Annotated in this window: 82 protein-coding genes and 2 pseudogenes; 31 read left to right on the forward strand and 53 right to left on the reverse strand. The window is 71.4% G+C overall.

Translation table 11 applies throughout. The annotated features are described in order from the left end of the window. Window positions 1–126 precede the first annotated feature (126 nt). Window positions 127–1,527, reverse strand: a pseudogene (locus ABGB10_RS30085) (NAD(P)H-quinone dehydrogenase); the annotation flags it as partial. Between the two features lie 106 nt (window positions 1,528–1,633). Here ABGB10_RS30085 and ABGB10_RS30090 point away from each other — a divergent pair. Then, on the forward strand, window positions 1,634–2,089 hold the full coding sequence (locus ABGB10_RS30090) for a gamma-glutamylcyclotransferase (RefSeq protein ID WP_088946172.1): 456 nt from the start codon (window positions 1,634–1,636) through the stop codon (window positions 2,087–2,089). A 75-nt stretch (window positions 2,090–2,164) separates the two neighbouring features. On the opposite strand, the gene ABGB10_RS30095 is transcribed toward ABGB10_RS30090, so the two are convergent. The 4 genes from ABGB10_RS30095 to ABGB10_RS30110 form a co-directional block, all read right to left on the reverse strand. Then, window positions 2,165–3,124, reverse strand: a complete 960-nt coding sequence (locus ABGB10_RS30095; protein WP_347664370.1) for a GNAT family N-acetyltransferase — start codon at window positions 3,122–3,124, stop codon at window positions 2,165–2,167. A 60-nt stretch (window positions 3,125–3,184) separates the two neighbouring features. Then, window positions 3,185–4,078 (reverse strand): ATP-binding cassette domain-containing protein, encoded by an 894-nt coding sequence (locus tag ABGB10_RS30100; RefSeq protein WP_347664371.1) that lies wholly within the window; start codon window positions 4,076–4,078, stop codon window positions 3,185–3,187. A gap of 3 nt (window positions 4,079–4,081) precedes the next feature. After that, window positions 4,082–5,281 (reverse strand): substrate-binding domain-containing protein, encoded by a 1,200-nt coding sequence (locus tag ABGB10_RS30105; RefSeq protein ID WP_347664372.1) that lies wholly within the window; start codon window positions 5,279–5,281, stop codon window positions 4,082–4,084. Between the two features lie 226 nt (window positions 5,282–5,507). Beyond that, window positions 5,508–5,747 carry a hypothetical protein gene (locus ABGB10_RS30110; RefSeq protein ID WP_347664433.1) on the reverse strand — a complete coding sequence of 80 codons (240 nt, stop codon included), beginning with the start codon at window positions 5,745–5,747 and terminating at the stop codon, window positions 5,508–5,510. 261 nt (window positions 5,748–6,008) lie between these two features. Here ABGB10_RS30110 and ABGB10_RS30115 point away from each other — a divergent pair, with 261 nt between their 5' ends. Beyond that, window positions 6,009–6,275 (forward strand): winged helix-turn-helix domain-containing protein, encoded by a 267-nt coding sequence (locus ABGB10_RS30115; protein ID WP_347664373.1) that lies wholly within the window; start codon window positions 6,009–6,011, stop codon window positions 6,273–6,275. Window positions 6,276–6,453: 178 nt separating this feature from the next. After that, window positions 6,454–7,614 (forward strand): three-Cys-motif partner protein TcmP, encoded by a 1,161-nt coding sequence (gene tcmP, locus ABGB10_RS30120; RefSeq protein ID WP_347664374.1) that lies wholly within the window; start codon window positions 6,454–6,456, stop codon window positions 7,612–7,614. Window positions 7,615–7,650: 36 nt separating this feature from the next. Here the strand turns inward: tcmP and ABGB10_RS30125 are convergent, their stop codons facing one another. Both ABGB10_RS30125 and ABGB10_RS30130 read right to left on the reverse strand, forming a co-directional pair. Next, the gene (locus ABGB10_RS30125; protein WP_347664375.1) at window positions 7,651–8,406 is read right to left on the reverse strand and encodes a phage Gp37/Gp68 family protein; all 756 of its coding nucleotides are present in this window, start codon (window positions 8,404–8,406) and stop codon (window positions 7,651–7,653) included. Between the two features lie 425 nt (window positions 8,407–8,831). After that, complete coding sequence (locus tag ABGB10_RS30130; RefSeq protein ID WP_347664376.1) at window positions 8,832–9,953, reverse strand: glycerophosphodiester phosphodiesterase; 1,122 nt, start codon at window positions 9,951–9,953, stop codon at window positions 8,832–8,834. Between the two features lie 142 nt (window positions 9,954–10,095). Here ABGB10_RS30130 and ABGB10_RS30135 point away from each other — a divergent pair, with 142 nt between their 5' ends. Next, entirely contained in the window at window positions 10,096–11,430 is a 1,335-nt protein-coding gene (locus ABGB10_RS30135) for a potassium transporter TrkG (RefSeq protein WP_347664377.1), read from the forward strand. A 17-nt stretch (window positions 11,431–11,447) separates the two neighbouring features. After that, window positions 11,448–12,116 (forward strand): TrkA family potassium uptake protein, encoded by a 669-nt coding sequence (locus tag ABGB10_RS30140; RefSeq protein WP_347664378.1) that lies wholly within the window; start codon window positions 11,448–11,450, stop codon window positions 12,114–12,116. A 38-nt stretch (window positions 12,117–12,154) separates the two neighbouring features. Here ABGB10_RS30140 and ABGB10_RS30145 read toward each other — a convergent pair whose 3' ends face one another. The 7 genes from ABGB10_RS30145 to ABGB10_RS30175 form a co-directional block, all read right to left on the reverse strand. Then, complete coding sequence (locus ABGB10_RS30145; RefSeq protein ID WP_347664379.1) at window positions 12,155–13,798, reverse strand: serine/threonine-protein kinase; 1,644 nt, start codon at window positions 13,796–13,798, stop codon at window positions 12,155–12,157. Between the two features lie 71 nt (window positions 13,799–13,869). After that, window positions 13,870–15,432, reverse strand: a complete 1,563-nt coding sequence (locus ABGB10_RS30150; protein ID WP_347664380.1) for a fused MFS/spermidine synthase — start codon at window positions 15,430–15,432, stop codon at window positions 13,870–13,872. Window positions 15,433–15,468: 36 nt separating this feature from the next. Continuing rightward, a complete protein-coding gene (locus tag ABGB10_RS30155) occupies window positions 15,469–16,473 on the reverse strand; it encodes a hypothetical protein (protein ID WP_347664434.1) in 1,005 nt (334 codons plus the stop codon). Between the two features lie 206 nt (window positions 16,474–16,679). After that, on the reverse strand, window positions 16,680–17,489 hold the full coding sequence (locus ABGB10_RS30160) for an inositol monophosphatase (protein ID WP_347664381.1): 810 nt from the start codon (window positions 17,487–17,489) through the stop codon (window positions 16,680–16,682). Beyond that, window positions 17,482–17,934, reverse strand: coding sequence for a response regulator (locus ABGB10_RS30165; protein WP_088987503.1), 453 nt, complete (start codon window positions 17,932–17,934; stop codon window positions 17,482–17,484). Before ABGB10_RS30165 ends, ABGB10_RS30160 begins: the two co-directional genes overlap by 8 nt. Continuing rightward, the gene (locus ABGB10_RS30170) at window positions 17,931–19,667 is read right to left on the reverse strand and encodes an ATP-binding protein (protein WP_347664382.1); all 1,737 of its coding nucleotides are present in this window, start codon (window positions 19,665–19,667) and stop codon (window positions 17,931–17,933) included. Before ABGB10_RS30170 ends, ABGB10_RS30165 begins: the two co-directional genes overlap by 4 nt. Beyond that, complete coding sequence (locus ABGB10_RS30175) at window positions 19,664–20,863, reverse strand: fused response regulator/phosphatase (RefSeq protein WP_347664383.1); 1,200 nt, start codon at window positions 20,861–20,863, stop codon at window positions 19,664–19,666. Before ABGB10_RS30175 ends, ABGB10_RS30170 begins: the two co-directional genes overlap by 4 nt. 296 nt (window positions 20,864–21,159) lie before the next feature. Here ABGB10_RS30175 and ABGB10_RS30180 point away from each other — a divergent pair, with 296 nt between their 5' ends. After that, window positions 21,160–23,589: a M28 family peptidase gene (locus ABGB10_RS30180; RefSeq protein ID WP_347664384.1), complete on the forward strand. Its 2,430-nt coding sequence runs from the start codon at window positions 21,160–21,162 to the stop codon at window positions 23,587–23,589. Window positions 23,590–23,667: 78 nt separating this feature from the next. Here ABGB10_RS30180 and ABGB10_RS30185 read toward each other — a convergent pair whose 3' ends face one another. After that, window positions 23,668–24,711 carry a hypothetical protein gene (locus ABGB10_RS30185; protein WP_347664385.1) on the reverse strand — a complete coding sequence of 348 codons (1,044 nt, stop codon included), beginning with the start codon at window positions 24,709–24,711 and terminating at the stop codon, window positions 23,668–23,670. Between the two features lie 321 nt (window positions 24,712–25,032). Here ABGB10_RS30185 and ABGB10_RS30190 point away from each other — a divergent pair, with 321 nt between their 5' ends. Together ABGB10_RS30190 and ABGB10_RS30195 are read left to right on the forward strand one after the other, a co-directional pair. Further along, on the forward strand, window positions 25,033–25,689 hold the full coding sequence (locus ABGB10_RS30190; RefSeq protein ID WP_347664386.1) for a GNAT family N-acetyltransferase: 657 nt from the start codon (window positions 25,033–25,035) through the stop codon (window positions 25,687–25,689). A gap of 81 nt (window positions 25,690–25,770) precedes the next feature. Beyond that, entirely contained in the window at window positions 25,771–26,115 is a 345-nt protein-coding gene (locus ABGB10_RS30195) for a hypothetical protein (RefSeq protein ID WP_347664387.1), read from the forward strand. A 15-nt stretch (window positions 26,116–26,130) separates the two neighbouring features. On the opposite strand, the gene ABGB10_RS30200 is transcribed toward ABGB10_RS30195, so the two are convergent. Both ABGB10_RS30200 and ABGB10_RS30205 read right to left on the reverse strand, forming a co-directional pair. Next, on the reverse strand, window positions 26,131–26,304 hold the full coding sequence (locus ABGB10_RS30200) for a hypothetical protein (protein ID WP_278141824.1): 174 nt from the start codon (window positions 26,302–26,304) through the stop codon (window positions 26,131–26,133). Further along, window positions 26,301–26,519, reverse strand: a complete 219-nt coding sequence (locus ABGB10_RS30205; RefSeq protein ID WP_347664388.1) for a flavin reductase — start codon at window positions 26,517–26,519, stop codon at window positions 26,301–26,303. The genes ABGB10_RS30200 and ABGB10_RS30205 overlap by 4 nt, the downstream gene beginning before the upstream one ends. 496 nt (window positions 26,520–27,015) lie before the next feature. On the opposite strand from ABGB10_RS30205, the gene ABGB10_RS30210 reads away from it, so the two are divergent. Continuing rightward, window positions 27,016–27,240, forward strand: a complete 225-nt coding sequence (locus tag ABGB10_RS30210) for a winged helix-turn-helix domain-containing protein (RefSeq protein ID WP_145778810.1) — start codon at window positions 27,016–27,018, stop codon at window positions 27,238–27,240. A 30-nt stretch (window positions 27,241–27,270) separates the two neighbouring features. Here ABGB10_RS30210 and ABGB10_RS30215 read toward each other — a convergent pair whose 3' ends face one another. From ABGB10_RS30215 to ABGB10_RS30225, 3 genes are all read right to left on the reverse strand, one after another. Then, window positions 27,271–27,525: a Smr/MutS family protein gene (locus ABGB10_RS30215; protein ID WP_007465523.1), complete on the reverse strand. Its 255-nt coding sequence runs from the start codon at window positions 27,523–27,525 to the stop codon at window positions 27,271–27,273. A 143-nt stretch (window positions 27,526–27,668) separates the two neighbouring features. Then, window positions 27,669–28,037, reverse strand: coding sequence for a tetratricopeptide repeat protein (locus ABGB10_RS30220; RefSeq protein ID WP_347664389.1), 369 nt, complete (start codon window positions 28,035–28,037; stop codon window positions 27,669–27,671). Window positions 28,038–28,127: 90 nt separating this feature from the next. After that, complete coding sequence (locus ABGB10_RS30225) at window positions 28,128–28,898, reverse strand: ROK family protein (protein WP_347664390.1); 771 nt, start codon at window positions 28,896–28,898, stop codon at window positions 28,128–28,130. A gap of 62 nt (window positions 28,899–28,960) precedes the next feature. Here ABGB10_RS30225 and ABGB10_RS30230 point away from each other — a divergent pair, with 62 nt between their 5' ends. The 3 genes from ABGB10_RS30230 to ABGB10_RS30240 all read left to right on the forward strand — a co-directional run bounded on the left by ABGB10_RS30230 (window position 28,961) and on the right by ABGB10_RS30240 (window position 31,815). Beyond that, the gene (locus ABGB10_RS30230; protein WP_347664391.1) at window positions 28,961–30,598 is read left to right on the forward strand and encodes an ABC-F family ATP-binding cassette domain-containing protein; all 1,638 of its coding nucleotides are present in this window, start codon (window positions 28,961–28,963) and stop codon (window positions 30,596–30,598) included. 38 nt (window positions 30,599–30,636) lie between these two features. Then, window positions 30,637–30,945, forward strand: a complete 309-nt coding sequence (locus ABGB10_RS30235; RefSeq protein WP_347664392.1) for a hypothetical protein — start codon at window positions 30,637–30,639, stop codon at window positions 30,943–30,945. 144 nt (window positions 30,946–31,089) lie between these two features. Continuing rightward, on the forward strand, window positions 31,090–31,815 hold the full coding sequence (locus ABGB10_RS30240; RefSeq protein WP_347664393.1) for a methyltransferase domain-containing protein: 726 nt from the start codon (window positions 31,090–31,092) through the stop codon (window positions 31,813–31,815). 17 nt (window positions 31,816–31,832) lie between these two features. Here the strand turns inward: ABGB10_RS30240 and ABGB10_RS30245 are convergent, their stop codons facing one another. Both ABGB10_RS30245 and ABGB10_RS30250 read right to left on the reverse strand, forming a co-directional pair. After that, complete coding sequence (locus ABGB10_RS30245; RefSeq protein WP_347664394.1) at window positions 31,833–32,840, reverse strand: LacI family DNA-binding transcriptional regulator; 1,008 nt, start codon at window positions 32,838–32,840, stop codon at window positions 31,833–31,835. Window positions 32,841–32,945: 105 nt separating this feature from the next. Further along, window positions 32,946–34,442: an amino acid permease gene (locus tag ABGB10_RS30250; protein ID WP_347664395.1), complete on the reverse strand. Its 1,497-nt coding sequence runs from the start codon at window positions 34,440–34,442 to the stop codon at window positions 32,946–32,948. A 202-nt stretch (window positions 34,443–34,644) separates the two neighbouring features. Here ABGB10_RS30250 and ABGB10_RS30255 point away from each other — a divergent pair, with 202 nt between their 5' ends. Together ABGB10_RS30255 and ABGB10_RS30260 are read left to right on the forward strand one after the other, a co-directional pair. After that, the gene (locus ABGB10_RS30255; RefSeq protein WP_347664396.1) at window positions 34,645–36,300 is read left to right on the forward strand and encodes a family 10 glycosylhydrolase; all 1,656 of its coding nucleotides are present in this window, start codon (window positions 34,645–34,647) and stop codon (window positions 36,298–36,300) included. 182 nt (window positions 36,301–36,482) lie between these two features. Beyond that, window positions 36,483–37,022, forward strand: a complete 540-nt coding sequence (locus ABGB10_RS30260; RefSeq protein WP_347664397.1) for a phospholipase — start codon at window positions 36,483–36,485, stop codon at window positions 37,020–37,022. A 124-nt stretch (window positions 37,023–37,146) separates the two neighbouring features. Here the strand turns inward: ABGB10_RS30260 and ABGB10_RS30265 are convergent, their stop codons facing one another. Both ABGB10_RS30265 and ABGB10_RS30270 read right to left on the reverse strand, forming a co-directional pair. Continuing rightward, a complete protein-coding gene (locus ABGB10_RS30265) occupies window positions 37,147–39,987 on the reverse strand; it encodes an adenylate/guanylate cyclase domain-containing protein (protein ID WP_347664398.1) in 2,841 nt (946 codons plus the stop codon). Window positions 39,988–40,140: 153 nt separating this feature from the next. Next, the gene (locus tag ABGB10_RS30270; RefSeq protein WP_347664399.1) at window positions 40,141–40,356 is read right to left on the reverse strand and encodes a zinc ribbon domain-containing protein; all 216 of its coding nucleotides are present in this window, start codon (window positions 40,354–40,356) and stop codon (window positions 40,141–40,143) included. Window positions 40,357–40,393: 37 nt separating this feature from the next. Between ABGB10_RS30270 and ABGB10_RS30275 the strand changes: the two genes are divergently transcribed. The 3 genes from ABGB10_RS30275 (at window position 40,394) to ABGB10_RS30285 (ending at window position 46,326) form a co-directional block, all read left to right on the forward strand. Continuing rightward, window positions 40,394–41,866 carry a lytic murein transglycosylase gene (locus ABGB10_RS30275; RefSeq protein ID WP_347664400.1) on the forward strand — a complete coding sequence of 491 codons (1,473 nt, stop codon included), beginning with the start codon at window positions 40,394–40,396 and terminating at the stop codon, window positions 41,864–41,866. Window positions 41,867–41,938: 72 nt separating this feature from the next. Next, window positions 41,939–42,955: a GNAT family N-acetyltransferase gene (locus ABGB10_RS30280; RefSeq protein WP_347664435.1), complete on the forward strand. Its 1,017-nt coding sequence runs from the start codon at window positions 41,939–41,941 to the stop codon at window positions 42,953–42,955. A 92-nt stretch (window positions 42,956–43,047) separates the two neighbouring features. Beyond that, on the forward strand, window positions 43,048–46,326 hold the full coding sequence (locus tag ABGB10_RS30285; protein WP_347664401.1) for a lamin tail domain-containing protein: 3,279 nt from the start codon (window positions 43,048–43,050) through the stop codon (window positions 46,324–46,326). A 64-nt stretch (window positions 46,327–46,390) separates the two neighbouring features. Here ABGB10_RS30285 and ABGB10_RS30290 read toward each other — a convergent pair whose 3' ends face one another. From ABGB10_RS30290 to ABGB10_RS30315, 6 genes are all read right to left on the reverse strand, one after another. Further along, window positions 46,391–46,900, reverse strand: coding sequence for a helix-turn-helix transcriptional regulator (locus ABGB10_RS30290; protein ID WP_347664402.1), 510 nt, complete (start codon window positions 46,898–46,900; stop codon window positions 46,391–46,393). A gap of 518 nt (window positions 46,901–47,418) precedes the next feature. Then, window positions 47,419–48,402 (reverse strand): porphobilinogen synthase, encoded by a 984-nt coding sequence (gene hemB, locus ABGB10_RS30295; RefSeq protein WP_347664403.1) that lies wholly within the window; start codon window positions 48,400–48,402, stop codon window positions 47,419–47,421. Window positions 48,403–48,422: 20 nt separating this feature from the next. Further along, window positions 48,423–50,003 carry a uroporphyrinogen-III synthase gene (locus ABGB10_RS30300; protein ID WP_124819086.1) on the reverse strand — a complete coding sequence of 527 codons (1,581 nt, stop codon included), beginning with the start codon at window positions 50,001–50,003 and terminating at the stop codon, window positions 48,423–48,425. Then, window positions 50,000–50,968, reverse strand: a complete 969-nt coding sequence (gene hemC / locus ABGB10_RS30305; protein WP_347664404.1) for a hydroxymethylbilane synthase — start codon at window positions 50,966–50,968, stop codon at window positions 50,000–50,002. Before hemC ends, ABGB10_RS30300 begins: the two co-directional genes overlap by 4 nt. Next, window positions 50,965–52,362: a glutamyl-tRNA reductase gene (locus ABGB10_RS30310; RefSeq protein WP_347664405.1), complete on the reverse strand. Its 1,398-nt coding sequence runs from the start codon at window positions 52,360–52,362 to the stop codon at window positions 50,965–50,967. Before ABGB10_RS30310 ends, hemC begins: the two co-directional genes overlap by 4 nt. After that, entirely contained in the window at window positions 52,359–53,129 is a 771-nt protein-coding gene (locus ABGB10_RS30315) for a redox-sensing transcriptional repressor Rex (protein WP_030329747.1), read from the reverse strand. The genes ABGB10_RS30310 and ABGB10_RS30315 overlap by 4 nt, the downstream gene beginning before the upstream one ends. A 370-nt stretch (window positions 53,130–53,499) precedes the next feature. On the opposite strand from ABGB10_RS30315, the gene ABGB10_RS30320 reads away from it, so the two are divergent. Next, window positions 53,500–54,804 (forward strand): sensor histidine kinase, encoded by a 1,305-nt coding sequence (locus ABGB10_RS30320; RefSeq protein ID WP_347664406.1) that lies wholly within the window; start codon window positions 53,500–53,502, stop codon window positions 54,802–54,804. A 49-nt stretch (window positions 54,805–54,853) separates the two neighbouring features. After that, window positions 54,854–55,507 carry a response regulator transcription factor gene (locus ABGB10_RS30325; RefSeq protein ID WP_347664407.1) on the forward strand — a complete coding sequence of 218 codons (654 nt, stop codon included), beginning with the start codon at window positions 54,854–54,856 and terminating at the stop codon, window positions 55,505–55,507. On the opposite strand, the gene ABGB10_RS30330 is transcribed toward ABGB10_RS30325, so the two are convergent. From ABGB10_RS30330 to ABGB10_RS30340, 3 genes are read right to left on the reverse strand one after another with little or no spacing between them, the layout of a single operon-like run. Beyond that, window positions 55,488–56,150 (reverse strand): HAD hydrolase-like protein, encoded by a 663-nt coding sequence (locus ABGB10_RS30330; RefSeq protein WP_347664408.1) that lies wholly within the window; start codon window positions 56,148–56,150, stop codon window positions 55,488–55,490. The two genes, ABGB10_RS30325 and ABGB10_RS30330, sit on opposite strands and share 20 nt — an antisense overlap. A gap of 20 nt (window positions 56,151–56,170) precedes the next feature. Continuing rightward, window positions 56,171–56,425, reverse strand: coding sequence for a glutaredoxin family protein (locus ABGB10_RS30335; RefSeq protein ID WP_030329740.1), 255 nt, complete (start codon window positions 56,423–56,425; stop codon window positions 56,171–56,173). Continuing rightward, window positions 56,415–58,127 carry an AMP-binding protein gene (locus ABGB10_RS30340; protein WP_347664409.1) on the reverse strand — a complete coding sequence of 571 codons (1,713 nt, stop codon included), beginning with the start codon at window positions 58,125–58,127 and terminating at the stop codon, window positions 56,415–56,417. Before ABGB10_RS30340 ends, ABGB10_RS30335 begins: the two co-directional genes overlap by 11 nt. A gap of 499 nt (window positions 58,128–58,626) precedes the next feature. Here ABGB10_RS30340 and ABGB10_RS30345 point away from each other — a divergent pair, with 499 nt between their 5' ends. The 3 genes from ABGB10_RS30345 to ABGB10_RS30355 all read left to right on the forward strand — a co-directional run bounded on the left by ABGB10_RS30345 (window position 58,627) and on the right by ABGB10_RS30355 (window position 61,722). Next, window positions 58,627–59,577 carry an ECF subfamily RNA polymerase sigma factor, BldN family gene (locus ABGB10_RS30345; RefSeq protein ID WP_347664410.1) on the forward strand — a complete coding sequence of 317 codons (951 nt, stop codon included), beginning with the start codon at window positions 58,627–58,629 and terminating at the stop codon, window positions 59,575–59,577. A 279-nt stretch (window positions 59,578–59,856) separates the two neighbouring features. Beyond that, window positions 59,857–60,732, forward strand: coding sequence for a DUF5667 domain-containing protein (locus ABGB10_RS30350; RefSeq protein ID WP_347664411.1), 876 nt, complete (start codon window positions 59,857–59,859; stop codon window positions 60,730–60,732). Window positions 60,733–60,852: 120 nt separating this feature from the next. Then, the gene (locus ABGB10_RS30355; RefSeq protein WP_347664412.1) at window positions 60,853–61,722 is read left to right on the forward strand and encodes an HAD-IB family hydrolase; all 870 of its coding nucleotides are present in this window, start codon (window positions 60,853–60,855) and stop codon (window positions 61,720–61,722) included. Between the two features lie 52 nt (window positions 61,723–61,774). Here the strand turns inward: ABGB10_RS30355 and ABGB10_RS30360 are convergent, their stop codons facing one another. From ABGB10_RS30360 to ABGB10_RS30410, 11 genes are all read right to left on the reverse strand, one after another. Beyond that, complete coding sequence (locus ABGB10_RS30360; protein ID WP_347664436.1) at window positions 61,775–62,632, reverse strand: lysophospholipid acyltransferase family protein; 858 nt, start codon at window positions 62,630–62,632, stop codon at window positions 61,775–61,777. 239 nt (window positions 62,633–62,871) lie between these two features. Then, window positions 62,872–63,948, reverse strand: a complete 1,077-nt coding sequence (locus ABGB10_RS30365; RefSeq protein ID WP_347664413.1) for an NAD-dependent epimerase/dehydratase family protein — start codon at window positions 63,946–63,948, stop codon at window positions 62,872–62,874. Between the two features lie 122 nt (window positions 63,949–64,070). Beyond that, a complete protein-coding gene (locus ABGB10_RS30370; protein ID WP_007465623.1) occupies window positions 64,071–64,172 on the reverse strand; it encodes an AURKAIP1/COX24 domain-containing protein in 102 nt (33 codons plus the stop codon). Between the two features lie 214 nt (window positions 64,173–64,386). Then, window positions 64,387–64,596 carry a helix-turn-helix domain-containing protein gene (locus tag ABGB10_RS30375; protein ID WP_007465625.1) on the reverse strand — a complete coding sequence of 70 codons (210 nt, stop codon included), beginning with the start codon at window positions 64,594–64,596 and terminating at the stop codon, window positions 64,387–64,389. A gap of 244 nt (window positions 64,597–64,840) precedes the next feature. Then, window positions 64,841–66,025 carry an ABC transporter permease gene (locus tag ABGB10_RS30380; RefSeq protein ID WP_347664414.1) on the reverse strand — a complete coding sequence of 395 codons (1,185 nt, stop codon included), beginning with the start codon at window positions 66,023–66,025 and terminating at the stop codon, window positions 64,841–64,843. Further along, window positions 66,022–66,906 carry an ABC transporter ATP-binding protein gene (locus ABGB10_RS30385; protein WP_347664415.1) on the reverse strand — a complete coding sequence of 295 codons (885 nt, stop codon included), beginning with the start codon at window positions 66,904–66,906 and terminating at the stop codon, window positions 66,022–66,024. The genes ABGB10_RS30380 and ABGB10_RS30385 overlap by 4 nt, the downstream gene beginning before the upstream one ends. Next, window positions 66,903–68,285, reverse strand: a complete 1,383-nt coding sequence (locus tag ABGB10_RS30390) for an efflux RND transporter periplasmic adaptor subunit (protein WP_347664416.1) — start codon at window positions 68,283–68,285, stop codon at window positions 66,903–66,905. The genes ABGB10_RS30385 and ABGB10_RS30390 overlap by 4 nt, the downstream gene beginning before the upstream one ends. A gap of 42 nt (window positions 68,286–68,327) precedes the next feature. Continuing rightward, window positions 68,328–69,629 (reverse strand): hypothetical protein, encoded by a 1,302-nt coding sequence (locus ABGB10_RS30395; protein WP_347664417.1) that lies wholly within the window; start codon window positions 69,627–69,629, stop codon window positions 68,328–68,330. A gap of 57 nt (window positions 69,630–69,686) precedes the next feature. Further along, entirely contained in the window at window positions 69,687–70,262 is a 576-nt protein-coding gene (locus ABGB10_RS30400; protein WP_347664418.1) for a WHG domain-containing protein, read from the reverse strand. Continuing rightward, window positions 70,255–71,055, reverse strand: a complete 801-nt coding sequence (locus ABGB10_RS30405; RefSeq protein ID WP_347664419.1) for an alpha/beta hydrolase — start codon at window positions 71,053–71,055, stop codon at window positions 70,255–70,257. Before ABGB10_RS30405 ends, ABGB10_RS30400 begins: the two co-directional genes overlap by 8 nt. Before the next feature lie 101 nt (window positions 71,056–71,156). Then, window positions 71,157–72,077: a proline dehydrogenase family protein gene (locus ABGB10_RS30410; protein WP_347664420.1), complete on the reverse strand. Its 921-nt coding sequence runs from the start codon at window positions 72,075–72,077 to the stop codon at window positions 71,157–71,159. Between the two features lie 85 nt (window positions 72,078–72,162). On the opposite strand from ABGB10_RS30410, the gene ABGB10_RS30415 reads away from it, so the two are divergent. From ABGB10_RS30415 to ABGB10_RS30425, 3 genes are read left to right on the forward strand one after another with little or no spacing between them, the layout of a single operon-like run. Continuing rightward, window positions 72,163–72,435, forward strand: coding sequence for a hypothetical protein (locus tag ABGB10_RS30415; RefSeq protein ID WP_347664421.1), 273 nt, complete (start codon window positions 72,163–72,165; stop codon window positions 72,433–72,435). Between the two features lies 1 nt (window position 72,436). After that, complete coding sequence (locus ABGB10_RS30420; protein ID WP_347664422.1) at window positions 72,437–73,603, forward strand: glutathionylspermidine synthase family protein; 1,167 nt, start codon at window positions 72,437–72,439, stop codon at window positions 73,601–73,603. A gap of 19 nt (window positions 73,604–73,622) precedes the next feature. After that, entirely contained in the window at window positions 73,623–74,210 is a 588-nt protein-coding gene (locus ABGB10_RS30425) for a CGNR zinc finger domain-containing protein (protein ID WP_347664423.1), read from the forward strand. A 29-nt stretch (window positions 74,211–74,239) separates the two neighbouring features. Here ABGB10_RS30425 and ABGB10_RS30430 read toward each other — a convergent pair whose 3' ends face one another. Both ABGB10_RS30430 and ABGB10_RS30435 read right to left on the reverse strand, forming a co-directional pair. Further along, window positions 74,240–75,046, reverse strand: coding sequence for a sugar phosphate isomerase/epimerase (locus ABGB10_RS30430; protein WP_347664424.1), 807 nt, complete (start codon window positions 75,044–75,046; stop codon window positions 74,240–74,242). A gap of 75 nt (window positions 75,047–75,121) precedes the next feature. Further along, window positions 75,122–76,066, reverse strand: coding sequence for a Ppx/GppA phosphatase family protein (locus ABGB10_RS30435; RefSeq protein ID WP_347664425.1), 945 nt, complete (start codon window positions 76,064–76,066; stop codon window positions 75,122–75,124). An 80-nt stretch (window positions 76,067–76,146) separates the two neighbouring features. Between ABGB10_RS30435 and ABGB10_RS30440 the strand changes: the two genes are divergently transcribed. Next, on the forward strand, window positions 76,147–76,944 hold the full coding sequence (locus tag ABGB10_RS30440; RefSeq protein ID WP_347664437.1) for a hypothetical protein: 798 nt from the start codon (window positions 76,147–76,149) through the stop codon (window positions 76,942–76,944). A gap of 286 nt (window positions 76,945–77,230) precedes the next feature. On the opposite strand, the gene ABGB10_RS30445 is transcribed toward ABGB10_RS30440, so the two are convergent. Both ABGB10_RS30445 and ABGB10_RS30450 read right to left on the reverse strand, forming a co-directional pair. Next, the gene (locus ABGB10_RS30445; RefSeq protein ID WP_110563227.1) at window positions 77,231–77,914 is read right to left on the reverse strand and encodes a response regulator transcription factor; all 684 of its coding nucleotides are present in this window, start codon (window positions 77,912–77,914) and stop codon (window positions 77,231–77,233) included. 22 nt (window positions 77,915–77,936) lie between these two features. Then, window positions 77,937–79,220, reverse strand: a complete 1,284-nt coding sequence (locus tag ABGB10_RS30450) for an ATP-binding protein (RefSeq protein ID WP_347664426.1) — start codon at window positions 79,218–79,220, stop codon at window positions 77,937–77,939. Window positions 79,221–79,424: 204 nt separating this feature from the next. Between ABGB10_RS30450 and phoU the strand changes: the two genes are divergently transcribed. After that, a complete protein-coding gene (gene phoU, locus ABGB10_RS30455; protein ID WP_347664427.1) occupies window positions 79,425–80,078 on the forward strand; it encodes a phosphate signaling complex protein PhoU in 654 nt (217 codons plus the stop codon). A gap of 60 nt (window positions 80,079–80,138) precedes the next feature. Here the strand turns inward: phoU and ABGB10_RS30460 are convergent, their stop codons facing one another. Next, entirely contained in the window at window positions 80,139–80,906 is a 768-nt protein-coding gene (locus ABGB10_RS30460; protein ID WP_091403562.1) for a phosphoglyceromutase, read from the reverse strand. A gap of 152 nt (window positions 80,907–81,058) precedes the next feature. Here ABGB10_RS30460 and ABGB10_RS30465 point away from each other — a divergent pair, with 152 nt between their 5' ends. Then, window positions 81,059–82,342: an MFS transporter gene (locus ABGB10_RS30465; protein WP_347664428.1), complete on the forward strand. Its 1,284-nt coding sequence runs from the start codon at window positions 81,059–81,061 to the stop codon at window positions 82,340–82,342. Window positions 82,343–82,440: 98 nt separating this feature from the next. Further along, window positions 82,441–83,730 (forward strand): MFS transporter, encoded by a 1,290-nt coding sequence (locus ABGB10_RS30470; RefSeq protein WP_347664429.1) that lies wholly within the window; start codon window positions 82,441–82,443, stop codon window positions 83,728–83,730. Window positions 83,731–84,103: 373 nt separating this feature from the next. Here ABGB10_RS30470 and ABGB10_RS30475 read toward each other — a convergent pair whose 3' ends face one another. The 4 genes and pseudogenes from ABGB10_RS30475 to mshA form a co-directional block, all read right to left on the reverse strand. Then, window positions 84,104–84,790 (reverse strand): hypothetical protein, encoded by a 687-nt coding sequence (locus tag ABGB10_RS30475; RefSeq protein WP_347664438.1) that lies wholly within the window; start codon window positions 84,788–84,790, stop codon window positions 84,104–84,106. Window positions 84,791–84,973: 183 nt separating this feature from the next. Continuing rightward, window positions 84,974–85,285: pseudogene (locus ABGB10_RS30480) on the reverse strand (hypothetical protein); the annotation flags it as partial. Window positions 85,286–85,627: 342 nt separating this feature from the next. Continuing rightward, window positions 85,628–86,143, reverse strand: a complete 516-nt coding sequence (locus ABGB10_RS30485) for a YbjN domain-containing protein (RefSeq protein WP_347664430.1) — start codon at window positions 86,141–86,143, stop codon at window positions 85,628–85,630. Between the two features lie 57 nt (window positions 86,144–86,200). Further along, entirely contained in the window at window positions 86,201–87,670 is a 1,470-nt protein-coding gene (gene mshA, locus ABGB10_RS30490) for a D-inositol-3-phosphate glycosyltransferase (RefSeq protein WP_347664439.1), read from the reverse strand. A 99-nt stretch (window positions 87,671–87,769) separates the two neighbouring features. Between mshA and ABGB10_RS30495 the strand changes: the two genes are divergently transcribed. After that, window positions 87,770–88,537 carry an SDR family oxidoreductase gene (locus ABGB10_RS30495; RefSeq protein ID WP_347664431.1) on the forward strand — a complete coding sequence of 256 codons (768 nt, stop codon included), beginning with the start codon at window positions 87,770–87,772 and terminating at the stop codon, window positions 88,535–88,537. Between the two features lie 77 nt (window positions 88,538–88,614). Further along, window positions 88,615–89,418 carry a class I SAM-dependent methyltransferase gene (locus ABGB10_RS30500; protein ID WP_347664432.1) on the forward strand — a complete coding sequence of 268 codons (804 nt, stop codon included), beginning with the start codon at window positions 88,615–88,617 and terminating at the stop codon, window positions 89,416–89,418. Window positions 89,419–89,432: the final 14 nt, after the last annotated feature.

Consider the following 89,432-nt stretch of genomic DNA (forward strand, 5'->3'; position numbering starts at 1 on the left):
CCCCCCCCCCCCCCCCCCCCCCCCCCCCCCCCCCCCCCCCCCCCCCCCCCCCCCCCCCCCCCCCCCCCCCCCCCCCCCCCCCCCCCCCCCCCCCCCCCCCCCCCCCCCCCCCCCCCCCCCCCCCCACTCCAGCTCGTGGAGCATGAGCTGGCGGGCCGCTTCGGTGATCGAGCCGGACAGGCTCGGGTAGATGGTGATGGTCTGGGCCAGCTCGTTGACCGTCAGGTTGTTCTCCACCGCCATGGTGATCGGCAGGATCAGCTCGCTGGCCTTCGGGGCGACCACCACACCGCCGATCACCTGACCGCTGGCCGGCCGGCAGAAGAGCTTGACGAAGCCGTCCGCGAGGTCGTCCATCTTCGCCCGGGCGTTGCCGGACAGCGGCAACATCACCTGGCGGGCCGGCACCTTGCCCGCGTCCACCTCGTCCTGCGAGACACCCACGGTGGCCAGCTCCGGATCGGTGAAGACGTTCGCCGCCACGGTACGCAACCGCAGCGGACGGACCGCCTCGCCGAGGGCGTGCCACATGGCGATCCGGCCCTGCATGGCGGCGACACTGGCCAGCAGCAGCACACCCGTGCAGTCGCCGGCGGCGTAGATGCCGGGCACGTTGGTCCGGGAGGCCCGGTCGACGGTCACGTAGCCGCCCCGGCCCAACTCCACCCCGTACTCGACCAGGCCCAGGTCGGCGGTGTTCGGGATCGAGCCGACCGTGATCAACGCGTGTGAGCCGGTGACCTTCCGGCCGTCGGAGAGCTCCACCTCGACGCCGTCGGCGGTACGCCGGACCGCGTCGGCCCGGGAGTTGTTCAGGATCTCCATGCCCCGGTTGCGGAACACCCGCTCGATGGCGGACGCGGCATCGGCGTCCTCGTGCGGCATCACCCGGTCGCGGCTGGAGACCAGGGTGACCTCGACCCCCATCGCCAGGTACGCGCTCGCGAACTCCGCGCCGGTCACACCCGAGCCGACCACGATCAGGTGCTCGGGCAGCTCCGGCAGGTCGTACACCTGGCGCCAGGTCAGGATGCGCTCACCGTCCGGTACGGCGGTGGGCAGCTGGCGGGGTGTCGAACCGGTCGCGACCAGCACGGTCGAGGCGGCGATGGAGTATTCCTCGCCCCCGTCGGCGGGGGTGACGACGACCCGGTGGGTGTGCCCGAGGGAGTCCTCGCCGAGCCGGGCGGTGCCGGCCACGAAGGTGACACCCGCCTTCAGCAGCTTGGCGTGGATGTCCGCGGACTGCGCCAACGCCAGGCGCTTCACCCGCTCGTGCACCGCCCGCGCGTCGACGGTGACCGCCTCCAGGCCGTCCGAGTGCACCCCGAACTCCTCGGTGTCGCGGTAGCCGGTGACCACCCCCGAGCTGGCGATGAAGGTCTTCGACGGTACGCAGTCGGAGAGCACACAGGCCCCACCGGCACCGTCCGCCTCCACCACGGTGACATCGGCGTCCAGCTGGGCGGCGACCAGGGCCGCCTCGTACCCGGCCGGCCCCCCGCCGATGATCACGATCCGGCTCACAGCGTTCGCCCTTCGTCCATGCTCACAGTGACTTTCTTCTCCTGGGCGCATTCGACACGCACAGTCGTATTCTCCCCCACCCGTCTTCCGGGCTATCGTCATCGCCGTGCGTCATCACGCCGCCTACGGCTCAAATCTCGACCCCGCCCGGATGCGTGCCTACTGTCCGCATTCGCCGATGGTGGGCACCGGCTGGCTGGAAGGCTGGCGGCTGACCTTCGCCGGGGCGGACGTGATCGGCTGGGAGGGCGCGGTGAGCACCCTGGTCGAGTCTCCCGGTGACCGCGTCTTCGTGGCGCTCTACGACATCCACCCGTACGACGCGGGTCAGCTCGACGAGCTCGAGGGGGTGACCGCCGGCACGTACCGCAAGCTGCACGTCCGGGTCTCCACCCTCGACGGCGACGTGACCGCGTGGATCTACGTCTTCAACGGGTACGAGGGTGGCCTGCCGACGTCGTGGTATCTGTCCGAGATCGCGAACGCCGCCGAGAAGGCGGGCGCCCCGGACGACTACGTCACCGAGTTGCGGTCCCGCCCCACCGGCACCGCGTCGGCGTAGCAGCGCGTATCGCACGCTCCCAGTCTGCTACCGCCGTCGACCGGGTCGCCGGTCGGGCCCGACCAGGGTCGTCAATCACACACCGACGGCCGGGACGGAGCGCTCGTACATGTCGGTCCACAGGATCTGCCGCAGACCCACCGACTCGTACAGCGACAGCGGGGCGGTCGGATTGGTGAGGTCCACGCCCAGGCCGGCTGACTGCCGCCCCTTCTCGGCGTAGCGGGCGAAGGCGCGGCGCAGCAGCGCCGCACCCACACCCCTCCGACGGTACGCGGACAGCACCGACAAGCTCTTCACCCAGCCCTGCTGCTGGTCGAGCGCCTGGTCCGAGGACTGCAACGCGCCGACCGGCACCCCGTCCACCTCGGCGACGAACCACTCGTCCCAGGCGTTCAGGTCACCGATCCGGGCCCGCCACCGCTCGTACGACACCGGCTCGTGGTCGGCCGTGTCGGCGAAGGCGGTCTCGGAGATCCGGTGGAACTCCCGCAGGTCGGCCTCGTCGTCGGGGCGTACCGGCCGCACCGTCACACCGGACGACCCCACGGGCTGTTCGGGCAGGTCGGTCAGCGGCCCGCTCATCCGGACGTACCTCTTGGCCAGGGTGAACCCGACCTGGCGCAGGTTCCGTTCCCAGTCACGTTCCGGCGCGAAGACCGCGCAACGAACGGTGAGCGATGGCAGCCCTCGCTCGGCGGCGCGCTCGGCGACCCGGTCCAGTTGTCGGGCCAACAGCGGCGCCCGGACGGTCGCGGCGCGTACCGGGTCGACGTAGACCTCCACGAACTCCCGGCCGACCCCGGTGGGGTTGTCCACCGTCGCCCAGCCGACCACGTCACCATCCGGGTCGACCGCCAGCCACGAGTCCCGGGTCGGGTCGAAGTAGGGGGCAGTCAGCGACGCCGCGACGTCCTCCGCGTCGAAGTCGGGATGGCCGATGGCGAAGGTGTCGGCGGCGTGCACCACCGCGAGGATCGCGGGCACGTCGGCGAGCGTGGGCCTGCGCGTAGTCCAACCAGCGGGAAGGGTCACGGCAGAACATCCTGGCAGCCAACCTCGTCGGACGCCGCCCATTTTCCGGCGGCGGAGGGCTCAGGCGAGAGCGGCCCGGGTGCGGTGCAGCAACTCCACCAACTCGGTGCAGTCGGCCGGGCCGAGGGCGGTGAACGCCGGCGCGGCCAGTCTGTTGGTCACAGCCTCGGCCCAGAGTCGCCGACGCACCAACGGCCCGATCGGCGGGTACGGCGGCGGCCAGCCGCAGGCCACCGCCCCGGCCTCCCCCTCCGGCCCGGACAGCACCGCCTCCAGCGCGGTCATCCCGGCGGCGCGCACCGCCAACAGGTAGGCGCCGGTGAAGTGTTCGCGGAGCAGTCGCAGCCCGGCGGCGGTCCGGGCCCCCGGGCTGAGATCCGGCAGCGGCATGGCCCGCCAGGCGGCGAAGAGCGGCATTCCGCTGGCGTCCGCGGCGACCACCGCCCGCTCGACGAGTGCCGCCAGGCGCTCGGTGTCGGGCAGGGCGCCGAGTTGCTGCGCCCCCCATCGGCAGCACTCGGCGAGACTCGCGGCGGCCACCTCGATCGGCGGGACGATCCGGCCTGCGGCGTCCCAACCATCGGCGACGGCGTCCGGGGCGAGGAAGCCCGCCCGCCGCCACAGTGCCATCGAGCCCCCGCGGTGCGCCTGCACGGCGAGCCGGACGTTCTCCCGCACGCTGAGCGAGCCGAAGACCGAGGACGCCTGGAAGGTACGGCCCAATCCGAGGCGGGCCCGCCGGTGCGGCGGGAGCGCCCCGATGTCCTGCCCGTCCAGGGTGATCCGGCCCTCCGTGGCCCGGCGCAGGCCGGTGATCAGGTTGAACAGTGAGGTCTTGCCGGCGCCGTTCGGCCCGATCACGCCCAGGAACTCCCCGGGCTCGAGGTCGAGGTAGACGCTGTCGACGATGGCGACCTCACCGATCCGCCAGGTCAGACCGCGGGTGGCGAGCATGGGTCAGCCCTTCATCGCCACGGCCGGTGGCGCGGTCTCGTCACCGGTGAGGCTCTTCTGCGCGGTCGCCGTGAACTCGGTGCCGCTACCGGTCAGCTTGGCCTGGAACATCGGCTGGAGCAGCGCGTGGTCGGCGGCTCGGATGGTCATCTTGCCCTTGACCCCGTCGAAGCTCCAGCCCTCCAGCGCGGTGACCATCTTGTCGACGTCGTCCCCGCCCTCCTGCGCCGCCCGGACCACCATCTGGGCGGCGGCGAAGCCGTCCGGGTGGAACAGGTCGATGGTGTTGACCTTGGCCTTCAGCGCCTTGCTGGCCTCGGTGTCGCTGGCACCGTCGAAGTAGTGCGACAGGAAGGAGATCTTGGTGCCGGCGGCACCGAAGGTCGGCCACGAGGCACGGATGTCCAGGCCGGTGACCACGGTGGTGGACGCGAGCACGCCCTGCTGGTCGAGGGTCTGCCACATCGCCGGGGCGGTGGTGCCGGCCCAGGCCACGAAGAGCAGGTCCGGCTTGGCGGTCTTGATCTGGCTGGCGAACGGGGTGAACTCGGTGGCGCTGGCCGGGGCCCGGACACTGCTCACGGTGGCGCCCGCGGTGCCGATGACGGCCTTGACGGCCGCCTCGTTGGCGTCGCCGAACGCGCCGTCCTGGGCGAAGACCACCACCTTCTTGCCAGTCGGGTCGCCGATGAACGACTTGGCGGTCACCACGTCCTGGTAGGACTGCCGACCGGAGCGGAAGGTGTACTTGTTCGCGCCGGTCACCGCGTCGGTGGCGGCCGGGCCAGAGATGAACAGGACCTTGTTCTGCGCCGCGATCGGCGCGACCTGGAGTGCCACACCGGAGGCGGTGGAGCCGGCGATGATCTTCGTGCCCTTGCCGATCAGGTCCTTCGCGGCGGAGACCGCCTTGGCCGGGTCACCCGCGTCGTCGACCTCGGTCAGCTCGATCTTCCGGTCGCCGACCTTGCCGGTTCCCTTCGTGGCGAAGTCGAGCCCGGCCTTGAACCCCTCGATGTACTGCTTTCCGTAGCTGGCCAGGGCACCCGACTGGGAGTACACCAAGCCGACCTTGACCGGCGCGGCACTGTCGCCGCCGCCGGTGGCGGTGTCCTGCGGGCTACCACAGGCCGTGGCGGCCAGCGCCGCGGCCATCATCGTGGCGGCGGAGAGGAACACCCGCCGCGTCGTCCGGACCGTCATTGCGACTCCACATGAGGACTCGGAGGGAGAGAACTTCTTCGTGACGGCCCACGCTAGAAGTGACGTCACCCACGAGCTATGTGGCAGAAACACACAAGTAACAGGAATGAGGTGGCCGAAGGTTACAACGGACCGCACGACCACCGGAGAGCCGGCGCTCCCGGTGGCCTGAACCTCCACGGACCACCCGAGATCTGTGTCGCCTCGCCCCATCTGCCCCGTTCGGTCAACCACAGGGACCGTCGTGGGCCGCCGCGCGCGGGCAGCGCCGACGGCTGTCGAGCAGGCTGTCGCAGAAGACCCTATGACGTACGCACTGAGCGTCCTCCTCGGACACCGTCGTCTCGGCCCGGTCCACGTCGGCGAGGAAACCCAGCGCCCGGGTGATCGCCCGCGCGAACCGCAGCGCGCCAGGCAGGTCTGCCGCAACCACCGGTAGATGCACCACGAACCGATCCCCCGCCATGCGCGCGATCACCGCCTTTCCCAACGTCTCAGCCTGGAGGGGGCCCGGTGTGCGGATAGGGGACGCACACCGGACCACCCGACCCCACGCCCGCAGCCCTCGTCGGCGGTACGAACGCGGAGCCCACCTCACGCCCGCAACCCCGAGGGTTTGCCGAACCAACCGGAGCCGGACATCAACAACCTACACCAAATACTTGTGTAGGTCGACCTTGCGAAGCAGCGACACCACAGCCTGTTGCAGTAACTGGTGTAGGCCGGCATGATCGAAGACGCCGAACCGACCGGAGTCCTCACCATGCCCACAGCAGAAGCCCCATATCGTCGCATCGCCAACGAGATTGCCGCGAAGATCAAGAGCGGTGAACTGAGGCCGGGCGACAAGCTGCCCTCCACCCGGGAGCTCGCCGAGACCTATGCCGTGCACATGAACACAGCCTCGCGGGCGCTCTCGCTCCTTCACGATCGCGAGCTGATCACCGGCCAGCCCGGCCGCGGCACCTACGTAGCTGAGCGCCCACAGGACTGACTCGTCCAACTGTCAGATCGAGGACACCGACGCCGCGCCGAACTGCCAGCCGTCGGCTATTTGGGCTGGTGGGCGGCGTGACGAATTCCGGGGCGCACCTCTGCGCGAACGGCAGGACGAAACCGGACCGCACTCTTCGCTACCTTCACATCACCAATGGTGACGTGAAGGGGCTCCAATGTCGGCGCATGACGACTTCTTCCGGTCGCGCAAGGCTGCTGCCGTACTCAAGCACGGCATCCTGAAGCGTTACCCCGTCGTCTTCGCTTCGAAGACCGGCCAAGGCAAACCAGTCGTCTTCCTCGATGGCTACGCGGGACGAGGCGAGTACGAGGATGAAGGGGAGGAAGGATCGCCGCTGCTGCTGTCTCGATGTGCCGACACGGTCAGGAGCTTTCGGAACGTCTTGCTCTTCTTCGTGGAGAAGAATCCCTCCCACTTCACGAACCTACAACGGGTTCTAGAGCAGCGCGGCGGCTCGACGAGGCGCATCCTCCGACAGGGCGACGTGGCAGATCATTTGCCGGAGGTCCTCTCGGTTGCTCGTCAGGCCTCACTTTTTGCCTTCCTCGATCCGTTTGGCCTGGCGCTCGATTTCGGACTCGTGCGCTCAGGGCTCCTCGGTCGGCCTCCTTCCCCGCCGACGGAGGTGCTCCTTCACTTCAGCGTCTCTGCTATCGCGAGGATGGGACGAGCGGTCCAGGTAGCGCGGTCCCGGGGTGGCCGACTGTCTCCTGCTGAACAGAAGACGGCCGACCACCTCACGAGGTTTCTCGGCGATGACTGGTGGCAGGAACACTTTGCCAGGGTCAACGGTGACCGGGATGAGGAGACCGCGACTGAGGTAGCTCTGAAAGTGGGCGCAGAGTACGAGAAGCGGTTGACGGCGGGAACGAGCTATAGCGCGGTCACTATGCCGGTCCGACCGCGCCCGGAACTCTCGCCGAAGTATGTCCTGATGCTGTTTACGAGACACACAGAGGGCGCTTGGCACTTCGCCGATGCCGTGGGCCAAGCCGGCGTGGACTTAGAGGAAGCCCGCTACGACAGCCAGATGAGCCACGACACCCTGTTCGGGTCACTCCCGTTCGATCGCACGGCACATGTAAACAGCGCACTACCGCGGGTGGCGCAAGTCGTTGAGCGGAACATCGTTCGGCTGCTCGCGGAATCGAGCCCGGTACAGCTGGCAGAGCGAGTGCCCGAGGTCTACCGGGGAGTTCTTGGCCAGGCGTGGACGCGTCATGCGCGGCACGCGGTCAAATCGTTGCACCGTCAAGGTCTCATCAACCACAGCGGCGTCGGGGACTTCTGGAAGGATCCCATCCGGCAACTCTGAGATGCTGGACCTCGGCGGAAGGCCGACCGGCTGCGATTATGCGGCGGCGGGTAGGCGCGGCGTCGGCATCTCATCCCAGGTTCGACCGTCGAGTAGACGCCCGCCGGCCTTGGGTGTGCGGCCACCCCACTGCTTGAAGAAGAAGGCAGTCCTCGCCCGATCACATTGGTCGCGGAGGTCGGCAACCCAGGAAGCATCCATCGGTCGACAGCCCTGGCCCGATTCGCCACCCGCGATCAGCCAGTCGACTCCAGAGAGGTCCAAGTCTGCCAACGGGCCAAGCAGCGGTTCGGCAGAGATGAATCGAACCGCCGCCGGCACCTGCCGAAGGAAGTCGATTCGGGATCTCTGGCTGTCGTCTTCTACGCTCACGCCCATCCAGACATTCGGCGGCCAGTCCAGATCATGAGCAACCTTGGCGAGCCGAGATGCGCGCTTCGTCAGCACTTGAAAGGTGTGACGCGGCGTCTCGCGCATTACGTCGAAGACCTGCAGCACGTACGTGAGAGGAACCCTCGCGTGGAACAGGTCTGACATCGAGTTGACGAAGACGGTTCGAGGATCACGCCAGCGTCGCGGGATATCGAGGGCGTCGGGGTGGAGCGCGACCCCGAATCCCGGCCCAGAGGTGCGGGGGTCGCCATCAGTCTGATACTTGGCCGAGCCCATCGCCTTCAGGCGCTTCGCGAGGATCATCGCATAGCAGTTGTCGCAGCCCGACGAGATGCGGTCACAACCTGTGGTTGGGTTCCAGGTTGCTTCCGTCCACTCGATGGCGCTTTTATCCGCCATGCGCCGCTCCTTCCGCTCGACGCGACAATACTGTCGAACAACCGTACGCATGGGAAGGGTTGCGCGGCGTGTCGGCCCGCCATGTTCTCTCATCCGGGGCGGCCGGCTGCGCGCCGCCGACGTGAGCCATTGCGACACCTCAGGTGGTACCCGCCCGATGATCGACTCCACGTTGGCGAAGTGGTGCCGTCCCGAGCGCCGGACACCCCCAGATCGCCGACCTGGAGTCGATCACACCGCCAGGTCTCCCGGGCCGCGCTCGGCACCCCGCTCGAAGGCGGACGCGCCGCTGGCCCGTCGTCCGGGTGGCGGACGACGGGCCAGCGTGTGGGCCGGGCGTGATCGGCCCAGCGGTCGGCCGGAGCGGATCAGCTCCTTGCCGAGGTCGGCTCGGCGGGCAGGTTCCCCGCCGACGGGCGCAGGGGTCAGTTCCCGGCGAGGCCGGCGAGGGCGGCGACGGCGGTGTCCGGGTGGTCGCTGAAGACGCCGTCCAGGCCCAGGCCGAGGAAGAGTTCGTACTCGGCCGTGATGTCGCCGCGAGCGTTGGGATCGGTGCCGATCCGGAAGTCCACCGGGAGGAACTGGTTTTCCGCGCGGAACGTCCAGGAGTGCACGAGCAGCCGCTCGCGGTGCGCGTCGCGCACCACGTTGCTGGGGGCGAGCAGGGCGCCGGCCGCGTTCCGGGGCACCAGCAGGTTCTTGTTCGCGCCGATGCCGTCGGCGTACCCGGCGATCCACCTGAGCCCGGCCGGCGTGACGAGGTCCTGGTAGCTGCGGGTGTCACCGGCCACGGTGAAGTCGTACGGGCGGCCGGTGGCGTCCAGCAGCTGGACCAGCCTCACGTCGGTGAGCCGGCTCAGCCGACGTAGGTTCGCCGTCTCGAACGACTGGATGAAGACCGGCGAGTTCTTGCGGTCCAGCTTGTTCTGCCGCAGCACCTTCAGCAGCGGCTCCTCCAACGGCTTGCCGATCGATGCGAAGTAGGTCGGGTGCTTGGTCTCCGGGTAGATGCCGATGGTGCGGCCCCGTGTCCGCCCCTCGGTCCGGGCCAGATCGATGACCTCCTGGAGGGTGGGCACCTCGAAGCGGCCGTCGAAGGCGGTGTTCGCCACCCGGACCTGCGGCAGTCGCTCCTTGGCTCGCAGCGTCTTCAGCTCGGCCAGCGTGAAGTCCTCGGTGAACCAGCCGGTCACGGCGACACCGTCGATGGTCTTGGTCGCCTTGCGGGCCGCGAACTCCGGGTGGGTCGACACGTCGGTGGTGCCGGAGATCTCGTTCTCGTGCCGGGCGACCAGGATGCCGTCGGAGGTCGACACCAGGTCCGGCTCGATGTAGTCGGCGCCCATCCGGATCGCCAACCGGTACGCCTCCAGGGTGTGCTCCGGCCGGTAGCCGCTGGCACCTCGGTGACCGATCACGATCGGGCGGTCGTTCGCCCGGGTGCGGTCGGCCCCGGTCGAGGGCTCGGCGGCGGCCATGGTGGGCACGGCCACGGCGGCGGCGAGCAACGCGCCGGCCACGCCGAGGGTCGAGAGGGTACGTCGCAACGCCGTCTCCTGTCATCGAAGGGTGTCGCAGAAAGCAGACCGCTCGCGCTTGGCCGGGAGTTGGTCGGCGACTGACCGGCAGGTGAATCTCCGGAATGGGCGTTCCCACTCCCAGACCCGCCCGGAACAGGAAGATTGTCTGGTGCGCTGGTTTCTCCGCAACCCCGTGCGGCTGGTGCCGCTGGGGTTCCTGGTGCCGATCCTGCTGGGCACCGGACTGCTGATGGCGCGCTGGGCAACCGTCGAACACCAACGTCCACCCCTGGTCACCGCGTTGTTCACCGCCACCTCGGCGGTGTCGGTGACGGGATTGGCGATCAACGACACCCCCAACTACTGGTCCGGGCCGGGCCTGGTGGTGATCACCCTGCTCACCCAGCTCGGCGGTCTCGGCATCCTCACCGCCGCGGCGCTGGTCATCCTGGTGGTCTCGCGCCAACTGGGCCTGCGCAACCGGCTGCTGGTGCAGGCCGAGACCGCGGAGTTCGGGATCGGTGACGTGGCCCGGTTACTGCGTCGGATCGCGTTGACCGTCTTCGCCTGCGAGGCGGTGATGACCGCGCTGGTCGCCGGCCGGCTCTGGTGGGCGTACGACTACGGGCCGGGGCGGGCCCTCTGGTCGGGGGTGTTCCACGCTGTCCAGGCGTTCAACAACTGTGGATTCGCGCTCTACAGCGACGGCCTGCTGGCCTTCGCCCGCGACCCGTGGGTGTCGCTGCCGCTGGCGTTCGGGGGGATCGTCGGAGGGCTCGGGTTTCCCGCCCTGTTCGAGGCCGCCCGTGAGTGGCGCAGGCCGGCGGGGTGGGTGGTGGCCACGAAGCTGACCATCTGGGGCAGCCTCGCCCTGCTGTTGCTGGGCTTCGCCGGCCTGCTCGCCGCCGAGTGGACCAACGCCAGCACCATCGGCTCGTACGACGCCGCGGGCAAGGTCCTCGCGTCGTTCACCCAGATCGCGTTGAGCCGCACCGGCGGCTACAGCGTGCTGAACATCGCCGAGCTTCAGGAGGAGAGCTACCCGCTGCTGATCGTGCTGATGTTCATCGGCGGCGGCAGTGCCAGCACGGCCGGGGGCATCAAGGTGTCCACGTTCTTCCTGCTCGGGTTCACCATCTGGGCGGAGTTGCGCGGCGAGCCGGACGTGACGGTCGGGCGCCGCCGGGTGGCCACCGCCAGCCAGCGACAGGCGGTCACCGTGGCTCTGCTCAGCGTCGCGCTGGTCGCGGCCGGGACCATGCTCCTGCTGCTGCTCACCGAGGGCGTGCGGTTCGTCGCGGCCCTGTTCGAGGTCACCTCCGTGTTCAGCACCACCGGGCTCACGGTCGGTCTCGCCGCCGAACTGCCGGCCAGCGGCCAACTGGTGCTCACCGCGCTGATGTTCGTCGGCCGGGTCGGGCCCCTCACCCTGGGGTCGGCGATCGCCCTGAACACCCGGCGCAGGCTCTACCGCTACCCCCAGGAACAACCAATTGTCGGCTAGCAGCGAGGAGGGTCGAGGTGTCCGCGAGACGATCGGACGGCGGCGGCATCGTGGTGATCGGGTTGGGCCGCTTCGGCTGCCACCTGGCCTCGTCGCTCACCCGGATGGACCGCGAGGTGCTGGCCGTCGACCGCAACCCGGACCAGGTCCAGCGCTTCTCCGACCAGCTCGACCGGGTGGTCCAGGCCGACTCGACCGAGGAGGGGGCGCTACGTCAGCTCGGCGTCGCCAGTTTCGCCCGGGCGGTGGTGGCCATCGGGGCGTCGGTGGAGGCGAGCGTCCTCACCGTGCTGGCGTTGGTCGAGTTGGGTGTGCCGCAGATCTGGGCGCGGGCCACCTCGCAGAAACACGCCAAGATCCTTTCGTCGGTGGGCGCGCACCACGTGATCTTCCCGGAGGCGGAGACCGGTGACCGGGTCGCGCACCTGATCGTCAGCCGGCTGCTGGATTTCGTCGAGTTCGACGACGACTTCGCGATCGCCACCGTCCGGGTTCCGGAGTCACTCGTCGGGCGCACCCTGCTCGACCTGCGCCCGGACGAGCGCTCCGGGGTCCGGGTGATCGGCGCGAAGGTGCCCGGTGAACGTTTCCGGTACGCCTCGGACGACACGGCCCTCGCCCAGGGTGGAGTGCTGATCGTGGAGGGTGGGATCGACCAGGTCCAACGGTTCGCCGATCGACGCTGACCGTCACCTCTTCGGCCCACGGCGCCCCTCAGGGGCCTTCACCCTTTTCCCGGACCACCCGACCCCTTGGCGTCGCCGGGCTTCGCCGGCCCCTTCACGGGCTTCGGCGGCTTCGCCTTCTGGGCACCGCCACCGCCGGAGCCACTGGGCGTCGTCGCCTTCTTCGGCGGGGCCTTCTTCGTGGTGGCCGCGGTGCTCGCCGGTGCGGTGGACGGCGCGCTGCCGGCCACCCCGGAGACGCGTACCCCGCAGGTCACGTCGCCGAGCCGGAACTCCACCGGCAGCGGGTTGGCCCCGTCGTACGTCCCGGACAGGGTGAACTTCTCGGCGGCGCCGGGCGCCAGCGTGGTGCGCTGGGCCGCGGGTCGGATCAGCACCGAGCTTCCCTGCTGCTGCGCCGACGTCGGCTCGGCCTTCGTCACGGTCTGCTGGCCGGGGAACGTGAAGTTCATCGTCCAGTCCCGCAGTTCCTGCTTCCCGCTGTTGGTCAGGGTCAGCTCGGCGGCGAAATCCTTGCCGGTGTCGGCACGCAGCACGTACGTCACGTCGCAGGTCGGCCCCGGCGGCAGGCCCATCCGAGCCTCGGTGGTCGGTCGGTCTTCCCCACTGGCCGGGCTGCGCGAGGTGACTCCCCACATCGCGCCGGTGACCGCGATCAGGCCGACGGCGGCCACCCCGGCCTCCACCCGCCGGCGACGCCGGTCCGGCCGCCGGCTCCGGTTACGGGTGCGGGACAGCGGCAGCGCGTCGGTCGCCGCGGACCAGGGCAGGATGGTGGTGCCGGCGTTGGCCAGCGCGACCGGATCCAGTGGGCCGGCGGCCGGCGAGACCGGAACGGCGGCGAGCATCCCGGCCGCCTCGGCGAGGGTCCGGGCCAGTTCGGCGGTCGCCGGACGGTCACCGGGCCGCTTGGCCAGGCAGCGCCGCACCAGGTCGGTCACCTCGTCGGGCAGGCCGGGCACCGGCGGCATCGGATCCGGTTCGTTGTACATGTGCGCGCGCAGCATCTGCGTGGTCGTGCTGGCCTGCCAGGGCAGCCGGCCGGTGAGCATCCGGTAGAGCAACAGCCCGACGGCGTACACGTCCGTGGCCGGGGACACCTGGCCGTTGTCGAGCCGCTCCGGAGCGAGGTACGCGGGGGTGCCGAGCAGCGCGCCGTCCGGCCCCTTCTCGCTCTCCCCCACCAGCGCGGAGATGCCGAAGTCGACGACCTTCACCCCGGTCGGGGTGAGCATCACGTTGCCCGGGGTGACGTCGCGGTGCACCACACCACGCGCGTGCGCGGTGGCCAGCGCGGAGCTGACCTCGGCGCCGATGGTCACCGCCTCCCGCCACGGCAGTCGGCCCTCCCGGCCCAGCCGGCTGGCCAACGAAGCGCCGTCGACCAGTTCCATCACCACGTACGGCACGGTCAGGCCGACCTGCTCGGACTCGCCGTAGTCGTACACGTTGGTGATGTTGGGGTGGCAGAGCCGTGCGGCGGCCTGCGCCTCCACCCGGATCCGGTGCCGGAAGGCCCGGTCACTGGCCAGCCGGGAGGCCAGCACCTTCACCGCGACCTGGCGGCCCAACACCTCGTCGTAACCCCGCCAGACCACCGACATGCCGCCCGCGCCGAGCTGCTCGACGAGCCGGTACCGCTCATCGAGGAGTTGCGCGCTCTTCCGGTCCCCACCGCCCATGGTGGCCGTTGTTGCCCAGGTACGACACACCTACACCTGAAGGATCGGAATCGGTCAGGAAAGTCACCCGATCAGGCGGTCGCCAAGAGCTGGTCCACCGGGGCGTAGTCGTCGGTCAACACCAGCGCCGAGCCGACGAACTCCGTGAGCTCCGCACCGGAGAGCAGGCTGACCGTGGGGTCCACCTCGTTCAGCCGGGCGCGGACGGCGTCCAGCGGCAGCGGCGCGTCCGAGCCGACGATGAGGAAGTTGGAACCCTGCTGCTCGGCGAGTGCCTCCGGCGGCGCGATCAACGCGACGTGCCGGAACTCGGCCGCCACCGTGGCCAGCTCGGCGCGGATGAACCGCAGCGGCGGGTAGTCGATGACGTTCTGCACGTACACGCCGCCGGGGCGGGTCACCCGTCGTACCTCGGCCGCCATCTCCCGGGTGGCCAGGTGCCACGGCACCACCAGGTGACCGAACGCGTCACCGACGACCAGGTCACGGCTGTCCGTCGGCTCGCCGGCGACCAGCATCCGGGCGTCACCCACCACCGCCCGCAGGTCCGGCCCCGTGCGTACGCCCAACTCCTGCTCACCCAGCTCGACCAGCCCGCCGTCGATCTCGAACACCACGTTCTCGGTGCCCGGCCGGGTGGCGGTGAGGTAGACCGGAATCGTGAACCCGCCGCCGCCCAGGTGCAGCGCGTCCAGTCGCTTCCCGGTGGGTGCGGCGACGTCGGCGACCGCGCCGATCCACTTCGTGTACGCGTACTCCAGGTGCTTCGGGTCGGCGAGGTCCACGTACGAGTGCTGGGCCGAGTTGAGCAGCAGCGTCCGCCCGGTGGGCCGGTTCGGGTCGGAGGCGACCCGGGCGCAGTGGTACGCCGTCTCGATGTCGCAGGGGTTCGGTGCCACCGTGGTCAGCCCCGCCCCGACCAGGCCGAGGACGGCCAACGCGGCCCGGGTCCGGGCCGGACCGGGAAGTTCGGTGGGCTCCTGCCGGCGCAGGTACCAGCCGAGGCCGATGCCGACCAGCCCGAGCGCCACCGCGAGGGTCAGCAGGATGACCGTGCTGCGCAGTGCGGCGACCAGCACGAAGCCGGTGAGCAGGGTGGCGGTGATCCCCCCGAGGGTGCCGATTCCGGAGAGTCGACCGACCACCTGGCCGGTGCGGCGCAGGTCGGCGAGTTGAAGCTTCACGACCAGCGGGGTGACCGCGGCCAGCAGCGCGGCCGGCACGAACACGGCCAGCGCGACCAGCAGCAGGATGCCGCTGGCCGCCCCGCCGCGCAGCACCTCACCGGCGTAGCGGACCACCGGCAGGGTGATCGCGGTGGCGATGCCGGCCAGCACCAGCGCCGGTGCCAGCAGGCCACGCGGGTTGCGCCGGTCGGCCAGCCAGCCACCCGACCACGCCCCGTACGCGATGGCGGCCAGCGCGATGCCGATCACCGAGCTGGTCACCTGGAGGGTCACCCCGACGTACGGGCCGACCAGTCGCAGCGCGACGGTCTCCAGCACCAGCACGGCGCCGCTGGAGAAGAAGACCAGGAAGGCGGCCAGGCCGTTCGGCAACGCCCGGCCGGTGATCGGAACGGGCGAGGCCGGGGAAGCTGGAGGGGCCGCTACGTCGGACGGTGGGGAGCTCATCGTCGCGATGGTACGCAGCGAAGCTGGTGCTTCGGGTCAGTACATCGAGAGATGAACATGGTTCGTGTGGGATGCGGCGGGGCTGCCGCTGCCGCTGTACGACCGCCATCCGGTGCCGGGATGCCAGATCTGCCGGTACCAGATCACGTAGAGCACGCCCAGACGGTCGGCGTTGCGCACGTGCCAGGCGGCCAGACTGTCACCGTACGCCTTGTCGCCGCCGGTCGCGTTCTTGTCCTCGAAGCCGTTCGTGGCGGCCGAGAAGTCGCAGGCCCGCCCCTTCGGGTGCTCGCCACCACCACCGCTGCGCTTGCAGGAGACGTGCCGCTTGTAGCCGGCCGCCTGGGTCTGCTTGAGCGCGTTCAAAGTGCGCGGGGTGATGCAGCCGGACGTGGTCGGGTCCTTCACCGAACACGACTCCGACGGCCAGGACCCGTCCGAGTTACGCGGGGCCGGCGTCGCGGAGGCGGAACTGCCGCCGCTGAAACCGCTGCTGCTGCCCGAGCTGACCTCGGCGAGCGCGGCCTCGGCCTCCTTCTTCTTCTTCGCCATCACGGCGAGTTGTTTCTGCTGCTCGCGGACCTCGGCGTCGATGGCGACCTTGGCCTGCTGCGCCTGCTGCTTGGCCTCGACGAGGTCACGCAGCCGCTTGGCATCGCGCTGGGCCATCAGGTCGAGGTCGCTCACGCGTTCCAGGAACGCCTGCGGGGTGCTGGTGTTGAGCAACATCGTCGCCGGGGTGAGCCGGCCGACCCGGTACGACTGTGCGGCCACCTCGCCCACCTGGTCGGTCAGCCCGACCAGTCGACCCTCGACCGTCGTCAGCTCGCCGGCCAGCGCCGTCTGGCGACGCTTGGAGTTGTCCAGTTTGGCCTTCGCCTCGATGTGCCCCTTGGCGGTCAGCTCCAACGCGTCCTGGAGCTTCTTGCTGCCACCCTCGCCCGGCTCCGCGTACGCGGGCACGGCGGCACCCCCGAGCACCAGCGCGGCGGTGGCGAGCAGAGCGAACAGGGCGCGGCGACCGAGCCGCGGGCGAAGCATGGTCCTGGGCACGAAAGCGTCCTTCCGTCGACCGCCGGCCCCCGGTGAACCAACTGGGCGGCGGCGTCCCCGCCGGCGCCGGTCGGCGGCCTGCTGGCGGAGACCGCCGGTCACGATACCGGACTGCGGCCTGCTGACCAGCCCCCTGACCACCGGGCCGCCCAGATGTCGACAGAGCGTTTCATCGTCGTCGCGCAGTGCGCGGATCAGCGGTCGAGAAGGGCGTCGCGTACCTCGGCCCAGACCTGCTCGTTGGCGGCCACGAGCAGACCGCGGTCGTCGTCGGCCGGGTGGTAGTCGGCTCCGTCGAACCGGCGGGCGACGCCACCCGCGGCGCGGACCAGCAGGGTGCCCGGGGCATGGTCCCACGGCAGGGTGCGCCAGAAGAGGACGAACTGCTGCTCGCCGGTGAGGATGTCCAGATACTCGCGGCCGGCGCAGTGCTGGCCGGGCAGCAGCTCACCGAGCTGCCGGCCGCCAGCTCGGACCCGGTCCCGGGTCTCCGGCGGCAGGAACCGGGTCATCGCCGCCCCGCGCAGCTCGCCGAGCGGTGGGGTCGAGGCGGTGCGGTCCACCGGCCGGCCGTTGAGCAGGGTGCCCTCGTCCGCCGAGCCGACGGCGAGGGTGTCGGCGAGCGGGTCGAGGATCCAGCCGGCGGCCGGTCGTCCGTCGGTCAGCAGCGACACCATCAGGGCGAACGGCCGGCGACCCGCCGCGAAGTTGGCGGTGCCGTCGACGGGGTCGACCAACCAGACGTCCCCGCCGTCGCGCAGGTGCCGCAGCAGCCCCGGGTCGTCGGCGACGCCCTCCTCGCCGACCACCATCGAGCCCGGCCGCAGCCGACGCAACCCCGCCGAGAGCAACTCCTCGGCCCGACGGTCGGCGACGGTGACCACCTCACCGGGCGCCTTCTCCGACACGTCGTCGTCGTCGAGCTTGCGGAACAGGGGCAGCACGACCTGGTCGGCGGCCTCGCGGAGGAGGTCGCCAACATCGTCGAGCAGGGTGTCAGCCACGCGGCGGCAGCTTGACCACGCTGACGAAGAACTCGTCGATCTGGCGGACCACCGAGATGAAACGCTCGAAGTCCACCGGCTTGGTCACGTAGGCGTTGGCGTGCAGCTGGTAGCTGCGCAGGATGTCCTCGTCGGCCTGCGAGGTGGTGAGCACCACCACCGGGATCCGGCGCAGCTCCTGGTCTTTCTTGATCTCTTCCAGCACCTCCCGGCCGTCGCGGCGGGGCAGGTTGAGGTCGAGCAGGATCAGGTCGGGCGCGACCGCGTCGGCGTACTGGCCCTCCCGCCGCAGGTAGGCGAGCGCCTCGGCGCCGTCGGAGACGACGGTCAGCCGGTTGCGCAGCTTGTGCTCCTCGAACGCCTCCTGGGTCATCAACACGTCACCCGGATCGTCCTCGACGAGCAGGACCTCGATCGGGCTCTTGCCATCCGCCGGCGCGGTCATCCCACCGTCTCCCTCATGTCACCCGTTCTACCGCTTCCCGACGGCTCGTCGGCCCGGTCCGGCCGGTCCGACCCGCCGGACTGCTCGGGCAGCGCTGCCGGAGTCTCGTTCGGGGACGTCGTGTCGCCCGCTGTCAGGGCCGCCGGCTGGTCCGGCGAGTCGACGGCGGCAGCCGCCGCCTCCACGTCCGCCGGAAGGGCCGGCAGGGTGAAGCGGATCGCGGTGCCCTCTGCCACGTCGGTGTCCACCCAGACCCGGCCGCCGTGGTATTCGACGATCTTCTTGACGATGGCCAGCCCGATGCCGGTGCCGGGGTACGCGTCCTTCGAGTGCAGGCGCTGGAAGATAACGAAGATCTTGTCGGCGAACTCCGGCTCGATCCCGATGCCGTTGTCCTCGCAGCTGATCTCCCACTCGGTGCCCACCAGACGGGCCGAGATGTGCACCCTGGGCGGCACGTCCGCCCGGCGGAACTTGATCGAGTTGCTGACCAGGTTGGCCAACAGGTTGGTGAGCAGCGGTTCCTCACCCGAGATCACCGGCAGCTCGGTCCAGGTCAGCTCAGCATCGGCGTACTGCCGGGCGGCCTCGGTCTGACCGGCCACGTCGCCCATCACCTTGTTCAGGTCGACCTCCACGAAGCCGGTGGTGAGCCGGCCGATCCGGGAGAACGCGAGCAGGTCGTTGATCAGACGCTGCATCCGCTGAGCGCCGTCCACCGCGAACGCGATGTACTGGTCGGCCCGCTCGTCCAACTGCCCCGCATAGCGGCGTTGCAGCAGTTGGCAGAAGCTGGCGACCTTGCGCAGCGGCTCCTGCAGGTCGTGCGAGGCCACGTACGCGAACTGCTCCAGGTCACGGTTGGACCGGGTCAGCTCCTCGGCCTGTTTCTGGAGCTGACTGTTGACCCACTCGATGCGCTCGCGGGCACCCCGCACCTCGGCCAGATCCGCGGCGATCTTCTGACGCATCGCGTCCACGTCGTCGCCGAGCTGGATGAACTCCGGCGGGCCGACGGTGGCGATGCGGTGCTGGTAGTCACCCTCGGCGACCTCGCGGACCTGGGTGGCCAGGCCGGTCAGCGGCCGGATCACCATCCGGTCCAGCGAGAGCAGCAGCACCGCGCCGGCCACGACCACCACCAGGGCGGCGACGATCAGCAGGACGACCAGCACGTTGCTGCTGGTCCGCACGTTGTCGGCAGCCTGCTCCCGGGCGCTGAGGATCTCCGCCTGGAGGTCGTTCACCGCCGCGCGGAGCTGGTCGAACTGTTGCCGGGCCTGGTCGGTGATCAACGCCTGACCCGCGCGGGTGCCGCTCCGCTCGGTGGTGGTGATCACCGGCTCCGCCACGGACTGCCGCCACTGTGTGGCGCGTTCCTCGACTATCCGCATCTCCTGGCCGATCTGCGGATAGTCGTGGAGCAGCGACCGCATCGAGGCGACGACGCTCTGCTCCTGCGCGAGCCCGTCCCGGTACGGGCCCAGGTCGGCCGGCTTACCGCTGACCGCGTACCCACGGACTGCCGTCTCCTGGTCGAGCAGGGCGTTGAGCAGTTCCTGCGACTGCACCCGCAACGGGCCGGTCTGGTTCAGGACCGCGTCGATCTGGGTGCGGTTGCGGGCGGCCATCGCCGCCTCCGCGCCGGCCAGGCCGATCAACAGGAAGCCCACGACGGTGAGCAGGGTGATGACCCGGCGGCGCAGACTCCAGCCGCCGACCACCGGCTTCACCGGCCACCACCCCGGCTGACCAGCAGCATGGCCACGTCGTCGGCGAGCGGGCCCCCGTTGAGCCGCTCGGCCCGACCGACCAGCCAGGCCGGCAACTCGGGCAGCGACACCTCGCGGTTGGCCGGCTCGTCCAGCAACCCACTGAGGCCCGGCACGTCGAGGCGTTCGTTGCCCTCGCCCACCCGCCCCTCGATGAGGCCGTCGGTGTACATCAGCAGGGACCAGTCATCGGTGTCGAACTCCAGGTCGTAGGCGATCGGCCGGCGGGGGCGTACACCCAACAGTCGGCCACCGGGCGCGGCCACCGGGGCGACCCGGCCGCCGGACAGCAGCAGTGGCGGCGGGTGCCCGGCGAGTCGGACGGTGGCCCGGTTGGCGTCCAGGTCCAGTCTGGTGGTGGCCACCGTCGCGAAGATCTCCTGAAGGCGGCGCTCGCTCATCAGCACCTGCTCCAGCGCGGGCAGCACCTCGTCGTCCGGCACTCCGGCGAGCACCAGGGCCCGCCAGGCCACCCGCAGCTCGACGCCGAGCGCAGCCTCGTCCACGCCGTGCCCGCAGACGTCGCCGACGATCAGGTCGAGGCGGTCCGGGCGGGTCTGCACCACGTCGAAGAAGTCCCCGCCGATCAGCGCGGCGTGCCGGCCGGGCCGGTAGAAGGTGTGCACCGCCACCTGGTCGGTAGTCATCAATGGCTGTGGCAGCAGGCCGCGTTCGAGGCGGGCCGACTCGGCCTGACGCAGCTCGACCTCGCGCAGTCGGCGGGCGTTCTCGTCGGCGCGCTTACGCTCCACGGCATAGCGCAGCGCCCGGGTCAGCAACACCCCGTCGACCTGACCCTTGACCAGGTAGTCCTGCGCACCCTCGGCGACCGCTACGACGCCCAGGTGCTCGTCCGAGCGGCCGGTCAGCACGCAGACCGCAGCGCCGCTGGACATCTCCAGCACCTGGCGCAGCCCGTCCAGCCCCTGCGCGTCGGGCAGGCCCAGGTCGAGCAGGACGCAGTCCACGTCGCCGATCCGCTGCCGCGCCTCCCGGAGGCTGGTGGCGACCAGCAGGTCGATCATCGAATTCGTCTCGGCGAGCAGCTCACCGACCAGGAAGGCGTCGCCCTCGTCGTCCTCCACCAGCAACACCCGCAACCGCTCACCCGGTGGCAGGTTGGCGTGCCGCGCCAGGCCGCCATGCGGGTACGGCACGACGGGGGAACCGGTCAGACCGGGTCCCCGGGTCGGCCGGGTCACCGCCGCGAGGCGCGGGAGTTCGCTGGTGATGTCGGGCTCCTTCCGAGTGCCCTGCTGATCCTGTATTACACAACGGTCGCACACAACACGGTGCCTCCGGCGCGGGCGGGGAGGGGGATGGACCGCGTCACTGCCCGCCCGCATGACGGACCGGGCGGCGGTCGAGGTAGGGCGTACCGGCCATCCCGTCGGCGGGCACCGAGGGGCAGGATGGTGCCACCCCAGGCCCCACCACCCCCCGAGGAGTTCCCGTGGGCGCACCCACCACCCCGGTCACGACGGGCACGCCGCCCCGCCCGACTCGGGGCGTACCCCCGGCCGACCGGGCGTTGACGCGACCTCGCCGGCGGCTCCTGGCCGCCGCTGCGGCCCTGGTCGCGCTGGCCGCCGTCGGCGCCGGCAGCCTGCTCGACCTGCGCACCCCGACGCCGAAGCCGGCGGACGCGCCGGCGGGTGAGTTCAGCGCCGGCCGGGCGTACGAGGACGTCCAGGTGATCGCGGCCCGGACGCACGTCGCCGGCAGCCCGGCCAACGACCAGGTACGCGCGCACATCGAGCAGCAGTTGCGCGGGCTGGGTCTGGAGACCGAGGTGCAGGACACGGTGGCACCGGAGGCCGGCCAGCTCAGCGGGGCGGCGGGCGGGGCTACCTTCGCCCGCGTCCGCAACGTGGTGGCCCGGCTGCCCGGCACCGCGTCGACGGGCCGGATCTTCCTGGTCGCCCACTACGACTCGGTACAGACCGGGCCGGGCGGCAACGACGACGCCGCCGGCACCTCGGCCATCCTGGAGGTGGCCCGCGCGCTCACCACCGGCCCCCACCCGCGCAACGACATCGTCTTCGTGCTGACCGACGCCGAGGAGGCGTGCCTGTGCGGCGCGTCGGCGTTCGCCGCCAGTCACCCGCTGGCCGCCGACGGCGGGGTGGTGCTCAACCTGGAGGCCCGGGGCTCCACCGGCCCGGTGATCATGTTCGAGACGTCCCGGAACAACGCGAAGCTGGTGGACGCTTTCGGCCGGGCCGCCCCGCATCCGGTCGGCACCTCGTTCGCGGTGGAGATCTACCGCGCGCTGCCCAACGACACCGACTTCACCGCGTTCCTGGACCAGAAGTTCGTCGGGCTGAACTCGGCGTACATCGACGGCGGGGCGATCTACCACACACCGTTGGACACTCCGGCGGCGATGGACCGGGGCAGCCTCCAGCAGCACGGGGACAACGCGCTGGGTCTGGCTCGGGAGTTCGGCGAGACCGACCTGGCCGACCTGGGCTCCGGGCACGACGCGACCTACTTCCCGGTCCCCGGCGGCCTGGTCCGCTACCCGGGCACGCTCACCCTGCCGCTGGCCCTGCTCGCGGTGATCGCGGTGGCGGCCCTGGGCTGGCTGACCCGTCGGCAGGGCCGGGCCAGCATCGGCCGGCTGGCCGCCGGCTTCGGGCTGGCCCTGGTGCCGATCGTCGCCGCGCCGGCCGCCGCCCAGCTGCTCTGGCTGGCGATCACCACGATCCGACCGGGGTACGCCGAACTGCTCGACCCGTACCGGCCAATCTGGTACCGGTTGGCCGTGCTGGCGCTCGCCGTCGCCATCCTGTTCACCTGGTACGCGCTGACCCGCCGTCGGATCGGCCCGGCCGCGCTCGCCGTCGGCGGGCTGGCCTGGCTGGCGCTGCTCGGCGTGCTGCTCGCCGTGGCGGTGCCCGGCGGGGCGTACCTCACCACCCTGCCGGCGCTGGCCGGTGCCCTCGGTGGGCTGGTCGCACTGCGTACCCGGCAGACCGGGCCGTGGCCGGTGGTGGCGGTGACCGCCGCCGCGGCCGTCGGCGTGCTCATCCTGCTGCCCACCGTGGTGCTGCTCTTCCCCGCGCTGGGGATGGGCATGGGCGGGGTTGCCGCGCTGGTCGCGGTGCTGCTCGGCCTGGTCGCCCTGCCGGTGGTCGACCTGCTGCACCCGCAGGCCGGTGGCCAGCGCGGGCTGCTGGCGCTGCGGGCCCGGCGGCTCGGCGCGCTCCCGGCCGGGGCCGCCGCCGTGGCGGCGCTGGTGCTCGCCGGGGTCGGGCTGGCCGTCGACCGCTTCGACGCCGCGCACCCCGCGCCCACCCACCTGATGTACGCGATGGACGCCGGCACCGGTCAGGCCCGTTGGCTCAGCCACGAGAGTGACCCGCAGCCGTGGACGGACGGCTACGTGGACGGGGTCACCACGGTCGAGGACTTCCCCGGACTCGGCGACGGTGAGCTGCGGGCTGGGCCGGCACCGGCGGCGAACCTGCCGGCACCGAAGGTGGAGGTGCTCTCCGACACCCGCTCCGGTGATGAACGGCTGGTGCGGGTGCGTGTCCTCCCGCAGCGCCCGGTCCGCCTGCTCACGCTGCACGTGAACGGACCGACGGAGGTGACGTCGGCGACGGTGAACGGACGGCAGTACGACGTTGCCCGGATGGCGACGCAGAAGCCCTGGGGCTTCGGCCTGGTGTTCCACGCACCACCAGCGGAGGGGGTCGAAATCGCGCTGACGATGTACCCGACGGGCTCGGGTGACGGCCCGGTCGCCCTGCGAGCGATGGACGCCAGTGACGGTCTGGACGCGCTGCCCGGCTTCCGGCCCCGCCCGCCGGCCGTCGGCGTCGTCGGATCGCACAGCTCGGAGATGCTGGCGGTTGCCCGTACCTATCCCATCTGACCGACAGAACTGTGGTCCGGCGGGGTGATCCGCCCCGCCGGACCACCGAAATATTCGCGGCGGCCGAAACGCCGCCAACTACCCCTCCAAGCGTGCCAACAATTCATTGCGGAGAGGCCAAGACTCGTCCGCGATGCACTCCGCCAGGCAGGCGAGCCCGAGTGCCAGCGGCCAGGAAACCGCCTGTCGGTGCTGAAGGAGCATGTCAAGCGGTCGACTGGGATCCCAGAGCCGCCGGGGTGCGAGGCCGACCGGCATGAATTCGTGTACGTAGGAGCGCTCCACTCGCCGTGGTGAACGGTCGAGCACCTGATCACCGGTAAGGTTCAGGAGAGTCACGGCGCAGAACTCCGGCATGGCTCCCCGGCTGATCCAGCGACCGTGACCAACCAGGGAGCTGTCTTTTATCTCCCGTTCGGTCAGGTGGCACTCTTCCCGCAACTCGCGTTCGGCTCCGTTTATCACGATCCTCTGAATCGTCCAGTCCGCCGGGTTCCGGGGCACGTCCCGGGGTTCCAATGCCCCCGAGCCGGACGGAGCGAGCAATCCGGGACTGCCGATGTTGTCCTCGGTCTGCGCGACAACGAGCAACTGTCCGTCCGTGGTGAAAGCCAGCGTCGACACACCGATCAGGTTCGCGAGACGACTGCGCTTGAAGGAGATCAGCCGGCCGTCCGAGTCGAGGATGAGGTCCCTTCCTCGAAGCGCTGGGCTCTTCCGCCCCACCTCCCAGATGTCCAACGGCGCGAGCAGGTTGCTGCACATGAAATCGAAATAGTGGCCCGCTCTCAGCTTGACGACATCCTCGCTCAACAGGTCCGAGGCCAGACAGAGCGCACTGTCGTTATATATCTTCCCCGTCCTCGAACGGTGCGCCAGGAAGTCGAGCGACCACGTCTTCAGGTCGCGAGGAAGCTTGTAGTCGGGCGTCTGCACGATGGCCCGGATGGGCCGCTTACGCAGTTCGACGTTTTCACGCGACAGTAGAATTCCAACGTCGCGGGCGCTTTCCACGCTTGGCCCGAGGTCCACCGAATCGCCAATCACATCCCGGTAGCTGTCGCCCTTCCGCGGCTGAAATCGCACTTCTCGTGCGCGGCGACGGTTGGCTCGGGTCTCCATGAGGGAGAGAGTAGCGCCGGCGAGGCCAGCAACCACACTGACTGGCCGTGGCAGGTTCACCAGGGATGTCGCCAACCCGAACGAGGCTAGAGCCAGGCCCACGGTGGTCAGCCGGTAACGCCAGAGCTTGTAGCGCCAGATGGCCGTCTTTGTCCTCACCGCTCTCTTAGGACCAAGCATCCGCGCTCTCCGCCCATTGTGACGCGCCTCGGAGGCTGCATCGTAGCGGCGGCCCGGGGTGCGTCGCGCGCTTGATCTTTTGCGCTTTACGGAGATTTGGGACAGTTCTGAACACGGCTGGCCGCCAAGGCCGGATTGGCAGTGCTCGAAGTCAGGAATCCGACCGGATGGCGCGGTTTGCTTTACGTCCAGACCTGCTGGCGGACCGTCTCGCTGACGAAAAATGGGCTGCTGTGCCGCGTTGGACGGCTTGGGGACGGCAGGATCCTGGCTCTGTCCGATCTTGTGTGCGAGGCTTCGGCGGTGACTGACCTCGGCATCCGCGCAGCCACCTCGGCTGATTCCGAATTCCTGGTCGACATGCTCGTGGAGGCCGTGAACTGGCTGCCCGAGCGCAACTGGTCTCGCGAGCAGATCCTGGCGAATCCCGCGCTGGCCCACTATGTCACCGGCTGGATGCGGCCAACCGACTTCGGTCTGGTTGCGGCGGACCCGGCTGATCGGCCCGTCGGCGCGGCCTGGTTCCGGTACCTGACCGCCGCCGATCCGGGCTACGGGTACGTGAGTGACGACGTTCCAGAGCTGACTATCGGCGTGGTGGAAGCCTGGCGGGGCCGGGGTGCGGGTCGGCTGCTTCTGCGCTCTGTTCTGGACGCCGCACGAGAACGTGGCATCCGCACGGTGTCGCTGAGCGTAGAGCGGGCGAACTTCGCCGCGAGGCTGTACGCCGCCGAAGGGTTCCGCACGGTCGAGTCCTTCGAGGACGCCGACACGATGGTCGCAGAGATCGGGTCCTGACGCATGTGGTGGTGCCCCACAGCTTCCGGCCGACGCCATCGAGGGGCTGACCCCGCTCACTCAACGGCGGATACTTCGCCCATGACTCTGGCGCCGTCACGCACCCATCTCGTTGACGCGCGCTCATCCTTCCTGGTGCTGGCCGGCTGGTACGTGGCCGTCATCGCGTCGTTCGGACTGTTCCTCAGCACGCTTTCCGGTTCGGTCACGGCAGGCTGCGGCGAGGTATGCGAGTCCGAGCGGTCGCGGGCGCTGCTCTTCCTGCTCTACGTGGCCACGCCCGCGCTGTTCCTCGCGCTGTTGGTCAGCCTGGCAATGCTCGCGGTGCTCGTCTCCCGCGCCCGGATCCGCTCGTCGGCAGTGGTGGGCACGCTGTCCGCAGTACTTCCGCTGGCCGTCTGCGGCTTCCTCGCCGCCAGCCTCTGACCGCCGCTGCTCGCATCAGATCAGGCGCTGGATACGGATCTTCGGACGCTCGTTCCGCAGGTGGCCGTGTTTGTGCTGGCGAATCTGCTCGTCCCAGACTTCCTGGTCGTAGTCGGGGTCCGGCGGGATCCACCTGTGGGAGCCGTCGCTGTAGTGGAACTTCTCGTCACCCCGCCGGAGGATGCTCACCGGGTCCAACCCAGGAAGCGGTAGTGCAGCTGGCCGGCGGAAACGTGGGCCAGGTCCTGGGCGGCATCAACCAACTGAGCCGCCAGGTAGAGGGCAAGTGACACCGGCGCTCTGTCGTACTCCGCTTGCAGCTCTCGGCGGCGGGTGTCGCATGGCCAGTCAGCACCGCAACCGGCGCAGATCCAGGCCGGGGTGATCGCGAGGTGGCTCGTCATTGTGTCTCGTCCTGACTCGGCCAGTGACGGCTACTGATCGGGATGCGGTGGCGACTTCTGCACGGCAGGTCGGTACCGCACCGACAGATGCGTCGCCAGTGCCGCCAGGACCAGACAGGCCGGTGACGGCGCGCCAGGGTGAGCGCCACCGCGATGACGTACTCGTCGTACGAAACGCGCCGCTGGGCGCTCTCTAATCGCGGCCGCCTAGCACCGGAATCCCTGGCAGCGTCGCCGGTGCCCGCGGTTGCGGCAGTTGCACCGTTCGGTCTGGTCACGATGCCTCCCGCCGACGCCTGGGGTTCCGTGGGCACCCGGTCAGCGGTGTCCGGAGACAGGGCACCCACGGCAGGACGACCCGGCCGCCAAGCTGGGTAGCCCCACAAGCAACTTAGGACGCAATGTGCGCAGGGTCAACAGCTACGACACATAGCGTTGTAAGTCGAGCCAGAGATGTGGTCTCCTTGCACCAGCCGCCAAGCTGGGAGCACCACCAATGTCTGAAGCTGCGTACCTACAGGTCGCCCGAGATATCCGCGAGCAGATCAGCTCCGGCCAGTTGAAGCCGGGCGACAAGCTGCCGTCGTTCGCTGCACTCTGCGAGCACTACGACGTCAGCAACACGGTGATCCGCGCCTCCATGCTCCTACTCAAGGCCGAGGGCTTGATCGACGGCCGGCAGGGCAAGGGCGTCTACGTCGCCAACCCACTTCCCCGATAGACCCCGAGCGCCACCATTGGCCCATCTGAACTATTTCCAGCGGAAGTGGACGAAGAGACGGCCGAAGTTCTTCGAGTCCTTCTCCACCCGGTGGTACAGCTGCTTGACGTCCTTCTGGTCGAGGAACCGCAGCACCCGCTTCTTGAGCTGGCCGGACCCCTTGCCGGGGATGATCTCGACGAGGGTGGCCTTCTTCGCCACCGCCTCGTCCATGATCCCGCGCAGCGCACGGTCGATGTCCTGGCCCTTGTTGAAGATCTCGTGCAGGTCCAGCTTGAGCTTCATGCCGCAGCCCCCGGCCGGTCAGGTCCCATGTCGCCATCCTAGGCACGCCCGGCGGACCGCCCGCCGGGCGACGAAGAGCCCGCTGGCCGGACGACGAAGGGGCGGCCCCGGAGGACCGCCCCTGTCACGTCACCGGTCCACGCTCAGCGTGTGCCGCCCACTCGGGTCTCCACCCGCTCCAGCGCGGTCCGGTAGTCGTCGTTGGCCGCGTACATCGCGGCGGCGATCCGCAGGTGCCGCAGCGCGTCGGTGTGTCGGTTCAGCCGCTCCAGCGTCCGACCGAGCACGTGGTGTGCGTAGTGATCGCTCGGGTCCCGGTCGACCAGCTCGCGCAGGTGCTCCTCGGCCCGGTTGAGCTGGGCCGACTGGAAGTACGCCCGGGCCAGCAACTGCCGGACGGCCGCGTTGCCGGGTTCGGCGTCGACGATCGGCTCCAGTAGTCGGGCCGCTCCGCTCGGGTCGCCGGTTTCGAAGAACATGGTCGCCCGCCGGTAGTCCGCCAGAAGATCCATCTGCCAACCTCCTCGGGTCGCACCGTCACCTGTTCCGACGCTGGCACAACGCTGGGCGTTTAGCGACTGTTCCCGAAGGTCGAGATCGGGTCAGGTACGGGCGTCCCGACGTCCGGCGGAAAGCTCCCAGGCGCGAACACCGCCGACGATTCCGGCGGTGTTCGGCACCACCACCACGTCGTCGCCCATCCGGGCGAGCTGCTCGGGCCGGATCAGTCGGGAGTTGCCCCCGCCCAGGTAGAGCCGGTCCCACCGGAACACCGGACGCAGCCCGTCCACCACCTGCCGGATCCGGCGGGACCAGAAGGCGTCGCCGAGCCGCCGACGTTCCGGCTCACCCACGTACGTGTCGTAGGTGGTGCCCCACCGCACCGGCGCGTGCGACAGCTCCAGGTGCGGTGCGAGCACCCCGCCGTCGAACAGCGCGCTGCCCAGCCCCGTCCCGAGGGTCAGCACCAGCTCGCAGCCGGTGCCGGCGACCACCCCGGCACCGTGCACCTCGGCGTCGTTGAGCACCAGTGCGGGCACCCCGAAGGCGTCGGCCAGCGCTCCCCGCGCGTCCCAGCCGGACCACTCGGCGAGCAGGTCCGGGTCGACGCGACTACGCGGGCCGCTCCGGGTCACGTAGTGCGGCGTGGCGACCACCACCCCGTGTCGGATCATCCCGGGTACGCCGACGGTGAGCCGGTCCGCCGTCGGTAGGCGTCCGCCCAGATCCACCAGGGTCCGGACGAACAACGCAGGTGGCAACGGGTACGGGGTGGGCACCCGCAACGGTCGGGCCCGCATCGTGCCCGCCTCGTCCAGCACGGAGGCCTTGATGCCTCCGCCGCCGCAGTCGATCGCCAGTGTGGTCACCACGCCGTTGAGTCTGCCCGCTGCCGTCGGCTGGTATGCCGGCAGCCGGATAGGCTGCCGTCCTGATGAGCGCCACGATGATCGTCAAGGACCTGGCCGCCGGGCACGGCGACCGCTCACTCTTCGCCGGGTTGGACCTGGTTGTCGCTCCCGGCGACGTGGTCGGCCTGGTCGGGCCGAACGGGGCCGGCAAGTCGACGCTGCTGCGTACCCTCGCCGGGTTGTTGCCGGTCGAGGCCGGCAGCGTCCGACTCAGCCCGCCCACCGCGACCGTCGGGCACCTGCCCCAGGAGCCGGAACGGCGACCGGGTGAAACGGTCCGCGACTTCCTGGCCCGGCGGACCGGGGTGACCGCCGCGCAGGCGGCGCTGGACGCGGCGACCGAGGCGCTGACCGCCGGGACGGCGGGCGCCGACGACGCGTACGGCGACGCCTTGGAGCGCTGGCTCGCCCTCGGCGGCGCGGACCTGGACGAACGCGCCGAGCAGGTGAGTGCCGACCTGGGGCTCGCGGTGGACCTGGACCACCCGACGACCGGGTTGTCCGGCGGTCAGGCGGCCCGCGCCGGGTTGGCGTCGCTGCTGCTCAGCCGGTACGACGTGTTCCTGCTCGACGAGCCGACCAACGACCTGGACCTGGCCGGGTTGGAGCGGCTGGAGGAGTTCGTCACCGGGCTGCGCGCCGGCACGGTGCTGGTCAGCCACGATCGGGAGTTCCTCACCCGCACGGTGACCCGGGTGCTCGAGCTGGACCTGCCGCAGCAGCAGGTCAACCACTACGGCGGCGGCTACGCGGCCTACCTGGAGGAGCGCGAGGTGGCCCGCCGGCACGCCCGCGCGGACTTCGAGGAGTACGCCGACACGAAGGCCGGGCTGGAGGCCCGCGCCCGCACCCAGCGTGGCTGGATGGAGAAGGGCGTGAAGAACGCCCGCCGCAAGGCCACCGACAACGACAAGATCGGCCGCAAGTTCCGCAGTGAGTCGAGCGAGAAGCAGGCCGCCAAGGCCAAGCAGACCGAGCGGCTGATCGAACGGCTCGACGTGGTCGAGGAGCCGCGCAAGGAGTGGGAGCTGCGGATGGAGATCGCCGCCGCACCCCGCGCCGGCGCCGTCGTGGCCACGCTGCGCGGTGCGGTGGTACGCCGAGGCGGGTTCACCCTCGGCCCGGTCGACCTCCAGATCGACTGGGCGGACCGGGTGGCGGTGACCGGGGCGAACGGCTCGGGTAAGTCCACCCTGCTGGCCGCGCTGCTCGGCCGACTGCCGCTGGACGCCGGCACCGCCTCGCTCGGACCGGGTGTCGTGGTCGGTGAGGTGGACCAGGCCAGAGGGCTGTTCCTCGGCGACGCGCCACTCATCGACGCGTTCCACGCGGCCGTACCCCATCTGTCGCCTGCCGACGCGCGGACCCTGCTGGCGAAGTTCGGGCTGCGGGCGGCGCACGTGCCCCGACCGGCGGCCACCCTCTCCCCCGGTGAGCGGACCCGGGCGGCGCTGGCTCTGCTCCAGGGCCGCGGGGTCAACCTGCTGGTGCTCGACGAGCCCACCAACCACCTGGACCTGCCCGCCATCGAACAGCTCGAAGCGGCGCTGGCCACCTACCCCGGAACGCTGCTCCTGGTCACCCACGACCGGCGGATGCTGGCCGCCATCGAGACCAACCGGCGACTTCGGGTCGACGCCGGCCGGATCGCCGAGGATTGATCCGTGCCCGCAAGCCGGCGCGGGGTGAGAATGACGCCATGCTCAAGTGGGAGTACGCCCTGCTGGTCCGCCGCCGTCAGGCGGCGACCAACGACCTCGGCTGGGAGGTCGTGTTCGTCTGGTACGGCCCGGACGGCTCGATGGTCGACGTGACGCCCTACGGCGACACGTCGCTGGCCCACCTGAACCGCGCCGGTGACCAGGGCTGGGAACTGGTCGCGATGAGCGAGGACCCGTCCCTGCCCGGCCACCACGAGCTGCACCGCTATCACCTGAAGCGGCCGAAGCCGGCCGACCCGCCGCCCCGCCAGCGAATGCGTGGGGGCCGCCGTACCCTCTCAGGCTGACGCGGCCGCTCGGGGCGCGGCCGCTCTGGCCGGGCAGCCCGGCTGCGGCGCGGCCGCCGACGGGCGCGCCGATCCACGGCTCGAGCCGGCGAGCGGTGCATACCGGGCGTGATTGCGGGTATCGCGCGGCGGGAGGTGGCCCGAATGGTCGCTTTGGCACAGACTCCGCCCTCGGCCGACCGGCTGCGGGCGATCGACGATTTCCTCGCTGAGGCCTGGGCGGACCAGGTCCGGCACGACGACCGGCTGCGGGGCCTGACGGTGGAGGTGCGGTTCGACCGGGGGGTGGCCCATCTCAGCGGGGACGTCGCCGAGCCCGCCGAGTTACGGCTGGTACGGGACCTGGTGGGGCGGTTGGCTGGCGTCTACGGCGTCTGGTGCCGGGTCGGCGTCGACGGGCGGGCACCGGTGGTGGTGGACCTCGGTTGCGGGCCGACCAAGCAGTGGTCGAGCAACCTGGGTCTGGACATCTATCCCGCGCCGGGGGTGAACGCGGTCGCGGACCTGTCCGGCTCGTTGCCGCTCGCCGACAACTCGGTGGACGTCCTCTTCGCGGTGCACATCCTGGAGCACCTGATCGATTTCCTGCCGCTGGTGGACGAGTGCCACCGGGTGTTGCGTCCGGGTGGCGTGCTGCACGTGATGAGCCCCTGGTGGGGGCATGTGAACGCGGTGGCCGACCCGACCCACGTCCGGCTGATGGACGTGCAGACGTTCAAGGGGATCTGCCAGGGCCGTCCACCGGGCACCCCACGGTGGTATCCCCTGCACGCCGGCTGTGACGGCGCCTCGATCTTCGCCGACCTGACTCCGCTCCCACCGGACGCCGACACCGCCCCGAAGTCCCACCTGGCCCGTTTCTTCGACTGACCAGCCCGGCGACCGGTTTACCGGGTCTGGGTGGACTCGCGCAGTTCCAGGCGGTAGGGGGCGGAGACCTCCTTCGCCGGAGCGGCCCGGTCGCCGTCCAGGCGGTTGGCCAGGAGTTCGACCGCCAGTTGGGCGATCTTCTCCTTGTCCGGGGCGACGGTGCTCAGGGTGGGGATGGAGAACCGGCCGTCCTCGATGTCGTCGAAGCCGACCACCGCCACGTCCTCCGGCACCCGTAGACCGGCCTCGTGCAGGGCGCGCAAGGCACCCAGGGCGAGCGTGTCGTTGAAGCAGAAGACGGCGTCGGGGCGTACGCCGGAGGTGAGCAGGCCCTGCATGGCGGCGGCGCCGTCGGCGCGGTGCCAGGCCGACGCGGGCGCCACCAGGGCTTCGTCGTACTCGAGCCCGGCGGCGCGCAGCGCGTCGGCGTAGCCGGCCAGGCGCAGCCGGGCGCTGGCGCCCTCGTCGGTGCGCTGGGACCCGATGGCCGCGATCCGGCGGTGGCCGAGCTGGATCAGGTGAGCGGTGATCTCCCGGGCCGCGGTCACGTTGTCGATCACCACTCGGTCGGCGGGGCCGTGTTCGACCCGCTCGCCGAGCAGCACCATGGGCGTGCCGTCCAGGCCGGCCAGATCCTCCGCGGTGAGCGCCAACGGGCTGAAGATGAGCCCGTCGATCAGGTGGTCGGTGATGCCGGAGGCGACCACCCGTTCCTGCTCCCGCCGACCGCCGGTCTGGTCGATCAGCACCGTCCAGCCGTAGGCGGCGGCGGCGTTGACCACGTAGCGGGCCAGCTCGGCGAAGTACGGGATGTCCAGTTCCGGAACGGCCAGCGCGATCACACCCGTGCGGCCCTTGCGCAGGTGGCGGGCCGAGAGGTTGGGCCGGTAGTTGAGCTCGGCGATCGCCTCCTCGACCCGGGCACGGGTGTCCGGCCGAACGTGCACATAGCCGTTGACGACGTTGGAGACGGTCTTCACCGACACCCCGGCCCGTTCAGCCACGTCCTTGAGCCTGTGTCGCACGTCGCACCTCCCCGATGTGACCCAGCGCACCGTACCTCGTCAGCCCTCATCGCAACGGTGCGCGGAAGGGCCCCGCCTCGGCGGGGCCCTTCCGCGCAGTTCGGGTCAGGCGCTCGGCTCGCGCGGCTGCGGGGCGACAGCGGGCTCGTGGCGGGCCAGCCGGTTGCGGCGGTAGCCGTAACCGAAGTAGATGAGCGCGCCGAGCAGCATCCAGGCCAGGAACCGCAGCCAGGTTTCCACCGACAGGTTCAACATCAGGTAGAAGCAGGCCAGCGCGGAGACGATCGGCAGCACCGGGGAGAACGGCACCCGGAACGGCCGCTCCAGGTCCGGGCGCCTGCGGCGCAGGATCGGCACCGCGACCGACACCAGCACGAACGCGCAGAGCGCGCCGATGCTGACCAGGTCGGCCAGGGCGGACAGCGGCAGGAGACCGGCCAGCAGCGCGACCGCCACCGTCATGATCGCCGAGATCCGGTACGGGGTGCCCCAGCGCGGGTGCACCTTCGCGATCGAGGGCGGGATCAGGCCGTCCCGGGCGATGGCGAAGCCGATCCGGCCCATGGCCACCAGGTCGACCAGGATCACGCTGGTCAGGCCCGCGACCGCGGCGATGGAGACCAGCACGGCGGCCCAGCCCGCGCCGACCGACTCGAAGGCCGACGCGATCGGGGCGCCCCGGTCGATCTCGGTGTACGGCACCATCCCGACCACCACCAGCGAGACGCCGACGTACAGGACGGTGGAGATCAACAGCGTGCCGAGCAGACCCAGGGTGAGGTCCCGCTTGGGCTTGCGCGTCTCCTCGCCCAGGTTGGCCACGGCCTCGAAGCCGGTGTACGCGAAGAAGACCACCGCGGCGGCGCTGAGCACCCCGACGAAGCCGAAGACCGACGGTTCCAGCCCGAAGAGCGCCTGCGTGACCGGCTGCCTGATGCCGTCGTCGCCGCTGCCCGCGGGCTCGGCCGGCGGGATGAACGGGGTGAGGTTGGCGGCCTTGACGAAGAACAACCCGGCCACCACCACGAAGACGCAGATGGCCACCTTGACCAGCACCAGCAGGTTGGTGATCCGGGCGGACTCCCGGATGCCGACGATCGCGACGATGCCGAGGATCAGCACGATGGCGATGGCGCCCACGTTGACCGTGCTGCCCTCCTCGCCGAACCAGCGGGTCGGCAGGTCGAGCAGTTCGGCGAGGTAGCCGGACCAGCCTCGGGCCACCACTGCGGCACCGAGCGCGAACTCCAGCAGCAGGTCCCAGCCGATGATCCAGGCGACGATCTCGCCCATCGTGGCGTACGCGTAGGTGTAGGCGCTGCCGGCGGTCGGCACGCTGGAGGCCAGTTCGGCGTAGCAGAGCGCCGCCAGCAGGGCCACCACGCCGGCGATGGCGAAGGAGATCACCACGCCCGGCCCGGCGCTGTCCCGGGCCTCGATCCCGGTGAGCGTGAAGATCCCGGTGCCGATCACGATGCCGATGCCGAAGCCGGTGAGGTCGACCGCGCCGAGCCGCCTCTTCAGCCCGAGCTTGCCGTCGCTGCCGTCCGCCTCGCCCTGGGCTATCACGTCCTTGATCGGTTTTGTGCGCAGCACGGACACCCGGTCACCCCTCCCACCGTGCGACCACCTCCGTGGCGGCCGGTGACCGCCGTTGCTACCCAGCGACGCGATTGGTCAACCACGGACTCTTGCGGCGATGGCCAGATTGTGAAAATTTCCTACCAGCAACGCGGACATCGACGGCGAATCTTGCCGTGCACCGCGCGAAACATCCGGGAGCCCCAACGAAGGGACACACCGCATGAAAGCCACCCGAATCGGAGTCGCCGGGCTGGTCGCAGCCCTGCTCGGGACATTCGTCACCACGACCCCCGCGAGCGCCGAACCCAGCGCCGCCGACACCACCACCACCTGCGCCACCGACCCGGCCACCCCGAAACGGCAGTTCCGCGCCATGTGGATCTCGTCGGTGGTCAACATCGACTGGCCCAGCAAGGCGTCCCAGACCAGCCCCGACCGGGTCGCCGCCCAGCAGGCCGAATATCGCGAGCTGCTCGACCTCGCCGAGCGGCTGCACCACAACGCCGTCGTGGTGCAGGTCCGGCCCACCGCCGACGCCCTCTGGCCCTCGCCGTACGAGCCCTGGTCGGAGTACCTGACCGGCGTCCGTGGGCAGGACCCGGGGTGGGACCCGCTGGCCTTCCTGGTCGACGAGGCGCACCGACGCAACCTGGAATTCCACGCCTGGTTCAACCCGTACCGAGTCTCCATGCCGGCACCCGGCGGCGCCGGCGCGGACCTCACCCAGCTCGCCCCCGGCCACCCGGCCCGGCAGCACCCCGACTGGACCTTCGCCTACCCGCCGGCCGGCGTGGCCGGCAGCCGGCTCTACTACAACCCCGGCATTCCCGAGGTACGCGAGTTCGTACAGACCGCGATGATGGACGCGGTCAGCCGGTACGACGTCGACGGCGTGCACTTCGACGACTACTTCTACCCCTACCCCAGCGGTACCTACCAGGTGCCGGACGACGCGACGTTCGCCGCCCACAACCGGGGCTTCACCGACCGGGCGGACTGGCGGCGGGACAACATCAACCTGCTGGTCCAGGAGATGAGCGGCAAGATCAAGGCGGCGAAGCCGTGGGTGAAGTTCGGGGTCAGCCCGTTCGGCATCTGGCGCAACAAGACCGCCGACCCGCTCGGCTCGGACACCACCGGTAGCCAGTCGTACGACATCATCTCCGCCGACACCCGCAAGTGGATCAAGCAGGAGTGGATCGACTACGTGGTGCCGCAGCTCTACTGGTACATCGGCCAGTACCCGGCGGCCGACTACGCGCGGCTCGTGCCGTGGTGGGCCGAGACGGTGCGCGGCACCCGCGTGCAGCTCTACATCGGCCAGGCCGACTACAAGAGCGGCGATCCGGCGTACGGCCCGTACTGGCAGAACCCGCGTGAGCTGTCCGACCATCTGACGCTCAACCGGTCGTACCCGGAGGTGCAGGGCAACGTGCACTTCTCCGCCGTCCAGGTGCGGGCCAACCGGCTCGGCGCGACCGACATCTACGCCGCCGAGCACTACTCCCGCCCGGCGCTGGTGCCGGCCATGCCACACCTGCCGGCCAAGCCGTTGCTCTTCCCGGTGGTCACCAGGGCCGAGCGGCAGGCCGACGGGGTCCGGCTGACCTGGCGTCAGCCGGCCGACGGGGTCCGGCCACTCGGCACCGCCACCTCGTACGCGATCTACCGGTTCGACGGCACCACGCTGCCCGGTCGGTGCGGCACGGCGGACGCGGCACACCTGGTCGACACCGTGCGGGCCGCACCCGGCGGCAGCCAGTCCTGGGTGGACACCACCGCCGCGCCCGGCCAGCGCTACACCTACCAGGTGACCGCGCTGGACCGGTCGGCCAACGAGAGCCCGGCGAGTCCGCCAACCTTCGTCCTGCGCTGACTCGTCCGCTCCGCCGAATGCCCCGGGTGCCCCACGCGCCCGGGGCATTCGTCTGTTTCAACGCATGTCACCAATAGTTGGCGAGGCGCATACCGTCCAGTTGATCAGTTGATCGACACTGATCGACATCCGGTGACCCGCCGGTAACTTCCGTCCCAGCCGCTCACCCGCGGAGGTAACCCGTGCCCCGACGTCTCGCCACCCTGTTCGCCTCGGGCGCGCTCGCGCTGCTCGCCACCCTCACCGTCGCCTCCCCCGCCGCCGCCGTCACCCCCGCACAGAAGCTGTCCGTTCTGTCCAGTTGGACGCAGACCAGCGCGTCCAGCTACAACTCCTGGAACAGCGCCCGGGTCAACCGGGCCCCCTGGGCCGAGTACGACTTCAACTGGTCCACCGACTACTGCTCGTCCAGCCCGGACAACCCGCTCGGGTTCACCTTCAACCTGGGCTGCTACCGGCACGACTTCGGCTACCGCAACTACAAGGCGGTCGGCCAGTTCTCCGCCAACAAGTCCCGCCTGGACAGCGCCTTCTACGAGGACCTCAAGCGCGTCTGCACCACGTACAACACGGTCGTCCGTCCGGCCTGCTACAGCCTGGCCTGGACCTACTACCAAGCAGTCAGCATCTTCGGATCGGTAGCGGCCGTCCAGCAGGCCGACATCGACCGCGCCGCCCGCATGAAGGCCCAAGCCGAAGCCCAAGCCGCCGCCCGCGCCTAAACCCCCACCCCACCCCACCCCCTGCCCCACCCGCCCTCCTGCGGTGATCAAGAGGTTTGCGTCATCGGGAGCCCGATTCCTGACGCAAACCTCTTGATCACCAGAGGGAAGGGTGGGGTGGGGGTCAGGCGCGTTCGGTGCGGGAGGCGGGACGGCGGTCGGGGTCGGCGGGGAGGCGCGGGGTCGGCTGGGACAGGCCGGTGCTGAAGCGTGTCGAATCCGCCGCCAGATCCGGGTGTTCCACGTCGAGTGCCAGCGCCGCCGCCTCGTCCAGCCCCAACTCGGCACCCTCGCCGTACGCGTCGTCGAAGGCCGCGTCGCCCAGCACCGTACGTAGCTGCGCCTGCTGCTCCGCCCAGTAGCCGCCGTAGATGCCCGGGGTCGCCCGCATGCTCGCCCGGGTTGCCTGCGCGGCCCCGAAGAGGCGGGCGGCGGTCGACCGGTCCCCGCCGATCGCACAGCGCACCGCGATCGCGTTCAACGTGTCGCACGCCCGGCCGTGGTAGCCGTGGCCCATCCGGGAACGCAACGCCACCAGCAGATGCTCGTGTGCGGCGACGACATCGCCCCGGGCCAACGCGACCATCCCGAGCAACATGTCCACCGATCGCCGGCCCCGCTCCACCGGCCGGGCCGCCTCCACCGGACGGACCGCACCCAGCAGTTCCGCCGCCTCCTCCAGCGCGCCCCGCCGCCACAGCAGCTCGGCCAGGCTGAACACCGCGAACAACGCCTCCCCGACCACGTCCTGTCCGTGCGCCCAGTCGATGACCTCCCGGCACACCCGCTCGGCCTCGACGAACTGCCCCATGTCCACCAGCGGCGCGGCCCGGCCGGCGAGCACCCGGGCCAGCAACCCGGCGTCACCGGCCTGCCGGGCGGCCGCCTCCGCCCGCTGCGAGTAGCGCAACTCCTCGGCGAACTCGCCGTCGGCTCCGGCGTGCAACGAGTGCATGTGGTACGCCGCCGCCAGCTCCGACTCCGGGATCCGTTCCCCCGTCTCGGCGATCCGCCCGTACAACCGGAAAAGCCACAGCCGCCCCTCCCGGGCCAGGCCCCGCTCAAGCCACCACTGGTCCAGGCCACCAGCCAGACCGAGACCGGCACGGGCGCTGCCTCCGGTGGCGCACCACCGCAGCGCGGCACGCAACTCCCCGGCCAGCGGGTCCAGTGCGTACAACGACAGCGTGACCGGTCGGCCGTCCTGGCCCAGGTGCGCACGGTCCAACGCATGCGCCGACCACGCCACGTGCCGGTTCCGAGCGGCCTGTTCCTCACCCGCCTCGACCAACCGCCGTGCCGCGTACGCCCGGATGGGGTCGAGCATCCGGTAGGTGCTGCCCGACGCACGCGGATCGGCCAGGACCATCGACTTGTCCACCAGCACCGAGAGCGGGTCCAATGGGTCGTCACCCAGCAACCACTCCACCGTCGCCAGATCCACCGGCCCGGCGAACACCGCCAGCCACCGCAGCAGGCGGGCGGCCCGAGGCCCCAGCGTCCGGTACGACCAGGTGACAGTGGCCTGCATGGTCAGGTGCCGCTCGGTCGCGGAACGGTGCACCGCCCTGCTCGCCGGGGAGGGCGGTGACGCCCCGGCCGCGGCGGCGACCAGGTCCACCGTGTCCTGCTGGTTGCCGGACCAGCCCCGCTCCACCGGCGGTGGGTCCGGGTCCTCCCGGCCAGCGTCCAACGTGCCGAGCACATCGTCCAACCGCTCGGCGAGCTGGCCGACGGAGAGCACCCGCAGCCGGGCGGCGGCCAACTCGATGGCGAGCGGCAACCCGTCCAGCCGCTGCACCACCCGGCGCAGGTCGGCCGACTCGGCCGGATCCGGCTGCCGGCCGCCGCGCGCCGCCGCCGTGCGGTCCAGCAGCAACGCCACCGCGTCGCTCTCCGCGCCGTCCGACTGCGGCTCGACCGAGAGCGGCGGGATCCGCCAGACCACCTCGCCCGGCAGGCTGAACGACTCCCGGCTGGTGGCCAGCACCCGCACACCACCGCCGCCGGACAGCAACCGCGCGATCACCTCCGCGCAGGCGGCCGGTTGGGTGTCGCAGGTGTCCAGCACGACCAGCATGCGGCGGTTGGCCGCGTACTCGACCAGGGTGTCCAGCATCGGGCGGCCCGGCTCGGGTCGCAGGCCGAGCACCGCGGCGATCGCGAACGCCACCAGCCCCGGGTCGGTCACCGCGGCGATGTCGACGAACCAGACCCCGTCCGGGTACGACTCGACGACGCCGCTGGCCAACTCCACCGCGAGGCGGGTCTTGCCCGCACCGCCCGCCCCCAGCACGGTGACCAGGCGGTGTTGCCGCACCAGCAGACCCAACTCGACGCGCTCGGTCTGCCGGCCGACGAACGAGGTCACCTGGGTCGGCAGGTTGTGCGCCACCGTGTCGGCGGTCCGGGGGCGCGGGAACTGCCGCTCCAGGCCGGGCGCGACCAGTTGGAACAGTCGTTCCCGATCGTCGAAGCCGCGCAACCGGTGCAGGCCCAGGTCGAGCAGGGTCGCACCGGGTGGCAACGGCTCGGCCCGACGTGCCGTGGACGCCGAGCACAGCACCTGCCCGCCGTGCGCGGCGGCGGCCACCCGAGCGGCCCGATGCACTTCGGGGCTGGCGTATTCGCCGTCGCGCGGCTCGGCGTAGCCGGTGTGCAGGCCCATCCGCACCCGTGGGGCTGCTTCCGGGGTGGGCCAGTCGTGGCTGGACAACGCCCGCTGCGCGGTCAGACAGGCGGTCAGCGCCGCAGCCGCGTCCTCGAAGGCCAGGAAGAACGAGTCGCCCTCGGTCAGCAGCTCCGCGCCACCCGTGCTGGCCAGCGTCCGACGCAGCAGCCGTCGGTGCTCGGCGAGCACCGGACGGTAGTCCGGGCCGAGCAGCTGGGCCAGCCGGGTCGAGCCCTCGATATCGGTGAACACGAAGGTCACCCAACCGCTCGGGAGCTGGATCCGTGGCGACATGCGTGGAACCTCCGCCCGTGACGTCGGATTCATGCTGCCTGAGTCCGAGCGGTCACGCATCGTGAGAACGGTCGGGCAGGTGCCGCCTCAAAGTGCCACTCGGCCCTGCTCCCGGCAAGACCAGCCCACCAGGCGGGCGGAGAATTGGCCCGATCAGCAGCCGCAGGCGCCGCCGCAGCAACCACCGCCGGTGGGTGCCGGGGCACCACCGGCGGCACCACCCCGGCCGGTGACCGCGACCGCGGACAGAAGCTTGACCGTGTCGGCGTGTCCTTTCGGGCAGCTCGCCGGCTCACCGGCCGCCGCCATCGAACGGTTGACCTCGAAGGTGTCACCGCAGGCGCGGCAGCGGAACTCGTACCGGGGCATGGCAGCCAGGGTACGTGGATCTGACGTTCGGCGGGACATGGGTGATACTCGACGGGTGGTGGACGGCGAGGACGACACGCGTGTGCAACGGCTACGACCGGCCGCTCCGCTGGACGGGCCGCTGGAGGGCTCGGGGGCGGCGCCTGATCCGGTGCGTGCGGTGCCCCGCCCCCGCCGGCCCTGGCTGAGTGGGCGGTCCGCGGGTGCGACGAGCACACCAGCGACCACGCCGACCGACGCCGCCGGTTCCGACCCGGACGCGAGCGGTACGCCGAGCCTGGGCACGCCCGGCCCGGCCGCTGACGGCAAGCACGAGGACGCACCGGCCGAATCCCCGAAGACCGAGGCCACAACGGTCGCGGGTCCGATGACCGAGGCCAAGGCCGCGGACGCCAAGACCGCGGACCCCGCGGACGCCAAGACCGCGGACCCCGCAGAGGCAGAGGGTGCCGACGGCAAGGGCGCGGACGCGCGACCGACCACGGTGGTCGCCGCCACGGACCCGGCGAAGACCACCGTGGACGAACTGCCCGTGGTGCCGCCGTCCGATCCGGCCCGACGACGGCGGGTGCCCTTCGCGCACGCGGTACGGCTGGAGCCGCGCCGGGCCGCGACCACCGCCGCTCACGCGACCCGTGCCTGGGCTCGTCGTCCGAGCGGTCGGCTCACCCTGCCCGGTGTGTTCCTGTTGGCGCTGGTGGCCGCGACCGCCGCGGCGGGCGCGCTAGTCGTACCGGCCACGATTCGCGCCTCCCGCCCGGTGGCGGCCGACTCCACCGCGACGGCGATGCCGGGCGCACCCCAGGCGGTGCCGTCCGGCCTCCCCACCGGCCCACTGCCCACCGGGCCGCTCCCGACCGGTTCGGTGCCCGGCGGCGGGCTACCCAGCGGCGGGCTGCCGACGGGGCAGCCCACCCTCGGGCCGGTGATCGGAGGCCGACCGTCGGACGCTCTGGCCGGCTGGGCTCAGCAGGTCGGCGCCAAGGTGGGCATCCCCGCTGTCGCCATGCAGGCGTACGGGTACGCCGAGCTGGTGCTCGCCCAGACCAACCGCAGCTGCGCGTTGAGCTGGACCACGCTGGCAGCGATCGGCCAGGTCGAATCGGGGCACGGCTCGGCCAACGGTGCGCGGCTGGGACAGGACGGCAAGGCCCTCCCGAAGATCATCGGGCTGCCGTTGGACGGCAAGGACGGGCGGATGCGGATCATCGACACCGACCGTGGGGATCTCGACGGCGACAGGGTCCTCGACCGCGCCATCGGGCCGATGCAGTTCATCCCGACGACCTGGCGGGAGATCGGCGCGGACGCCGACAACGACGGCCTCAAGGACCCGCACGACCTCGACGACGCCGCTCTGGCAGCGGGAAACTACCTCTGCAAGGGCGGGCGGAACCTGAGCATCGCGGGCGACTGGTGGAACGCGATCCTGTCCTACAACGATGTACGCCGGTACGCCCAGGACGTCTACGACACCGCGAACCGGTACGGACGGACCAGTCGCCAGTGAAGTGATCGTCTCGATACGTTGGAGAACTGGACACTTCCCCCGGGCAGCTGTTAGCGGCAAGCTAGACGGGTGATGGTGCGCGAGTGGGACCCCAGGACCGCGTCGTCTGCCGAGATCGCGTCGCTGCTGGCCACGCTGAACGCGGTTCTGGCGGCCGATCTGCCGCAGGACCCGCCGTGGCGGGAGACCTCGCTGCGGGAATACCTCGCCGAGGTGATGCCCGGTGAGCGGCGGATCTCCTGGATCGCCCAGGCCGAGCCGACCTCCCCGGACGACCCGGGCGCGGTGCTCGGCCAGGTGCACGTGCTGCTCCTCGGTGACATCGGTGTGCTCGAGGTGCTGGTGCACCCGTCCGCGCGGCGCAGCGGCCTCGGTCGTGACCTGGTGTTGCGCGCCGCTCGCCGGGTCTACCAGGAGGGCTTCCAGTCGATCGGGGTGGAGGTCGTCGGCGACACGCCGGCGGTGGCCTTCTACGAGTCGCTCGGCTTCACCCGGGAGTACGTGGAGACCCGCAGCGTGCTCGACCTGACCGGGGTCGACTGGGCCGAGCTGGCCGAGATGGCGACCGGCATCGGCGCGGGTTACCACCTGGAGTTCTTCCCCGGCGGGCCACCGGACGACCTGATCGAGGCGTACGCGCGGGCGAAGGCCGAGGTGCGCGACGTCGACGACGGTGAGCTGCGCCCCAGCTCCTACGACCCGGAGCGGCTGCGCGACAGCCTCGACACCCTGCACCGGCGGGGCATGAAGCCGTACATCGTGCTCGCCCGGCACGAGCAGAGCGGTGAGGTGGCCGGCCTGACCGAGGTGGTCGTCCCGGCCCAGCACCCGACCCGCGCCGACCAGTACGACACGATCGTCGCGCAGGACCACCGGGGCTACGGCATCGACCGGGCGATCAAGGCTCGGATGCTGTTGGAGTTGCGCTCCGCCGAGCCGGAGCTGATCGAGGTGCAGACCTGGAACGCGCAGGCCAACGAGGCGATGCTGAAGGTCAACGCGGAGTTGGGCTACCGGTCCGACCGGGACTGGTGCGAATACAGCGTCGACGTCGCTGAGCTGGTGCACCGCCTCGATCCGCCGCACTGAGGGAATTCACGAAACTGTCCACTAGGGGATGGACGGTGGACAGTCGCGCACCTTAACGTGCGTTGACCCCGTCCACCCATCGTGGAGGCCCTATGCGCCCGCGCCGCTCATTCGCCGCGCTCGCGACCGCCACCGTCGCCGTGACCATCACGGCGCTCGGCGTCGCACCCACCGCGGCCAGCGCCGCGCCCACCGACCTGTTCATCTCGGAGTACGTCGAGGGTTCGTCGAACAACAAGGCGATCGAGCTGTTCAACGGCACCGGTGGCCCGATTGACCTGACCGCCGGCGGCTACCAGCTCCAGATGTTCTTCAACGGCTCCACCACGGCCACCACGATCGCGCTGACCGGCAGCGTGGCCGCGGGTGACGCGTTCGTCTTCGCCAGCGCCTCGGCCGGGGCCGCCATCCTCGCCCAGGCCGACCAGACCACCGGGGCCAGCCTGTTCAACGGTGACGACGCGATCGTGCTGCGTCGGGGCACCACCGTGCTCGACTCGATCGGGCAGGTGGGGGTCGACCCGGGCACCGAATGGGGTGCCGGCACGACCAGCACCGCGGACAACACCCTGCGTCGGCTGCCGACCGTGGCCGCCGGCGACACGGACCCGTCGGACGCGTTCGACCCGACCGCGCAGTGGACCGGTTTCCCGGTCGACACCTTCGACGGGCTCGGCACGCACACCGTCGAGGGTGGGGGCCCGGTCGACATGCCGGCCACGCTGACCTGCGGCGGCCCACTGGTCACCGCGTCCGGCACGGCCGCGACCCGCGAGGTCACCGCCACCGACCCCGACGACACGATCGCCGATCTGGCGGTGACCGCGGTCAGCCCCGCCCCGTCCACCGGCTCGGTCACCCGTACCGCGTTCACCCCCGCGGAGGGGCTGGGCGGCACCGCCCGCGCAACGGTCAGCGCGAGTGCCGATCTCGCCGCCGGGGCGTACACCGTCACCCTCACCGCGACCGACGCGGGCGGCGGCACCGCCACCTGCGCGCTGGCCGTACAGGTGACCCGGGAGTTGACCGTCGGCGAGGTGCAGGGTCCGACCACCGACGCCGAGTCCGGTCCGACCGACCGGTCACCGCTCGCACCGACGAGCGGCAACGGCACGAGCAGCACGATGTACGACGTACGCGGCGTGATCACCCAGTTGACCCTTGCGCGCACCTCGGCCGGGGCGGAGCAGCACGGCTTCTTCCTGCAGAGCCGTACCGGCGACACCGACGGCGACCCGACCAGTTCCGACGGCATCTTCGTGTTCATGGGCACGTTCACCTCGCTGATCGGCGGCTACGTGCCGACCGTCGGCGACGAGGTCGTGCTGCGGGCCCGGGTGTCCGAGTACTACAACCTCACCCAGCTCTCCGGCGCCTCGCTGGTCCGCCGGATCGCCGGTGGCCTGGCCGTGGACACCGCGGTCGCGGTCACCGACGCGGTGCCACCGGTGGAGCTGACCGACGCGCAGCGTTTCTGGGAGCGGCACGAGGGCACCCGGATGCGGGTACGCGCGGGCAGTGGCGCGGTCAGCGGACGGGACGTGTTCTCGTCCACGGCCGACGCCGAGCTGTGGGTGGTCGATCGGGACGACCCGCTGCTGGACCGCGCCGACCCGTACACCCGGCGGGTCTTCCGTGATTCGCACCCGCTGGACAACGACCCGACCCGGCGCTTCGACGACGGCAACGGCCAGCGGACGCTGCTCGGCAGCATGGGCGTGAAGGCCACCGCCGGGGACAGCACCGCCCTGCTCCCGCCGGCGCACACCTTCGACACGCTGCGCGCGGACGCGGTGGGCGGCGTCTACTACTCGTTCGAGAAGTACGGCGTCCAGGTCGAGCGTGCCGAGTTCGACGCCGGTGCCGACCCGTCGAAGAACAACCCGCCGAAGCCGGCCGACCGGTCGCAGGAGGTGGCGGTCGCCACCTACAACGTGGAGAACCTGTACGACTACCGCGACGACCCGTTCGACGGCTGTGACTTCGCGGGTAACGCCGGCTGCACCGGGGTCGCCCCGCCGTTCGACTACGTGCCGGGCAGCGAGGCGGAGTACCGGCAGCAGTTGGCCGCGCTCGCCGACCAGATCGTCAAGGATCTGCACGCCCCGGACCTGATCCTGGTGCAGGAAGCCGAGGACCAGGACATCTGCACGGTCTCCGGCAACTCGCTGAGCTGCGGCGACACCAACGACGCGGATGGTGCGCCGGACAGCATCCAGGAGTTGGCGCTGACCGTGGCGGCTGCCGGCGGGCCGGCGTACGCCGCCGCCTATGACCGGACCGGCGCGGACGCCCGCGGCATCACCGCCGCCTTCCTCTACCGCACGGACCGGTTGTCGCTGGCCGCCACGACGGCGAGCGACCCGCTGCTGGGGTCGGCGCCGACCGTCCAGTACCGCGCGGCGGGGTTGCCTGCCAACGCCGACGTGCAGAACCCGAAGGCCCTCAACGCGGTGCTGCCCCCGGACGTGGACACCTCGACGGGTCGGGACGGGACCAACGTCTTCACCCGTGCTCCCCAGTTGGGCAAGTTCACCGTGGCCGCGGCACCTGGTGCGTCGGAGCGGTTCACCCTGTACGCGCTCAGCAACCACTACTCCTCCGGCCCGGACAGTCGGGTCGGGCAGCGGCGGGAGCAGGCGCGCTACGGCGCGGCGATCGTCACCGCGATCGAGGCGGCCGACCAGACGGCCCGGGTCGTCTACGGCGGGGACCTGAACGTCTTCCCCCGCCCGGACGATCCCATCGCGACGGGCAGCGAGCCCACGCCCTCGGACCAGCTCGCACCGCTCTACGAGGCGGGCCTGCACAACCTGTGGGACAACCTGGTGACGGAGGTGCCGTCGTCCGCCTACTCGTACAGCTTCGAGGGGCAGGCGCAGACGCTCGACCACCTGTTCGTCAACGACGCGCTCTACGACGACCTGGTTCAGGTGCGGGCGGCACACGTCAACGCCGACTGGCCGGCGGAGTTCACCGGGGACGGGTCGCGGGGTTCCAGCGACCACGACCCGCAGGTGGCCCGGTTCCGGTCCCGGGCGTCGTTGACCGTCGCCGACTCGACGGTGGTCGAGGGCAACCAGGGCACCCGGCAGCTCACCTTCACCGCCACGGTGTCCCGGCCGTTGTCCCAGCCGGTGCTGCTCTGCGCCGCCACCCTCGGCGTGACGGCGCAGGTGGGCTCGGACTTCGACATGTACGCCGGTTGCAAGGTGTTGGCGGCCGGGCAGACGTCCGTGGTGTTCCCGGTGACCGTGCGCGGTGACCGCAAACGGGAGGCGGACGAGAGGTTGACGCTGCTGGTTGCCGGCGTACCCGGCCTGCGGCTGGCCGATCCGCTCGCGGTCGGCACGATCACCAACGACGACTGACGTCGCGCGTTCCGGCGAGGCCCGCCGATCCGTATCGGGTCGGTGGGCCTCGCTCGTGCCGGGCTCACACCAGCCCACGCGGGGGCCAGGGCGGCCGGGGCAGGTGTCGATGCTGGGCCACACGCACCTCCCACTGGCTGCGTCGGCGCATCGCGTCTCGAACCGCCCGGTCGCGATAGAACGTCTCAGGTGGTCGGGCCAGCCCGTAGATGTCCCCCCACCACTCGCCCGGCTCGGGGTCGAGAATGGTGTCCAGGTGCGACGGGTAGCGACGCTCCGCGCCGTTGCGGGTGTCCTGCCAGTCACGCATCGGCTTCAGCACCCGGCCGAACTCGTCCACCACGGCCAGCCGACAGCCGACCACACTGATGATGCGCCGGAGCAGGACGATGCTCGGCACCATGCGACCGGCCTCGATCCTGCCGATGGTGGCATGGTGCACACCCGCCCACCTGGCCAGCTCGCGCTGGCTCAGGTCAGCACGGCGCCGGACCGCACGGACGATTCCGGCGGCCGGCCAGGGCACGTCGGAAGGTTCGGTGATCAGGACCGGCTCGGCCGAGGAATCGCTCATGCCGTCACCGTCCCGCCTGGTGAGGCTGGCGGCAATCCCGAATGCCACAGCTGTGGACAACGAGCTGGCCTGTGGAAAACCCCCACCGCCGGCAGATCACTGTCCGTGTTCCCAGACCAGTAATGCCTCGCCGTCACGCGGAGTCACGGATCCCCGCGGTGCTCGGTCAGGCCGGCAGTATCAAACCGAGCCCGTCCCTGGCCCGAACAGGGAGAATCCAATCTCAGCTGCCAGACGCCCAACGCCCTGGTCCACCCCTTTGCTCTGCAGTTCGATATGCGCCAGTAACCGAGAGTGAGTGTCGCCGTCGTGGGTGCAAAGCAAAGGGCGGAGGAGAGTGTTGGGCTGATCAGCGGATTATTACGCTCCGCAACCGGTATGACCGATGGGTTTGTCGGCCGGTCAGCCACTGGCCGGTGCGGTCGGCAAGAACTACCTTGCCGTCCGCGAGCCCAGGGGACGACGCGGTCAGGACGCGCCAGGACGTGCGCGAGGCGCAGTAGCGTGCAGGCCCAGGGTCAGTAGCGGTCGCGCAGGAGCTGGGCGGCCTCGACGGCCCAGTAGGTGAGGATGACCTGGGCGCCGGCCCGCTTGATCGAGGTGAGCGTCTCCAGCATCACGCGCTCCCGGTCGATCCAGCCGTTCGCGGCGGCGGCCTCGACCATCGCGTACTCGCCGGAGACCTGGTAGGCGGCGACCGGGACGTCCACGGCGGCCCGCACCGCCGACACCACGTCGAGGTAGGGCAGCGCCGGCTTGACCATGACCAGATCTGCGCCCTCGGCGACGTCGAGCGCGACCTCCCGCAGCGACTCCCGCAGATTGGCCGGGTCCTGCTGGTAGGTGCGCCGGTCGCCCTCCAGCGCCGACTCCACCGCCTCCCGGAACGGGCCGTAGAAGGCGGAGGCGTACTTCACCGCGTACGCCAGCACGGAGACGTCCTGGTAGCCGGCGGCGTCGAGGGCCCGGCGTACCACACCGACCTGGCCGTCCATCATCCCGGACGGCCCGACCATGCCGACCCCGGCGGCGGCCTGGGCCACCGCCATCTCGGCGTACGCGGCGAGGGTGGAGTCGTTGTCGACCTCGCCGTCGGGGGTGAGCAGCCCACAGTGCCCGTGCGAGGTGAACTCGTCCAGGCACAGGTCGCTCATCACCACAGTGGCGTCGCCCACCTCGGCCACCACGTCGCGGATCGCGACGTTGAGGATGCCGTTCGGGTCGATGCCGCCGGAGCCGGTCGGGTCCCGTCGCTCCGGCACACCGAAGAGCATGATCCCACCGACACCGGCCTGGACCGCCTCGACCGCCGCCTTGCGCAGCGAGTCCCGGGAGTGCTGGAGCACTCCCGGGAGCGACCCGATTGCCCGGGGCTCGCTCAGCCCTTCCTTGACGAACATCGGCACGACCAGCTCGGCCGGGTCGACCCGGGTCTCGGACACCAACCGGCGGATCGCCGGGGTGCGGCGCAGCCGGCGGGGCCGGATCTCGGGGTACGACATGGAAGGGCCTCCTCGAACGACTACCGGAAGCGCAGAGCGGTCGGGCCCTGCACCTTCGAACCGCGGCGCTGCTTGGCCGGCATGGCGGCCAGCTTCTCGCGCAGCTCGACGGCGTAGGCGGCGAGCGCCTCCACCAGGTCGGGCACCGAGGCGTGCGGCGGCTGGACGTCGACCCGCAGGCCGAACTCCGTCGCGGTCTCCGCCGTCTTGGGCCCAATGACGGCAACAACGGTCCGGGCGTGCGGCTTCCCGGCGATGCCGACCAGGTTTCGCACGGTGGAGGACGAGGTGAAGAGCACCGCGTCGAACCCGCCCGACTTGATCGCGTCGCGGATCTCGGCGGGCGGCGGCGCGGCCCGCACCGTCCGGTACGCGGTCACGTCGTCGACCTCCCAGCCGCGCTCGGTGAGCCCGGCGGCGAGCGTCTCGGTGGCGATGTCGGCGCGCGGCAGCAGCACCCGGCCCACCGGGTCGAGGATCTCGTCGTGCGGGGAGAACTCGGCCAGCAGACCCTCGGAGGACTGCTCCCCGGCGGGGATCAGCTCCGGCTGGATGCCGAACGCGCGGACCGCGTCCGCCGTGGCCTCACCGATGCAGGCGATCTTGACGCCGCCGAAGTGCCGGGCGTCCAGGCCGTGCTCGGCGAACTTCTCCCAGACCGCGCGGACGGCGTTCACCGACGTGAAGATCACCCAGGCGTACCGGCCGTCGACCAGGCCCTTGACGGCCCGCTCCATCTGCGCCGGAGTGCGCGGCGGCTCGACCGCGATGGTCGGCACCTCGCACGGGATCGCCCCGTACGCGCGCAGTCGGGCGCTCATCGCGCCGGCCTGCTCCTTGGTGCGGGGTACGAGCACCTTCCAGCCGTACAGCGGGCGGTTCTCCCACCAGCTCAGCTTGTCGCGCTGGCCCACGCCGACACCGACGGTGAGCACCACCCGGCCGGTGAAGCCGAGCGCGGCGGCCACGAAGCTGTCCACGGTCGACGTGGTCGTGTACTGGGTCTCGCCGGTGCCGTCGCCGGTCACGCCGACGCCGGTGGTGCCGTCGACCCCGGCGGCGAGCAGCCCGTCCCGGACGGCGGCGAGGTCACCGGCGTCCACGGCGAGCGCGAGCGAACCCCGGCCGACGGCCGTGGCCAGCGCCTCGAAGTCCAGTGCGCTGACGTCCTCGACGTCGGCGGCCGTACGCACACCCGGCAGCGGAACACCGGCGTAGGTGGCCACACCCTCGGCCTGGCCGACGCCGGGCACCACCTCGAAGTGGGCGGCGGTGCGCGCCACCGCCTGCACCTCCTTGACCACCGAGTCGTGGCCGAACGGGTCACCAGCGACCAGGTGCACCGCGTTCAACCCGGAACGGGCCGCGGAGATCAGCACCTTCGCCACGTCCCCCGGCGCGCCCTCGGCCGGGGTGAACTCGGCATCGTCCCTGGCCTCGGCGCGCACGACGGCGAGCAACGACTCCGGGACTCCTCGGTCGTAGATCACCTGGTCGGCGTCGACCAGGGCGTCGTGGGCCCGACGGGTCAGCAGGCCCGGGTCACCGGGGCCAGCCCCGACAAACGCGATACGGCCGACGGGCTTACGGGTGCGGGTCATTCTGTGCTCCCAAATTGCTGGGTCCCCGGGCCGGTGTGTCCTTCGTGGCCGAGGATCGAGTCGGCGCCGAGGTCGAGGAGTTCGGCGGCGAGTGCCTTACCGATCTCCGCCGCGTCGGCGGGCGTTCCGGTGCGGGACAGCCGGAGGTCACGAGTGCCGTCCGGGCTGATCACCGCCCCGCGCAGGTAGATCTCATCGCCGGTCTCGCCTTCGGCGAGTTCGGCATAGGCGGCGACGGGTGCGCTGCACCCGGCCTCCAGGGTTGCCAGAAACGCACGTTCCGCGGTGACCGCGGCACGCGACGGTGCGTGGTCGAGCACCGCGAGCAGCTCGACCAGGTCCTGGTCGTCGACCCGGCACTCCACGGCCAGCGCACCCTGGGCGGGCGCGGGCAGCATCAGCATCGGGTCCAGCGATTCGGTGATCACGTCGAGCCGGCCGAGTCGGGCCAGACCGGCCCGGGCCAGGACGACGGCGTCGAGGTCGGCCTCGGGGCCGAGCACCCGCGCCAGGCGGGTGTCGACGTTGCCGCGGATCGGGGTGACCTCCAGTTGCAGGCCGAGGGCGTGCAACTGGGCGATCCGGCGCAGCGCGCCGGTGCCCACGGTGGCCCCGGGCGGCAGCTCGGCGAGCGTCCGGCCGGCGCGGGCCACCAACGCGTCGCGCGGGTCCTGCCGGGCCGGCACCGCCGCGATGTGCAGCCCGGCGGCGGCAGCCGTGGGCAGGTCCTTGTAGGAGTGCACCGCGAAGTCGATGGTCCTGGCGGTCAGGGCATCGCGCAGCGCGGAGACGAACACCCCGACGCCGAGCCGGTGCACCGGCGCGCTGGAGCGGTCGCCCGCCGTGATCACCTCGACCAGCTCGACCGGGCGGCCGGTGGCGGCGGTCAACGCTTCGGCGATCTGGCCGGACTGGGCCATCGCCAGGGCGCTGCCCCGGGTGCCGAGGCGCAGGGGGGCGATCATCGCGCACCTCCGGTGGGCGGGGTCGGCTCGGCGGTGTCGGCTCCGGACACCGGGTCGGTGCCGAGCAGTGCCGTGCCGAGGTCGGGGGTCAGCACGTCCGGGACGGTGTCCACCGGAGAGGTCTGCGGCACCTCGAGGTCGAACAGCTCGCGCAGCAGGGCCGCGTACTGGTCGCCGCCGGGCTCCGCGGCCAACTGGCGGACCTTGACGGTGGGCTGGTGCAGCAGACGCTGCACGACCCGGTGCACCGTGCGGGCCACCTCGGCTCGCAGGTCGTCGCCGAGGTCGGGGCGACGCTGGGCGAGCCGGCGCAGCTCGGCGGTGACGACGTCGTCGGCCCGACCGCGCAGCGCGGCCACGGTGGGTGCCACGTCGGCGCCGCGCAACCAGGTGAGGAAACCCTCCACCTCGCTCAGCACGATTCGTTCGACGGCAGCGGCGTCGGCAGCGGCCGGGCCGTCGGCGAGCAGTGCCGCCATCCGGTCGATGTCGATCACCTCGACGCCGGGCAGCTCGGCGACACCCTCCTCGACGTCGCGCGGGACGGCCAGGTCGAGCAGGACCAGCGGGCCCCGGGCCGGGTCCCGTTCGGCCAGCGCCGCGCTGACCAACGCCCGGGTGAGGACCGGTTCGGTGGACGCGGTGGCGGCCACTACGATGTCCACTGTGGAGAGCGTGCCGGCCAGCTCGGTCATCGGCGCGGCACTCGCCCCGTACGACGCGGCGAGCCGGACGGCCCGGTCGGCGCCCCGGTTGCTGACGGTGAGCGGGCCGGCGCCCAGCCGGGACAGCGTGGCCACTCCGAGCGATCCCATCGCACCGGCGCCGACCACCAGGGCCGGGCGGCCGACGAGGTCGCCGTCGAGGTGCCCGGCGGCCAACTCCAGTGCGGCGGTGACGACGCTCTGGCCGGCCCGGTCGATGCCGGTCTCGGCGTGGGCCCGCTTGCCGACCCGCAGTGCCTGCTGCATCAGCTCGTGCAGCAGGCGGCCGGCCGAGTCGGCGCCGGTGGCCCAGTGGTACGCGTCGCGCAACTGCCCGAGGATCTGCGCCTCGCCGACGACCATCGAGTCCAGGCCGGTGGCGACGCGGAAGACGTGGTCCACGGCGGCGGTGTCGTAGTGCACGTACAGGTGACTGGCGAGCGCGGTCGGCGAGCTGCCGGCCTGTTCGGCCAGGACGGCGCAGACGTCGCCGAGCCCACCGTGGAAACCGGACACTGCGGCGTAGACCTCCACCCGGTTGCAGGTGGAGACCATCACCGCCTCGGAGACGTACGGCTGGGCGATCAGGCGGTCCAGGGTGCGGGTCAGGTCGGCGGGGGGCACGGCCAGCTGCTCCAGCGTGGCGACCGGGGCGGTCCGGTAGGACGCGCCGACGACGAGCAGTTTCACGTGCCGATCGCCTCCTGGGTATCGGTGGCCGCGAACCCGCCCGGCAGGGCGGTGAGAGCGGACCCGCCGGTGGCGGGCAGCGCGGTCAGCGACGCCTTGCGGTGCTCGTGGAAGGACAGAATCTGCAGCTCGATGGCGAGGTCGACCTTGCGCACGTCGACCCCCTCCGGAACCGAGAGTACGCACGGCGCGAAGTTGAGGATGCTCGTCACGCCGACGGCGACCAGCTGGTCGGCGACCTGCTGGGCGGCGGCGGCCGGGGTGGCGATCACGCCGATCGCGAGAGATTCCTCCGCGGCGACCGTGGGCAGGTCGTCGACATGCCGGACCACCAGGCCGTTGATCTCCTCACCGACCCGGGAGGGATCGGCGTCGAGCAGTGCGGCGATCCGGAAGCCCCGGCTGGCGAAGCCGTCGTAGCCGGCCAGGGCGTGACCGAGATTACCCACGCCGACCAGGGCGACCGCCCGGCGTTGGGTGAGCCCGAGCACATACTCGATCTGCTCGATCAGGAGCGCGACGTCGTAGCCGACGCCCCGGGTGCCGTACGAGCCGAGATGTGAGAGGTCCTTGCGGAGCTTCGCGGAGTTGACCCCGGCGGCGGCGGAGAGGCCCTCGCTGGAGACCGTCTCGTGACCGGTGTCGGCGAGGTTGTGCAGCGCGCGCAGGTATTCCGGGAGCCGAGCGACGGTCGCCTCGGGCAGGTCCGGGAGCGCTGGTACGGCACCGGCGCGGCCGGGCGCGCCTGGGTGACGGTGCTGACTCATGAGACTCCGTGCGGTGCGATCCTCGGCCAACTCCGCTGGTGGGCCGCTTATGGACTCCCGCTGGCGACCGAGGTTGCCGGCTGTGCTAGCAGGGCGCGTCGGAGTCACAGCGTAGGCGCTTGTGAAGACGTGCACAAATCGCGATCTTGCCGCTGCGTCGCGCAACCTCACCAGCACCTCCATTCCGCAAGATCGATCCGACGGGTCTCCACGCGCGCCGCCCGGGCGATTATTGCTCAATCCCGACTTCTCTGACCAATCCCGCGCCGAGCCTTCCGAGGGCCGTCCCGCAGGTGGTAGGGGCAGCACTACGGAGGAGAGGCGGGGCTTCGGGATGGGGACGGGAGGCCCGGTTGCCTAGCCTTTTGGCATGACCGCCGTTGCCGCCACCAGCGAGCCACCGACGCTGGCACCGAGCATCCCCCGCCAACTCTTCGTCGACTCCGGGTACGTGCTGCTCGGCTTTCCCCTGGCACTGGCCAGCTTCATCGTCCTCGTCGTCGGCCTCTCGGTCGGCATCGGCCTGGTGGTCACGGTGATCGGCCTGCCGATCCTCAGCGGCACCCTGTACGCGGCCCGCGCGCTGGCCGACGTCGAGCGGCTGCGGCTGCCCGCGGTGCTCCGCCAGCCGCGGATCCGGCCGCACTACCGGCTCCCGGAGACGGGAGCGAACGCCTGGCGGCGGATCTTCGTGCCGATGCGGGACGCCCAGTCCTGGCTCGACCTGGCACACGGCATCCTGCGGCTGATCGCGGCGGTGGGCACCTTCGTGGTGACGGTCGCCTGGTGGGCCGCCGCGATCGCCGGCTCCCTCTACTGGGCCTACGACTGGGCCCTGCCCCACCCCTCCGGGGAAGGCGACCAGGATCTGGCCCAACTGCTCGGCCTGGGGGACTCGACCACCGCCCGGATCGGCCTGAACACCGCGCTCGGCGTGTTCTTCCTGATCACCCTGCCGATCGTGGTCCGGGGCTGCGCGCTGCTCCAGGCCAGCTTCGCCAAGGCCATGCTGACCGGGGTGGCCGAGATGCGGGACCGGATCACCGTGCTGGAGGAGCAGAAGCGGGCCGCCGTGTCCGCCGAGGCGTCCGCGCTGCGCCGGCTGGAACGCGACATCCACGACGGCCCTCAGCAACGACTGGTCCGTCTGGCGATGGACCTCAGCCGGGCCCGGATTCAGCTCGCCTCCGATCCGGAGGCGGCCGGCCGGACCATCGACGAGGCGGTCACCCAGACCCGGGAGACGCTGGCCGAGTTGCGGGCGCTGTCCCGGGGCATCGCCCCACCGATCCTGGTCGACCGGGGCCTGCCCAGCGCCCTGGCCGCCATCGCCGCCCGGGGGCTGATCCCGATCGAGCTCCAGGTCGATCCGCAGCTCGGAACCCCGGCCGGGCGGCTCGACCCGGCGGTGGAGAACACCGCGTACTTCGTGGTGGCCGAGGCACTGACCAACGTCGCCAAGCACGCCCGGGCCACCGAGGCCACGGTGGCCGTCGCCCGGCACGGCGCCCACCTCCAGGTGCGGGTGGGCGACGACGGGCAGGGCGGCGCACACCTCGCCAAGGGGCACGGTCTGGCCGGGATCGCCGACCGGGTACGGGCCGCCGGCGGTGAACTCGGGGTGGTCAGCCCGGCCGGCGGACCCACCGAGATCCGCGCCGAGCTCCCCCTGTGAACCGTTGGCGACCGGCGCGACCGGGTTCGACGTGGTAGACAACACAGCCATGCGCATCGTGATCGCCGACGACGCCGTCCTGCTCCGGGAGGGGCTGGTCCGGCTGCTGACCGAGAGCGGACACCAGGTGGTGGCCGCCGTCGGGGACGGTGACGCCCTGGTCGAGGCGGTGGTGGAACACCGTCCGGACGTGTCGATCGTCGACGTCCGGATGCCGCCGTCGCACACCGACGAGGGGCTGCGGGCGGCGGTGGAGGCCCGCCGGCTGGTGCCGCGTACGCCGATCCTGGTGCTCTCCCAGTACGTCGAGGTCTCGTACGCCGATGATCTGCTCGCCACCACCGGCGGCTCCGGCGGCGGGATCGGTTACCTGCTCAAGGACCGGGTGGCCGCGATCGACGAGTTCCTGGACGCGTTGCGCAGGGTGGCGGCCGGCGGCACGGTGCTGGATCCGGAGGTGGTGGGTCAACTCTTCGCCCGACGCCGCCGCGACGACCCGCTGAGCGAACTGACCCCACGCGAGCGTGAGGTGCTCTCGCTGATGGCGGAGGGGCGTTCGAACACCGCCATCGCCCGCGCTCTCGTGGTCAGCGACGGGGCGGTGGAGAAGCACGTGCGCAACATCTTCACCAAGCTCACCCTGCCGCCGGACACCGAGCAGCACCGTCGGGTGCTGGCGGTCCTCACCTATCTGCGGAACTGACCTGCCGGGCCAGGGTCACCGCGTCGGTGAGGGTGTCGGCCACCGGGTGACCGGAGGCGCGCAGCCGGGCCGGGTCGGTGAACCCGCCGGTGTAGAGCACCGCCCGGCCGCCCACCGCGGTCGCCGCGTCCGCGTCGTCGATGGAGTCACCGATCAGCACCACCGAGGCGCCGTCCACGCCCAGCTCGGCCAGGTGCCGTTCGAGCGACTCGGCCTTACGGTCGCCGCCGACCGTGGCCCGCAGCCCGTCGACCCGGGTGAAGTGGCCGGTCAGCCCGTACGTGTGCACGGTCGGCACCAGCTCCTCGTGGAACCACATGGAGAGCAGGCTCTGGCTGCCCGGCCAGGCGGCCATCGCGGTACGCGCGTCGGCGGCCAGCTCGCAGGTGGTCAAACCGGTGCGGTACGCGTCGTGGAAGATCCGGTCCAGTCGGCCGAACTCGTCGTCGTCCACGGCCTGCCCGAGCACCTCGGCGTAGTACTCGGCGATCGGGCGGCGGAACCGCACCCGGTGCTCGTCGAGGGTGACGGTCGGCCCGCCCAGGCTCGTGAACACGACATTGGTGGCGGACACCACCAGGCTGAGGTCGTTGAGCAGGGTGCCGTTCCAGTCCCAGACGAGGTGCGGGGGTGCAGAGGTCATCACAGCACCATAGGCACTCCTCAGAGCTGCGGCGTGGTCAGGTCCCGCAGCAGTCGGTCCTCCTCGACCCGCCAGTAGCCGTGCTCCTTGCCGTCGAGCATCACCACCGGCAGCCGGTCGCCGTACTCCCGTTCCAGGCCCTCGTCACCGGTGACGTCCCACTCGACCCACTTGTCGCCGGTGACCGCCACCACCCGGTCGAGCGCCGCCTTGGCGTCGTCGCACAGGTGGCAGCCGGGTCGGGTGATCAGGGCGAGCCGGGCGTCAGTGGCCATCGGGTACCTCCGTGCGGGTGTCGGCGGGTGCGGACGGGCCGGCCGGGGACACCGACCGGAGCTGGGTCTTGCGTACCTTGCCGATCGCCGAGTGGGGCAGGGCGTCGACGATCTCGACGGCGGTCGGGCACTTGAACCGGGCCAGGTTCCGTGCGCAGTGGGCGAGCAGCTCCTCGCTGGTCACCGGTCGCCCCGGTGCCGGCACCACGTACGCCCGCACAGTCTCTCCGGTCCGCGGGTGTGGCACACCCAGTACCGCCGACTCGGCCACCCCGGGGTGCCCGGTGAGCACCAGTTCGACCTCGTGCGGATAGACGTTGAACCCGTTGACCAGGATCAGCTCGCCGAGCCGGTCGACCAGGAAGAGGTCCCCGTCCTCGTCGGCGTAGGCGATGTCCCCGGTGCCCCACCAGCCGTCGGCGTCCGGCCCACCCCGACCGTCGGGCCAGTAGCCGTCGAAGAGGTTGGGGCCGCACACGACGATCTGCCCCGGGTCCGTGCCCGGCGTCATATCGGAGATGTCCAGCTCGTCCGGGTCGTCGTCAGGGACGGCCAGCCCGTCGCGCCACAGGTCCACCCCGTCGGCACCGACCAGGCGCAACCGCACCCCGGGCAGTGGCCGACCGATCGAGCCGGCCTTGGCCACACCACCCACCAGGGTGGAGGTGAGCACCGGGGCGGTCTCGGTGAGGCCGTACCCGACGTGCGCCTGATGGCCGGTGGCCTCGGTGAAGCGCGCCGCGACCGGGGGTTCCAGCGGCGCCGCGCCGCAGACCGCCACCCGCACCGACGCGGTCGCCGCGCGGGCTGTGGCGGCATCGGCCCAGGTCAGGAACATCGACGGTACGCCGACCAGCACGGTGACCCGGTGCCGGGCGATCTCGTCCAGCCCTGCGGTCGGGCCCAGCTCGTCGAGCAGCACTCCGGTCGCGCCGTGGTGGATGACCGCGCCGAGCCCCGCGTTGAGCCCGTACGCGTGGAACAGCGGCAACGCGAGCAGCACAGTGTCCGTCGGCCCGACCACCGGCGGTTCGATCACGTCGACCTGCTCGTGGTTGGCGAGCAACGCCTGGTGCGAGAGCATCGCCCCCTTGGGTCGCCCCTCGGTGCCGGAGGTGTAGAGGAGTACAGCCAGGTCGGTGCCACCTCGGCGCGGGCGGACCGGGTCTGGCGAGTCGGCGGTCGGCGGCCGGCCGTCTACGGCGACGAGCGCGGGCAGCTCGTCGGTCAGGTCGGCGACCAGGCCCCGGACCCGGTCGGTGCCGACCAGGACCGACGCACCGGAGTCGGACAGCACGTGCCGCAGCTCCGGTGCGGTGAAGCCGGGGTTGACCGGCACGGCGACCAGCCCCGCGCGCAGGGCGCCGAGCCAGGTGACCACGAAGTCGATGGTGTTCGGCAGCGCGATCGCGACGCGTGGCGGCGTACCGCCGGGGTCGGTGGGTGGCGCGGCGGCCGACAGACCACGCGCGGCGGCGTCCACCGCGGCGTCCAGGTCGGACCAGCTGAGCGTCTGGTCGCGCCAGTGCAGCGCGGCCCGGTCATCGCGGTCGTGAGCCGCCCGGCGGACCCGGTCGGCGAGGTTCGGCGCGGGGTTTACCGAGAGGTCCTGCACGGTGATCGAGTCTGGCACAGCGGGCGACGACAGGCCACGCCCGACGGATGGGCCCGCACGCGGGCGGCGGGGGTGCGAGAGTCCCATGGACGGGACTGCGCGGTGTTCCACCGACGATCCGATCAGGTCCTGCCGATGGGACGGACGGCGCCGTCCACACACGCTTCGGTCGCACCCGTACGACCACCCGGCGCGGCGGGTCGCCCGAACGTCCAGCAAGCCATCGAGCAGGCATTCCATCGTGGAACAGCGCGCGAACGGAAAGTCAAACGCACACGACGGACAACCGGTCCGGCATCGGTGCGACGGAGCGGGAAATACTTCCGCCTTGTGTAACGGACTTGCCACGCGCGGGTGACGTTGGCCCTATCATCACTCGGGTCGGGTCACCCCATTTGCCGTGAGTCGACACCCCTCAGCCCGAGGAGGCCCCCGTGCCTGTGAGCGCATTGGACCAGCACCTCCAGGGGAATTGCCGCCCGTCGGCAACTCCCATGACCGTCCTGCCCGACCGGCCATCCGGTCGGTCCACCCCGACGAGACCTAGATCGACCCGCCTGGCGACCGACGGGGCGGGGGCGGCACGGTGACCACCTTCGGTTACGCGGAACGCCCGCTCGGTCTGACCGGCCAGCCGGCTCGCTCCCACGTCAACGAGCGGCCCACGGCCCGTTCCCCGCTGGACGATCCACACAGCACCGCCGTGCGGGGCGACGGCGCGGCACACCGGATCCGCAGCCGGCCACACCACAACGAACCCACACCGCGGCCGGCGGTGCCCGGCGGAAACGCCAAGCCGCCCGGCGGGCGGGTCGGCGCACCTGCCCGGCCGTTGCCCGCGCAGGGTCGACGGGGAAGCGACACACCCGCGGTGACCACCGACCCCGCAGCGGGTGAGACAGCGGTGATTCCGGCGGTGCCGGCCACCGTCACCACCCCGACCGGCTTCCCGAGCCGCCCGGACCCGTCCGACCCGGCCACCGAGGTCTGGACGCTGATCGAGCGGGCCCAGTCCGGCGATTCCGCGGCGTTCGGCCTGATCTACGACCGGTACGTGGACACCGTCTTCCGGTTCGTCTACTTCCGGGTCGGCAACCGCCAACTCGCCGAGGACCTCACCTCGGACACCTTCCTGCGCGCCCTCAAGCGGATCGGCAGCTTCACCTGGCAGGGTCGCGACCTCGGCGCCTGGCTGGTGACGATCGCCCGCAACCTGGTCGCGGACCACTTCAAGTCGGGCCGGTACCGCCTGGAGGTCACCACCGGCGACGTGCTCGACGCCGACCGGGAGGACCGGGGCCCGGAGGGCAGCCCGGAGGCCGCGGTGGTGGAGCACATCACCAACGTCGCGCTGCTCACCGCAGTGAAGCAGCTCAACCCGGAGCAGCAGGAGTGCATCGTGCTCCGCTTCCTCCAGGGTTTCTCGGTCGCCGAGACGGCCCGCGCCATGGGCAAGAACGAGGGTGCCATCAAGGCGCTGCAGTATCGGGCGGTTCGCGCCCTGGCCCGACTCCTCCCGGACGGCTTCCAACCGTAGATTGTTTCGAGAAACCGATGGATGTCGATCAACGTCTGCGCAGGTCAGAACCGATGCAGTGCGGTGACAACCATCACTTTGTGTAATTTCCGCCCCGCCTGGCCCGTAACCCGTGCCCGGTCCGCCGCGTTTCTCCGGGTGCGACCGGTGGATGTCCCGGGCAGGCCCGGGCACCGAGGTCCCACCGGCATGCCGGCGGCACCTCACCTCCGTGGTGTCACACTGCCGCCCGGTCGCTGGCAACGACGGCGGCCGACCGGCCGTGACCAGCGAGAGGAGGTGCCTGCGGTGGACGACATCCTCTTCTCCCGCCGGCGCGCCGAGCGCTTCGCGCAGCTTCTCGACGAGGCCAACGGCGCTCGGCGACACCACGTGCGATCCCGCGTGGACGGCCAACTCGCGCCACTCGTCGCGGTGGGCCAGCGGCTCAGCGTCGATCCCCCGGCTGTCGAGGTCGACCCGGAATTCCGGACCGGCCTGCGGGCGATGCTGCTCGCGACGGCCGAACGGGAAGGGCTGGGCGCCGCACCGGCAGCCAGCGAACCGGCCGCCACGACGACCCGCGGACGGCTCCTGCCGGCGGTCACCGCGCGGCGAGCCCGAGCCCGGGGCGCGATCCTGGTCGGCATCGCCGCCGGCGCCATAGCCGTCTCCGGCATCTCCGCCGCCAGTGAGAACGCGGTGCCCGGCGACGCGCTCTACGGCATGAAGCGCTCGACCGAACGCGCCCAGCTCGCCCTGGCCAGCTCGGACATCAGCCGCGGCCAACTCTTCCTGGACTTCGCCCGGACCAGACTCGGCGAAGCCGCCAAACTGCGCGGTGACCGGGTCGGCTACAGCGCGATCCTCGACGACATGGACGCCGACACCCGGCAGGGCGTCCGCCTGCTCACCTCCGCTGCGGTGCAGCGGGCCGAGCCGGGCAGCCTGGACACCCTCAACGCCTTCGTCTCAAGCCAACGTCGCGCGGTGAGCGGTCTGCTCGACGGAAGCACCCGGGCCGACCGGGAACGCACCCATCGGTCGCTGCTCCTCCTGGACAGCATCCGGGAACGTTCGGACGCACTACGCGCGGCAATCGCCTGCCGCCTTCCGGCCCCGACAGCCAGCGACACCCTCGGGCCCGACCCGAAGGCCTGCCCCGGGTCCCGCTGACCCCTATACCGCACGTCCGACCGGCCGCGCCACAGTTCGTTGTGTGCTCGGCCGGTCGACCGTTCGCGGCGGATACCCTCGCTGGGGAGCATCAGTCGTACCGGTGAGGAAGGGAGTCGCGTGGCGCGCAGCCGTAAGGTGACGGTCAGCACCGACGCCGAGGGGCACACTGCGGGTTGGGCGGAGACCGACCTGGCCCCGGCCACCGCACCGGATTCCACGGCTGCGGCGTTCTTCGACGTGGACAACACCATGATGCAGGGCGCGTCGATCTACTGGTTCGCCCGTGGGCTCGCCTCCCGCAACTACCTCACCACCGGCGACCTGGCCCGATTCGCCTGGCAGCAGCTCCGGTTCCGACTGCTGGCCCGGGAGCACGCCGGTGACATGTCCCTGGCCAAGGAGGCCGCGCTGGCCTTCGTCCAGGGCTGGCGGGTGGACGAGGTGGAGCGCCTCGCGGAAGAGATCTTCGACGAGATGATGGCTCCGCGGATCTGGGCCGGCACCCACCAGCTCGCACAATGTCACCTGGACGCCGGCCAGCGGGTGTGGCTGGTCAGCGCCGCCCCGGTGGAGATCGGCCGGGTGATCGCCGCCCGGCTCGGGCTCACCGGCGCGATCGGCACCGTGGCTCAGGTGGTGGACGGGGCGTACACCGGGCGGTTGGTGGGTGACCTGATGCACGGGCCGGCGAAGGCCGAGGCGGTCACCCAGCTCGCCACGGTGGAAGGGCTCGACCTCACCCGCTGTGCCGCCTACAGCGACTCCGCCAACGACCTGCCGATGCTCTCCGCGGTGGGCAGGGCGGTGGCCGTCAACCCGGACGGCAGTCTGCTGCGGCAGGCCCGCCGGCACGGCTGGGAGGTGCGGGACTTCCGCACCGGCCGTCGAGCGGTGAAGATCGCCGTGCCGTCGACCGCGGCAGCCGGGCTGGTCGCCGGTGCGGTCACCGCCGGCCTGGCCCTGCAGCGACGCCGCCGCGCCGGCTGAGACGCCCGCCGCCGCGCCGGCTGACGGATGCCTCGCCGCCGCGCCGGCTGGCTCAGGGGCCGAACGGGTCGGGCCGTCGCTCCAGCAGTGTGTGCACGGTCTGCTGGATGGTCTCCCGCACCTGGTCGGCGAGGTTGAACACCACCAGCGGGTCGTCCGCCGAGTCGGTCAGGTGGGCGGTGGGGATCGGTGGGCAGAACTCGATCAGCCACTTGCTGGGCAGCGGCACCATGCCCAACGGCCCGAGCCACGGGAACGTAGGCGTGACCGGAAAGTAGGGCAGCTTGAGCAGCCGCGCCAAGGGCTTGATGTCGGCGAGCATCGGGTAGATCTCCTCGCCGCCGACGATGGCGACCGGCACGATCGGCGTCCCGGTGCGCAGCGCCGCCGAGACGAAACCACCCCGCCCGAACCGTTGCAGCTTGTACCGGTCGGCGTAGAGCTTGCCGATCCCCTTGAAGCCCTCGGGGAACACGCCGACCAGGTCACCCCCGCCGAGCAACCGCTCCGCGTCCGGGTTGCAGGCCACCGTGCCGCCGGTCTTGCGGGCGATCTCGGAGACCACTGGCATTCGGAAGACCAGGTCAGCGCCGAGCAGCCGTAGGTAGCGGTGCGCGGGGTGCTTGTCGTGCAGCGCCGCCGAGAGGATCAACGCGTCCAGCGCCACCGTCCCCGAGTGGTTGCCGACCACCAGGGCGGGCCCGTCGATCGGCACATGCTCCACCCCACTGACCTCGGTGCGGAACCAGTCCCGGTAGAGCAGCCGCAGCAGCGGGTGGAAGACGGCGTCGGTCAACTCCGAGTCGAAGCCGAACTCGTCCACCTCGTAGTCACCGGAGAGCCGTCGGCGCAGGAAGGCCAGACCGTTCGCGACCTTGCGGTCCCAGTGGTCCCCCGGCCGGTCCACCACGGCCGGCTCGGTGCCACCCGACGACCCGGCCTCCGCCGGGTCGCCCGGCTCCGCGCCGGCCGCGACGGGCTCGTCGGTGGCCGCGGCGGCGACCTCGTCGGCCGGGTTCGGGGTCGGCGCGATCCGCGCGACCGGCCGGTGTCCGTTACTCCGCGCCGGCTCCGCGTCCGGCGCGGACGACTGCTGCGGTACGTCGAACCGCCCGACCCCCTGCGGGTCACGCCCCTCCCCGGGCCCGCTCACGGCGTCCGCTCCCGTACTGCCGACCGGACCTGCCGGATACCGTCCCGAACGAGCTGCTCGGCCACGGCCAACTGGTCCCGGGTGACCACCACCCCGCCGTGGTGTGCGCGGATGAAGTCCTCGAACGCCTCGGCGGTGGAGCGGGGCGTGAAGCCGTACTCCTGCTCCAGCCGGCTGGTGTCGACCACCCGGCCGTGCACGAAGAGGTCGACCTGGTCCAGGCCGTAACGGCCGAAGCCCATGGTGCGGGCCAGTGCGGCGGCACCGGAGAGGCCCGGTTCCAGCACCGGCACGGCCACCCGGCCGGCCCGCCGGATCGCCTGCGACAGCGACAGCACCCCCGGGCCGGCGACGTTGTAGGTGCCCGGATGGTCCTCGACGATCGACCGGTGCAGCACCTCCAACGCGTCGTCGAAGTGCAGGAACTGCAGGCGGGGGTCCCGGCCGAAGACGGTGGGCACGAACGGCTGCGCGAAGTACCGGGTCAACGTGGTGTCGGCGGTCGAGCCGATGAACGGCGCGAAGCGCAGCACCGTCGCGGTGACGTCGGGCCGGCGGCGTCGGAAGCCGCGTACGTACCCCTCAAGGTCGAGGATGTCGCGGCCGAACCCGCCGCGCGGCACCTCGCGCGGTTCGGTCTCCTCGGTGAAGACCGCCGGGTCCCGGAACGAGACCCCGTACGCGGCGGTCGACGACCGGACCACGAGCTTGCGCAGTCGGGGTGCCCGTTGGCAGGCGGCCAGCAGGTGCATGGTGCCGATGACGTTCTGGTCCTTCATGGCCGACCGGCCACCGTGCTGCTGGTCCGGGGCACTGACCAGCGCGAGGTGCACCACCGCGTCGACGTCCAGGTCGGCGAGGAGGCCACCGAGCGAGTCGCTGTCGAGGCGGATCCGTTCGACCCGGTCCAGCAGGTCGGTGAACTCGGTGCCCGAGTCCGGTGCGTCCACGCCGATGACCCGTTCGATCCGAGGGTCGGCGGCCAGTCGGGCAGCCACGTGGGCACCCAGGTAGCGCCCCACCCCGGTGACGACGACGACCCCCGGAGCACCTGGGGTGCCACCGGGGGTCATCTGACGCACCTACCCCGGCAGGAAGGACCGAGCCGGGACGACCACGGCCTGGTCACCTGAGCCTCCGGGGATCGACAGTAAGGCAAGTGACGCCGGACGCCGGGCGCTGAGCCCGGCGGCGATCACTTGCCGAGACGGCGACGCTGGACGCGGGTCTTGCGCAGCAGCTTGCGGTGCTTCTTCTTAGCCATGCGCTTACGGCGCTTCTTGACCACCGAGCCCATACGACAGCCTTTCGATACAACGTGCGGGGCGGACCGGATGACACCACCCAGGTGGCGACGGCGACCGCTTGCGGACAACGGACCGGACCAGTCTGGGCGGCGGGGCGCACCTGTGGGGTCTCGGTCGGGCTCCAGGGTAGCCGGAGAGCGTAAGCCGGACCAACGCGCCCCCGTCGATGCCGCTCAGGTGGCACTCGGAGGGCGGGGCTCTGGCTCAGGCGGTCTCCTGAAAAGCACCCCTCAGATATTCGTGCACCGCATGCTCGGGCACCCGGAATGAGCGGCCGACCCGGACCGCGGTGAGCTCACCGCTGTGCACCAGGCGATAGACCGTCATCTTCGACACCCGCATGACCGTCGCCACCTCAGCGACGGTCAGGAACTTGACCTCCGACAGCCGTCCGTCGGACTGCGACCCGGCCATGGCTCACCGACCCATCCCATGCCCGGCGCGTGCCAACCCGACGGATGCTCCGGGCCGGGCCGGCGACGCGCGTGTTACCAGTACGGTAGCGGGGCGGTTGTGACCGGCGCGATCCCTTCGTACAACTGATCATGTTTCTCCTCGCCGTTCACCCGATCCGTGCTCCCGTTTCATGCCCGCCTGGGGTCCGCGTCCCAGGTGTTCCGACGGTGCTCGGCCGCCGTCGGGGTTGGCCCGACGCTGCTCACTCGGCGCGCAGCGCCACCACCGGGTCGAGCCGACCGGCGCGTTGCGCGGGTACGACCCCGAAGACGATGCCCACCACCGCCGACACACCGAAGGCGAGCGCCAACGACCACCAGGTGATCGCGGCCGGGATCGGTGACAGGGCATCGACCAGCAGCGCGGTCCCCACACCCAACGCCATCCCGGTCAACCCGCCGATCGTCGTCAGCAGCACCGCTTCCAGCAGGAACTGCACCCCGATGTCGCGGGGTCGCGCGCCGACCGCCTTGCGCAGACCGATCTCCCGGGTCCGTTCCCGGACGCTCACCAGCATGATGTTGGAGACACCGACGCCGCCGACGAGCAACGAGATGCCGGCGATGGCGGCCAGTACGCCGGTGAGGACGCCGAGGATGTCGCCGAGCACACCGAGGATCTGCTGCTGGGTGACCGCGCTGAACTCGGTGTCGGGGTGACGGCGGTTCAGCTCGGCGACGATCCGCTCGCCCAGCTCGTCGATCCGCTCCCGGTCGGGTGCCTTCACCGCGATGCCGTCCACCCGCTGGGTGCCCCAGAGCCGCTGCGCGGCGGTCACCGGCACGTGCACCTCGTCGTCCCGGTCGACGCCGAGGCTCTGCCCCAGCGGCGCGAAGACGCCGATCACCCGGAACCGCACCCCGGCCAACGCCACCTGCTGGCCGAGCGGATCCCGGTCGGGGAAGAGCGCCCGGGCCACCGAGTCGCCGAGCACCGCCACCCGTCGACTGGTGTCCACGTCGGTGCCGGTGAGATAGCGACCACGGGCCAGCGAGCGGGTGAACACCGCCGGGGTGGTCTCCAGCACCCCCTGCACGGTGGTGAAGTCGGAGCGGTTGCCGGCTCGGGCGGTCGCCCCGGAGGCGACGGTGACCGCCACCCGGTCCGGGTCGCCGACCACCCGGCTGACGGCGTCGACGTCCTTGAGGGTCAGCGGCGACACCACCGGCGCGTTGCCCACCTCGATCCGGCCGGGGACGACCAGCAGCAGGTTGGAGCCGAGGCCCTCGACCTGTTGCTCGACCTTCTGTTTCGTGCCGGTGCCGATGGCCACCAGCAGGACCACCGAGGCCACCCCGATGATCACCCCGAGCATGGTCAGCGCGCTGCGCAACCGGTTGGCCCGTAGGGCGTCCAGCGCGACCCGCCACGCCTCGGCGACCCTCACGCCACGCCTCCGGGCCGCTCGACCTCGTGCGGAAGGCACCCGGTGGCTCCGGCGGCGCCACCGGAGCCACCGGGCGGGTGCCCCGGGCCGCTTCCGGACGCGGACCGGGGCTCCGCGCTGGGAGCGGGGACCAGTGTCTCAGGTCGACCGTGATCGACGGACGGCGGTCGATCATGGGCGGATCGCGGGTCGCCGCTGTCCGCCACCACCACCCCGTCGCGCATGGTGATCCGGCGGCGCGCACGCGCCGCCACCTCCTGGTCGTGGGTGACCATCACCAGTGCCACCCCGGACTCCGCGTTCAACCGCTCCAACAGCTCCAGCACGGCCGCGCCGGTGACGCTGTCCAGGTTGCCGGTGGGTTCGTCGGCCAGCAGCACCGTCGGCTCGGTGACCAGCGCACGGGCGATGGCGACCCGTTGCTGCTCGCCGCCGGACATCTGGTTGGGCCGGTGGTCCAGCCGGTGCCCGAGGCCGACCCGGCCGAGCACCGCCGCCGCCCGCTCCCGGCGCCGCCGGGCCGGCACCCCCCGGTAGACCAGCGGCAGTGCCACGTTGTCCACCGCCGACGTACGCGGCAGCAGGTGGAACGCCTGGAAGACGAAACCGATCGTCTCGTTGCGCAGGGTGGCCATCTCCGGCGGGGTCAGGGCGTTGACGTCCCGCCCACCGATCACCAGACGGCCACCGGTCGGGCGGTCCAACCCGCCGAGGAGGTGCATGAGCGTGGACTTGCCCGAGCCGGACGGGCCGACCAGAGCCACGTAGTCCCCCGGTTGCACGACCAGCGACACCCCGCGCAGCGCCTCGACGGACACCCCGTCGAGTTGGTACGTCCGGGACACGTCCACCGCCTCGATCGCCGGCGGGGTGCCGGTCACCGCACCTCCTGGCCGTCGCGGACCTGGTCGGTGCCGCGCACCACGATCCGGTCACCGGGTTGGACGCCGTTGAGGATCTGCACCAGATCCGACCCCTGGACACCCACGGTCACCGCCGCCCGGCCGGCCTTGCCGTCCCGGACCACCCACACCGCGTCCCGGCCGTCGGCGGAGAACACCGCCGAGGCGGGGACGGTCACCGCGTCGGCGGCCTCGCGTACCCGCAGGTGGACGATCGCGTTCATGCCGGGGCGGGGGGTGGGAGCCGGCTCGTCCTCGGCCAGCTTCCCGGCGCCCAGGGCGAGGCGTACCCGGTAGGTGACCCCGCCCTGGGCGGAGTTGGTGGGCAGCACGTCGACCGAACGGACGGTGGCGTCGTAGCTGGCGCCGGTGACGGCGTCCAACTCGACCGTGGCGGTCACGCCGGCCTTGACCAGCAACACGTCGGTCTCGTCCACCTCGGCGAGCAGCCCCAGCTGCCCGGTGTCGACCACGGTCAGGACCGGTGTGCCGGCGGTGACCCGGCCGCCGACCGCGACCGCGTCGTCCACCCCGGCGGGCGGACCGCCCTGGCCGGGGGCCAGCCCGGAGGGGTCGAGACCGGTGCCACCGGCCTGCTCCAACAGCCCGGCCAGACCGGCGTTCGCGCTGCCGCCGGCCCGGGTGCCGCCCGGCTGCACCACGCCGGCGATCGGAGCGCGCAGGGTCAACGCGTCCACTGTCGCCTTCGCCAGGTCGTACCCCTGCTGGGCCTGGAGCCGCTGCGCCGCGGAGAGCGCGCCGACAGCGGAGCTCAACCCGTTGATCCCCCGCTGCACGGCGCGCACGGCCTGGTCCGCGCTGCGCGCGGCGGCGGCGTACTGCCGCTGGGCGGACGTCACCTGGGTCAGCAGCGCGCCGCGCAACTGCGGGTCGGCGATCTTCTCGGCGGCCTCGCGGGCGGCGTCGAACGCCTCGTTCGCGGCCTTGTCCGTGCCGCGCCGGCTGCCGGTCAGGTCACCCGTGGAGACACCCCGTCCGGCGCGCTTCGCCGCGTCCAACGCCTCCTTCGCCTGCCGGAGCCGCTGCTGGGCGGAGGGCGAGTCGACCACGGCGAGGACCTGGCCCCGCTTCACCGACTGTCCGGGCTGGACGCGAAGACTCGCCAGGGTGCCGTCGGCGGGAGCGGTGAGGGTCGCGGCGGCCCGAGCGGTCACCGTCGCCGGAGCGTCGATCACCTCGCTGACCGGGTTGCGGGCCGCCGACGCCAACGCGAGGTCCGGATCGTCACCGCCGCACGAGGCGGCGGTGGTGGCGGTGAGGACGGCGACGGCGGTCAGGGCGACGAGCAGGCGGGGCCGCGTGGTGCTGGCTGGCCGCGGCAACTGGGGGCGGCGCACCCATCGATGGTACGACCGACCGTCACCCGGTCGACGAGCCCGTCAGGCGGTGGCGGCGCGGATGTACGCGACGCACTCGTCGTGCAGCGTCGACCACTTCTCACCGAACGCCTGCTCGGCTGCCACGTCGAGGGTGTCGCGCTCGTGCACCACGGCCTTGAAGAAGGCGAGCAGACGCTGCGGCCCGTACCGGTCGACGAGGTGCCGGACGGCGAGGTAGCCGACGCCGTAGCTGCCGGCGACCCGCTCGGCGGAGGCGTCGTCGGCGGGGTTCACGCCCGCCAACTGGCCGTCCCAACCGCCCCGAACCAGTTTGCGCACCTCGGCGATGCCCTCGTACCGGTCGACCGCCTGGCCGCCAGCACCGGCCAACTCGGCCAGCCCTTCCACCAGCCACCAGGTCGTCTTGCCCGGGTAGCCGCGCTCGGGCAGCGAGGCCGCGTGGGTCAACTCGTGCCGGAGCAGGTCGTCGGTGCCGTTGCTGGAGAGCCCTTCGGCGTTGAGCACCACCTCGTGGTGACCGCCGCCGACGGTCACCGCGTACCCGCCGGTCCACTCTGGTCGGTCGCCGCCGTACCAGCGCTGCCACTCGGTGCGGCCGGCGTAGAAGATCCGGTAGCGGTCCGGCGGCGAGTCGGTCAGCGCGTACCCGTCGGCGACCTTGGCCGCCGCCTCGGCCTGCGCGAGCAGGCCGGGCAGTTTGCCACGCAACGCGGGGGTGGTGGCGACGATGGTCCGCGCGCCGACCGCCACGGCCAGGTCGCTGATCTCCCACGGTCGGGTGCCGGTCTCCACCGACTTGGACTCCTCCAGGGCGACCAGCCGGGGCTGGTCGCCGTTCTCCCGCCAACGGGTGCCGATCAGGACCGGGCTGGGCCGGCAGTTCGGTGCGACGAAGCAGTACTGGAATCGCACCAGGAGTCGCCACTCCCCCGGCTTGCCGACAACCGGCGAGGGCAGACCGCTCGGTTCGGCCCGCCAGACGGTCACCTTGAGCTCGCGGAGTGCGGCGAAGCGTCGGCGCAGCTCACCGTGTGCGGCGGAGTCGGCGACGGCGAGGAAACCGGCGCGGTCGCCACCGAGCAGCGCGGTGGACTGCCGGTTGAGTTGGCTGGCCATCCGCTCGGCAAGCGCTCTGGCCGCCGCGGTGGCGGGGTCGTCGGCCGTCGAGACGCCGGCCCGGCTCAACGTGGACCGGGCGCCGTTCTCCCGGATCACTCCGACGACGAGCACCGCCGGCAGGCCGCAGCCCAGTAGCACGACGACCACCACGAACACCGTCCACAGCGGCCAGAGCCGCCGTGGTGCTGGCCGTTGCTGCACCCCGTCAGTCCCGTCAGTCACCCGCCGAAGGGTACGACCATTCCCTGGGCGGGGCGAGGCCGCCCCGGGCCGACCCGCTCACCCAGCGGAGGCCGGCCAGGAGCGGAACGAGATGTCCATGCTGGCGACCAGTTGGTGGTACGAGCGGTCGAGTTCGCGGGGCAGGCCGAAGCCGCCCTCGGCCTCTAGGGCGACGAAGCCGTGCAGCGCGCTGCGCAGGGCACGGGTCGCGTCCACGGCATCGTCACCGGTGAGCCCGTAGCCGCGCAGCACCGCGAAGATGGCGCCGACCGCGCGCTCGCCCGCCTCGACATGCTCCGGGTCGTTCGGGTCCGGCACCTGCTGGGTCGCCGGATAGCGGCCGGGGTGCCGGCGGGCGTAGTCGCGGTAGGCGTCGGCCATCGCCCGCAGCCCGTCCCCACCGGCCCGCCCGGCGGCGGCGGTGGTCAGCTCGGTGGCCAACTCGGCGGTGGCCAGCGCGGACAACTTCTGGGCCAGCGCGTCCGCACCCCGCACGTGCTTGTAGAGGCTGGGCAGCGCCACCCCGAGCCGGCTGGCGAGCGCGGCGAGGGTGAGCTGCTGGTAGCCGACCTCGTCGGCCAGCCGCGCCGCCTCCCGCACCACGGTCTGCTGGTTGAGACCGACCCTAGGCACCGGTGCACACCGCCAGGAAGCCGAGCAGTTCCTCGGCCGTGCGCTGCGGCCGGTCGGCGTGCGGATAGTGACCGGACTCCTCGATCATCCGGGCCTCGGCCGTGCGGAAGAGCCGGCGCGCGGCTCGTGCCTCGGCCCCCGGGTCGGGGAAGTCCGGGTCCTTGGCACCCATCAGCACCAGCACCGGCTGCCGCACCTGCGGGGCGCGTGCGGTCCAGTGCGGCTCGACCGGCACGATCACCCCGCGCATCGCGGCCATCCGGCCGGGCTCGCGCAGGTTGGCCACCATGGACCGGCGGTACGCGGCGTCGTCCGCGGGCCGGTGCACCGGGAACAGCGTCTTGTGGAACATCCCGAACAGTCTGGGGCTGTGCAGCACGGACCACATGGCCATCCGCACCAACGGGTTGAGCTTGCGCTGGCCCACGAACGCGCCGACCTGCACGATGCCGGCGACCAGCTCGGGCGCGTCGGTCGCGGCGAAGACCACCGCCGCCGCGCTGGACGAGCTGCCCACCAACACGGCCGGGCCGGCGTCGAGGTCGCGGACCACGGCCAGCAGATCCGCGCCGACCTCCGCCGGTGCGTACGTGGGCCAGCCGACGCTGGACTCGCCGTGCCCCCGTACGTCGACCGAGGCGACCTTGTGACCGGCCGCGACCAGCAGCGGCACCAGGTGCCGGTAGCTCGACCGGTTCTCGCCCATCCCGTGCGAGAGGACGACCAGAGGGCCCTCGCCGTGCACCTCGTACGCGATGTGGCCGCCGTCACGGCGAACCTGGCTAGTTGGCATAGCCGCAAAGCTAACCTGATTAGCCAGCATCGTCAAGTCGCATACGCGAACGGGCCGGCGGGACCACAGGGGTCACCGCCGGCCCGTCGACCGAATTCGGGTTACTTCTTGGAGATCAGAGCCCGGCCGAAGAAGACCAGGTTGGCCGGGCGCTCGGCGAGCCGGCGCATCAGGTAGCCGTACCACTCGTCGCCGTACGGGACGTAGGTGCGCACGGTGTAACCCTCACCGGCCAGGCGCGCCTGCTCCTCCGGGCGGATGCCGTAGAGCATCTGGAACTCGAAGCGCTCCGGCCCCCGGTCGAACCACCGGGCCCGGTCCTCCCCGATGGCGATCATCCGGGGGTCGTGGGTCGCCAGCATCGGGTAGCCGTCGCCGGACATCAGGATGTTCATGCAGCGGACGTACGACTTGTCCACCTCACGGGCCGACTGGTACGCCACCGACTCCGGCTCCTTGTAGGCACCCTTGCACAGCCGTACCCGCGATCCGGCGGAGGAGAGCTCCCGGCAGTCCGACTCGGTCCGGCGCAGGTACGCCTGGAGCACCGCGCCCGTCGACGGGAAGTCCTTGCGCAGCCGACCCAGCACCTCCAACGTCGAGTCCGTGGTGGTGTGGTCCTCCATGTCCAGGGTGACCGTGGTGCCCGCCGCGTCGGCCGCCGCGCAGATCGCCCGCGCGTTGTCGTACGCCAACTGCTCGTCGAACATCTGGCCGAGCGCGGACAGCTTCACGCTGACCTCGGCAGCCGGGGTGAGCCCCGCGGCGGCGAGCAACTTCAGCAACTTCAGGTATTCGTCCCGGGTGGCGACGGCCTGTTCGGGGGTGACGGTGTCCTCACCGAGGTGGTCGAGAGTGACCGCGAGACCGTCGTCGACGAGCCCGCGGGTCGCGCGCAACGCGTCGTCAGTGGCAGCGCCGGCGACGAACCGGCGAACGACGTCCCGGGTGTACGGGGCAGTCGCGACGAGCCGCTCGACCTGGGATGACCGGGAGGCGGCGAGGATGACGGAACGGAGCATGAGCCGAGCGTAACGCCCCTGCCAGGGCCGCCGCCGAGGGGCGGCCGGGGCTGCGGCGCTGGCGCGCATCGGCTACAACGATGCCGTGGACCAACGCCCCCGCCGCCGGCTCCGGTCGGCCTCCGTGCAGCTCGGCGCGCTCACCGCTCTCGCGCTCGCCCTCTCCGGCTGCAACATGACCTCGGACGACGACGATGACGACGACTGCGCCCTCGGGCCGGTCGGCGGCGGTGACACCGTCGCGCTGGCGATGCGGGTCCCCGACCCGGCCACCGGTCGCGCCGCCCCGGAGCCGACCACGGCCGCCCTGCCCGATCGCGGCGGGTTCGGCACCCATCTCGCCGCCTGCGGCGGCTGACATGCGCCGCGAGACCGTCACCCCGCGCCCCGACTGGGACACCACCATCCGGGAGCAGGGGTTGATCTACGTCGACACCGAGCTGCCCGACGGCGGGATCATGTCGTACTGGGACGAGACCGCCGCGTACGCGTTCGACCTGGACGAGGTGCTCCGACTGGAGGAGGCCACCGAGGAGCTGCACCGGATGTCCGTGGCCGCCGCCGAGCACGTGGTGGCCCACCGCCGGTACGCCGAGTTCGGCATCCCGGAGTGGGCGGTCGACGCGGTGGCCCGGTCGCTGCGGGAGGCGCCACCCACCCTGTACGGGCGCTTCGACCTCGCGTACGACGGCAACTGGCCCCCGAAGATGCTGGAGTACAACGCGGACACCCCCACCGCGCTGGTCGAGGCGAGCATCATCCAGTGGTACTGGCTGGAGCAGAGCCGGCCGGAGCTGGACCAGTGGAACAGCCTGCACGAGCGGCTGGTCGGCGCCTGGGCCAAGATCGGGGCCGGGCTGCACGAGCCCCGGGTGCACGTGCTCTGGTCGAACGAGGAGGAGTCCGGCGAGGACCACATGACCGCCGGTTACCTCGCGGAGACCGCCCGGCAGGCCGGTCTGAGCGTCACGTTGCAGCCGATCCAGGAGATCGGCTGGGACGGCCGACGCTTCGTCGACGCCGACGACCAACCGGTGACCACCTGCTTCAAGCTCTACCCGTGGGAGTGGATGCTGGCCGAGCCGTACGGGCCGGCGGCGCTGGCTCCGGGCACCCCGACCACCTGGATCGAGCCGGCCTGGAAGCTGCTGCTGTCCAACAAGGCGTTGCTCGCGGTTCTGTGGGAGCTGTACCCCGGCCACGAGTACCTGCTCCCGGCGTACCTCGACTCGCCACGCGGCATGCCGGAGTACGTGGCCAAGCCGCTGCTCGGCCGGGAGGGCGGGTCGGTACGCATCGTCACCGCCGATGAGGAGATCACCAACCCGGGGATCTACGGCGACGAGGGCTGGTGCTACCAGGAGTTCCGGGCGTTGCCGCAGTTCGCCGGCAACCGGGTGGTGCTGGGCAGCTGGATCGTCGACGGCGAGTCGGCCGGGGTGGGAGTGCGGGAGAGCGCCAGCCTGATCACCGACGGCTACGCGCGGTTCCTGCCGCACTACATCGACGCGCCACGCACCCCGTGAGTCGTCTACCGTTGGGGGCGTGAACTTCGACGCGTACGCGCGGACCGGTGTTGACCTGGTCAACGCCCGCCTGGACGACCTCGACGACCTGCGTGCCCTCTTCCCCGACGAGAACGCCTGGATGCGCGACGAGGTCGCAGACCGGGACGTGGCGATCTTCCGGCGGGCGCAGAAGCGACTGCGGGACGTCTTCGAGTACGGCACCTCGGGGCGGGACGCCCAGGCGGTCACCGAGCTGAACGCGCTGCTTGAGGCGTTCCCGGTGCAGCCGCGCATCTCCGGGCACGACTCCAGCGACTGGCACATGCACGTGACCAGCCGGGGCGCGTCGGTCAGCGCCGAATACCTGGCCGGCGCGGTCTGGGGGCTGTCGGTCTGGCTCTGCGAGTACGGCAGCGCCCGGTTCGGGGTCTGCGCCGACGAGCGGTGCGGCAACGTCTACCTGGACACGTCGTCCAACTGCTGCCGGCGGTTCTGCTCGGAGCGCTGCGCCACCCGCTCGCACGTCGCCGCGCACCGAGCCCGTAAGCGGGCGGCGGTCGGCGAGCAGGTGACGGTCGCCGCGCAGCCGACCTCCGCCGCCGATTCCCTCTCGCCGGTCAGCTGACACCGCCGCCGCCCGTTCGGGCGGACAGGTCAGGCGTCGACCGGTGACGGCGCGGTCAGGTGCTGGCGGGCGAACTCCAGCGCGGCGCGCAGGTCCGCCTCGCGCACCGCGCGGCTCTTCGCGCCCCGGGTCGCGACCTCCACCGCCACCGCGCCGGTGAAGCCACGCCCGGCCAGCGAGGAGAGCAGCTCACCGCAGGGCTGGGTGCCGCGACCGGGCACCAGGTGCTCGTCGCGGCCCTCCCCGGTGCCGTCACCGAGATGCACGTGCGCCAGCCCGGCGCCCATCCGGTCGGCCATCTCCAGGGGGTCGCTGTGCGAGGCCGCGCAGTGCGAAAGATCCAGGGTGTACGACGGGTAACCCGTGTCGGTGGGATCCCAACCCGGCACGTAGGGGACGAACTGCCGCCCTGCCATCCGCACCGGGTACATGTTCTCCACAGCGAAGCGCAGGCCGGGGAACCGGTCCCCGACGGTGGCCAACCCCTCGGTGAAGTTGCGGGCGTAGTCCCGCTGCCAGGTGAACGGTGGGTGCACCACGACGGTCGGCGCCCCTAGCGTCTCGGCCAGCTCGGCGGCCTTGCGGAGCCGCTCCCACGGGTCCGGGCTCCACACCCGCTGGGTGACCAGCAGGCAGGGCGCGTGCACCGAGAGCACCGGCACACCGTAGTGCTCCGACAGGCCGCGCAGTGCCCCCGCGTCCTGGCTGACCACGTCGGTCCAGACCATCACCTCGACGCCGTCGTACCCGAGTGCCGCAGCCAGTTGGAACGCCGCCGCGGTCGGCTCGGGAAAGACCGACGAGCTGGACAGGAGCACGGGAACGCGGGAAGTCACATCAGCCAGCGTAGCCCGGCGACGCTCAGGACATCGTGACGAGCGCCGGCAAAGCACCCGAAACCGGAAGGCCGATCAGATCGGTTCGAGTTGATCGAGCCGGCGGAGGATGACCCCCTCGCGCAGGGCCCACGGACAGATGTCCAGCGCGTCAATGTCCAGCCGGCGCATCACCGCCTCGGCGACCACCGCACCAGCCAGCAACTGGTGGGCCCGGCCTGTGCTGACCCCCTCCAGCTCCATGAGTTGAGCCGGTGGGATGTGCCGGATGAACCCGATGACCTGCCGCAAGCCGGCACGGGTCAGGCTGCGCCGCACCCACAACCCGGCTCCGGAAGGCGCCGCCCCGGCCAGTCGGGCCAGGGTGCGGAACGTCTTCGAGGTGGCCACCGTCCGGTCCCAGCCGACCTGGGTGACCTGGTCGGCCACCTTGTCCAGCCGGCCCTCGACGTACTCCCGGAGCTTCTCGACGGCCTCCGCCGACGGCGGTGCCGCGCTGGCCGGGTCTACCCGCAGCCGCTCCCGGGTCAGCCGGCCGGCGCCGAGCGGCAGCGAGATCGCGACGTCCGGCTCCTCGTCGATCCCGGCGGCGATCTCCAGGGAGCCGCCACCGATGTCCAGCACCAACAGCCGCCCCGCCGACCAGCCGAACCAACGCCTGACGGCCAGGAATGTCATCCGCGCCTCGTCCGCCCCGGAGAGCACCGCCAGTCGTACGCCGGTCTCGTCACGGACCCGGGCCAGCACGTCGGCCGCGTTGGTGGCGTCGCGCACCGCGGACGTGGCGAACGCGATCAGGTCGTCGGCCTCCAAACCGGCGGACGCCGCCTTGGCCATCCCGACGGCCTTGACCAGGCCGTCCGCGCCCGCCTCGGTGAGCGCGCCGTCGGGGCCGATCTGCTCGGCCAGCCGGAGCACCACCTTCTCCGAGTGCGCCGGCCACGGGTGCGCGCCGTGGTGCGCGTCCACCACGAGGAGGTGCACCGTGTTGGATCCGACGTCGAGGACACCCAGTCGCATGGTGAAGACCCTAGGCGCAACACGTTTGCGCGGCTCGCCGGCCTGCCGACGTCACCACGCGTACGCTGGGCCGGGTGACGATGGAGCTCCGTGTGCTGGTGGACGACCCGGGCGACCCGCGTAGCCGCGAGGTCCCGCTGGACTTCCCCCGGGAGTGGATCGAGTTCGCCGACCCGGCTGACGAGACGCACCTGATCCGGGCCGACCTGACCTGGCTGCTCTCCCGCTGGACCTGCATCTTCGGCAAGGGCTGCCACGGCATCATCGCCGGCCGGGCAGCCGACGGTTGCTGCTCGCACGGGGCGTTCTTCACCGACTCGGACGACGAGAAGCGCGTCCGGAGCGCCGTCAAGCGGCTCACCCCGTCGACCTGGCAGCACTTCCAGCGCGGGTTCAAGAACTGGACCGACGAGGACACCATCGACGGCAAGAACTCGGCCCGCCGCACCGCCACCCAGGGCACCGAGGGCCCGTGCGTGTTCCTCAACGACGCCGACTTCGCCGGCGGCGGTGGATGCGCGCTGCACGCCCAGGCGTTGCGCGACGGGGTGCACCCGCTGGAATACAAGCCGGACGTCTGCTGGCAACTGCCCATCCGCCGGGACCAGGACTGGGTCAAGCGGCCGGACAACTCCAAGGTCCTGGTCTCCACCCTGTCCGAGTTCGACCGGCGGGGCTGGGGAGCAGGCGGCCACGACCTGGACTGGTGGTGCACCTCCTCGACGGACGCGCACGTCGGCGCCGAGCCGATGTACCTGTCGTACGGCCCGGAGCTGACCGCGCTGATCGGCGCTGCCGCCTACGAGCGGCTGGCCGAACTGTGCGCGACCAGAACGAAGCAGGGCATGATCGCCCCCCACCCCGCCGACGAGATCTAGCCCACCCGAACGCGCTCGCGTGGTGTCCCACCAGGCATCGGTCCGTCCACTGCCGGCCCGTCTCCCTGTAGAGCTGCCCCGTAAACGGGGCAGACCGCGCAGGGTGGCGCGGGTACACCCGTCGGGGCCAGGGCGACGTGTGTCTCCAGCCCTTACGGGCGCCACGCGCTTGCGCCGCCCCATAACTGGGGCAGCTCTACAGGCGGAGAGGGATACCACCCCAGCCACCGTCCGGACAGCCTGAAGGGGGCCTGCGTCCACCGCAGACCCCCTTCAGGTACGCCGATCACGGCTCGAACTTGTAGCCCAGACCCCGGACGGTGACGATGAAGCGGGGCGCGGACGGCTCCGGCTCGATCTTGGAGCGCAGCCGCTTGACGTGCACGTCCAACGTCTTGGTGTCGCCGACGTAGTCGGCCCCCCAGACCCGGTCGATGAGCTGGCCCCGGGTGAGCACCCGGCCCGCGTTGCGCAACAGCAGCTCCAGCAACTCGAATTCCTTCAGCGGGAGCTGCACGGCCCCACCGTCGACGGTCACCACGTGCCGCTCGATGTCCATCCGCACCGGCCCGGCGGCCAGGGTGGGAGCACCCGTCTCGGCCACCTCCGGGCTCTGCCGGCGAAGCACCGCCCGGATCCGGGCGACCAGCTCGCGCGGCGAGTACGGCTTGGTGACGTAGTCGTCGGCACCGATCTCCAGCCCGACCACCTTGTCGATCTCGCTGTCCCGGGCGGTGACCATGATGATCGGCACGGCTGACCGCTGCCGCAGTTGCCGGCAGACCTCGGTGCCCGACATCTCGGGCAACATCAGGTCGAGCAGCACGATGTCGGCGCCGGTCCGGTCGAACTCGGTGAGGGCGTCGGTTCCGGTCGCGGCGACCGAAACCTCGAAACCCTCCTTACGGAGCATGTACGACAAGGCGTCGGAGAACGACTCCTCGTCCTCGACCACGAGAACGCGGCTCAACGGGGTTTTCCTTTCATTGCTGTCAGACCTGCCGTAGCCCAGCCGGACCGGAGTCGATCCCAACCGGCGGCAGTGTCGCCAGGAGGTCGTCCGGTGGACTGGCGGGCAGCCGGAGGGTGAACGTCGACCCACCACCAAGAGTGCTCGACACCTCGACCCGTCCGCCATGGTTGCTCGCGATGTGTTTCACGATCGCCAGCCCGAGCCCGGTGCCGCCGGTGGCACGGGAGCGGGCCTGATCGGCCCGGTAGAACCGTTCGAAGATCCGGTCCACGTCCGTCGGGGCGATACCGATGCCCTGGTCGGTGACGGCGACCTCGACATGCTCGTCGTCGCCGCGGAGGGTGACCCGGACCGTGGTGTCCTCGCCCGAGTAGTTGATGGCGTTCTCCACCAGGTTCGCCACCGCCGTGGCGAGTTGGGAGTCGCTGCCGTACGCGGTGAGGCCACGCTCACCGTCCACGGTCACCTCCACCCCCCGGGCGGAGGCCGTGGTGCGGGTCCGGTCGACCACCTCGGCGACCACCCAGTCCAGTGCGACCGGCTCCGGTGGCGGCTGGGGTTCGGCGCCCTGCAACCGGGTCAGCTCCAGCAACTCCTGCACCAGCCGACCCAGCCGGGTCGACTCGTGCTGGATCCGTTCGGCGAACCGGCGAGCGGCGACCAGGTCCTCGGAGAGGTCGGGCGCTGCGGCGTCGGCTGGCTCGGTCGCGTCCAGCAACGCCTCGGCGAGTAGTTGGAGCGCCCCGATCGGGGTCTTGAGCTCGTGGCTCACGTTGGCCACGAAGTCGCGGCGTACGCGGGTCAGCCGGTGCGACTCGGTCACGTCGACCGCCTCGACGGCGATGAAGCCGTTGCCGATGCCCATCGCCCGCAGGTGCACGCCGAGCGGGTTCTCCCCCGCGCCGTCGCGACCTCGGGGCAGGTCCAGCTCGATCTCGCGCCGCACCCCGGTGCGTCTCACCTGGCCGGCAAGGGTACGGATCAGTGGGTGCGCGGCGATCGAGCCGGGGGTGCTGCCGGTACGCAGGAGCCCCATCGCGCGGGCGGCCGGGTTGATCAGCACGGGCTCGTCGTCGTTGTCGAGTACCACGACACCGGCCCGGAGCGAGTCGATCGTCCGGCGGCCGAGCCCGGTCTGCTGCTCGTCGGCTATCGCGGGCCTCCCCCTGCTCCAGCGGGAGCTCGCGCTGCCCGTCGACGTGGAGCGGCCGTCCCGCGCGGGCAGGAACCGGGGCAGCAGGAAAGCGGCGGCCATCCCGGCCACCAACGCCACGGCCACCACGACCGCCACCGCCCACTCCACCCGGCGATCGTAGGGGCATTGTTAACCTGGCTACCACACAGATCGGGACGAACCACCCTCACTTCCGAAATTGTTCACCCCTGCGTCTGACGTCGTTCACCGTGGTTCATCCGGGGTCCGTCCGCGCGCCCTACCGTTGGCGTCGCACCTGCTCAACCCCCTGCGCCGGCACCCGTCGGCGGCGACCGACCACAGGACGTGATGATGCGCGACGAGTTCCGGGCCGACCTCCAGATCGTCAGCCAACTGCTGGTGGACATGGCGGAGGGCGTCCGCGCCGCCATGCGCCAGGCCACCCGGGCCCTGCTCACCGCCGATCGGCAGTCCGCCGAGACGGTCATCGAGCGGGACGCCGAGATCGACGACCTCTACCGGCACGTCGAGGAGCGGGTCTGTGACCTGCTCGCCCGACAGGCGCCGGTCGCCTCCGACCTCCGGGCAATGATCACCGCGCTGCACGTGGCCGCTGATCTGGAGCGGATGGGCGACCTGGCCGAGCACGTGGCGAAGACCGCCCTGCGCCGGCACCCCTCCCCCGCCGTCCCGGCCGAACTGCGGGCGGTCTTCACCGAGATGTCCGAGATCGCCGACCGGATGGCCGTGAAGATCGGATCGGTGCTGGCGAAGCCCGACGCCGACCTCGCCAGCGAGCTGGACCGCGACGACGACGCCATGGACGAGCTGCACAAGAACCTGTTCGCGGTGCTGCTCGGCGACGACTGGCCGTACGGGGTGGAGACCGCGATCGACGCCACCCTGCTGGGCCGTTTCTACGAGCGCTTCGCCGACCACGCAGTCAACGCCGGCGAGCACGTGGTCTACCTGATCACCGGAGAGAGCAGCCCCACCACCAACTGACGTGCAAGGAAGGGCCCCTTGTTATCGCTGTGCGCATAACAAGGGGCCCTTCCTAACGTCTCAGCGACCCTGGTTGGCCACCGCGGCGGCGGCTGCCTTCGCAGCCGTCGGGTCGAGGTAGGTGCCGCCCAGGGTGAGCGGGCGCAGCTGCGGGTCGAGGTCGTAGCGCAGCGGGATGCCCGTCGGGATGTTCAGCTTGGCGATCGCCTCGTCGGAGATCTGGTCGAGGTGCTTGACCAGAGCGCGCAGCGAGTTGCCGTGCGCGGCCACCAGCACCGTCCGGCCGGCCAGGATGTCCGGCACGATCGAGTCGTACCAGTAGGGCAGCATCCGGTCGACGACGTCCTTGAGGCACTCCGTCCGCGGCATCAGCTCGGTCGGCAGCAGCGCGTAGCGGGGGTCACCCACCTGCGACCACTCGTCGTTGTCGTCGATCGGCGGCGGTGGCGTGTCGTACGACCGGCGCCAGAGCATGAACTGCTCCTCGCCGTACTCGTCGAGGGTCTGCTTCTTGTTCTTGCCCTGCAGGGCGCCGTAGTGCCGCTCGTTGAGCCGCCACGACCGGCGCACCGCGATCCAGTGCCGGTCGGCGGCGTTGAGCGCCAGCTCGGCGGTGCGGATCGCGCGGCGCATCACGCTGGTGTGTACGACGTCCGGCAGCAGGCTGTGCTCGCGCATCAGCTCGCCGCCGCGCCTCGCCTCGCCCTCGCCCTTCTCGGTCAGGTCGACGTCCACCCAGCCGGTGAAGAGGTTCTTGGCATTCCAGTCGCTCTCACCGTGTCGCAGCAGGACCAGCGTCCCGACGGTGGGCCCTTCGCTCGCAGTCATGCGGATCATCCTGCCTCAAGCGCCGAGTGGACACGCGGGCACCCGTCGTGACGACCACCACGTGAAAATCCGGGTGACCTGCGGCTCGGCCCGCCACTAGGGTTGTAAGGCACGCCAGTCACATCGGTCATTACTTGCAAGCGGGGCGCCATATGCGGACGATGCGGAGTTGGTTCCGGGACACCACCGGCGGCCTACCGACCACCTTCTGGTACCTGTGGTCAGGGACCCTGATCAACCGACTCGGCTCGTTCGTCCTCGTCTTCCTCGCCATCTACCTGACCCAGGAACGCGGCTTCTCCGCCTCCCAGGCCGGGCTGGTGATCGGCCTGTGGGGCGTCGGCGGCGCGTTCGGCACCACCGCGGGCGGCACTCTCGCCGACCGGTGGGGCCGGCGGCCGACACTGCTCACCGCACACGTGGGCGCCGCCGCCATGATGCTCGCGCTCGGGCTGGCCCGGGACCTCTGGGCAGTGGCGCTGGGTGCTCTGCTGCTCGGCATGTTCGCCGAGGCGGCCCGGCCCGCGTTCGGCGCGATGATGATCGACGTGGTGCCGGCGAAGGACCGACTGCGCGCGTTCTCGCTCAACTACTGGGCCATCAACCTGGGCTTCGCCTGCGCCGCCGTCCTCGCCGGTCTCGCCGCGCAGGCGGACTACCTGCTGCTGTTCGTGGTCGACGCCGGCACCATGCTGATCACCGCGCTGATCATCTTCAGCAAGGTGCCGGAGACCCGGCAGTCCAGCACGTCCACCGCCACCGCGGCGACGGTTTCGCGCGGCGCCCTGCGCACGATCCTCACCGACCGCGTCTACCTCGGCTTCGTGGCACTCAACCTGTTCGCCGCGCTGGTCTTCCTCCAGCACATCTCGATGCTGCCGATCGCGATGGGCGACGACGGTCTGAGCCCGGCCACCTACGGCTCGGTCATCGCGCTCAACGGCATCCTCATCGTGGTCGGCCAACTCTTCGTGCCCCGACTGATCCGGGGTCGAAGCCGCTCACATGTGCTGGCACTGGCGTCCGTGGTGATGGGCGTCGGGTTCGGGCTGACCGCGTTCGCCGGCACCGCCTGGTTCTACGGGCTGACCGTGCTGATCTGGACGGTCGGCGAGATGCTGAACTCACCGTCCAACTCCACGCTGATCGCGGAGCTGTCCCCGGCCGAACTGCGCGGTCGCTACCAGGGCGTCTTCTCCCTCTCCTGGCAGATCGCCGGGGCCAGCGCGCCGATCCTCGGTGGCCTGATTCGCGAGCACGCCGGCAACGACACGCTCTGGTACGGCTGCGCCGCGCTCGGCGCCCTGACCGCCGTGGCCCACCTGGTGTCCGGGCCGGCCCGGGAGCGGCGCGCCGCCGAGCTGCGCCGTTCCGGCGAAGCGCTGGCGCCGGTCACCGCCGAGCGGGGAACCCGGCCCGCCGAGGCCGTCGCCTGACGACACGCCCGAAGATCAGACCTGGACTGGCGCGACGCGGCTCGGGTTTTCTACCGTGCACAGGAAACGGTTAAGAAACTGAACTGTCGGGAGGACGCTTGCACGCCGTGCGGCGCTGGTGGCACGACACCGCGGGCGGGCTCCCCGCCACCTTCTGGTACCTCTGGATCGGCCTACTGATCAACCGGGCCGGCGCCTTCGCCATGCTGTTCCTCTCGCTCTACCTCACCGACGTACGCGGAGCGAGCGTCGGGCTCGCCGGCACCGTCGTCGGCCTGTACGGAGCCGGCGGCGCGGCGGGTGTGCTGCTCGGCGGTGTGCTGGCCGACCGGTGGGGCCGACGGGCGACCCTGCTCGCCGCACACCTGGCGACGGCCGCTCTGATGGTGGCGCTCGCCTTCAGCCAGTCCCTCCTCCTCATCGCGGCGCTCGCCGCGCTGGTCGGCGTGGTCCACTCGATGCCCAGCCCGGCTTTCGTCGCGGCGATCGTCGACGTGGTGCCCGCCGAGCGCCGCTCGCGCGCGTTCAACCTTCAGTTCTGGGCGTTCAACCTGGGCATGGCGGTCGCCTCGTTGCTCGCCGGGGTGCTGGCCGAGGCGAGCTTCACCGCGCTGTTCCTGGTCGACGCCGCCGCCACGCTCACCGCCGCCGCCGTGATCGGCTGGAAGGTGCCGGAGACCCTGCGGCCGGCCACGTCGACGGCCGACCAGCCGCCGGCCACCCGTCCGACACCGGGGTCCGTCCGGCCCCGCCGGCCAGGACTGCACACCGCCCTCACCGACCGCACCTTCCTGGTCTTCGTCGGGCTCACCTTCGTGCTGGCCGTGCTGACCATGCAGACCTCGACGATCATGCCGCTGGCCATGCGCGCGGACGGCCTGGGCCCATCGGCGTACGGGCTGGTGGTGGCGCTCGGCGGCGCGCTGATCGTGATCGGGCAACTGTTCGTACCCCGGCTGATCGACCGACACCGCAAGGACGTCGTGCTGGCCGCCTCCACCGCACTGCTCGCGCTCGGCTTCGGAGTGCTCGCCGTCGCCGACGAACTGGCCGTCTACCTTGGCGCCGCAGTGGTCTGGACGGTCGGCTCGATGATCGCCGCCCCGCCCAACGCGCAGATCAACGCCGACCTGGCACCGCCGCAACTGCGAGCGCGCTACCAGTCGGTCTTCTACCTGACGTTCCCGGCGGCCGCATTCGTCGCCCCCACGCTCGGCGGGGTGAGCCTCCAACACCTCGGCGACCAACACTGGCTGATCGTGGGCGGGTTGGGTCTGCTGGCCGCGCTCGGGCACCTGCTGGCCGGACCGCCCCGGGAACGGCACGTCACCGCACTCCAGAAGGCCGGGGAACCGCCGACACCCGCAGACCGGGTGTCGGCGTCGTAATTGCCGGTCAAACGCAAAGCGCCCACCACTACCCAAAGGTTGTGGTGGGCGCCCGCCGGTGGGGCCGGCGGCGGCGGGCAACACTCACCCCCGTAAGCATCGCCCGCTCACGCCGCCGGTCCAAACAGGTGGTCACCGTCCCCCAACGGCTAATCCACCCGTCCCCTCGCGTCTCGCCTGGTGCACGGATCTGATCGATCCGCCGCTCCCCCGAACGTTTCCAAGCGTGACGCGGCGCAATAAAGCTAGTTCGCCCGGATTCTGGATTCAACCCAGAACGGCTGTCTCGCCGGTCACAACTGACGAGTATCCGCTGCTCGGGCGTCGGTCATTGGCAACAGCGGCGTACCCGTCAGCCATTCCCGCAAACACCTCAACCGTCTTCCCGATCGGGTGACTCGGTCCGGAAGAAGTTGCTCTGCCGACCGTCTCGCAACTGTTCCTGATAAATCAGGTTCAGCCGACGCAGGTCGAAGGTGTGGAACCACTCATCCCAGGTGATCTCACGGATTCGGCTGCTTTCCCGGTAACCGGGGATGTTGAAGGTCAACACACCCGCCCGACCATCCCGCTCGGTGCCGGCGATGGTCGCCGGTTTGGCACCCCGGTCCCGGGCCCACCGCTGGATCACCTCGTGATTCGCGGTGATCAGGCTCCGCCCGGGCCGCTCCGGCCGATCCATCGGCGACGAGATCACCTGCGAACTACGGACCGATCGCCCGGTCCCCCTTCCGGTCCTGATCCCTCCGGCCGCCGCTGACCGCGACGTGGCGGGTGCCGCACGCTTCGCCGCCGGCCGCGCCGCCGCCTTCCTGGCCGGCGCCTTCTTGGCCGGCGCCTTCTTGGCCGCCACCTTCCGCGCGGACGCCGCCTTCCGCGCGGACGTCGTACGGGCCGTCGCCGTCTTACGCGCGGCTGTCGACTTGCTCGCCGCCGTCGTCTTGCGGGCGGCTGTCGACTTGCTCGCCGGCGCCGTCTTGCGGGCGGCCGTCGGTCTGGTCGCCGCTGTCGCCTTCTTCGCGGGAGCTGTCCTGCGCGCCCCCGCCGTCGACGCCCGCACGGATGTCGCCCTCTTCGCGGCGGTCGCCTTCTTCGCGGCGGTCGTCTTCTTCGCGGCGGTCGTCTTCTTCGCGGCGGTCGTCTTCTTCGCGGCGGTCGTCTTCTTGGCGGCGGCCCGCTTCGCGGGAGCACTCTTGTTCGCCGGTGCCGCCTTCGCGCGACTCGGTGCCGCCCTCGTCGCCGACTTCTTCGTCGCGGCGGCCCGACCGGCCGACGCCCTGGTGCCGGTGGCCCGACCAGCCGGTCCAGTGCTGCGCCGGGCCGCACCAGAGGCACCGGAACGCAGCGAGCGGATCAACTGTTTCACCAACTCGGGCTTGCGCAGCGCGGAGATCCCGGAGACCCCGCGTTTGCGTAGTTGCCCGCGGATGTCGTCCACCCGCATCCGGGAAATCTCCGACTCGGAGACTCCCGGGGTACCCGGCGTCTGGTTGCCAGCCTGTCGTTTGGTCCTGGTCGCAGTCCCGCCGCGACCTGAGCTGTTCCGCTGAGCCATGGGATGCTCCGCTCCTCGACACTCCGTCCTCGGCGCGCGGGGGTCCCTTGCCGCACCGCGCGGTGCGGCATACCCGTCAGGAGCACTCCGAACCTCCGCCGGCTCGCCATGATCGTGCTGCAACCAGGATCGAGTGGCATCGGCGCGTCCGCGAGGCCACTACTTCCTGGTTCGAGCGTGATCATGGACGGAGGGGCGCGCCGGGGCGCGGAGGCGGAGGGCGCGGAGGCGGAGGGCGCGGAGGCGGAGGGCGCGGAGGCGGAGGGCGCGGAGGCGGAGGGCGCGGAGGCGGAGGGCGCGGAGGCGGAGGGCGCGGAGGCGGAGGGCGCGGAGGCGCCGCGGTCAGGCCGGGCTCGGGCCGGAGCCGGAGGGCTCGAAGAGGTGGGTGAACGCGGCCAGGTTGGCGGTCGACTCGCCGCGCTTGACCCGCCACTCGTACTCCCGCCGGATCGAGCTGCCGAAGCCGATCTCCAGCATCGTGTCGAACGACTCGTCGGCGTACGTGAGCACCGACCCGAGCAGCCGGTCCAACTCGTCGGCGTCCACGCCGGTCGGGTTGACCCGACCGGTCAGGTAGACGTCGCCGACGGCGTCGGTGGAGAAGGAGACGCCGTACATCCGCGCGTTGCGCTGCAACAGCCAGGCCCACAGCTCCTCGCGCCGCTCGTCGGGCTGGCGCATCACGAACGCCTCGATCCGCAGCGCGTGCTCGCCGACGATCAGGTTGCAGACCGTCTTGAGCTTGTGGGTGCCCGGCAGGGTCACCGCGTACGAGTCGGGGCCGGTCGACTCCCAGGCCAGGTCCCGCTCGGCGCAGACCGACTCGATCAGGGTTGCAAGATCGCTCTTCGGGCTCACCGGACCCACTCTACGACCGACCTGGCCGGCACACCGCTTGGCGACCGGCGCCCGACGTCACCAGGAGCAGGAGAGCGCGGGATCACACGCCAGGTCAGCCGCGAGCCGGGCGCGGTGCGCGGCGATCGCCTCGCCGTACACACCGAGCAAACCGGCGACCGTGCGGTCCCACGAGAAGTGCCGGGCGTGCTGCTCGGCGCCGTGGGCCAGCGTTGCCCGGCGTGCCCGGTCCGGCAGCAGGTGGCCCAGCGAACGGGCCCAGTCGACCGGGTCGTGGCCGTCGATCAGTACGCCGCTGACCTGATCCCGCACGGCGGTGACCAGTCCTCCGACGGCGGCGGCCAGCACCGGCGTACCGCAGGCCTGTGCCTCCAGGGCGACCAGCCCGAACGATTCGTTGTGCGACGGCACCGCGACCAGGTCGGCTGCCCGGTACAGCGCCGGCAGGTCGTCCCCGGTGAGCGGTGGCAGGAACCGCACCCCGTCGGCGACCCCGAGCGTGGCGGCCAGCTCGATCAGCGCTGTCGGCCGGTCCAGCCCACTTCCGCTGGGTCCGCCGCAGATCACCACGGTCACCTGGTCGGCAAGTGCCGGGTCGCGCTCCCGCAGGGCGGCAACCGCGCGGATCAACACGTCGGGGGCTTTGAGCGGCTGGATCCGACCGACGAAGGCGACCACGTACCCGTCGGCCGGCAGCCCCAGCCGGCGGCGAGCCTCGCGGGCAGCCGCGGAACGGTCGCCCGGCGCAGGCCGGAACCGGTCCAGGTCGACTCCCGGTTGCACGACGGACACCCGCGTCGGGTCGGCGTCGTACCGGGCGAGGAGGTCGCTGGCCTCGACCCGGGTGTTGGCGACCAACCGGTCCGCCTCGGCGACGACCTGCTCCTCGCCGATGACGCGGGCCTTCGGCTCCGGCCGGTCACCGGCCGCGAGCTGCGCGTTCTTGACCTTCGCGAGGGTGTGCGCGGTGTGCACCAGCGGCACGCCCCACCGCTCCTTGGCCAGCCAGCCGACCTGCCCGGACAGCCAGTAGTGCGAGTGGATCAGGTCGTAGTGCCCGGGCGGGCGCGACGCCTCGGCGCGCAGCACCCCGGCGGTGAAGGCGCAGAGCTGCCCGGGTAGCTCTTCCTTGGTGAGGCCCTCCAGGGGACCGGACGTGATGTGCCGGACCTGCACGCCGGGCGCCATCTCGACCACCGGGGGAAGGTCGCCGGAGGTGGCCCGGGTGAAGATCTCCACCTCGACGTTGGCCTCGGCGAGTCGCCGGGCGACTTCGAGGATGTAGACGTTCATTCCACCGGCGTCGCCCGTGCCGGGCTGGTGCAGGGGGGAGGTGTGCACCGAGAGGGTGGCGATGCGGCGAGGCCGGGGCCACGGTCGGGCACCTCGTTGACGCCCGACACCGGTGTGCATTTCCGCCACATCCGCTCCTTCTTCACGGTTGATGCCGTCTCGCACGACCGGCGCTTCTCGGTCAACCTGTACGCCGGATGTCATCTTCCCCATCGGGCTTCGGAAATTCCCCAGCGCGGCCGCCGCGCGTGACGGACCTCATCACCGGACGCGGCCGATGGCTCCACCGCGCCCGGTCGGGGTGGGTCGTACGGTCGGGGGGACAATGCCGAGATGACCTCTGTCGCCATCGTCACCGGAGCGTCCAGCGGAATCGGCGCGGCCACCGCCCGCCGGCTCGCCGCCGAGGGCTTCCACGTGCTCGCCGCCGCCCGCCGAGCCGATCGGCTCGCCGACCTGGTCGCCGAGATCACCGCCGCCGGCGGGCAGGCCACCGCCGTGACCTGCGACATCACGTCGGACGAATCGGTGGCCGCGTTGGCCGAGGCCGCCGCCCAGGCACCGGGGCCGGTCACCCTGCTGGTCAACAACGCTGGCGGAGCGCGCGGACTGGACCCGGTGGAGTCCGGCTCGGTCGCCGACTGGCAGTGGATGTACGACGTGAACGTGCTCGGCACACTGCGGGTCACCCAGGCCCTGCTGCCCGCACTTGAGGCGTCCGGTTCGGGCACCATCGTGGTGGTCTCCTCCACCGCCGGCCTGACCGTCTACGAGGGCGGGGGTGGCTACACGGCGGCGAAGCACGCGCAGACCGCCATCGCCGGCACGCTCCGCCTGGAGTTGTGCGGCCGGCCGCTGCGGGTGATCGAGATCGACCCGGGCATGGTGAAGACCGACGAGTTCGGGTTGGTCCGCTTCGAGGGCGACGCGGAGCGGGCGGCCGCCGTCTACGCCGGGGTGCCGGGGCCGCTGGTCGCCGAGGACGTCGCCGACTGCATCGCCTGGTGCGCCACCCGCCCGGAGCACGTGAACGTCGACCGGCTGGTGGTCCGGCCGCGGGCGCAGGCCGCCCAGCACAAGGTCCACCGGGTGGGCCAGTGAAGGGCGAGGAGTGAGCCGGGTTTGCGAGCCCCGCAGTCGCGAACAAGAGCGGCCAGTGAAGCGGTAGTGAGGCTGGGATGAGCGGTGCGGCACGGCGTCGGCCGCTCGGTGTGGTCACCCGGGGCACGACCAACCCGAACCGGCTCCGTCGGGTGGACAACTGGATCGTCGCCACCTGCGCCGACCGGCTGTCGGCGGCGGCCGATCCCCTGGTGGTCGACCTGGGCTACGGCGCCACGCCGGTGACCGCTGTGGAACTGCGCGCTCGGCTGGCGGCGGGGGTTCGTCCGGACGTACGGCTGGTCGGGTTGGAGATCGATCCGGCCCGGGTGGCCGCGGCGGCCCCGGCCGCCGACCCACCCGGCCTGACGTTCGCCCGGGGTGGGTTCGAGCTGGCCGGGCTCCGGCCGGTGCTGATCCGCGCGTTCAACGTGCTGCGACAGTACGACGAGAGCGAGGTACCGCACGCCTGGCGGACGATGACCGGTGCGCTCGCCCCGGGCGGCGTACTCGTGGAGGGCACCTGCGACGAGCTGGGCCGCCTCGCCAGCTGGCTGCTGATCGACGCCGACGGCCCTCGGACGCTGACCCTCGCCGCGAAGCTCACCACGCTGGGCAGCCCGTCGGAGCTGGCCGAGCGGCTACCGAAGGCGCTGATCCACCGCAACGTGCCCGGTGAGCCGGTGCACGACCTGATCCGCGCTCTGGACGACGCCTGGCAGGCTGCCGCCCCGTACGCCACCTTCGGCCCCCGCCAACGCTGGTCGAGGGCGGTGGGCCGCCTCCGCGAGATCGGCTGGCCGATCCTGAACGGCCCCGGCCGCTGGCGTCAGGGTGAGGTGACCCTCCCCTGGACGTCGGTCGCCCCCCAAAACACCTAACCCCCACCCACCCC

Source organism: Micromonospora sp. B9E7 (genome assembly GCF_039871815.1).
In the GTDB taxonomy this organism is placed as follows: domain Bacteria; phylum Actinomycetota; class Actinomycetes; order Mycobacteriales; family Micromonosporaceae; genus Micromonospora.

Excerpts from the sequence above, each read along its gene's own strand:
- ABGB10_RS30500 (WP_347664432.1), top strand. The coding sequence starts at position 88,615 with ATGAGCGGTGCGGCACGGCGTCGGCCGCTCGGTGTGGTCACCCGGGGC.
- ABGB10_RS30240 (WP_347664393.1), top strand. The coding sequence starts at position 31,090 with ATGGTCGCTTTGGCACAGACTCCGCCCTCGGCCGACCGGCTGCGGGCG.
- ABGB10_RS30495 (WP_347664431.1), top strand. The coding sequence starts at position 87,770 with ATGACCTCTGTCGCCATCGTCACCGGAGCGTCCAGCGGAATCGGCGCG.
- ABGB10_RS30420 (WP_347664422.1), top strand. The coding sequence starts at position 72,437 with ATGCGCCGCGAGACCGTCACCCCGCGCCCCGACTGGGACACCACCATC.
- ABGB10_RS30315 (WP_030329747.1), bottom strand. The coding sequence starts at position 53,129 with ATGAGTCAGCACCGTCACCCAGGCGCGCCCGGCCGCGCCGGTGCCGTA.
- ABGB10_RS30290 (WP_347664402.1), bottom strand. The coding sequence starts at position 46,900 with ATGAGCGATTCCTCGGCCGAGCCGGTCCTGATCACCGAACCTTCCGAC.
- ABGB10_RS30340 (WP_347664409.1), bottom strand. The coding sequence starts at position 58,127 with ATGGGACTCTCGCACCCCCGCCGCCCGCGTGCGGGCCCATCCGTCGGG.
- ABGB10_RS30205 (WP_347664388.1), bottom strand. The coding sequence starts at position 26,519 with ATGACGAGCCACCTCGCGATCACCCCGGCCTGGATCTGCGCCGGTTGC.
- ABGB10_RS30460 (WP_091403562.1), bottom strand. The coding sequence starts at position 80,906 with ATGACTGCGAGCGAAGGGCCCACCGTCGGGACGCTGGTCCTGCTGCGA.
- hemB (WP_347664403.1), bottom strand. The coding sequence starts at position 48,402 with ATGTCGTACCCCGAGATCCGGCCCCGCCGGCTGCGCCGCACCCCGGCG.
- ABGB10_RS30375 (WP_007465625.1), bottom strand. The coding sequence starts at position 64,596 with ATGGCCGGGTCGCAGTCCGACGGACGGCTGTCGGAGGTCAAGTTCCTG.
- ABGB10_RS30125 (WP_347664375.1), bottom strand. The coding sequence starts at position 8,406 with ATGGCGGATAAAAGCGCCATCGAGTGGACGGAAGCAACCTGGAACCCA.
- ABGB10_RS30280 (WP_347664435.1), top strand. The coding sequence starts at position 41,939 with ATGGTGCGCGAGTGGGACCCCAGGACCGCGTCGTCTGCCGAGATCGCG.
- ABGB10_RS30150 (WP_347664380.1), bottom strand. The coding sequence starts at position 15,432 with ATGAGCTCCCCACCGTCCGACGTAGCGGCCCCTCCAGCTTCCCCGGCC.
- ABGB10_RS30220 (WP_347664389.1), bottom strand. The coding sequence starts at position 28,037 with ATGGATCTTCTGGCGGACTACCGGCGGGCGACCATGTTCTTCGAAACC.
- ABGB10_RS30275 (WP_347664400.1), top strand. The coding sequence starts at position 40,394 with ATGGGTGATACTCGACGGGTGGTGGACGGCGAGGACGACACGCGTGTG.
- ABGB10_RS30100 (WP_347664371.1), bottom strand. The coding sequence starts at position 4,078 with ATGCTCGCCACCCGCGGTCTGACCTGGCGGATCGGTGAGGTCGCCATC.
- ABGB10_RS30405 (WP_347664419.1), bottom strand. The coding sequence starts at position 71,055 with ATGCCAACTAGCCAGGTTCGCCGTGACGGCGGCCACATCGCGTACGAG.
- ABGB10_RS30370 (WP_007465623.1), bottom strand. The coding sequence starts at position 64,172 with ATGGGCTCGGTGGTCAAGAAGCGCCGTAAGCGCATGGCTAAGAAGAAG.
- ABGB10_RS30110 (WP_347664433.1), bottom strand. The coding sequence starts at position 5,747 with ATGGCGGGGGATCGGTTCGTGGTGCATCTACCGGTGGTTGCGGCAGAC.
- ABGB10_RS30185 (WP_347664385.1), bottom strand. The coding sequence starts at position 24,711 with ATGGAGACCCGAGCCAACCGTCGCCGCGCACGAGAAGTGCGATTTCAG.
- ABGB10_RS30320 (WP_347664406.1), top strand. The coding sequence starts at position 53,500 with ATGACCGCCGTTGCCGCCACCAGCGAGCCACCGACGCTGGCACCGAGC.
- hemC (WP_347664404.1), bottom strand. The coding sequence starts at position 50,968 with ATGATCGCCCCCCTGCGCCTCGGCACCCGGGGCAGCGCCCTGGCGATG.
- ABGB10_RS30465 (WP_347664428.1), top strand. The coding sequence starts at position 81,059 with ATGCGGACGATGCGGAGTTGGTTCCGGGACACCACCGGCGGCCTACCG.
- ABGB10_RS30365 (WP_347664413.1), bottom strand. The coding sequence starts at position 63,948 with ATGACCCCCGGTGGCACCCCAGGTGCTCCGGGGGTCGTCGTCGTCACC.
- ABGB10_RS30105 (WP_347664372.1), bottom strand. The coding sequence starts at position 5,281 with ATGACGGTCCGGACGACGCGGCGGGTGTTCCTCTCCGCCGCCACGATG.
- ABGB10_RS30435 (WP_347664425.1), bottom strand. The coding sequence starts at position 76,066 with ATGCGACTGGGTGTCCTCGACGTCGGATCCAACACGGTGCACCTCCTC.
- ABGB10_RS30145 (WP_347664379.1), bottom strand. The coding sequence starts at position 13,798 with ATGGGCGGTGGGGACCGGAAGAGCGCGCAACTCCTCGATGAGCGGTAC.
- ABGB10_RS30230 (WP_347664391.1), top strand. The coding sequence starts at position 28,961 with ATGAGCGCCACGATGATCGTCAAGGACCTGGCCGCCGGGCACGGCGAC.
- ABGB10_RS30115 (WP_347664373.1), top strand. The coding sequence starts at position 6,009 with ATGATCGAAGACGCCGAACCGACCGGAGTCCTCACCATGCCCACAGCA.
- ABGB10_RS30265 (WP_347664398.1), bottom strand. The coding sequence starts at position 39,987 with ATGTCGCCACGGATCCAGCTCCCGAGCGGTTGGGTGACCTTCGTGTTC.
- ABGB10_RS30210 (WP_145778810.1), top strand. The coding sequence starts at position 27,016 with ATGTCTGAAGCTGCGTACCTACAGGTCGCCCGAGATATCCGCGAGCAG.
- ABGB10_RS30195 (WP_347664387.1), top strand. The coding sequence starts at position 25,771 with ATGACTCTGGCGCCGTCACGCACCCATCTCGTTGACGCGCGCTCATCC.
- ABGB10_RS30300 (WP_124819086.1), bottom strand. The coding sequence starts at position 50,003 with ATGACCCGCACCCGTAAGCCCGTCGGCCGTATCGCGTTTGTCGGGGCT.
- ABGB10_RS30325 (WP_347664407.1), top strand. The coding sequence starts at position 54,854 with ATGCGCATCGTGATCGCCGACGACGCCGTCCTGCTCCGGGAGGGGCTG.
- ABGB10_RS30215 (WP_007465523.1), bottom strand. The coding sequence starts at position 27,525 with ATGAAGCTCAAGCTGGACCTGCACGAGATCTTCAACAAGGGCCAGGAC.
- ABGB10_RS30270 (WP_347664399.1), bottom strand. The coding sequence starts at position 40,356 with ATGCCCCGGTACGAGTTCCGCTGCCGCGCCTGCGGTGACACCTTCGAG.
- ABGB10_RS30155 (WP_347664434.1), bottom strand. The coding sequence starts at position 16,473 with ATGCTTCGCCCGCGGCTCGGTCGCCGCGCCCTGTTCGCTCTGCTCGCC.
- tcmP (WP_347664374.1), top strand. The coding sequence starts at position 6,454 with ATGTCGGCGCATGACGACTTCTTCCGGTCGCGCAAGGCTGCTGCCGTA.
- ABGB10_RS30330 (WP_347664408.1), bottom strand. The coding sequence starts at position 56,150 with ATGACCTCTGCACCCCCGCACCTCGTCTGGGACTGGAACGGCACCCTG.
- ABGB10_RS30335 (WP_030329740.1), bottom strand. The coding sequence starts at position 56,425 with ATGGCCACTGACGCCCGGCTCGCCCTGATCACCCGACCCGGCTGCCAC.
- ABGB10_RS30255 (WP_347664396.1), top strand. The coding sequence starts at position 34,645 with ATGAAAGCCACCCGAATCGGAGTCGCCGGGCTGGTCGCAGCCCTGCTC.
- phoU (WP_347664427.1), top strand. The coding sequence starts at position 79,425 with ATGCGCGACGAGTTCCGGGCCGACCTCCAGATCGTCAGCCAACTGCTG.
- ABGB10_RS30410 (WP_347664420.1), bottom strand. The coding sequence starts at position 72,077 with ATGCTCCGTTCCGTCATCCTCGCCGCCTCCCGGTCATCCCAGGTCGAG.
- ABGB10_RS30440 (WP_347664437.1), top strand. The coding sequence starts at position 76,147 with ATGGAGCTCCGTGTGCTGGTGGACGACCCGGGCGACCCGCGTAGCCGC.
- ABGB10_RS30165 (WP_088987503.1), bottom strand. The coding sequence starts at position 17,934 with ATGACCGCGCCGGCGGATGGCAAGAGCCCGATCGAGGTCCTGCTCGTC.
- ABGB10_RS30235 (WP_347664392.1), top strand. The coding sequence starts at position 30,637 with ATGCTCAAGTGGGAGTACGCCCTGCTGGTCCGCCGCCGTCAGGCGGCG.
- ABGB10_RS30285 (WP_347664401.1), top strand. The coding sequence starts at position 43,048 with ATGCGCCCGCGCCGCTCATTCGCCGCGCTCGCGACCGCCACCGTCGCC.